Genomic DNA, 86,900 nt, shown 5'->3' with positions numbered 1-86,900 from the left:
TTCAAAATCGAACAAGAAATTGCCGTTTTTTTGTCTAGACCATGCTTACATTTCTAAAAACGTAAGTTTTTCAGTGCCCTCTTACATTACTGAGAGGAGTTTTCGATTTTCCTTTTTTCAGGTCGAATATGAGTTATGAGTCCATCTAATTCTGTAATATAAAACTCTGTTTCAGGAGCAGTTCTTAAATAATTGTCTTGAATTAATTGGTAATAGTTCACTCTCCGATTTGGATCGAATCGCAGCATCGGATATTCCTTTCGTTCCTTAACATATAAGTCGACTGCTTTTTGGACCATGTCCATTTCGCCTGGTATTTTCTTTTCGTTTTCCTCAAAAAGATCATAGGTTTCTTTAGACATATAAAACTGCTTAGATGGAATCCCACCTAAAATATTTGCGAGTTGTTTAAAATCGATGCTGTTATCGTTCTGGACAATAATTGTACGGTAGGCACCTTTAGGAAGATTATCTGAAAATTGCCTCACTGCTATCCGAACCTGGTCAATGGTGATATCAATTATTGGATAGTCTTGGGCTTCATTCTGATTACTTTGTAAATCATTTTTATTCTGAGAGGTCTTATTTACTGGTTTTTTTATATATTTTTGTACAATTACGTATCCTGTAAGTCCTCCAATCCCAGTCCCAAGAAAAGTAAAAATGATTGTATACAAATGCTCTATCATGCCAAACCCCTTTCTGCATAGATTAAAAAAGCGCTACTGCTCACAACATTTTACTAAGTAGGCGCTTTCATTATAAAGCTAACCATTTATTATTGCAACATAGTTCGCGTTTTATTCTGAATTTTCAGAATCATATTATTTGTATGGTAAGTAACAAAATTAATATAGGATTGGTTATGCTATGAATATTGTTCGGGATAGTATTAATATTGGAAATAGAGCAGCCATCTATGATGGCTGCCCTGGGATAATATTGGTGGAGAATTAGTTTATAGCCAATGTTTCCTTGAAGCTTATTTGAATTTCTTTTATTTCGTCATTATAGGATAAACAAGTTTCGGTATCCTCAAAAAACCATACATCATTTCCTTCTATATAGAAGTTAATACCATTTATTTCTTTAGTAAAGCCAATATTTGATGGTGACTCTGCTGAAAACGCCAGGCTAAAGCCCTTGTGTTTTTCACCAAAACCATCATATTGTGGAAACATTCTCACGGTATTGATCTGGAATTCATTTGTAAACCACTTTGCAGCTTTTTCATCAATAGAAATTATCATATAAGATGCACCAACCTTTTCCAAATGGTAATAGCCATAATAAGATTGAAAACATTTAATTTAGGAAGAAATGTTAACCATTTCTTATGTTATTAGATTAAGGCATTTTATTAGATTTGCATGTGACATTCTTCACAAGGATTTCTATCTTAGTGTTTATTTTAAAAAATGTTCAAAATTCCGTAATAAACAACATAAAGGGTGGATACTAAATATATACAAAATCGTTCAGAATTATTTTAGAATTTGTAACATATTTAGGGTGTTCAGGGTGATAAAATGGATTTAATACGAAATGGGGAGATACTAACTATGGAGCAAAAGCTTGATAAATTGACCGAAAACATTTCTGATATTAAAACGCTAATTAATTCTTTCAATAAAACCTTAGAAAACATCGAACATAGACTTTCTCGATTAGAGCAAATGGACAGTATTGAGCATCGAGTTGAGGTTAATCAAATTGACTTATCAGATATTAAAGAGTCATTACAGCGCATTGAAGACGTACAAGGCAATGTAGTAAAGCACTTAGAAAAAAACTTAGGAAATGGTGAGGAAATTAAACACATTAATCGCCGCCTGGATTCACACTTAATTAAATTAGCTAAAGCAGAAGAAGAAATTATTATCTTAAGAAACAAATAACTGCAAAAGAAAAAGATCAGATGCGATAATCTGATCTTCTTTCTTATTCAATAAAATGTAACCGTTCTCAAAACTACTTAAATAGTGATTTACCACCTTTGTATAGTAGTGCTAAAGAAAAAATCATGACTGCTAATGCGCCTACGATATCAAAAATTGGACCTAAGAAACTTAAAAATGATACCGGTTCAACGCTCATTAATGCAAATCCAGAAAGTATTGACGCTAAAAATAAGAAAATTAATTCCATCGTTATTTCTCCCCCCTTTAGTTTAGAATATGTTTTTAAAGGTGATGGTGATTGGATTATTGAGCAATTATTACAAATTTATTACAAAAAAACAGACCAATAATCACTTTGGTCTGTTGGAAAATTCAATTCATGAGAGTACTTCAGTATGAGGTAAAGCAATTTTATTTGTGTTTGCTTCTTCTTCACTTACAAGCTTTGTTACCTCGATATATTTTATATGGTGATCCTCCATATCGAGTATTTTAAATGCATAGGTTTCGTGATGAATGGAGTCTCCTTCTTTGGCTTCATAATTCTCGGTTAGTACCCAACCGCCTATAGTGTCAATATCTTCATCATCAATATCGACTCCCAACAAATCATTTACTTCTGTTACAAGAACCTTGGAGTCAATAATATAATGGTTTTCCTTAATTTTACGTATCATTGGAATCTCATCCGAATCAAACTCATCGCGGATTTCGCCAACAATCTCTTCGAGGATATCTTCAACTGTAACAAGACCTGAGGTACCGCCATATTCATCCATTAATATAGCCATATGCATTCGATCTTTTTGCATTTTCACAAGCAAATCATGAATGGGTATGGTTTCTATTACTCTAATAATTGGACGAGTATAGTGTTCAAGTGTTTTAGTTGAAAGGGTTTCTTTACTGATTAAATCCGTGACCATTTCCTTAATATTAACTAGACCAATAATATGGTCTTTATCGCCATCAATAATTGGATATCGCGTATATTTTTCCTCACGGATTACCTGGAGAAAAGTATCCAGCGTATCATCTTTAGATAATGAAACGATTTCAGTTCTTGGAACCATAATTTCTTTGGCAATACGGTTATCAAATTCAAAAATTTTATTTACATACTTAAACTCAGATTGGTTAATTTCGCCACTTTTATAGCTTTCAGAGAGGATAATTCGGAGCTCTTCCTCAGTATGTGCCATTTCGCTTTCAGAAACAGGCTTAAGACCAAAAATGCTCGTTACAATTCGCGCTGACCCATTTAATAACCAAATAAAGGGGTACATCACTTTATAAAAGAGAATTAGAGGTCGTGACATAACCAGAGTAATCAATTCAGCTTTCTGAATAGCCAGTGTTTTAGGTGCCAGTTCTCCTACGACAACATGTAAAAAAGTAATTGTCGCAAACGCAATCCCAATTGATAATATGTGGGAAACACCTTCAGGAATTTCTAGTCCATTAAAAAGGGGAACGAGCAATTGCTCAATAGTTGATTCCCCAATCCAACCTAAAGCAAGGGCAGTAATCGTAATTCCCAACTGACAGGCTGAAAGATATTCATCCAAGTTAGAAATTACTTTTTTTGCTGAAATAGCACTCGAATTACCTTCCTCAATCAACTGATCAATTCTTGAACTACGAATTTTTACAATAGCAAACTCTGAAGTTACAAAAAAAGCAGTTAACGCAATTAAAATGGCTATTATAACCAAGTTAAATATGTCCAAATAAGTTCCCTTAGCTCGTTAAATACGAGTTAAGGAGTCACCTCCTAGTAATTTAAAAAAATTAACTCGTTCCATTCAAAAGGGATTTCATCAAGACTGATTTTTGCATCATTAGATTTGTTGTGAATTTTTCTTTTTGCAGGTCATCCAATTTTTCAACAATTGGAATTAGGTCAAATAAATCATTCTGTAGCTGCTGCATTTGTTGTATAACAGCATTCACATGTTTTTCCACTTCTGAATCACGAATTGTTTTGTCTTTCTTCATATCTAGTTTTCTTTTAATCTCGTCAAGAGGATAGTGTAAATTCTTACAATCTTCAATAAACTTTAAATCCTTTAAGGATTCATCAGAATAAATTCGGTAATTAGATTTAGAACGTTCTGCGTTTAATAAACCAATTGATGTATAATAATCAATTGTCCGTTTAGAGACCATTGCGATTTCTGCTAATTCACCGATACGATAGACAGCCCCATCATATCACCTCGATTATCTAAATTTAAAAATAATTATAGTAAATTACAACTGTACAGTCAAACGTTCTAGTTGGAATATTAGTTGGTATCAACATTTTATGAAAAAAGACCTGTCTGTATGAATCGAAAAATTATAAATTTTTAGAAAATAAGGTAGAAAATAAACGTCTCCTACATTGGAGACGCAGCAATAGGTAATTTAATTGTAAATACTGTGATTTCTGGATTTGAGAGACAGGTTAATTCACCTTTGTGTTTTTCAATGATTTCATTACATACGAATAGTCCGAGACCTGTACCAAGTTTTTTTGTTGTGAAAAATGGCTCGAAAATTGTTTTTCTCCATTCTGCAGGAATCATTGGTCCATTATTGGAAATTGATAAAATTACATGAGTATTGTTCTCTATATAGCTTTTAATTTCAATGGTTGGGTTTGGGATTCTGTGATGGTTTAATACATCAATCGCATTAAAAATAATATTAATAAAGACTTGTCTCATTTCATCTGCATATCCAAAAAGGGTAATCTCATCGACTATATCTTTCTTTATTTTCACCTTACCGTCTAAAATACTTGGATATAAGAAATTTAACACTTCATCAATTAATTTATTTTGATTAAAATGCTCCTTTTCTTTTCCAATTAATTCCTTTTTGGACAAAAGTAGAAATTGTGAAATACGGAAATTAAGCTGATCTAACTCACTTGATATGATATCCAAATATTTCATATCAGGGTAGTCAGCCTTAAGAAGCTGAATAAAACCTTGAATAGAGGTAAGTGGGTTTCTAAATTCATGGATAAAGCTTGATGTCATTTGCCCTAAAAGGGTTAAACGGTCTTGGTGAGTTGAATCAATAAACATTGTTTTTTCTTCGATAATTTTGTTTTTAGATTCTGTGTAATGAGTAACTGCGAAATAAAGAAATTTATCAAAGCAGAAATTTATCTTATTAATTGATTCTTGAAGGTCATCCCATTCTAGACCTGCCTTACTAAAATAACTGTATAAAACAGTTCTTCCAAGATTAACATTATATACAAAGTCCCCAATATTAATATTAGCCAAAGCTCTTTCTTCAGAAATTTCTATCGCTTGCTTTTGGATAGACTCTAAGAGTTCCTTTTCACTCATCGTATGCATAGTTAACACTATATTAAAAATGGCTATTCCATTTTGACTTATTTTTTCTTTATAGGGATCTCCGTTAGATATAACAATTGAATTCTCCCACTCACGAATCAATTTCTCTTTATTCTTATCCAAAAAAGTTATTAAATCCATTTGTACCTCAGATAACATCACAGTTTCCTCCTAAGAAATTGCCGAACTGATTAAAGTTAATTCGTGATAATAGCTGAAAATCCCTTTAAATAAAGATAGGTAAATTTTATTAATTTAATATTTGTATAAGTATAGATAATTTAATTATACCATGAATGGAAGTTTATCCTTGTAAAAGTCCTATAAAAATAGTATATTCGTTTAGAAAATAATTAAATATTTCCACAGGGGGAGCTGCTTTTAGTGGCTGAGAGTGAACGTTCGAGTTCTGACCCTATGAACCTGTTAGTTAACACTAGCGTAGGGATGTGGTTTGCCGAATCTTAATGCAAGCAATGCAGACTATCCTTAAACGTCCTGCATTGTTTTTTTGTTTATACTGGCGCCATATTAGATTTTAGTAGTAAACCTATCGGACGTTCTCCAGAATACAAACAAATAAGGGGGAACATGTATGGAGAAAAAGCATAATAACACATTATTTTTAGTAGAAGTAGCAGTATTTTCAGCACTAGCTTATTTATTGGATTTGGTTTCAGGATTATTGTCATTAAAAATATGGCCTCAAGGAGGATCCATTTCTATCGCGATGATTCCCATTTTCCTAATGTCATTTCGTTGGGGAGTAAAAGGAGGAATCTTGTCTGGATTTTTACTTGGATTACTACAGTTCATCCTTGGTTTTTCACAAATATATACACTTCTACAAGGTATTATTGATTATGGTATTGCCTTTTCAGTGGTTGGTTTAGCAGGTATATTTGCTTCTCAGGTGAAAGATTCCCTTGTAAATAATAATAGAAGAAAATGGGTCACATTTGTTCTATTGGGTACATTTTTAGGTAGTGCATTAAGATATCTTTCTCATGTCCTATCAGGAATTGTGTTCTTTGGCGAATATGCGCCTGAAGGTCAGCCAGTAGCTGTTTATTCCCTTCTTTACAATGGAACATATATGCTCCCAAGCTTCATCGTGTGCGCGGTCATTGTGATCCTTGTCATTAGTGCAGCACCCAAAAAAATGATATAAGAAGAAAAGATAGAAAAGTCTATGACTTATCTATCTTTTTTTTTTCGAACTTTTGTCACAGAATAAGCCATCTTTTAATGATAAAATAACGATATAAATAAAGATAATCATTCTCAATTAACCTATGTAAGGGTGATAGCGATGTTCGGTTCGTTTAAAGTAGGAGAAAAAGGAAAAATCATTAATATATCGAAAGTTGGCCGAATGGTGCAAAGAAGGTTGTTGGACCTAGGAATAACGGAAGGTTCTGAGGTTTGTATCAAATGCGTAATGCCTTTTGGGGGGCCAGTCATGATTGAATCGTGTGGACAGTGTGTCGGTCTCCGTCTCAAAGAAGCGCGCTTAATAGAAGTGGAGAGAGTTTAATGGAAATCGCACTTATTGGAAACCCGAATACCGGAAAAACTTCATTGTTTAATAATCTTACAGGATCCTATGAATATGTTGGGAACTGGAGCGGTGTTACAGTTGAAAAGAAGGTCGGAGTTTTCAAGAATAATATAGGAAGATTAATTGATTTGCCAGGGGTTTATTCTCTCAATCCATTATCAAAGGATGAAGGGGTTGTTACTTCTTTTTTCTTAGAGGAACCAGTAGACAGGTTGTTAAATATTTTAGATGCTTCTCAATTAGAGCGTAATTTGCATTTAACAATACAATTGCTTGAATATGAAAAGCCGGCATTAATTGGTTTGAATATGGTTGATGTCGCTGCCAATCGAGGCATTCATATTGATACGGAAAAGCTATCACAGATTTTAGGAGTACCTGTCGTACCTGTTGTTGCAAGGAATGGTAAAGGTTGCGATCGATTAATAGAGGTCATTTCAACAAGTTCGAATCATTCAAAGGTAAAAAAACATGTTTTTTATGGAAAAGAGATAGAAGATGCTATCTCTGAATTAAGTATTGATCTAATAGGAAAAACAGACCATTCACCTAGATGGCTTGCCCTTCAACTTTTTGAGGGGAATGAATACGTAAAAAATTATCTTTCCAAACTAATAGAACCTACTAAACTAGAATTATTCATTTCTCATTTGGAGTCTGTATTAAACCAAGAAAATAAAAATAAAAAATCGCTGGCAAACTACATTTATTTGAAAAGAAAAGAAGTTATCGAAAAAATTCTAGTGGCTTCTGTTCGAAAAGTTCGTACTGTTGTACCTCTGACAGAAAAAATTGACTCCATTGTAACTAATCGCTATTTAGGAATGCCGATCTTCTTAATATGTATGTATTTGATGTTTATGTTGACCTTTGATTGGCTAGGGACTCCATTATCTGACGTTTTGGATGGAATATTAACAGGTCCAGTAACCACAGGATTTGAAAAATTCCTTGTTACTATTAACGCTTCAGACTTTATACATGCACTGATTATTGAAGGATTAATTGCCGGTGTTGGTGGAGTACTCGTGTTCGTTCCACAGATATTTATTCTTTTCTTTTTTATATCCTTATTAGAGGATTCAGGTTACATGGCTAGGGTAGCTCTTGTTATGGACAGGATTATGGAGTCTGTTGGGCTAAATGGTAAGGCGTTTATTCCGATGATGATTGGATTTGGCTGTAATGTACCCGGTATCATGGCTGCTAGAACGATTGAAACTCCTCGTGAAAGACTAATGACCATATTATTAACACCACTAATGTCATGCTCTGCACGCCTGCCTGTATACGCATTGTTTGTTGGCGCATTTTTTGTGGGTCATAAAGCACTAGTGGTATTAAGTCTTTATGTTCTTGGTATCGTTGTTGCTTTACTATTAGCTAAAATATTTACTAAAACCTTATTAAAATCAGAAACATCGTTATTCGTTATAGAATTGCCTCCATATCGTCTCCCACAGGTACAATCACTTTGGAGAAGTACTTGGGATAAGGGCAAGGGTTTTGTTAGAAAAGCAGGAACGTTTATCTTTGCAGGCTCTGTTTTCATTTGGCTGTTATCGTATGCTGGTCCGAATGGATTAAAAGTCGATATGGATGATAGCTTTTTAGCTGCTATAGGTAATTTGTTTGCACCGTTATTAGAGCCCATCGGATTTGGCACTTGGCAGGCGGCTGCATCCTTAATAACGGGTTTCCTAGCAAAAGAAGCCATTATCTCAACGATGAATATTATTTATTTTGTTCCAGAAAATGCGAGTTTGCAAGGTTTATTAAGTGATTTTTACACACCACTTGCTGCCTATAGCTTTATGGTTTTTATTCTATTATATATTCCATGTTTAGCAACTGCGGCAACCATTTACAAAGAGACAGGCTCAAAGAAATGGACTGCTTTTTCAATTCTTTATGCATTATTTATTGCCTATGTTTTATGTTTGGTTATTTATCAGGGCGGTAAACTGTTTGGACTAGTCTAAATTAGGGAAGGTGTACCATATGATAGCAAACATCATCATTGGCACTGCGATTTTTGGTTACGCTACTTGGGCATTAGTGAAATTTATCCGTAAATCAAAAAAAGGGAAATGTGCTGCTTGTGATCTTGAAAAATCCTGCTTAAGTCAAAGTCAATGTGGGATTCCGACGAAATAAAACCATAAAAACTGCTATCATTTAAACGATAGCAGTTTTTTCTTTTAAATATAAGGCAACTTGTGTAAAATTACACTAGATAGGAAGTGAAAGAAGGTCTATTTATGAATAGAGAAGAAATTATTAGGCTAGTTTCAAATAAATTACGATTAATCCGTACAGAAGCAGGCTATACCCAGGATAAAATGGCAGAAATCATTGGGGTATCAAAGAAAACCCTTGTACAGGTCGAAAAAGGAAGGGTTCTTGCTGGTTGGTCTACCGTTGTTTCGATCTGTGCTTTATTTAGAGAAACAGAAACGGTCCAATTTCTATTTGGAAATGAACCGCTGGAAGTCTTAGAGACCGTTGCACGCGAAGGAATTGACTATCGGAGAATGAAAACGTTCGGAGGACGAATTTGGTGGCGGGTAGTATCGAGAAAAAATGGTTTTGTTCTTCAACAAAATATTCTTAGTAAGCATTTTCGGATATTAGATGAAAAACATTATCGCATTTTTAGCAGTTTTGATGAGAAACATTCCAAAGTACGCTTTAAAGAATTAACTATGAATGACTAAGGAAAAGCAATCGATTCTAATATCGAATGCTTTTTCTTTTTTTATCCACTCATTGGAAGATGAGAGCCCGCGAATTTCAAAAAGAAGAAAGAGCGGTCACTCATAAGGTAGATGAGAGCCCGGGAATAGCAAAAAGAAGAAAGAGCGGTCACTCATAAGGCAGATGAGAGCCCGTGAACTGCAAAAAGTAGAAAGAGCGGTCACTCATAAAGTGGATGAGAGCCCGCGAATAGCAAAAAGAAGAAAGAGCGGTCACTCATTAAGTAGATGAGAGCCCGCGAACTGCAAAAAGAAGAAAGAGCGGTCACTCATAAGGTAGATGAGAGCCCGCGAATAGCAAAAAGAAGAAAGAGCGGTCACTCATTAAGTAGATGAGAGCCCGTGAATAGCAAAAAGAAGAAAGAGCGGTCACTTATAAAGTGGATGAGAGCCCGCGAATAGCAAAAAGAAGAAAGAGCGGTCACTCATAAAGTGGATGAGAGCCCGTGAATAGCAAAAAGAAGAAAGAGCGGTCACTCATTAAGTAGATGAGAGCCCGCGAATTTCAAAAAGAAGAAAGAGCGGTCACTCAAAAGGTAGATGAGAGCCCGCGAATAGCAAAAAGAAGAAAGAGCGGTCACTTATAAAGTGGATGAGAGCCCGCGAATAGCAAAAAGAAGAAAGAGCGGTCACTCATAAAGTGGAAGAGAGCCCGTGAACTGCAAAAAGAAGAAAGAGCGGTCACTCATAAAGTGGATGAGAGCCCGTGAATAGCAAAAAGAAGAAATAGTGGTCACTCATTAAGTAGATGAGAGCCCGTGAACTGCAAAAAGAAGAAAGAGCGGTCACTCATAAAGTGGATGAGAGCCCGAGAACTGCTAAAAGAAGAAAGAGCGGTCACTTATAATAAGTCCATTGCTTACATCCAATAACTTTATAATATTTCTGCAGGATTCTCCGAATCGTTTTTCTAGAACCTATCACCTTACACCAATCAAAAATAATATTAGTAGTAACTCTTAGAGTTGGAAAAAGCAGCTTTAACTCTTCTGCACTACGTATAACAGCTGATTCAACCTCCTCCTCAAAACCGCAATTTTTACACGTAAGTTTCCTTTCGTCACAAGTAATAAAAAATGAATCGCATATAGCACAAGTCATTCCTTTTTGCAGTGAATGATATTCGTAGGGAGGTAATTTAGGATAGGGAGATTCAATTTTGTGATCCGCTATTAATTTGTCAGCAAGTTTCTGCTGCATCCCATTTAGGTTAAATGGTTTTGAATTTAGTTTTTCCATAAAGCTGCTGAGCTGTGGGGGGAAAATAATCGAATCATTTTGGGGAGCTTGATATAAGAAGAATTTAGGATTGATAAAAACTAGATAGGGAAGAATTCGAAAAGGGAACCCATTTTTTTTGAGATATTGTTGGAGCAAAGTTTCGGTTCTCTTTAATTGGTGTAATGGATTCGTAATTGGCCTTTTGGCACTACATAATTGGAATTCACCATCTTTGTAAAAATAATTGCCCTCATAATTTTTTACTTCACAAGGAATAATCGTATCTTGAATGATCAGGGAGGAATCAATTTGAAATTTTGAATGATTTATTTCGAGCATTATATCGTTTAAAATAAACATTTCTCTATTGAGGTTTGCTGCCGTCAACAGGTCAAATGCGACTTCCCCTTCATATCCTTTCTTTAAGTATAAATACTGCTTCCTTTCATCTTCAGATAAAATCATTCTTGTGTTTAAGAATCCCAATAATTTTAATAAATCTGATTCATTTCTAGATTTTAAGAACATACTCCACTTCCTTTTCTCGAAACTATACCCTTATCATATAAAAAATTTCATAATGATGTTGTTACAAAATATCTACAAAAACAATTTAGAAGATTCTTGACACCTTTTATCCGCAAAACTTGGATAAATTTTCCCTATTTTGGGAAAAAGAAAATGATGTCATTCATTTTGGATTTTTTCATTTTTTAAGGAGGATTTATGAAAAAGGTAGTGAATAATTGGAAGCGATGGCATATGAACCAAGTGATGGTTCTTTCGTTTTCTCTTTTAGTTTTGGGCTTTCTAGGTATCATATATGCATATTCGATGGATGTGGATATTTCTTCGCTTAAGAATGAACTTCCCCAGGCAACCATATTTTATGATTTGAATGGTGAGGTTGCAAGTAAAGTTTCTGCTAATAAAAATGAAGGTATTTCAATTAATCAGGTATCTGACTCTATGAAAAATGCAGTCATTGCAATAGAGGACCGCCGATTCTATGAGCATCATGGTGTTGATTTTATAGGTATTACAAGAGCACTTATACGGGACATAAAAGCTCGTGGGATGGTTGAAGGCGGCAGTACGATTACCCAGCAGTTAACAAAAAACACACTACTCACCTCTCAGAAAACCCTAAAAAGAAAAGTTGATGAAGTGTTTTTAGCTATGAAAATAGAGAAACAATTTAGCAAATCAGAGATCCTTCAAATGTACTTAAATCAGATCTATTTTGGTGATGGTGCCTGGGGGATTAAGCATGCAGCACGGAATTATTTTGCCAAAGAGGTCAAGGATCTATCTATTAGCGAATCAGCCTTACTTGCAGGTTTAATAAAAGCACCTTCTGCTTTAAATCCATATCATCACTTGGATAAGGCAACACAAAGGAGAAATCTTGTACTTGGACAAATGAAGAAGCAGGGCTATATTACAACTCAGCAATATGAACAAGCACTAAATGAAAAAGTAATTTTAAATAATAAAGGCGGGGATCCGTTTCGTGGGAAGTATCCTCATTATGTTGATCAAGTTTTTGAAGAAGCAATTAATGTATACCATTTATCACAGGATGAATTATTAACCGGTGGGTATCAAATATATACAGAGCTTGATCCTACCATGCAGAATGCTATGGAGAAAACCTATCAAAAAGACGATTTATTTCCAAAGGGTACTGATCAAATGGTCCAAAGCGGCGGGATATTAGTTGATCCAAAAACGGGTGGAATCCGAGCAATTGTTGGTGGACGAGGAGAACATACCTTTAGAGGTTATAACCGTGCAACGCAATTAAAGGCACAGCCAGGTTCTTCGATTAAACCGCTTGCAGTCTTTACACCGGCACTCGAAGATGGCTGGAAAATAACAGATATGTTAAAGGATGAACCAATGAGCTTTGGTGAATATGAGCCAAGCAATTACAACCACGAATATGCCGGGGAAGTACCCATGTATGAAGCAGTAAAAGATTCAAAAAATGTTTCAGCTGTCTGGTTATTAAATGAAATAGGAATAGAAAAGGGATTAGATTCAACCAAGCGCTTTGGAATACCATTAAAAAAAGGTGATCGAAACCTAACACTTGCACTTGGTGGATTAGAAGAAGGTGTTTCTCCACTGATAATGGCTGAGGCGTATTCCGTCTTTCCTAATCATGGAGTTAGAACTAAAGCTCATGTAATCAAGAAGATAGTTGATACAGAAGGGAATATTGTTGCTGAGTGGAAGGAAAAAAAGGAAAGAGTCACTACTAAAGCTGTGACAGATCACATAAACACTTTGCTCCTTGGAGCTGTTGAACACGGATCAGGAAAAAGCGCTCAAATACTAGGAAGAGAAATAGCTGGGAAAACTGGTTCGACACAAGTACCAATTGAAGGAGTTACAGGGGTCAAGGACCAATGGTTTGTTGGCTATACACCACAATTAATTGGAGCCGTGTGGGTAGGCTACGATAAAACAGATGAAAAACACTTCTTGAAAACAACAAGCAGTGCAGGAGCAGCCATTGTGTTTCGTGAAGTCATGAAGGAAGCATTAAAAGGTACTCCATCAAATAGCTTTGATGTCCCCCGCATCGATACATTGATTCAAAAGAAGCAAGAGGAAGAAATGAAAATCAACCGAGAATCGATTGAAGAGCATTTTAATAAAGGTGCTAGAAAATGGGAAGAAAAGTGGAGAAAACAAAAAGAAAAATGGGAAAAGCGATGGAAAAGAATAGGTCCAAATAATAGTCATTAATGGAAAGGCACGAAGAAATTCGTGTCTTTTGTGATAGAATTTAAATTATTCACTAAATAAAATGAACGAAATTTTTACTTTGACGTCTTATACATATATAGAAGGCTGTGTTAAAGCTAAATGTTGAAATTGGCACTCTGTTGATTTGTGCGGAAAGCGAAGTGTCTGGAGCGGAAATCAGCAGATAGAGTCAAATAGAAAAAGAGGGATAGATGGGGGAAAGTGAGGACAAGCGGCGATGGATCCGTTAATAAAAAGTGCAAAAGAAGGGGATCATCTTGCATTTGCGATGTTGTTTAAAGAAAATTATCCGTTCCTTGTAAAGTATTTAATGAAAATTACAATGAACCCTGATATTGCTGAAGAACTGGCACAAGAAACAATGGCAAAATGTATTCAAAAAATGCATCTCTATAATGGTCAAAGTAAATTTTCAACTTGGCTGATTTCCATTGCCACCAATGCTTATATAGATCAATGTAGAAAGCAAAAGAGAGAAAACAAATGGAAAGGACAGGAAGAAGTTTATCGAAAACTGAAATGGCAATTTGAAAGCCGGAATGAGGAATGGAACGATGCGTTAGAGGCATTAGGTAAATTACCTGTAGACGTTCGGGTTCCCATTGTGCTGAAGCATTATTATGGATACTCATATGATGAGATTGGTACATGGATGAAAATATCCTCTGGAACGGTAAAATCAAGAGTTCATAATGGAATTTTGGCAGTAAGAAGGGAGCTGAAACTTGGTGAAGAAACAGAAGGTCGTCATACTCGGAAACGAAAAACAAAATAAACATGACTTGGATGCTATTCACAAACTGCAAGAAGGATTAGGCAAGGTCGATCAATTCCCAGTCTATACTCCAGATCTAGAATGGTTTGAAAAAATGGTTCTAACTGAGAAACAAAATAGCAGAAAGAAATTTGTGAAAGAACTATCATTGTTTCTTATGATTGCATTATTCATATTAAGTGGAATCATCGTATCTTTTTATCAAATGCCAGTGGTGTTTATCCTAATTCAACTAATTACTCCGATATTTATTGGATACTACACACTTACTAGGTTTAATAAGAAGGTGAAAATCAATGAGTAATGATTACTCACTAACTGTTATTATTCTCGTTGCTGCTATCCTGTTACTCCAAAGTATCTTTTTATTCTTAGACGCTAGGAAGCGCAATCACAACTATTGGTTATGGGGAATCGTCGGTCTCATTCAAGCTCCAATGCCAACGCTTTTTTACTTAATATTTGTTCGGAAAATTTTTCAGAAAAAGTCCGATTAGCATATTTTAGTACTGCCTAATGGGATGGGAAAATTCTGAAAAATAGGAATTGACATTTAAATAATCTGGTGATAATCTAACAAAGGATGTAAAAAAAGGAAATGGAGGGTTACAAAATGATTGTATTACACAGCACTTTAACAGCAACTGAATATTTGAATGTAACCTGTCCATGCATACCTTCTATTTAGGAAGCACATTACTATTGTTTTGTAATATTTAACACAGGTTGCGTTCTTTTTCTTACGTAACTTGTGTTTTTTTGTCTCTTTTTTAGTGTCGAGGCATACTGCACTCTATTGCGGTATGCCTTTTTGTTTTTATATAGGGGGGGAAAGGGATGTTTTCGGTATTAAAGAAATTAAGTTGGTTTTTTAAAGAATATTGGAAGCGTTATGTAATTGCGATAACGTTATTAATTCTAGTTGGGATTCTAGATGTTGTGCCGCCTAAATTAATAGGAATGGCAATTGATGATATTCAACTTGGCGAAATGAGTAATGGAAAAATCGTAAAATATGTGGGTTATCTTTTCTTAATCATGGTTTTCTCATATGGAATCACGTACGTTTGGATGTATAAATTATTCGGAGGTGCCTTTCTTGTAGAAAGAAAGTTAAGATCCCGATTCATGAAACATTTATTAAGTATGTCGCCTACTTTTTATGAGAAAAATCGAACTGGTGATTTAATGGCGAGAGCAACAAATGATTTAAAGGCAATATCCATCACCGCAGGGTTTGGGATATTGACACTAGTAGATTCAAGTGTCTGGATGCTTACGCTTATAATTACCATGGGGATATTAATTAGCTGGAAGCTAACCATTGCAGCAATCCTTCCCCTGCCGATTATGGCTTATATCATGCAAATTTACGGAAATAGAATTCATAAGCGCTTTATGGAAGCACAGGATGCATTTGGGGATTTAAATGATCGAGTTTTAGAATCTGTTGCAGGTGTAAGGGTTATTCGTGCTTATGTTCAGGAAGAGGCAGATGGCAGGAGGTTCCATCAATTAACAGAAGATGTCTTTCAAAAAAATATTAAAGTTGCGAGGATTGACTCGTTATTTGATCCAACAGTAAAAATACTGGTCGGAATAAGCTATATGATTGGCCTTGGCTATGGTGCCTATTTAGTCTTTAATCAGGCTATAACCTTAGGTGACCTTGTTGCCTTTAATGTTTATTTAGGGATGCTAATTTGGCCGATGTTTGCGATAGGTGAATTAATTAATATCATGCAAAGAGGAAATGCGTCCCTAGATAGGGTAAATGAAACATTGTCCTTTCAGGAGACAGTAGAGAATCCTTCACAGCCAATTATGGTCGAGGCTGCAGACAGAATTGATTATAAAGAGGTAACGTTTCGATATCCTTCTTCCAAAGAGGATAATTTAACCAATATTTCTATTCACTTGCTTCAAGGACAAACATTAGGGATTGTCGGAAAAACTGGGAGCGGTAAAACCACACTTATCAAACAGTTATTAAGACAATATCCTCTTGGAACGGGAGAACTGTCCATCTCTGGTGTTCCACTCAAGGAACAGTCACTGAATCAAGTCCGAAAATGGATTGGTTATGTCCCTCAAGATCATGTACTTTTTTCAAAAAGTGTAAAAGAAAATATCTTATTTGGGAACACAGAAGCAACAGAAGAAGAATTGGAGAAAGCCATCGACTTATCTGCATTAAGAAAGGATTTAGAACTGCTCCCAGATGGTTTAGAAACACTTGTTGGTGAAAAAGGAGTAGCACTTTCTGGCGGTCAAAAACAAAGAATATCAATTGCTCGTGCGTTAATAAAAAATCCTGATATTCTTATTCTTGACGATTCCTTGTCGGCTGTTGATGCAAAAACAGAAAAGAGAATTATTGACAATATTCGTGAGATAAGAAAAGACAAAACAACCATTATCACTACCCACCGAATGTCTGCTGTTCAACATGCAGACCAAATCCTTGTTCTTGATGATGGTCGAATCATCGAAGAAGGAGCTCATGAACAACTGCTTTCTACTGATGGCTGGTATAAAGAACAATATTTACGTCAGCAAGTGGAAAATAATCTAGAAGAGGAGGTGACAGCATGAGTACAGGCAGGCGATTAACCCAGTATGCATTAAACTATAAAAAAATCATTTTTGCTGCATTATTTATGCTGACCATTTCCGTCGTTACTGATTTGGCAGGTCCATTCATTGCAAAAAATATTATCGATCAGCACATTTTAGGCATTGAGTCCGTTTGGTATGAAACAACTAAAGGGAAAAACACAGCAGAATATAACGAGGTATTTTATAAAAAAGAAAAAAACTTTTCCAAGGTTGAAGAAAAGGGGAAAGAAATTAGAATTTTGCAGGTTGGAGCAAAGTTTGTCATTGTGGAAGAAAAGCTTGAATTCGATGGAAAAAGAACATTTGAAAAGGGGATTTTAACACTTCAAAAAGGAACAGCGAAGGTTGAATATGACGCAAAGGAACTTACCAATAGGGAGTTAATGGCGTTCTATCAACTGGAAATCCCAGGGATTATTAAACTGCTGATCATTTATTTCTTTCTTTTAGTGATTTCAGCTATTTTCCAATATGGACAGCGATTTTTGCTGCAGAAGTCAGCAAATCGAATCATTCAAAAAATGCGTGAAGATGTTTACGGACAAATTCAACGGCTTCCAATCCAATACTTTGATAACCTTCCAGCTGGAAAAGTGGTTGCTAGGATTACCAATGACACGGAAGCTATACGTGAACTATATGTGACTGTATTAGCACAATTTTTCACTAGTGCTATATATATCACAGGAATATATGCGGCCCTATTTATCTTAGATGTGAAGCTGGCAGCCATTTGTTTAATACTATTGCCGATCCTTTATGCATGGATGTTATTATATCGAAAGTTTGCTTCAAAATACAATCATGTTATTCGTTCTCGAATAAGTGATATCAATGCGACAATTAATGAATCCATCGGTGGTATGAGTATTATTCAAGCCTTTAGAAGGGAAAAAGAGACAGAAAAGGAATTCGAAAAGCTTAATACTGAGCATTTTACGTATCAAAATAAATTATTAAGCTTGAATGCTTTAACTTCTCATAATTTAGTGGGGATTCTTAGAAATCTTGTTTTTGTTGCATTCATTTGGTACTTTGGGGGTCAATCGTTAAATCCTGCTTCTGTCATTTCTCTTGGTGTGCTCTATGCTTTTGTTGATTACATTAATCGTCTATTTCAGCCTGTACAGGGAATTGTCAATCAATTAGCCAATTTGGAAACTGCCCTAGTTGCAGGTGAAAGAGTATTTAAGCTTATGGATGAACAAGGTGAGAATGTAAGTACTGAAAGAATAGAAAGATTTCATGGTAATGTACAATTTGATCATGTGTCTTTTGGTTATAAAGAAGGTGAGTATGTTCTAAACGATATTCACTTTGAAGCGATACAAGGGCAGACCGTTGCTCTTGTAGGTCACACTGGTTCTGGAAAAAGCTCGATTATGAATCTGCTTTTCCGTTTCTATGATTGTCAAAAGGGAAAAATTCTAATTGATGGTAAGGACATTGTCAGCATACCTCGTCAAACGATTCGAAATCATATGGGAATTGTGTTGCAGGATCCATATTTGTTTACTGGCACGATAGCCTCTAATGTAAGCTTGAGTGACCCATCGATAACAAGAGAAAGGGTGGAAAAGGCATTAAAGGATGTTGGGGCAGACAAAGTCTTTAAAAACTTGGAAAATGGATATGATGAACCGGTTATTGAAAAAGGGAGCACTTTATCTAGCGGACAGCGCCAGTTAATCTCCTTTGCAAGAGCCCTAGCTTTTAACCCAGCAATCCTAATCTTAGATGAAGCCACATCAAGTATAGATACTGAAACCGAAGCTGTTATCCAAGAAGCTATGGATGTCTTGAAAAAAGGAAGAACTACGTTTATTATTGCGCACAGGTTATCAACTATTCGCAATGCTGACCAAATTCTTGTGTTGGATCGTGGAAAGATTGTCGAACGTGGTTCACATGAAGAATTGATGATTCTTAAGGGCAAATATTATCAAATGTATGAACTCCAAAAAGGCAGTGCCGGACTTGCGGGATAATGTTCACAAAAAATTCACTTCCACATTGATAAACTGTTATTTTTATCACAGGTAAATACCCTTTATTATGATACTTTATAGATGTTTAAGCTCTTTCATAATAAAAGGGGTGGGATAAATGGCAGATTACTCAATCGTAAATGTAATTGGAAGTTTCTTAATTCTCTCGTATTATATTGGATATATGATCGTTAAACATTAAAGTGCAGACATAAAGTCTGCATTTTTTTTTATAAAAGATGAATAAGGATAAGAATATAGATACAAAAATGAAGTAGAGAGGTGTGAAGCTATGGAAAAGTTTAGATTGGAAAAAGATACTCTTGGTGAGGTTCAGGTCCCAGCTGATAAATATTGGGGTGCACAAACACAACGCAGCCGCGAAAACTTTCAAATTGGTACCGAAAAAATGCCACTAGAAGTGGTTTATGCTTTAACCTTAGTAAAAAAAGCGGCTGCAGAGGTTAATCATGATTTAGGTAAACTGGAGAAGAATAAAATGGGTGCTATTCTTACCGTATGTGATCAAACGCTTAAAGGAGAGTTTGATCAGCATTTTCCGCTTGCCGTCTGGCAAACTGGAAGTGGTACACAGACCAATATGAATGTGAATGAGGTTATAGCGAATCGAGCAAATGATTTATTAAGCAGTCAAGGAAGTAAAGAGAGGATTCATCCAAATGATGATGTAAATATGTCTCAGAGCTCTAACGATACCTTTCCAGCTGCTATGCATGTTGCTGCGTACATAAAAATTACTGAGAAATTAATTCCTGCTCTCAATGATTTGAAAAGCACTCTTATTACGAAGGAAAAGGACTTTATGAATCTTGTGAAGATTGGGAGAACCCATCTTCAGGATGCGACTCCAATAACACTTGGTCAAGAAATAAGTGGTTGGAGGGCTATGCTTGAAAAGAATGAAAGCATGATAAAAGAATCAAGTAAGTATGTACTTGATCTTGCAATTGGCGGTACGGCTGTAGGAACTGGTATAAATGCCCATCCACAATTTGGTGATAAGGTTGCAGAAAAGCTTACTGCCTATACAGGGTATCCATTTAGGGCTTCATCAAACAAATTTCATGCATTAACGAGTCATGATGAAATCGTCTTTTTACACGGGTCAATAAAAGCGTTGGCTGCAGATTTAATGAAAATAGCCAATGACATCAGATGGCTTGCCAGTGGACCAAGGAGTGGTATTGGGGAGTTGATTATTCCTGCCAATGAGCCAGGAAGTTCTATAATGCCGGGTAAAGTAAATCCAACGCAAAGTGAAGCGTTAACGATGGTGGCATGCCAAATTTTTGGGAATGATTCAACCATTGGGTTTGCGGCGAGCCAAGGAAACTTTGAATTAAACGTTTTTAAGCCAGTGATTATTTATAATTTAATTCAATCGATCACACTTTTAACAGATAGCATTCGTTCCTTTAATGAAAAATGTGCGATAGGAATTGAAGCCAACAAAGAAGTCATTAATAAGCATGTTGAACGTTCCTTAATGCTAGTAACTGCATTGAATCCCTATATTGGTTATGAAAAAGCAGCTGAAATAGCCAAATTAGCTTTTAAGGAAAATTGTACATTAAAAGAAGCAGCCGAAAAAACAGGCTATGTTACTCCAAATCAATTTGATGAATGGATTAAGCCTAATAACATGGTCTAGTATTAGGCAATGAAAGCCCCCTCCGATATTGGAGGGGGCTTAAGCCATATTATTTATTTTTTTAACTGTGTTTGCTTAAAGATTAGCGTTGGAATCCGCCAAGTTGTTGCTCTGCCATTGCTACAAGACGCTTAGTGATTTCTCCTCCGACAGAACCGTTGGCACGAGAAGTAGTATCTCCACCTAGATTAACACCAAATTCTGAAGCGATTTCATACTTCATTTGATCAAGTGCTTGTTGAACGCCTGGTACTACAAGTTGATTAGAGTTGTTGTTACTAGCCATAGTTGAATAACACTCCTCTTAATAAGTTTGGGGTCAGTATGGAATTGAACCATTCTGGTTATGATAACCATGCCGCCTTGGCCTAACCCATTTTAAAAATTATTAGATATTGGAGCATACTTTCTTTTGTTTGGCTGGGTTAGCCGAGAAAAAGCTGAACCCCGCTTTTTCCTAGGACTTGCACCGGCTTATGACCCTTTAGTTGGTAACCCTTCGATGTAAGGTTGTTGCTTGCTTTGTAATATTTATTATGATTAAAAACGGACTGCTTATTCGATTTATTATTTGGTAATTTATTCCTTTACATAGTGCCGTAATAGTAACACACACTAACCTCATACAATAAATTAAAGGGTGAATGGAAATGTCAATATGCCCAATATGCAACGGTTTACGAGACGTATATCTTCTATGCGCACATTGTGGGGAACAGATGTTGGATAGTGGACGGCTAATGGATTTCTATGATGATTATAGTCCGTACATGGAAATTGATTTAATGAAAATGGAAGATGGTTATCCTGACACGAATACAGACCAAAAATGCCCGCACCTCTACCAATGTCTATTCTGTCAGAAGGATGAGGTAATCTTTATTAAGGAATAGATGTATAAATGCAAAAAAGGTCCCGCGAATACGGGACCTTTTTTAGTAACTTTGAGAATTGTCTAGCTACAGCGCCTAGGGGTAATAAGCCCCCGGGCAAGGCGCTTCCGCTTTTCTACTCATTAGCCACGCGAATGCGGGACTCAGTTTCAGCGTCAAAGAAATGACCCTTGTTTAAATCAAATGCTAATTCAAGTGAATCCCCTGGGTGAATGTCAGCTCTTGAATCAAGGCGGGCAACGAATTCCTGTCCGTCAACACTAGAGTAAACCATTAATTCTGCACCAGTTAACTCAGCTACATCAACATTTGTGGTAATTTTTGTACCAACAGATGCTTCGATAAATACAGGCTCGTCATGGATATCCTCTGGACGGACACCAAGGATAATTGATTTTCCTACATATCCTTGCTCGCGAAGAACTTTCATCTTACCTTCAGGTACTGCGATAGCAGTTTTGCCTATTACAAATTTGCCATCTGCTAGTTTACCGTTAAAGAAGTTCATTGCAGGTGAACCGATAAAACCGCCAACAAATACGTTTTCAGGCTTTTCATATACTTCTTTTGGTGTTCCCACTTGTTGTATAAGACCATCCTTCATAACGACAAGTCTTGAAGCCATTGTCATTGCTTCTGTTTGGTCATGTGTTACATAAATAGTAGTTGTGTTTAAACGACGGTGAAGCTTAGCGATTTCAGCACGCATTGCAACACGAAGTTTTGCATCAAGGTTTGAAAGAGGCTCGTCCATTAAGAATACCTTTGCGTCACGGACAATCGCACGTCCTAATGCAACACGCTGACGTTGACCGCCGGATAATGCTTTTGGCTTTCTTTTTAAGTAAGCTTCTAATCCTAGAATTTTTGCAGCTTCATTTACACGACGATCAATTTCATCCTTCGGAAACTTACGAAGTTTTAAACCGAAAGCCATATTATCATAAACGGTCATATGCGGATATAGTGCATAGTTTTGGAAAACCATTGCGATATCACGATCTTTAGGAGCAACATCGTTAACTCTTTTTCCGTCAATATAAAAGTCACCTTTTGAAATTTCTTCAAGACCAGCAACCATACGTAAAGTTGTTGATTTACCGCAGCCAGAAGGACCAACAAATACGATAAACTCCTTATCTTGGATATGTAGATTAAAGTCTGTAACTGCTGTAACTTTATTATCATAAATTTTATAAATATGATCTAATTTTAATTCTGCCATTTTTGAAAACCTCCCTGATATGATTAGTTTTAGTTTATATGAAAAGGTTTACAAAAAATATGGACACAATGCACAAAGTTCCAAAGTTAATTTTTGTGCATGTTGTCCTCATATAGAAGGCACGCAAGAAAGACAGTGAAAGCCCCGTAAAAGTCTTTTAATTGTACTCCGGTTTTATCAATAAATTTATCAATCCGATATTGAAGTGTATTTCGGTGAATATACAGCTTTTTAGCAGTTAGACTTGCATTCAAATTATTCTCCAGAAAGACTTTTATGGTTGTATATAACTCTGGATCTTCTAAAAATACAGCTGAAAGCTCGTTGTTGACCTTATCTTTTATGTAATCAGGGAGATTTAATGCCACAAAAGCAGGGAAAACCTTTTCAAAGGTAATAATATTTGTGCTTGTTATATTTTTCTTAGCAAATTCAAAATACTCTTTTTCTTGTTGAAAATGGTTTCGCAATTGACTCGAGAAAGGGTTGATCTTGCCGATATAAAAAGAAACCTTTACATAAAAATCGCTTTCTAACGTATCAGCTATGGAAGTTAACTCACTTTCGGTAAGGGATAATTGTCTTCGTTCTTCAATAACAATTCCATTATGATCATCTTCCCATATGATTTGTACTTCGTCAGGAAAAAAGCCTTTTATGGCTGATTCGATTTCGGATTGGTCAACCCCATTACCTTTGATGTGGAACTGAATGAATCGAAAATTACTTTCGGAACTCAGTGAGGGCTTGGACCCATTTAATAGTAAAAACTCATGCCATTTTCGTGAAAGCGTGGTTGATGGCATAGAAGGAATTTTCACTTGTTTGTATAGAACTTGAAGAAGGTTTAACTCTTTTTCTGTTAGACTTGTTTTCGGAATTGTAAGCCAGTTCCGCTCAGATTCGTCATAAAATATGTAAAATTGATCAGATGTATGGTGTGGCTGTTCAGTATATAGTACTGAATTTGCGTATAAGGACATAATTTTTTTTAGCAAGGTCAACTTCTCCGTTTAGAAAATTTAAATAATAATGTACTAATTATATCATTATTTGCCGGTATTAATTAAAAAAGGCTAACTCGTGATCATTTCAACGTGTCAGCCTTTTCCTTATTTATTCATTTGATTGAGAAGGGGGATCCTCTTCAGTAAGATTACGTGCTTCTTCAATATTTGTTGAATCATGGCGAGAATGAACGGATCCTCCCGACATACCTTCGTTAATCATTCTGTCAATATCTAAGTAAACTTTGTCTTTTCCTTCATACTGCAAGTCTTTTTTTCCTTCTTCCACAGAGATCATTTCCTTTCCTAGTTTTTCTTTAGTTTGCGGAAAGGGTAGTATTTCATTCAGTCATTCATTATTCATAAACATGGAAGAGCATTAACTCGTGGATTTGGCTTGTAAGTGTATCAATGTTATCCTGTTCGGGAGTATTAGCTGTCCATTCAATTTTTCCAGTTTGGTGATAGATACCTGAATATCTTTGTTTTTTATAGTAAAAAGAAAAATTCCAACCTGGAATATTTTTATTTTCAAATAGAGGCTTAAACTGAAAGTGTGTCAGCAACGATAACATCTCCCTTATTTGCTAATGGTTACTATTAGCTTACGGGAAAAAATGAATACAATCCAGAATTAATTTCAGTTCGTTTTATTGCCAGTAAGCTGCAGAAACAATTGACATAGATGTTCAATTTTTCTTTCTTCAATGTCGGTCTCATCAAAGCTCATCGGTTTTGAGTTAACTTCGTATATATAGTACTGCCCTGATTGACTGAGCCCTATATCAATTGAAAATTCACCGAAAAAACCAAACTTTTCAGTTAGTGCTTTGCCAATGTGTTCGACAACGGCTTCAATAAAAATATCGTGTTCCTCGGTTTGTAGTTGCTTATATGGCAAGAGCCTTCCACCTGAAGGTATATGAGTGGTTATATCCTGTACTTGGGATTGTCTGATTCCGATTCCAGTAACCTGATAATGATCATTTTCGGAATGTGCAAGAATACGAAAATCAAACCTTTTTCCATCATATAGGCTGGACTTTATTTCCTCTTGAGCCAAATAGTTCTTCTCTCTAAGTTTGCTTTCCCACTCTTTCCAAAAATAATCAAATGTGACGAATTCGTCATTTTCTTGTAATCCTTTTATATAGACTTTTTTCTGTGTATCTAGTTCTAATTTAAAAATCCCATTCCCTCTTGCAGATTGAGAAGGTTTTAAGTAAATGGATTGGTATTGAGACAAAAATGCAGAAAGTTTATGTTTATGATTGGCTTGTATGGTTTCTGGCAGAAAGGTGTGAAGAAATGGGTGGTTTTTAAAGAGGTGATAAAGCTCAGATTTATCAATAAATCCTGGATTAAAAAAGGGAATATTTTTCTCTTTCAAGAAAGAAAAAAACGTACTGCTTTTTAATTCCTCTTCTGACCTTCGGAAGGGTATTCGGTTATAAACAAGATCTGGAAAAGGAGAGTTTATTCTTTCCCATCCATTCTTTTCTGGAATAAATATGAACCCATCAATTGAATCTTCATGAACTCCATCCGGTGTAAAGATAAAGCTTACTCCATTAAGTGAAATAAGCTTTTTTTGCAATTCAATAAAAAGTGTGCCATTCCCTGCAATCGAGCCATCCTTTTTCCGTGCAGTCAAAATTCCGATAACGGGAACCAGTCTTTTGCTCCATGGATTGATGATTACCATTTGATAACATCCTCAGGGTGAAGAATGGATTGTTCAGTCAAAAATACGGCAAAAGCCATTGATAGCTTACATGTGAGTTGATCGAAATCCTTTAGTGCTGGGTGACTGAAAATAGATCTCCCTGGTTTAGAATTTGCTTCAAATAACCAGACATCACCATGTTTATCAATTCCTAAATCAAAACCAATCTCTGCAATAATCCCTTCCATGTTATTAGCGATGCTGTTACTTAACAGAAGGGCGGCATTTACGAGCTTTTCTGTATGAAGGTTACACTCTTCCTGCTGAAAAATTTCTGCAAGTGTTTTAATTTCCCCGCCACTTCTAGCATGGGTAGTCACGCTGCCACGCCCTGCTATTTTTGCAGCCAATGCTGTGACATGCCATACACCCGCATCATCTTTATTGGTGTGAATACGAAAATCAATGGGTCTCTGTTCATGTCGCAATAAGTGAATTCCTTGTTGAACAATCATTTTGTCTAAATTACGATTAGCAAAAACGGTCTGAAACAATCCTTCTAAAGACGAAAATCTCCGTAGACGATTTACACCATCACGGTCTTGATAGCGGCAGTAATATTCGTCTTGAATTTTATCATATAAGATTTGATGAACACCTAACCCTAGGCTTCCATTTATTGGTTTTAGATAGATATGACCATATTTGGAAAGCATATTTTCAATCATTGAAAAGGATGTAAATGGATGTGTTTCTGGGAGATAAATAGTGACTGAATGGTCCTGTTGTAATCTTTCATAAATATCAAGCTTGCTGAAAAAGCCGGGATTATACCATGGAATAAGATATTCCTTTTGCAAAATTTCTTTCACTTTTACTAGTTTAGGGTTTCTTTCACTTTTTCGATTCGGCAGTCGATCATAAATAACATGTGGAAATGGCACCTCAATCGTCAGCCAATTGTGATCGTGATAAAAATACCCATTAATTGTCCCCTTATCCCAGTTAATATGCTGTTCTCCAAAAACAAATGGAATCGCACCAACTTTAGTTTTTACCGATAATAATTTAGAGAAAAAGTTAGTTCTGTCACCTAAAGGGCGGAGTGGGAATGGAGTGAAGCCAGCTGTAAATATTCCTACTAGAGGTCCAATATTAAGGACATGATGTTCTACAAATACATGCAATTTTATTGCAAAATCCGGAAAGTGTAGTTTTTTTTGAACTTCATTGCTTATCACAATAGAATTATTTTTATTAGGATGAGGTTTAAAGTCAGCTTCGATTGCCCTTGATCCAAATGCAATTTTTTTAATAACCTTATCCTTCAAGAGCTCATGAGGACAATATACAACTAATTGGCTGTTTTTAGCAATTTCAATGGTATAGCGTTTTCTCATAGTAGCTCTTCCTTTCTTTATAATCAGATTGAGTAAGGTATTTTCCATATAGAAGTGGGGCAAGGAATAAGGTTTCTTCTAAATCTGGCTCTGTTTGTAAAACTACTTTTCTTCCTGGCTTTGAGTTAACATCTAGGATCCAAAGGGCTCCATTCTTCGCCATTCCGATATCGATACCAATTTCAAATAACGGCAAAATTTCCCTTTCAAGGATTTTTGGGAGATTGGTTGTTATAAAATTTAACTCCGAACAAATGTATTCTTTGCTAGCTTGTGTGGAGGACCAGGAAGTAAAGTCAAGCACCGAGCCTCCGGCACTTAAGTTTGAAAGAATACCTCCAGTATTTCCAATGCGAATTCCCTTTCCACGCTCTACCCAGACACCTTTTTCGTCTTTCTGAAGTAGAATTCGAATATCAAATGGCTGTGAAGAAGGATTAGATAATTCAAGATAGGGCTGGAGTAGGTATGGCCGAAAGTTAATTAAGGGTTGCAGCCATTGAAATAACTTTGTCTCATTTGGAAAAATTCTTGAGATAATTTTCTTATTCTTTTCGGTTTTGACATGGATGGTTTTATTGTTTTTCTTTAAATAATAGATCCCGTAACCTTGAGAGCCATTTATTGGTTTAATAATGATTTTTTTCTGTTTGTATAAGGCATTTGCTACTTGTGCGCAATCTTTAATTGACTGTGAGTGGGGTAAATAGGGAGATAATCGAGAGTTGGATAATGTTTCATATAATTCTAGTTTATTAGGCAGCCCAAAGCCTAGAAAAGTAATATCATCTCTGCTTTTTAACCAAGAAACAATGGGGATACATTGCTTTGAATGTTCATCATCTCCGTAAAAACAGCGATCATAGATGAGGGAAGGGATTGGAAATTCACCGTCAACCCAACTCTGTTTTGTTGCACAAAAGCGTCTCCCTTGGACTTGTTTGGTAAGCGGATGAATAGAAGAAGGTAGAAAGTGGTAACACTCCATGCCGCAAGAATGACTGCGTGCAGCTATTTCGTGAATATACGATGCTTCACTTTCTATGTTTAAGGTTATTATTCCAAAGGTTTTCATCTATGAATCCTCCATTTCTGAGGTTGAATCTAATGCAAGCTTAGTACAAAACTGAATAATTGCTTTGGCAGATGGTCTTATTTTCATTTGACCATCTTCAAAGTTTTTCGATGGCTTTGAATTAACTTCAATAAGCCAAGGTTTACCATTTTGGTCGATTCCAATATCGATTCCGAGTTCTCCAGTGATTCCAGAAATCTTTCTTTCAATGATCATGGCTGTTTCGATGGCTAAATCTTTCATTTGAGTAATTACCAACTTAGCATCGCTAATACTCATGTTATCTATTAGCGCGTTTATTGGAGTCATTATTTCCCCGCCCCTAGCAATATTCGAAACAAACTCATTTTCTGCAGAAATCCGGGCAACCACAGAGGTGACAACCCAGTTGTTTTGTTGATTTTTGTGACATAGTACTCTATAGTCCATCCCTCTAAATTGATAGGTAAGGAGTGGGATTCCCTGTTGGATAATGTAGATTTTGTTTTTCAACAAGGGTTTTAGAAGCTGATATGTCTCCTCAAAGGTAAGGTTAACTTGCTTGTTTTCTAATTGTGTTGTAACGGAAGATTCTAATGAAAAATGGTTATTTTCTTTTTGTAGTTTGAATATGTTTCTCCCTTGACTTCCATGTACAGGTTTAATAAAAACAGTTTCATATTTTTTTGCAAAAGCTATTAGATTATCCTTTGTGAAAATATTTGTATCTGGTATATAAGAATGAAGATGATTTTCATTGATTAAGTGCTCATGAACCTCCCATTTTGAAAGAAAGCGATCATTAAAAATAGGGATACTTAACTCAGCAAGCGTGTTGCGAAATAAATGATATTCTTTACCAAATTCTAACCTGCGTGAATGGATCCGATTATAAATAACATCAGGAAGGGGTAGTTCTGCAGGCTTCCATTTTCCATCGTCAAAGTAATATCCTTGGAGAGAGAATTCTGGATAGGAAAAAACATAAAGGAAACCTGCCTTGTCTGTTACGCCATGATGAAGTTCTTCACAAAAACTGTGGATTGAACGAAAATAGGGTTCCTCATTTCCTTTGTTTTGTGTAAAATCTGTTACCAATCCAATGACTGGTCCTAAAAAAAGTGAATTAATTTCCTTTTTATATATGGCATGAAATTTATATCCTTGAATCGGTAAACAAAAATACCGAAATAGATTTTCAGGGAAATGAATCTCGTTAGGGTTCATTTCTACAGTACGTATTTCTACTTTCACCATTTTCTTTCCTACAGAAATCTTAATATCGTGTGTTTCAAGTTGTAGTTGTTTCAACAGTTGAGAGGACATCTGAGCAAAAATGTCTGTACTGTTAGCTGATTCCATAGGAACAATTGTGATAGGGGGCATAGTCACTCCTCATTTATTGGCGAATATGTGTTAAAAATAGGCATTAGTTGATATGGTATCGTATGTTATCGCCTAATGGATGGTGATTCATAATTGGAGCCTTATTGAACATTCTCGCATTTACCAACATAGTTTGTTATAGTTATTAAGATTATTTTCATAAGAGGAGTGGGAACAATGTCCGTTAATTTATACGATGCAGCTTATGCATTAGAAAAAGCTATTCGTCAAAGTGTTGAGTATAAACAATTACAGCAAATGTATAATGAAGTAAATGCAGACCCAGCAGCAAAAAATATGTTTGATAACTTCCGCAAAATTCAAATGAGTTTACAACAAAAACAAATGATGGGGCAAGAAATATCAGAGCAGGAAGTCCAGCAGGCGCAAGCAACGGTAGCACTTGTCCAACAAAATGAAAAAATCTCTCGACTCATGCAGGCAGAACAGCGGATGGGCATGATTATTGGGGAGCTAAATCAACTAATTATGAAGCCTTTAGAGGAACTATACGGAAATTTATAAGAACGTAACAAAAGCTTTCGGTTTTTCCGGAAGTTTTTTTCTTTTCTAATGCACTTGTTCTATCTTTGGGTGAAAAATCATAAAAGTGATATAAGGGTATCTTCACCAAGAACAGGGGGCAGCGTAATGATTTATCGTTTGCTTGCATTAAATATTGATGGAACTCTATTACAAAGTAACGGGAAAATTCATAAGTCAACTAAGGAAGCTATTGATTATGTTCAGCAAAAAGGAATTTATGTAACTCTTATGACATCACGAAGTTTTCCCTCAGCCAAGAAGGTTGCAAGGGCATTAAAAATAAAAAACCCGCTAATCACTCATCAAGGTGCCTTTATTGCAAATATCCAAGATAAACAAAATTATGTCCAAAGAATTAACGAGAATATTACTTATGATGCAGTTCGTTTTCTAGAAGGTATGCCCTGTCAAATTAGGCTGGTACATGAACAATTTTCTTTAGCAAATAGGCTGAAATTAAACAACAATTTGTTGGCAAAAACCGTTTTTACATCAGGTGATCCTGTTTTTTATTCTCAGCAATTTGTTTCGTCACTAAGTGAATACTTACATGATCAACCTGTTACTCCACCGAAAATTGAGGTTTATTTTGAAGAGGAAAGTGACCTTCAGGATGCGAAACAGGCTATTGAAAAGATGTTTACAGAAATTGAAACCATTCAATTAGACAGGTTGCGATTAGATATTGTCGCAGCAGGTGTTTCAAAGTTAAAGGCGTTAGCCTATCTTGGAAGCCACCTTGGTATCCAGCTAAAGGAAATGGTCGTAATCGGTGAAGGCTTAGATGATATTCCAGTGATTGAAGCAGCAGGGTTAGGCGTTGCAATGTGGAATGCCGAATTCGAGGTAAAAAGAGCCGCGGATTGGGTAACCAGATCAAGAAATGAGAATGGTGTAGCCTATATGGTTAAAGAACACTTCAGAAAACAACAGCCAATTGAGTTTTTAAGGAAAATGAATATCATTAAAAAGTGAGGAAGGAGACATCATCGTATTCATGCGGTGATGTCTCTTTACTTTGAGAGCCCGGAAACAGCAAAAAGAAGAAAGAGTGGTCACTCATAGGGGTTATGAGAGCCCGGAAACAGCAAAAAGGAGAAAGAGTGGTCACTCATAGCGGTTATGAGAGCCCGGAAACAGCAAAAAGAAAAAAGAGTGGTCACTCATAGCGGTTATGAGAGCCCGGAAACAGCAAAAAGGAGAAAGAGTGGTCACTCATAGCGGTTATGAGAGCCCGGAAACAGCAAAAAGGAGAAAGAGTGGTCACTCATGGGGGTTATGAGAGCCCGGAAACAGCAAAAAGGAGAAAGAGTGGTCACTCATAGCGGTTATGAGAGCCCGGAAACAGCAAAAAGAAGAAAGAGTGGTCACTCATAGCGGTTATGAGAGCCCGGAAACAGCAAAAAGAAGAAAGAGTGGTCACTCATAGCGGTTATGAAAACTTGAAAACAGCAGTCAATGATTTCCATTGTATTGACCTTATAATATTGATTCTGTAAACTTAAAGGAGTTTTAAATAGTGTCTAGCTCAGCGCCAAGGGGCTCGTCTTATGCTTATCGCTCCTGGTCAAGGCGCTTCCGCTTTTCATAGAAAAAGGTGATTTTTGTGCGAATTAGTGTTTTAGGTTTAGAAGATGAACGATTTGACAGGACATTGCAGCTCATCGGAAACTTATTTTTCGAAGAAACCGAGATTATAATAGTTAAAGATGAAGATGTAGATTTAATTATAAATTTTTCTTTAGTAAATAACCACTTTATTTATGTTACAGCTGTTCTCAAAGATAAAGAAGGAAATTCCGTTACGGAGAGCTATGAAAAGGAATTCAAGCCTGTGCATTCAGAGAAGGAAAAATTCAAGCAGATCAAAAATGCAGTTGCTCATGTTTATTTAGTCCTTTTACAGAATTGGACAGGTATCACCCAAAAGTGGGGAATCTTAACTGGGATTAGACCAACCAAGCTATTACATCGTAAAGTACAGGAAGGTATTCCTCAAGAAATAGCCCACCAGCAATTAAAAGATGATTACCTAATTACAGATGAAAAGATCAATATCATGCAGCAAATTGTTGACAGGCAGTTAGCCATTGTTCCAGATCTCTATTCACTTCAAAAAGAAGTTAGCATTTATATCGGTATTCCATTTTGTCCAACAAAATGTGCATACTGTACATTCCCGGCCTATGCAATAAACGGCAGACAAGGATCCGTTGATTCGTTTTTAGGTGGTCTTCATTATGAAATAAAAAAAATCGGTGAATGGTTAAAGACAAAGGGTATACAGATTACAACTGTTTACTATGGCGGCGGTACACCTACTAGTATTACGGCTGAAGAAATGGATATGCTTTACGAAGAAATGTATGCTTCATTCCCGGACGTTGAAAAGATACGTGAGATTACCGTTGAAGCGGGTCGTCCGGATACAATTACCCCTGAAAAATTAGAGGTATTAAAGAAATGGAAAATAGACAGGATTAGTATTAATCCACAATCCTATACCCAAGAAACATTAAAAGCTATCGGGAGACATCACACGGTAACGGAAACAATTGATAAATATCATTTAGCAAGAGAAATGGGCATGAACAATATTAATATGGATCTCATTATTGGTCTGCCAGGTGAAGGGATGGCTGAATTTACACATTCACTTGCTGAAACAGAAAAGCTAATGCCCGAATCCTTAACCGTTCATACCTTATCGTTCAAACGTGCATCAGAAATGACGAAAAACAAGGATAAATATAAAGTGGCAGGTCGTGATGAAGTAGAACAAATGATGAATCTTGCCCAAGAATGGACAGGTAATCACGGATATGTTCCCTATTATCTCTACCGACAAAAAAACATTCTTGGTAATCTTGAAAATGTTGGCTACGCATTTCCAAATCAAGAAAGCATATATAATATCATGATTATGGAAGAACAGCAGACGATTATTGGGCTTGGATGTGGAGCAGCAAGTAAATTTATCGACTCAAAAACAGGGAAAATTACCCATTTTGCTAATCCTAAAGATCCTAAAACATATAATGAAAGCTTTGAAGCTTACACGGAAGAAAAAATGAAAATATTAGATGAAATTTTCTCTGAAAGAGGATCTCTTGCTTAATAGGCAGGAGATTTTTTTATCCGAAATTGGGTCTTTAATAGAGGAAATGTCATAAACTTGACGAATATTTTATAGGATAACAGTCATAGGATACTATGATTTGAAAACGCTTTCAGTTAGGGAGGGGATTTTAGCAATGATGCAAACACCTTTAACAATGCCACAGATGATTGAAAGAGCAGAAAAGTATTTTCCAAAGAAGCAAGTAGTTTCTAGAACAGCAAGCGGCATTCACCGTTTTACGTATAAACAAATCGGTGAAAGAACGAGAAGGTTAGCAGATGGTCTAAAAAAACTAGGTGTAGAAAAAGGTGATAGGGTAGGAACACTTGCATGGAACCATCATCGCCATCTAGAAGCATATTTTGCGATTCCGTGTATCGGTTCTGTCCTTCATACGATTAACATCCGTCTTTCTCCACAGCATATTTCTTATATTATCAACCATGCAGAAGATAGTGTCCTCTTAGTAGACCCTGACTTAATTCCATTACTTGAAAAATGTGCATCTGAGCTAAAAAGCGTTAAGGCTTATGTAATCATGACAGACGACAAGGTACTTCCTGAAACCACACTTTCACCAATCTATCATTACGAAGATCTATTAGCTGAAGCAAATCCAAATTTCAAATATCCTGAAGATATAGAAGAAAATGATCCTGCTGGAATGTGCTATACATCTGCGACTACAGGACATCCAAAAGGAGTCGTATACTCCCATAGAGGGATTTTTCTTCATAGTATGGCTTTAGGGCTTGCAGATAGTGCGGCAATGAGTGAAAAAGATATTGCCTTACCAGTGGTGCCTATGTTCCATGCCAATGCATGGGGAATGCCATTTGCAGCTGTATGGTTTGGGACATCCTTAGTGTTGCCGGGACCATATTTTACACCAAAACTACTTGCAGAACTTATTGAAAGTGAAAAAGTTACCATAACTGCGGGTGTCCCAACGATTTGGCTTGGTTTGTTAAAAGAACTTGATGAGGGCTCTTACGACCTTAGTAGTTTAAGAGGAGTACTTTGTGGCGGTTCAGCAGCTCCTAAAGGGATGATTAAGGCATTTGAACAACGTCATAACATCCCATTCTTACATGCATATGGTATGACTGAAACAAGCCCGCTAGTGGTTATTTCAACATTAAAAAGCTATCAGGAAAATTTAGATTATGAGGAAAGACTAGAAATAAGAGCAAAGCAAGGTGTCTTAGTTCCTGGATTAAGCATTAAAATTGTCGGCAAGGATGGAGAAGTGGCTTGGGATGGCAAAGAAATGGGAGAATTATGCATCAAGGGTCCGTGGATTGCCTCCGAGTATTATAAGGATGAGAGAACAGAAGATGCATTTCATGACGGCTGGCTTCACACAGGTGATGTAGTAACGATTGACGAGGAAGGGTTTGTAAAAATAGTCGATCGAACAAAAGATTTAATTAAGAGCGGTGGCGAATGGATCTCTTCCGTGGATATAGAAAATGCCTTAATGGCCCATGAATCGGTGTTTGAAGCGGCAGTAGTTGCTGTCCCGCATGAACAATGGCAGGAAAGGCCGTTTGCTTGTATTGTGTTAAAAGACGGATATAAAGATATGGTGACAAAGGAAGAGTTAATTGAATTTTTAACGCCCCAGTTTGCTAAATGGTGGCTTCCTGATGAAATCTTGTTCTTAGAGGAAATTCCGAAGACTTCTGTTGGGAAGTTTTTAAAGATGACATTAAGAGAGCAGGTACAAAAGGAAGTACTAAGGAAGTAAGTTTTTAAAAGGACAAAGAGGCTGCTCTTTGTCCTTTTAGTCGTAAAAATAGTTATAGTAAGTAGCGATAGTGAAAATTCCCTATATTATGAAAATTTATTTTTTATCACTGCAATTCAAGCTATAATGGAAATGAATATAAGTTTATGGGAGGCGTTTGGGGTGACGATTAATTTTGTAACGGATAAGGTAAAGGTGAGGGTGAACGGACGGGTTGCAACAGTTGAAATGAATAGACCGGACGCGTTAAATGCACTCGATGTGGAGATGATAAGGGGACTTGTCAGCAAACTAAAGGAAATATCTGAATCGGATGATGTTGATGTTGTCGTTTTAACAGGGAATGGCAGAGCTTTCTCAGCAGGAGGAGATATTAAAACGATGCTTTCTGACTTGGATGAAAGCGGATTCTACCCTGTGATGGATTGTATTAGTGAATTAATCATGACTCTTTATAGTATTCCCAAATTGACAATTAGTGCTGTAAATGGTGCAGCTGCAGGACTTGGATTCAGTCTAGCATTGGCCACTGACCACATCATAGCTGACAATACGAGCAAACTAGCAATGAATTTTATCGGGATTGGTTTAATACCAGATGGTGGTTCCCACTTCTTTTTAGAAAAAAGATTAGGAGAAATTAAGGCAAAGCAGGTCATTTGGGATGGTAAAATGATGAATGCAAAGGAAGCTTTTGAACTAGGGTTGATTCAGGAAGTTGCCGAAGGAAACCTAGAAGAAACTTTAGACGCTAGAATATCGGATTGGCTGCAACGTCCTGTTCAGGCTATGATAAAAACGAAAAAGATACTAGCAGATATGAACCGCCCACAATTACTTAAGATATTAGAATTAGAAAAACAAGGACAATTAAATATGCGTCGAACTTTTGATCACCAAGAAGGAATTCGAGCATTTATTGAAAAGAGACCAGCAAAGTTTATCGGAAAATAAATAAAAGAAAAAAGAAGCATTTGTTGCTTCTTTTTTCTTTTAAAAATTAAGAATGGAACAGCAAAAGCTTTCCACTTGGTGATGTACAGCGATGTGTTTTCTCAAGTAAATTCTTTTCTGATAACAGCTTTTCTGCTAATTTTTTTGCTGCCGCGTCATCATCAGCTTGAAACGCTTCATCTGCTATTTTTTCCCCATTTGCTTCAAAGGCAGTTAATTTGTAAGTTTTCATCCTTTATCCTCCTAAGTGTTAATTGATATTATAATATTTGCATAATTCTTGATATTTTGCAAAAGTGAAACTTTTCCAGAGGAATTTCGTAGTAATTTTGAGAGGGGGAATTCGTATGGTTTTAAAACTTGAACATGTAACAAAGCGATTTGGCAGTTTTACGGCTGTTAAGGATTTATCCATCGTTATACCTGAAAAAGAAATGTTTGGCTTTTTGGGAGCAAACGGTGCAGGGAAAACGACAACGTTTCGGATGATTTTAGGGCTGCTGGATTCTAGTGATGGAAGAATTACCTGGGATGATCAGCCAATCAATTATTCCACAAGCCATTTAGTTGGCTATCTTCCTGAAGAAAGAGGTTTATACCCAAAATTAAAGGTCAGCGATCAAATTGTCTACCTTGCGAGATTAAGAGGTATGCTGAAAAGTGAAGCAGTTTCTGAATTGAAATATTGGCTGGAGAGATTTAAAGTTCCAGAATATGAAAATAAAAAAGTAGAAGAGCTCTCAAAAGGAAACCAACAGAAAATTCAATTCATTGCGGCGGTAATACATAAACCCAAATTATTGATTCTCGATGAGCCATTCAGCGGTTTGGATCCTGTTAACGTTGAAATGCTTAAAGAGGCAGTTCTTTTATTAAAGGAAAATGGAACGACCATTGTTTTTTCAAGCCATCAAATGCATCATGTAGAAGAGATGTGTGAGCATCTTTGTATTATGCATAAAGGAACCCCAGTAGTACACGGTTCTTTAAAAGAAATAAAACGTGCCTTTGGTAAAAAGAACCTTGTTATTCATGCTGATTTTCCATTGGATTCTCTGAAAGATTATCCAGGGGTGGTTAAGACTAAAACCACAGCAGAGGGAATTCATCTCCAAATCGATGGAGAATACGTTGCTGAAAAAATTCTTAAAGATATAGTAAACAAAGGATTCATCAGAAAATTTGACCTTGAAGAGCCTTCTTTAAATGATATTTTTATCGAGAAAGTAGGTGATTCCTATGAATAAGTTTTGGATTATTTTATTCCATACGTATTTAAATAAATTAAAAACAAAGTCATTTTTGATCACAACATTGTTGACGGTAGTCATCACTTTAGCGTTGACCAATATGAGTAATATTATTGAAGTTTTCGATAAAGGAGGCGGTAAAGAAAAGGTTGCGGTTTTAGATGAAACAGGTCAGCTATATGTACCGCTTAAAGAACAAATGAGTGCATTAAATAAAGACCTTCAACTGACAGAGTTTGACGGCTCTGAAAAAGAGGCTGAAAAGGCAGTAGAAGAGGGAGAATATGCAGGAATTGTCCAGCTTCGTTATGATGCAGAACAATTGCCTGAAGCTACATACAAAGCAATGAGTGTAGCGGATTCATCAATATTTTCCGATCTTCAGACAGGGCTTCAGCAAATGAAAACAATGCTTGCAGCTTCAAAAATTAACCTAACACCAGAGCAGCTCCAACAACTATATGAACCAGTTTCTTTCGAGAAAATTGCTCTTGAAGAAAACGCAAAAACGGAAGAAGAATTGAATCAGGCTCGGGGACTGGTTTATGTCCTGCTGTTTATCATCTATTTTGCAGTAATCATGTATGCTAATATGATTGCAATGGAAGTGGCGACAGAAAAGTCATCGAGAGTGATGGAAATCTTGATATCTAGCGTATCACCGATCAAGCAGATGTTTGCAAAAATACTGGGTATTGGTCTGTTAAGCTTAACTCAGCTTGCAGTACTACTATCAGTAGGTTATTTCTCCATAAAACGGAATTTGTCTTCTCTAGAAGGTGGTTTTTTTGATGCATTTGGATTTGGTAATATTTCGTTATCAACCATTGCGTATGCTGTTGTTTTCTTTATCTTAGGGTATTTCCTCTATGCTACCCTAGCTGCCTTTTTAGGTTCGCTCGTCAGTAGGATTGAGGATGTTCAACAAATGATTACACCAATGACCTTACTTGTTGTGGCAGGATTTATGATTGCGATGTTTGGTCTTGGAAAGCCAGATTCTCCATTTATAGTCATAACATCGTATATACCATTTTTCACACCCATGATTATGTTTTTACGTGTAGGAATGCTGAATATTCCTGTTTGGGAAGCTGCATTAGGGATTTCAATCCTATTGGGGACAATAATTTTCTTAGCAGTATTTGGTGCCCGTGTTTACCGTGGCGGTGTACTAATGTACGGAAAATCAAATTCCTTCAAGGATATAAAAAAGGCTCTGCAATTAACCAAAAACGAATAAATTTTAAAAGCTTTGCCTAAAATGGCAAAGCTTTTTTAAAATTTCTATTCAGAACGTGCATTCGGTTTTTGTGGGTGTTACAATAAAGAAAAACTCACTGAAAGGAGCATTCTATGAAACAGATATCATTTTTACACGCTGCAGATCTGCATTTGGACAGTCCTATGGTTGGCTTAAAGCATTTGCCTGCTAACATCCTTTCAAGAGTGAGAGGGAGTACGTTCGCAGCATTAGAAAGACTTACAGCAGCAGCTATTGATCATAACGTAGATTTTGTTATTTTAGCCGGGGATTTATATGATGGTGAAGATAGAAGCTTACGTGCACAATCACGCTTCCGGAATGAAATGCAAAAGCTTTCACAAAAGGAAATTCCCGTTTATGTTATTCATGGAAACCATGATCATTTAAATGGCTCATGGGTACATCTTGATATGCCCTCGAACGTTCATTTCTTTGGCAGTGAAGTGGAAATGAAGGTATTCCATACAAAACGTGGCGAGACAGTCCATCTATATGGATTTAGTTATCTTCAGCGACATATTCTTGATAAAAGAATCGATGACTATCAAAAACATGATCCTGCCGATTTTCATATTGGAATCCTTCATGGGAATGAAGGTGGAGGAACGGACCACGATAATTACGCCCCATTTTCTATCAAGGATCTCCTTGAGAAACAATTCGATTATTGGGCTTTAGGACATATCCATAAACGGACAATATTATCTGAAACGCCGCCAATCATTTATCCTGGTAACCTCCAAGGACGTAATAAAAAGGAATTAGGGGTAAAGGGATGTTATCATGTTACGTTAAATGAATTCGAAACCAAAAAGGTATTTGTAGAAACTTCTGACGTGGTATGGGAGGAAGTTTCGGTCGATACCGCTTCCGCACAAAATTTTCAAGAAATCTTTCAATTGTGTCAACTTACAATCGAACGGCTGCGTAAAGCCGGTATTGGTACTCTACTAACCTTGAACCTAAAAAATGTTCAATTGGATGATTTCCAAGAGCAAAAAATCCTGGATATAGAACTTCTTGAGTTATTGTTAGACTATGAAAATGATGAAGAATCATTTGTTTGGATCGTTAATTTGAACCTAGAGGATAACCAGCAGATTGATAGAAAAAATTTAATGAATGAAGCTGATTTTTATTCGGAGCTTTTTGCAACAATCGATGACTATCAGAATCCCGAAAATGCAATAGCACCATTATATGAACATCAACTGGGCAGAAAATATTTAAAAAGTTTAACGGAAAGCGAACAGAGAGAATTAATGGAAAAAGCTGAGAAACTTTTAATTGGATTATTGTATCAATAGAGAAGGGAGATGATTGGTTGAAAATCCAAGAGATACATATATACGGCTATGGTCAAATAAATAATGTAGTCATAAAGGACTTTTCTGACTTTCAAGTGTTTTATGGTGAAAATGAAGCAGGAAAATCCACGATCATGGCATTTATTCATGGAATTCTATTTGGGTTCCCAACGAAGCAATCTTCGGAGCTGCGCTATGTGCCGAAAAACGGATCAAATTATGGCGGTAAGCTAAGAATTTTCTTTGATGAGTTTGGACTTGCCACTATAGAGAGGGTTAGAGGAAAGGCTTCTGGGGACGTTATGGTAACGCTAGAGGACGGGATGACAGGAGATGAGACCCTTCTTAAGCAATTACTAGGAAATATGGATAAAGGGTTATTTCAAGCGATTTTTTCATTTAATTTACATGGCCTGCAAAATATCCACCAAATGAAAGGGGAGGAATTGGGCAAGTTTTTATTTTCAACTGGTACACTCGGAACAGAACGACTAGCGAAGACTGAGGCAGAACTCCAGAAAGAATTAGAAGCCCGTTTTAAACCGAGTGGGAAGAAGCCGGTGGTAAATGAAAAACTAAAAGCCCTTCACGAACTTAGTGGTGAACTAAAAAAAGCAGCCGGCAAAAATCAAGAATACGAAGGATTGATCTCAGATAAAGAAAAGATACAAAAAGAAGTAGAGAGAATAAGTAATTCTCTGCAGGAATTAAAGGGCGAGGTTGAAAAATTAAATGAGTGGCAGAGGATCCATTCACTCGTCAAAGAGGAGAGATGGATCAATACTGAAATCAAGTTATTAGGGGAATATTCATTCCCTGCTAGAGGTGTTGAACGACTAGAAAAAATAAATCAGCTAATTTACCCCTATAATGCTCAGATTTCAAGTTTAATGGAAAGAATCACTCAATTAAAAAATGAAGTTGCCTCTATACAGCCAGAAAAGCAATTGCTTGCTAATGAGTCCCAGATTCTTGCTGTATTAGAGAAGGTGCCCATTTATGAACAGCTGACTTTAGAAAAACAACAATGTGAATTGAAATTGGTTGATTTGGAAGAAAAAATCTCCATCATAAACGAAAGACTACACTTACCTTTAAAAGAAGAAGAAGTCCAGACGATAAACACGAATATATATATAAAAAATCAAGTAGAGCAGGCAGCACGAAAAAAGCAAAAGCTTTTAGATGTAAAACAGGATCTTGAGGAGAAATTTCGAGAAGAAAAAAACTCTCTTGAGGAGCTAGAAGGAAAAGTTCGCTTTACAGAAAGCCAAATGATCCCACTTCATGAAAGAGCAAGGCTTGAAAAGTTAGTAAGTGAGGAAAGTGAAAAAAGAAAAGTCGAATACGATTTAAAGGCAGTCCAAGACAAAATAGAGTATTATCAACATACTCATGAACAAGATAAAAAAACATTGGCTAAGATCAATAAGCAAAAACAAATTCAATTCTTAACCATTGGAGCGATATTGCTGGTTCTATCACTGTATGGCTTGTATACAAAGCAATGGATACTGTTAGTTTTTTGTGTATTAGGAAGCTTTCTAATTGGAGTTTTCCTTAGTAAAAACCTTACTCGTAAAAATGAATCAAAGAGCAATCAGGAACTAAGTCGGTTGTTAGAAAATGAAAAAAAGTTAATGCAAAAACTAGAGGAATATATAAATAGTAACATCCCAGCCATTCTAGAAAAATTAAATCAAGATAATCACAGGAAAGAGCAGCAACAGCTATTAAAGATAAAGCTCGAACAGCAGCAAACTCAATATGAAAAAGTAATCAGGAAATTTGAGGAGTGGGAAATCGAAGCAGCAGAAAATAAGGAAATGATAGTAAAACTGAGCAGTGAACTTCATATACCGGAATATATTGCCCATTCTTTTTTCCTTGAAGCATTTCAGCTAATTGAACAATATAAACTAGTAGGAAGAGAAAAAAAGAATTTGTTAGCAAGGTTGGAAAAAATTAGCCTTGAACAGGAAAACATTACGAAAAGACTCACTTCTTACTCAAACCAATATTTAGTAGACCAAGCTAGTGATTTTTCAAAAATTGGGTATTTATTACGGAACAAACTAAAGGAAGAACATGGAAAGTTAATAAAAATTCAAGAAAAGCAAGGAAAGCTTGATGACCTTGAGGCAGATCTTAATCAAATGAAACTGGAGCAAGCACATCTAATCGCAGAAAAGAAAAAACTCCTTGAAGAAGCCAATGTAGAGGAAGAAGAGGCATACTATAAGCTTGGTAAAAAAGTCGAAAAAAAGATAAAGCTCATCGAAAGGCTTGCAGACATAAGTAAGCAGGTACAATCCTCTTTCCTAAAGCAAGTCGAGATAGAAAGATTGTTTCAAATTCATAATGTAGAAGGACTATTAATCGATTATCATGAAGAGAAAGAAACGTTATCATCTAGATTAATTGAACTGCAGGAAAAACAAGCCGCTGCTAACTATCAGATTCAAATTCTTGAAGAGGGAGGATCCTACTCTGAGTTACTTCACCACTATAAACAGCAAAAGTTTGAGATAGTGGAAGCTGCAAAAGAATGGTCAGTATTTTGTTTAGCACAAAACATACTATCAAAAACGGTTGAAAAGTATAAAAACGTCCATTTGCCTAGAATGCTTGCTAAAGCAGAGGAATACCTTTACTTTCTTACCGAGGAACAATATGAGCGTATACACCTTCAACAGTCCGGAACTGGTTTTCTGATTGAAAGAAGTGATCACACTCTATTTGAGGCAAATGAGTTAAGTCAAGCTACTACGGAGCAAGTATACGTTTCTATTAGATTGGCGCTGGTGGTCACACTTTACGAAAAGTATCGTTTTCCCATTATCATCGATGATAGCTTTGTGAATTTTGATGCTAACCGAACCAAAAAGGTGATGGAGCTTTTAACAACGCTTAAAGATAATCAAATATTATTTTTTACCTGTCATACACATTTACTTCAGTATTTTCAACCAGAAAAGGTTCAGTATCTTCATAAAGGGAATGTCGAAGTAATTTCATAGAGAATGTTATACTTGTATTATTGGGAAGGAGCGAGAGAGATGAATAAAGGAATTCTACAATATGATTTTGGAGTACAGGTGGATCTGTATTTACTTATAAAAAGCGCTACAAAAGGGATTGCAAGTAATGGAAAGCCATTCTTAACACTTATCCTTCAAGATCAAAGTGGTGAGATCGAAGCAAAACTCTGGGACGCCAACGAAGAGGATGAAAAGAATTACACTGGACAAAAAATTGTTAAAATTATCGGGGATATTCATAATTATCGTGGTAAAAGCCAGCTGAAGATCCGGCAGATTCGAAGAACAGGACCAAGTGACTCCGTTAAATTGGAAGATTTTTTAGAGACGGCTCCATTAAGCCAAGAGGACATGACCAGCACACTGACACAATATATTTTTGATATGAAAAATCCAAATATCCAAAGAATTACCCGCCATTTATTAAAAAAACATCAGCAAGCGTTTTTAGAGTATCCAGCTGCAACAAAGAATCATCATGAGTTTGTGTCAGGACTTGTCTATCACGTTGTTAGTATGCTTGATCTAGCCAAATCCATTGCAACACTTTATCCTAGTCTTGATAAGGACTTACTCTACGCAGGAGTGATCTTACATGATATGGGGAAGGTGGTAGAATTATCGGGACCAGTTTCTACTGTTTATACAGTAGAAGGAAATTTACTTGGTCATATTACAATTATGGTAAATGAAATAGGCAAAGCTGCTGAGGAGCTCGGGATATCTGGTGAGGAAGTGTTAATACTCCAACACCTTGTATTAAGTCATCACGGAAAGGCGGAGTGGGGCAGTCCAAAGCCGCCATTAATTAAAGAAGCAGAAATTCTCCACTATATCGATAATCTTGACGCAAAAATGAACATGCTCGATCGTGCCTTAGAGAGAGTTAAGCCTGGAGAATTTACTGAACGGGTATTTGCTTTAGAAAACCGCTCGTTCTATAAACCACTATTTCATAAATAAAATAACCCGACTGGGTTATTTTTTTTTGCACATAAGAATATTTATCTATAACTCGAATATGTTGTATAAAAAAGTGGACAACCACTAGCGAAAGGAGTAAAAATTAATGACTATTCCAATTTGGGTATATGCAGTCGTGGCTGGTATTGTAATAAGTGCATTGATGGCCATCAAAACAGGCAGAGAAGAACGTATGTTAGAAATGGAGAATATTGAAAAAGAGGGAGAAATTTATTTAACCCGGCTTGAACAAGAAAAGGAACGGCGTGACGGAGAAAGAGCGGCTGCGGAATAAAAAAACAGAAGGGAGCTCCCTTCTGTTTTTTTTTTCTTATTGTGCTGCAGTTGCTGGCTCTAGTGCGTTCTTCAAGTCTTTGTCACTTATTTTTACTTTTGCTTCTTTAATTTCTTTTTGCATGATTTCATTAATCTTTTCATTCGTTAATTTTGAAGATTTTAATTCTTTTTCCATTTGATCTTTCATTTCTTCAAAGGACTTCTTTTCTTTTTTGTCTGTTAGTTGAATGATATGATATCCAAATGATGTCTTAACTGGTGCACTGATTTCATCTTTTTTAAGTGCATATGCTGCAGCTTCAAAATCAGGATCCATTGCTCCTGGACCAAACCAGCCTAAGTCACCGCCAGCTGCTTTAGCCGCTTCGTCGGTAGAGTAAGTATTGCTGACGTCCTCGAATTTTTCTCCTGCATCAAGCTTTTGCTTCACTTCTAATGCAGTCTTTTCATCAGCAACAAGAATATGACGAGCCTTAATTTCAGGCTTATAGTTATCGTAGTATTCCTTTACTTCTTTATCTGTTACTTTGATTGATTTCATGGCAGCTTTTTCCTGCATCATGCCGAGTTTCATCGTCTCTTTAAAGGCTTCTTCATCTGCGTAACCGTATTGTGCTAGTGCAGCTTCAAAGTTGTCTCCAAGCTGCTTTTTTAATTCGGCAACTTTGGCATCCAATTCTTTGTCGGTTACTTCGTATTTCTCAGCTAGGACTTTTTCATAGACAAGCTGTTGTAATGCTTGTGCCCCTACCTTTTCCTTCATTGCTTCATAAAGTTCATCCTGTGTAATATCTCCAGCACTGCTTTCTGCTACAGTAGAACCGCCGCTTTGATTACATGCGCTTAAGGCAATAACCCCGCCAGCAAATGTAAGGGCTAACATCCATTTTTTCATGAGGAACCTCTCCTAAACAGTAAATTCTTGTGGGTTTTTGTCCACAAACTATACTATACCATAAATGGTAACCACTGCAAAAAATTTCTGTGTATTTGTTTCTCGAATTCTGGGCATTTACCTATTGCGAATTCAGAATTCGTACATACGATAACATGTAATAAAAAAAAAGAACTATTCAACTGCCCATCGGCTAAACGTATTGTTTTCTATGGATGATTACCCATTAAGAAAAAGGTGGACTTTTTCTAAAGAAAATAAGGTAAGCGCCTAGTCGAAATGTTTAAAGCTTGAATAGTATAACGTAGTAAATAATAAAGGAGGTATTACGATGAGTGGTGGACACGGAGCAGGATTTGCATTGATTGTAGTCCTATTCATTCTATTGATTATTGTTGGAGCATCTTGGATTTGCTGTTAATGGAATATATATAATGATGCAGACAACAGCTTACCATTTATGAAAGGGGAGAAATGTGTGTCTGGTACATTTGGTTTCCACGGTGGAGGATTTGCTTTAATAGTAGTCCTTTTCATCCTATTAATAATTATTGGGGCTTCTTGGCTATAACCTGAAAACAAATTAAAAGCGATGAGAAATTTCTCATCGCTTCTATTTTTGTGTAACCATGCAAAATTACATAAAGTAGGCCTATGTATACAAAATTTCCACATAGGAAGAAATCAATAATATCGTGACAAGTACATTAATTGTACGAAATACTTTATGCTGGCGTTCTTCTGGAATATCCTTTTGAATACAAAGGGAATTGGTCATCTTGTTAACATAAAACAAAATAAAAATGGCCAAGACAATAAAAATGGAGATCATCAACGATTCCCTCCCTGATGTTCATTTATGTTAATACATTATCAAAAATTCACAAAAAAAGATAGTTAAAAGGAATGGTAGAAAAGTAGGAAATAACTTTTTAAAAAGTATATCTCTGCCTGAAAAGGGTAAATAATGAACATAGGAATGTAAAGCAGTGACCGGAGGTCGAAGTCAATGGATTATTATATTGAATTACAAGCCCGAGTGAATCTTCTCGAATACCATCAAAGGTTGCTTTTAAAGATGCTAGCTGCCCCAAATCTTGAATTCTATAGATTGGTAATAGAGAATGGAATTTCAGAACAGGAAGTAGAGGCATTCGACCAACTATGTGAGAATTTGAACAAAAAAATGGAAGAACAAAAAGCGGAAGGGTTTATAAATTTTCATCCGCTTTTTAATGAGTTTCTATATTTATTACCGGAAAAACTTGACGCAAAGGAAGTAGTTCAAGCTTGTATAGAGCAACACCTATACGAAGCCCTTTTTAGAGAGTTTATTAAATGTCTTTAAACATCAAGAGAGTTCTTGTTCTGTTTTCTCCATCTTCTTAAGTTTTCCATCATCTTCTTTAAATTCTGTTTCAATATTTTGAAAAGAACGTTCAAAGATCTCCATAAAGTCCTCGCCATAAATATTGCGAACAATGGCCATCATTTCAATAATATCGGGAAACTTCCCATATAATTCTCTTAATGGCAGGGCGCCAGAAAATGCGGCATTGCCTGTAGGCTGATAGGATTCCATAATTTTTAGAAAGATATCTTCACCTTCAGGGGTGAGCTGAATATACGTATTCCGTTTATCGTTTTCTTTCTTTGAAAATTGAAGCAATCCTCTTTCTTCTAACTTTTTTGAAAAATTAAATGCTGTTGAGACATGCATGACACCAAACTTTGCCACATCTGAAATGGAAGCCCCATTTAAATGATATGCAATCCAAAGAATATGATGTTCATTAATATTTAAATCAAAAGGCTTTATCCATTGCTGCCAATCCTTCTCAATCGATTTCCACAAGGCTTTACTTAATTGTCCAATCCTTTGGGTAAATAGCATCGCTTCTTTCAATGAATACTGTTTCTCCGACATCCCCATTTTCACCTACTTTTTTATTTCTCTATTAACATTATGCCAATAAAATAAAAATTAATAAAGATGTAAATTCACAAAATTTTTAGAAATTACGTTTTTTTCTACTTGATATTTATATTTTTTTATTTTTAGTACTAATCTGAAAAGATATTTCTTCTTTATTTTACGTTTTTTCTCCTAATAATTCCAACCTTTTGAATATTCAACATAGGGAAGGACAGAAAAACATATTAATGATAGTATCAACTCTTGGGTCTTCAATAGGGGGTAGTATATGAAAAGCGTAATTTCGGTTCTTTTTTTACTAAGTATATTGCTTTTTGCCGGTGCTATTTGGAATACGTTAGCTTTAAAAAGACCAGGGTTTTATCCACCTAAACAAGTTTTAAAAAAACGTGCATCAGCTTTAGCTGGCGGTGGAGGTATAATTTTGGTTGTGACCATTATTTTATCAAGGTTTTGATCATTCATATTAGATGCTTATAGAAAGAAAAGAACCTTTCTGAGGTTCTTTTCTTTTGTGTTATTTTGAAATGGCAATAGATGATGATTTAGTTCTTTTTACAACTGAAAGAGCAACTGGATACAAAATAACCATAATTATTGTGTTCAGTGCAATTGCAGGTAAAACACCAGCAGCAAAAAGTGCTGTGAAAGAACTTGGTAATCCTACAATGAAATATGCTGCTCCCAAAAAGACAGAGCCTGAAACTAATGTCCCAACTGCAGTTAAGATAGCAACACTAATAATTGAGCTTCGGTATTGCCTTAATGCCAAAAATAAACCAAAAAAGATCAAGGCTGTTATCGGCTTATCAATGATGTTCGGAAGCTGACCACCTGGAAAACCGGTTGTGAGCGCTGATAATCCTCCGGTTACAATAGACAATAGCATAACACTTTTAATATCTGGAATAAGAATAATTCCCAAAAACATCATTGCCAGCATCATATCTGGTTTAATTGTAAGAAAGGCCGGCATTACCGTGTGCAACACTACCCCAATTCCCGCCAAAAGCGATAGGACTACTAGATTCTTTGTATTCATTTCTCATCTCTCCTCTGCTGAACTCAGCTATTTGTTCCTCCTGTAGTGCGCTAAATGCCTACAGCGAAAAACTTGTTATCATTATAGCACAGGAATAATAGAATAATAAAGAAATAATTTTCAGATAATTTAATCCTTCTTTATAAGTGCTTACTGATATTTTCTGCCATCTCTCTTAGTGTTTGTTGAGAATAATCGCTCGTATTTGTTTTCCATACGGCGCCAAATCCATCCCCTTGACCATAGCGTGGAATTAAATGCATATGGAAGTGATAGACCGTTTGTCCCGCATGTTCACCGTTATTATTAACTAAATTTAAACCAAGGGGCTTATATTCCTTTTTTAAGGCATTTGCAATTGCCGGTACAGATTCAAAAAGGTTTTTAGCGATCTCAGGAGTCAGTTCAAACAAATTCTCTTTATGGACTTTAGGAATAACTAGTGTATGTCCTTTTGTTACCTGACTAATATCTAGAAAGGCTAATACATGTTCATTTTCAAATACTTTTGCTGCTGGGATATCACCATTAACAATTTTACAAAAGATGCAATCACTCATTTAATAAACAACCCCTTTACTAACTTTTATCCGTATTTTACCATATATAGCCGCAATAAAAAAGAAAGAGACAGGATCCGCATGGAATCCTGCCCTCTCGAAGGGGAATTGCTTCATATTATACGTTCATTCAGGAATTACGTTTGATAAACACCTCATTTGATAATTTAGTGTTTTTTTATAAACAGTAATCTTTGTTCAAGCTGACCATCCCCTATGTTGTTTTTATATGTTTTACCAACTTATAAAAACGGATGATAATCTGCCGTAAACACCTCATTTATTTTTTTGATAAATAGCTGGTGTTAGTTGAACTCTAAATGGTTACCAGGCAACTTGTGCAAAACAACCATCCCCTTATTTGAAACGTTTTAGAAGCTACTTGTTTGAAAAGTTAAATGTCTTTGACAGACACCTCATTTCAAATTGTTGATGAATCACTTCATCGAGTAGGTGTTTCCCCTTCAAATATTATGATGTCCCGTTTGAAATGAAATATACAAAAAAAAACGTAAAGAATTTGAAATCCTATTTTTATCAATTTTGATTTGGTAAAATGAAAGGTAATTATGTTATGGAAGGACGGAATACATGTCTTTATTATCGATTGAAAGCCTAACCGGAGGGTATACAAGGAATCCAGTTCTAAAAGATGTAACTTTTGAAGTAAATGAAAAAGAATTGGTTGGATTAATCGGTCTAAATGGTGCCGGAAAAAGTACAACCATTAAACATATTATTGGTTTAATGGAGCCGCATAGTGGTGCAGTGAAAATAAATGGACATTCAATTAATGAAGATAAGGAAGTTTATCGGAAAATGTTTACCTTTGTTCCGGAAACACCAGTTTTATACGAAGAGCTCACCCTTGAAGAGCATTTAAGATTAACTGCTATGGCGTACGGATTAGATGAGTCTACATATAAGACAAGGGTTGAGAAATTACTTGCTGAATTTCGAATGGAAAAAAGACTGAAATGGTTTCCAGCTCATTTTTCTAAAGGAATGAAACAAAAGGTAATGATCATGTGCGCTTTTTTAGTTCAGCCTTCTCTTTACATCGTTGATGAACCATTCGTTGGTCTAGACCCACTTGGAATTCAATCTTTGCTGGACTTAATGAAAAAAATGAAAGAAAACGGTGCGGGTATATTAATGTCAACCCATATTCTAGCCACTGCCGAAAAATACTGTGACAGATTTGTCATTCTTCATGAAGGAAAAGTTCGTGCAAAAGGTACTCTTGATGAACTGAGAGAGCAGTTCTCAATGCCTGCAGCTTCTTTAGATGATCTATATATCCAATTAACGAAGGAAGAAAAATATGTTTGATGAGAAAAAGCTATGGAAAGACAGATCTGTCCATCGTTTAAAAGAATTTGGGGTTTATCTTCGTTATATATTAAATGGTCACCTAGTCGTCGTCTTGCTATTTTTAATAGGTACGGCTGCCTTTTATTATCAAAATTGGATAAGTTCATTGTCACCGGATTTTCCTGCAGAGATTATTATTGCTGTCATATTAGGTGTGTTTTTAACCCACAGTCCTGTTTATACTTTTTTACTTGAAGCTGACCAGGTATTTTTGATTCCGCTTGAAACGAGATTAAAGCCTTATTTTTTCCGTTCTGGATTGATTAGTCTCATCTTTCAAGGATATATTTTATTGATGGTTTTAGCGGTATTGATGCCAATGTATGCGCATGTCAGTGCAAACGGCTTTCAATCATTTTTTATTTTCCTAATCATCCTGTTGGCTATTAAAGCATGGAATATTGCGGTAAACTGGAAGATTCATTATTTTGTGCAGCCATCTGTTTATACTTGGGACATGTTCGTCCGGTATTTCATTAATGTGTTATTTACCTTCTTGCTTTTTAACAATGCAAATATCCTTTTTTTACTGATATTTGCTTTAATTATGGCGTCTTATTATCGCTCCTTTTATATCAGGACAAGAAAAATGGGGTTGAAATGGGATCTGCTTATTGCTCAAGAAGAGAAGCGGATGTCGTCTTTTTATCGACTAGCCAATTTATTCACAGATGTACCGAAAGTAAAAGATACTGTGAAAAGAAGAAAATGGCTGGACTTGTTTATTAATCGAATTTCCTTTTCACAAGATAATACTTATCATTATTTATTCGCAAGGACATTCCTTAGGGCATCAGATTATTTAGGTCTTTTTATTCGATTAACGGTAATTGGTGCATTTGCCGTGTATTTTATCTCCTTTGGGGTGGGGCAAATCGTTCTTTCTCTCTTATTTATTTATTTAACTGGGTTCCAACTGCTGCCATTATGGAATCATCACCAAAACAAGCTTTGGGTTGACTTATATCCAGTGTCTCAAAACCATAAAACAGCTGCTTTTCATTCCCTTCTAATGAGGATTCTTATCATTCAATCCTCGATATTTTCCGTAATTATTTTGATTAAAGGGGAATGGTTGTATGCGTTATTAGTCCTTCTCTCTGGACTACTATTTAGTTTTTTATTTGTAAATGTTTATAGTAAGAATAGACTAAAAGCATGAATGGATTCGGAGAAAAACTAATATCCTTTTGCTAAAGGGGGTGGGAGCATGAATGAATATGAGTTAAAGGTATATGGTGAAGTGGTCGAATGGAAAAGAAAACTAACAAGACGTTCAGGGATGATGAATCGAATTTCAAAAAAAGCTCAAGGCAGATTAAATGAAATGATTCCTGAAAAGGTTCACGAAGTGATGACAGAAAGCATAAAGGGAATGGTCAAAACCACGTTATTTGGATCACAACTCACCACCAACAAAGATCAAGCTGCAGGACTAACACTAGAAGAACGTGATGAATTAATGAGAAAAAAGACAGCTGTCTTTCAGAAAACTGCACTGGTTGAAGGTGCGGGTACAGGGGCTGGGGGAATCCTGCTTGGGCTGGCTGATTTTCCTTTACTACTTTCCATTAAAATGAAATTTCTTTTTGAAGCTGCAGCTATTTATGGATTTAACACGAAAGAATTTGAAGAGCGGCTATTTATTCTTCATATCTTTCAGCTTGCATTTTCAAGTGATGATATCCGTCGAGAAACATTATCTGAAATTGAAAACTGGGATGAGAGAAATCAAGAACTTGTTGAAATGGATTGGCGTAAATTTCAACAGGAATATAGAGATTATATAGATCTTGTTAAAATGTTCCAGTTAGTGCCAGGAATCGGTGCATTCGTAGGTGCATATGCCAATAACAATCTTCTTAAGCATTTAGGAGAAACTGCGATGAACGTATATAGGTTAAGAATCCTAAAAAAAGCCCCTGAACTTTAATTGAGTTCAGGGGTTTTGCTTATTTAGATCCGTGTATTTTTATTGCTGCAGTCCCAAGCGTTTTTGCTGCTATTAACATGGCATTCTCATCAATATCAAACTTTGGATGGTGGTGTGGATAGCCTGGATTGGCACCAGGGGGTTTTGCGCCTGTGAAAAAGAAGGTTCCTGGTATTTCCTTTAAGTAATAGGAAAAATCTTCTCCCCCCATTTGCGGCTCAGATTCCTCAATCGTAATTACCTCAGGAACTTCCTTCGCCGAAGCAATAAGAAATTCTGTTTCTTTTCCATGGTTGACTACTGCTGGATAACCTCTCTCATACACAAAGTTATATGTGCTGTCAGACAAGTAACATGTTCCTTTAATAATTCTATCCATTTCCTCTTCAATGTATTGACGAACATTATCATTAAAGGTTCGGACGGTCCCAATAAGCTTTGCTTTATCCGCTATTACGTTAAATGCATTTTCAGACATAAACGTGCCTACTGTAACCACCGCTGATTCAACTGGATTTACCTTCCGACTGACAATTTGTTGTAAATTTAAAACTAGCTGTGAAGCTGTGACAATGGCATCCTTTGTCTTATGAGGCTGTGCACCATGTCCGCCTTTGCCCTGGATATCAATTTCAAAACGATCAGCTGCGGCCATAATCGGGCCGGTTCGATATTGGATGGTTCCGGTTGGTTCACTTGCCCATAAATGAGTTCCAAATATGACATCAACACCTTCTAAACAACCATCCTCAATCATTGTGATTGCTCCGCCTGGTGCAAATTCCTCAGCATGCTGATGAATAAAGACATAGTTTCCTTCAAGGTCATCCTTCAATTCATCCAGTACCTTTGCGAGTACAAGAAGAGTTGCTGTATGTCCATCATGGCCACAGGCATGCATGACCCCCGGAACTAATGATTTATAAGGTACATCCTTTTCATCATGAATAGGTAAAGCATCAAAATCTGCTCTTAATGCCACAGTTTTTCCGGGTCTTTTACCATAAACTTTTGCTACAATACCATTTCCTCCAATATTTCCTTTTACTTCAATTCCAAGTTTTTCATAAAATTCCTGTATATACTGTGCGGTGTTATATTCTTGAAAGGACAATTCCGGGTGCTGGTGCATATACCGACGAATGGATACCATTTCTTCATAGTAATCTTCTAATTTTAAAAACATTTGCTTCAACATATGAATCCTCCAAACACCTAAATTTTTATCTTGTTTTCAAACTATTTTAACACTATTACACTATTATGTAGATTTAAAAGTTAATTTTCTTTATAATTTTATAGAGTTTGTTAAGAGAAAGGATTATAAAAAATGGTAAATAAAAGAAATAGTTATACATACTTATATTTAGGTTTTGGTGTTGTAATAGCACTCTATACTTCTATCAAAGTAGCTGCTAAACAAACTTTTTGGATAGATGATAAGCTTGCTGATTTATTTGCTTATGTACCAGATGCATTCAACCCATTTTTTCTTCTATTAACGGAACTAGGAGATAAAAAAGGAATCGGTATAGTCGCATTGCTTGTGTTGGGCTGGTTATTGCTGATAAAAAGAAATTTCTTAGGGGCTGCCGCTATTACTTTATCTGTCGCTCTAGGAAATGAAGTTAATAAACTTCTAAAGGACCTTATTGCACGCCAAAGACCTGAACTTGAACATCTGGCACATGTCGATAGCTTAAGTTTTCCAAGTGGACATGCCATGGTAGGATTAACTTGCTATTTTTTTATTGCCTATCTTGTAATTGAAGAAATGAAGTCAGATACAGCAAGAAAAATGGTTATCCTATTAACAGCACTGTTATTACTATTAATTGGTGCAAGTCGAATCATTCTCCAAGTCCATTACCCTACAGATGTTATTGGCGGTTATGTATTTGGTTATATTTGGGTGATGGTATCGATATTTATTTACAATTTCTTTAAAAAGAAATTGAAAAAATAACCATAAAAAAGAGGCCGCAGCCTCTTATTTATATTAAGAACATAGCTACGATAGTAGTAACTGCAAGACCGATTACGACTGGAAGTAGATTCCGCCTTGCTAACTCAAATGGGTCAACATTACAAATAGCTGCTGCAGGGATTAATGCCCAAGGTACGAGTGTTCCGCCTCCAACCCAAATGGCAGCTATTTGACCAAGAGCAGTTAGAGTGGCAACCCCTTTACCTATAGCGACCGCAAATAAACCTGCGACTGACCCTGCTAGTGATATTCCCGAAAATCCTGAGCCATCTAAACCTGTAATAGCTCCTACCGTGGTTAGTGTCACGGCTCCGACCACTTTACTCAACGGAACAACATTTGCTAACGCAATACCAAGGTCATTTACAATTCCATGAGACCCATTTGGTAAAAAGTCACCAATGATTTTTCCAAAACCAGCGTCACCTAAATAGAAGAATGCTGCAATTGGAATGACGGGGCCAAAAACCTTAAATCCGAATGTGAATCCTTCGATTAAATAGCCTGTAGATTTTTCAAGACCCTTGGTTTTATGGCTGACCATGGTAATTAGGAGAAGGATAAAGATTGAAGTGCCGCCAATTAAAGCAGTTGCGTCACCGCCAGTCAGGTCGAGGATAAGCATTCCAGCAACGTCGATGGCAAATAAAATAGGAACAAGAATGGCAAAGAATCGTTTCTGCCCAATAGTAAGGAGATTTTTCTCAGAGGTTGTTTCTAATTCTGAATCCATAGGCACATAAGGAGTTGGCTGCAGTACACCGTTTTTCATATCTCTCTTTAGGAAATAGAAGGCTGCAATAGTGGTGACAATCCCCATTGTAAATACTAACGGAATACTAGCGCTGATGACATCACTGATTGGAATTCCAGCAGCATCTGATGTTAATTTCGGTGCTGCCTGAATGACAAAGTCACCTGATAAGGCTATACCATGCCCAAACAAGTTCATTGCCATTGCAACACCTAAAGCTGGAAGTCCCGCTCGTAAGGCAACAGGAAGCAGTACCGCACCAAGGAGGGCAACAGCCGGAGACGGCCAGAAGAACCAGGAAATGACCATCATTAATATACCAATGGTCCAATAAGCGAGTGCAGGGTTACGGATTAATTTTGTAAAAGGTGAAATCATCACATCGTTTATCCCGGTAGAAGTTAAGGTTTTGCTCATTGCCACAATAATCGAAATGACTAAAATGGTGGATAACAACTCCGTAATCGCATAAATAAAACTGTTGAAAATACTGCTAACTGAATTGCTTAATGATCCCGTTGCAGTTATGGCAATCAGGAATATCCCGACAATACAAATAAGTGTCGTATCTCTCCGTTTGACCATAAATCCAATAATAAGAGCAATAAAGACAACAAATATCCAATGGAGAGCTGAAAGCTCAATAAGCATATAATGACCTCCTTTCATCTTCATCTAAGGACGAAAAATAGGCATTCGCCCTTAGGTTGTAATACAGAATATGAATCTGTATTAAAGTGGTGAAAGGAATTTAAAAATTTTAATAATGAAAAAACGACTTTTTTTTGACACTTATCATCGTAACCTATACACAAATAGGAATAATCGATATAGTGAGAACTGTGCTATGTAATCTATGAAGTTTTTAATTTTTTGCTACATATATTAAAATATAACCAGACATGTCTTTTTGAAAGGTGGATTTATTTACATGACGAAGCAAATCAACGAAACATTTTTAAAAGCAGCAAGAGGAGAAAAGACAGACCACGTACCAGTTTGGTACATGCGTCAAGCAGGGCGTTCACAACCAGAGTATAGAGAGATTAAAGAAAAGTACTCTTTGTTTGAAATTACGCACCAGCCTGAGCTATGCGCTTATGTAACCCGCCTTCCTGTAGAACAGTACAATGTTGACGCGGCTATTCTCTATAAAGATATCATGACACCGCTTCCGGCAATTGGAATGCAGGTTGAGATAAAATCTGGTATTGGTCCTGTAATTGACAATCCAATCACTTCATTAGCAGATGTTGAAAAACTTGGTGAAATTCATCCTGAAGAGGACGTACCATACGTTTTAGACACGATTAAATTGTTAACTCAAGAACAATTGTCAGTACCTTTAATTGGATTTTCTGGTGCTCCTTTTACGCTCGCCAGTTACATGATTGAAGGAGGACCTTCGAAAAACTATAATAAGACAAAGGCATTCATGTACTCTGAACCGAAAGCATGGTTTGCTTTAATGGAAAAACTCGCTGATATGATTATCACTTATGTGAAATCGCAAATTAAGGCCGGAGCTAAAGCAATTCAAATCTTTGATTCTTGGGTTGGGGCTTTGAATGTTGAGGACTACCGCTACTTTATTAAGCCAGTCATGATTAGAATTTTTACCGAACTCAAAGAAGAGAATGTACCACTGATTATGTTTGGTGTAGGAGCTAGTCATCTCGCGATGGAGTGGAATGACCTTCCGCTTGATGTAGTTGGATTGGACTGGCGTCTGCCGATTCAACAAGCAAGAGAAATGGGAATTCAAAAAACGGTTCAAGGTAATCTTGACCCAGCAATCCTGTTGTCACCTTGGGAAGTAATTGAAGAAAGAGCGAAAGCCATCTTAGATCAAGGTATGGCTCAGGGAGGCTATATCTTTAATCTTGGCCACGGTGTATTCCCAGCTGTAAACCCAGCGACGTTGAAAAAATTAACCTCATTTGTCCACGAGTATTCTGCATCTAAACTAAGCAGATAAATACTATCCTCGAGTGTTAATATTGGTAAGATAGCAGTTTTTTTGGCACAATAAAATATGCATAAAAAAGAGGGCCCTAATATTTAGAGGCCCTCTAAATCCTGATATGAGGTCAATATTATAGGACAAGTTCTTATTATTTTGGAAGCAACAAGACTTAAAGATGAGGTGCGGATGATGACTAGAAAGAAAATGGGATTACTAGTAATGGCATACGGAACCCCATATCATTTAGATGACTTGGAACGTTACTATACACATATTCGGCATGGCAGGAAACCTACTCCAGAAATGATTGAAGAGTTAAGGAATCGCTATGAAGCAATTGGCGGTATTTCACCTTTAGCTAAAATTACAATTGAGCAGGCAAAAAAACTGGAAGAACATATTAACCAGGTTCAAGAAGAAATACAGTTTAAAATGTATCTTGGCTTAAAGCATATAGAACCGTTTATCGAGGACGCCGTTAAGGAAATGCGTTCAGATGGAATTAATGAGGCTGTTAGTATAGTCTTGGCGCCTCATTTTTCAACTTTCTCGATTAAGTCCTATAATAATAGGGCAAAGGAAGAAGCAGAAAAACTCGGTGGCATGACGATCACTTCAATTGATAGCTGGTATGATGAACCAAAATTTATTAACTACTGGGCAGATAAAATTAAGGAAATATATGATCAAATGCCCCAAGAAGAAAAAAATGACGCTATGATGATCGTTTCAGCCCATAGTCTTCCAGAGAAAATCTTACAGTTTGGTGATCCTTATCCAAGTCAGCTTCAGGAAACAGCTGATCTAATTGCAAAACAGGCAGGAATTAGCAACTATGCGATTGGCTGGCAAAGCGCGGGGAATACACCTGATCCATGGTTAGGTCCAGATGTCCAGGATTTAACTCGGGACTTAGCGAAAGAACATCCATATAAGGCATTTGTTTATGCACCAGTTGGCTTTGTGTGTGATCACTTAGAAGTACTCTATGATAACGATTACGAATGTAGAATAGCAGCGGAGGAAGTTGGAGCAAGCTATTATCGTCCTGAGATGCCGAACGCACATGAAGATTTAATTGATGCAATGACCACCGTTATATTAAAAAAATTAACCAACTGATCGAAATTAGTAAAAGAAAGAAGGGTGACATCCGTGGCGGAAGAAAAACAGAAGGTAGCAATCATTGGGGGAGGAATTGCTGGGCTTACTGCCGCATTTTACCTTCAAAAAATCATTAACGATAAAAAGCTGCCTCTTGAAATCAAACTTATCGAAGCGTCACAACGTCTCGGAGGTAAAATGCAAACAGTTATAAGAGACGGTTTCACCATTGAAAGAGGTCCTGATTCCTTCTTAGCAAGGAAAACCAGCATGATTAGACTTGCTAAGGAAGTAGGGATGGAGGATCAATTAGTATCTAATTCGACAGGGAAATCCTATGTTCTTGTGAATGACAAGCTCTATTCGATGCCCGGGGGTTCAATAATGGGAATCCCAACTGAAATAGGACCATTTATTACTACTGGGTTGTTTTCAGTCCCAGGAAAACTAAGAGCAGCTGCGGATTTTATCTTACCAAGATCTGCTGGTAATACAGACCAGTCTTTAGGTGAGTTTTTCCGAAGAAGGTTAGGCGATGAGGTGGTTGAAAATTTAATTGAACCGTTATTATCGGGAATTTATGCCGGTGATATTGATCAAATGAGCTTAATGTCGACCTTCCCACAATTCTATGAGGTTGAACAAAAATATCGCAGCCTGATCTTGGGGATGAAAAAAACAACACCTTCAAAACCGAAAACACAAGAATCATCTGAGAAGAAAAAAGGTGCATTTTTAACCTTTAAATCTGGTCTTCAGTCCTTTGCGGAAGGTATTGAAGCGAAAATTGACCCTAATTCGATATTAAAAGGGCACCGGGTTGATAAAATTACAAAGATAAATAAACAGTATGAGCTTTATTTAAATAACGGTGAAACATTGTTTGCTGATTGTGTTGTTGCAGCCACTCCGCATAAAATAACACAATCCATGTTCTCAGACTATCGTTTTTTTGATCCATTTAAGTCCGTTCCTTCAACATCTGTTGCCACGGTTGCACTTGCATTTCCCGAAGAAGCCATAAAAAACGATATTGATGGAACGGGCTTTGTTGTTTCTAGAAATGGTGATTATTCTATAACAGCTTGTACATGGACACATAAAAAATGGGTTCATTCTACTCCAAAAGGCAAGGTACTGCTTCGCTGTTATGTTGGAAGAGCCGGAGAAGAAACGATCGTTGATCTTTCTGATGATAGAATCATTAAGATTGTTCTTGATGATTTAAGCAGGACAATGGATATTGGTATGCAGCCTGAGTTTGCTGTTGTTTCGCGCTGGAAAGATTCCATGCCACAATACACAGTGGGACATAAACAGCGACTAGATACTATTAGCGAACTAATTAAATCAGAGCTGCCAGGGGTCTTTTTAGCCAGTGCCTCCTTCGGCGGTGTAGGGCTTCCCGATTGTATTGACCAAGGTGAAGAAGCGGTAAAAGGAGTATTAGAGTATTTAAATGTAAAAGAATAAACCAGAAGCTGTTTTTAATAGCTTCTTTTTTTATTAGCTAGCGTTTTTGAGTAAAGTAAAGGTATGGTAGAACTAGAAGGGGTTGTTAAAATGAAATTAACCATAATAGGTTATTGGGGTGGATACCCGAAAAAAAATGAAGCAAGTTCAGGATATTTACTTCAGCATGAAGGATTTAATCTATTGATTGATTGTGGCAGTGGTGTTCTTGCGAAGATGCAAAATAGTATAGAACCTGAAGAGCTTGATGCTGTGATGATTTCCCACTATCATCCAGACCATATTGCAGATATTGGGGTACTGCAGCATGCTCGGTTGATTCAAGGCTTTTTAGGGAAGAGTTTTCCGACTTTACCTATCTATGGACATTCTTTTGACAAAGCAGAATTCACCAAATTAACCTATAAAGAAATCACGAAGGGAATTGCCTATTCACCTAATGATGTTCTGACTGTCGGACCATTCCAGGTTTCCTTTTTAAAAACAGACCATCCAGTCCCATGCTATGCAATGAGAGTAGAGGCAAATGGAAAATCCATTGTTTACACGGCGGATAGTTCCTTTAAAGAAGAGTTTATTGAGTTTAGTAAAGACGCAGACCTGTTATTATGTGAATGTAATTTTTATCAGCAGCAAAATGGGAAGTCTGCAGGACATATGAATAGCATAGATGCAGGGGGATTTGCAGCAAGAGCAGGTATTAAACAATTAATCTTAACCCATCTTCCGCATTACGGAGATTTATCTAAGCTTATCAGTGAGGCAAGTACTGAATATACGGGTATAATAAAACTAGCAGACGAATTTCAAACCATTTCACTATAAGAAGGGGAAAGTTAGTATGTTATTTATTGATAATAAAGGCATTACCGATCCACGAATAAATCTTGCAATTGAAGAATATGCCTTAAAAAATCTCGATATCAATGAAACGTATTTGTTATTTTACATAAATGAGCCATCGATTATCATTGGAAAAAACCAAAATTCAGTAGAAGAAATTAATACGGAGTATGTTGAGAGCAATGGAATCCATGTGGTACGCAGATTGTCTGGCGGGGGAGCGGTTTATCATGACCTTGGCAATCTTAATTATAGTTTTATAACAAAAGATGACGGCGATAGCTTTCATAATTTCCGCAAATTTACGGAGCCGGTGATTGCAGCCCTTAAACAAATGGGGGTAAATGCTGAATTAAGCGGTAGAAATGATATTTTAGCTGAAGGCAGGAAAATTTCCGGGAATGCCCAATTCTCAACAAAGGGGAGAATGTTCACCCATGGAACGCTTCTTTTCAATTCTGAAATGGACCATATTGTTTCAGCTTTAAGGGTGAAAAAAGATAAAATTGAATCCAAGGGAATCAAGTCAGTCCGGAGCAGAGTGGCGAATATTTCAGAGTTTTTGACAGAGAAATTGAATATTGAAGAGTTTCGTTCCTCTTTGCTGAAATTTATTTTTCAAGGGAAAGAAGTAACGGAATACGTGCTTTCCGAAGAGGATTGGGAGAAAATTCACCAACTATCAAAGGAACGCTATCAAAATTGGGATTGGAACTACGGGAAATCTCCAAAATTTAATCTCCAGCATTCCCATCGTTTCCCAGTGGGGCAAATTGATGTCCGCTTAGATGTTGATAAAGGAGTCATTGAGAACTGTAAAATATACGGTGACTTTTTTGGTGTTGGGGATGTAAGTGAAATTGAGAATAAACTAAAGCATGTTCGCTACGAAAAGAGCAAGTTAGAAGCAGCACTTAAAGATGTTGATACAACCTACTATTTTGGAAATGTTTCAAAAGAAGAATTTATCAACTTAATTTATTAGGAGTTTAACACGGTGAGATATATTCATCGTGTTTTTTTAGGTAGATGACACGAAATTTCGTTAATTGTTGAAAAAAAGTCCATACAAAACTCCATTTCCCTCATAACATATAGGGCGTTCATCTTTATCAGGGAAACATAGGAGTGAGGAGAATGAGAACAATTGTTTTTATTGGATTAAATAAATCCGGGTCGAGCAGAGAAGCTGTAAAAGCAGCAAATGAATTAGGATATGTTACGGTTGTTTTTACTGATCAAGAAAAACAAATCGAGCAAAGAAGTGAATATATGGATGTTCATCAACTCACTTTAGTGGATACAAGCAACCTGGAAGAATTAAAAAACCAAATATATTTATTGCAACAACGGGGAAATGAAGTGGTCATCATTACCAGTTTTGTAGCAAAATATGTTCATATAGCCTCCACATTAGCCGATGAATTTTGTGATAACTATGTATCAACGAAAGCCATTTCGATTATGGAAGATAAAGAAAAAACTAGAACTTTTTTTGCTAGACAATCATTCACGCCCAGGTTTAAGTTAGTAACGAAAGATGTTCAATTGCCTTTTGCTCTCACTTACAAGAAATTAAAGTTCCCAGTGGTAGTGAAGTGTCCTTCTTCAACTGGCTCAAAGGATGTTTTATTTGCTGCAACCATGAGAGAATTAGAAAGAAAAGTAGGTAAACTAAGAACTAAATATCCAGATGAAACGATTATCATTGAAGAATATGTGGACGGCGAACAATATTTAGTGGAGGTTCTTGTCACCAACTGGAAGATTCTCATTGGTGTTATCATCAAGCAGGAAATTACAAAGGGGAAACGGTTTATTGTTACAGGGTATGGGGTGTTAGCCGAAGTACCGTCATATCTAGAAGAGAGTTTACGGGATGTGATTGAAACAATCGTTTCCTCGTTAGATATTAAAAATGGTGCTTTCCATTTAGAATTAAGATTGACAGAGAACGGCTGGAAATTGATTGAAAGTAACCCAAGGATATCGGGTGGTGCGATGAACAAGATGATCCAAGCTGCATTTGGTTATAGCTTAGTAGAAGAAACACTAATGATGTTAGCTGGAGGGGTACCATCACTAGAAAAACGCACTAATAACTATGTATTTACACAGTATGTCATCCTTGAAAACAAAGGTATATTAGAAAAGGTTACAGGTAAGGAAAGGGCTATGGCAACTCCTGGAGTAGTTGAAGTGTACGTTAAGCCAAAGAGCGGGACGTATGTAACACCTCCGTTGTCTATGGGGCACCGGTATGCATATGTTATTGCTCGAGGAAATACGCTGGAAGAAGCACAAAGCATAGCGAAGCATGCAGCTAATGAGCTTACTTTTCATTTGAGAATTGAGTAAGAAAGATCCCCATAACATTAATTTGGGGGTCTTTTTAGTCTCTCATAGAACATTTTGCTTGAATACTTAAATTTCTTTAAATATAATATATTTAGAAAATTTTTACGATTTAGTGAATGAATATTCATTCACAAAAGGGAGGGAAATTATGAATTTATCATCTAGACTTCAGGAAACTGCAAAAAACTCAGCAAGCAAAACCGCCTATTATTTTATGGGACAAGGTACTACATATGCTGAATTGGATGGGGCGATTACAAAATTCGCATCTGGGCTAGAAAAATTAGGGATTAAACAAGGGGATCATGTTGCTTTGTTACTCGGTAACTCACCACATTTTGTCATAGGTTTATACGGGGCATTAAGGTTAGGAGCAACCGTCATTCCTGTTAACCCCATTTATACAGCAGATGAAATTGGTTACATACTAAATAACGGTGATGTAAAACTTGTAGTCGCGTTAGATCTGGCTATTCCATTAGCTGAAAAGGTCCATGCTTTCTTGCCAAAAGTAGAGAATTTTATATTCTGTGAAACAAGTGAAAATGGTATTTCTCAGCATAATATTGAAGCACTGACACTTTACTCTAAAATGAAATCGTTTACAGAAATAGTTGCCTCTGGAGACCTTTCATTTCAAGGACCAGAGCTGCAGGATGATGACACAGCGATTATTCTTTATACTTCTGGGACCACAGGGAAACCAAAAGGTGCCATGTTAACCCACAATAATTTATATAGCAATGCTAGTGATGTGGGCGACTATTTAAAGATGACTGAACAAGACCGCGTCATCACGACCCTCCCAATGTTCCATGTATTTTGCTTAACGGTAGCACTAAATGCACCATTATTGAGTGGAGCTACCATGTTGATTACACCAAGGTTTAGTCCAAAGGAAATTTTTGATTTGGCAAGAGAGTATGAAGCAACTGTTTTTGCCGGAGTTCCAACGATGTATAATTTCTTATTCCAATACCCTGAAGGTAATCCTGAAGATTTTAAATCTCTAAGATTATGTATTTCTGGCGGTGCTTCTTTACCTGTTGCCCTGCTTAACAATTTTGAAAAGAAATTTAATGTTCGAGTTTCTGAAGGTTATGGTTTATCAGAAGCTTCTCCAGTGACCTGCTTCAATCCATTGGACCGTCCACGTAAGGCTGGTTCTATCGGAACCTCCATCCTTCATGTTGAAAACAAAATAGTCAATGAACTTGGAGAGGAACTTCCTGTTGGAGAAGTGGGAGAATTAATTGTTGCTGGTCCGAATGTCATGAAAGGCTATTACAAAATGCCTGAAGAAACAGCTGCAGCCATACGTGATGGCTGGCTATTTACTGGGGACCTAGCTAGAATGGATGAAGATGGATACTTCTATATAGTTGATAGAAAGAAAGATTTAATTTTAGTTGGCGGGTATAATGTCTACCCTCGCGAGGTTGAAGAAGTGCTATATAACCATCCCGATGTAGTAGAGGTGGCTGTACTCGGTGTACCGGATTCAGACCTAGGCGAAGCAGTAAAATGCTATGTTGTGAGTAAAAATCCGAGTACGACTGAAGAGCAATTACTAGAGTATTGTAGAGAACATTTAGCCAAATATAAAGTTCCTTCTTCGATTGAATTCTTGGAAGAACTCCCAAAGAATACAACAGGAAAAATTTTGCGACGAGCATTAAAAACTCAAATCACCCAAACAGTCTAAAAGCAGAGTGGAATCTCATATAGTTAAAAAGGGCAGGCCTGTCAGCCTGCCTTGTTTTGAAAAGAGAGGGGAGAAAACCTGCCCAAATACTTGCAAATGGTCCAATCGCGTTGCAACAGGCAAAATTCGCTATAAAAAACGGCATGTATGTGGACTTGAACACGGGGCTTCAGATAGAAAGGAAGGCATATGAAGTAACTCTGCCAACTCAAGATAGAATAGAAGCGCTTCAAGCATTCGCAGAAAAAAGGAAACCAATTTTTAAAGGAAAATAACATGGCTGGTGCGCCATGTTTTTTTATTTCCTTTTTTCCGAAAATTTGTTAAAATTTATTTTTAATTGTAGAGAGAAATATGTCTAGCTTCAGGCGCTATCGGCTCGAGGTCGTAAGACAATCCGTCAAGAAGGTTAAAGAACAACCTTCTTGCCGGCTCGTCTTACGCTTGTCGCCGATAGGTAGGCGCCTTACGCTTTTCAATGAGGGGGATAATGTTGGCAGATTTTGCAATAGGAAGAGAAAGTTCTGAGTTTAAAAAGGGCTTACAGGCAGGGATAACCATTGGTATTGGATATTTTCCGATTGCACTGACTTTTGGGCTTCTCGCAAAAACATCAGGACTGTCAATTTATGAATCAGTGCTTATGAGTATGATTGTCTTTGCAGGGGCGTCCCAATATATTTCTTTAAGCTTAATTGCCTATGGAACAGGGATATTTGAAATTGTTTTAACGACCTTCATTGTAAATATTCGTCATTTTCTAATGTCGACGGCCTTGAATGAAAAGTGCGAAGATGACCATCTTGGGAATAAAATGCTATATTCTTTTGGAATTACCGATGAGACATTTTCTGTCGTGGCGACCAAAGAAGGGACAGCGACGACTGGTTTTATGTTTGGAGTAAATTTATTGGCCTATTCCAGTTGGGTTATTTTTACTGGGATTGGTCATTTGATAGGGGCAAGTCTGCCACAAACATTACAAGAAAGTATGGGTGTTGCCCTTTATGCAATGTTTATTGGTCTCTTAGTTCCATCTTTGAAAAAAAGTGTTAAAGTATTATTTCTAGCTGCCCTTGCTGCGATATTTAATTCGATTTTTACACTTGGCGGCATTATGGCACAAGGATGGGCTATTGTGACCTCAACCATTTTGTCAGCGGTTGTGATTGAGTTGATTGAAGTGATAAAAGCAAAGCATTGGGGTGTAAAGCATGAAAAGTGAAATTTTATGGATGATTATTGGAATGGGTTTAGTTACCTATATACCAAGGATGCTGCCGTTTGTTTTGTTTAAAGGTATGGAGCTTCCCCCATTTATCCAGGGGGTACTTAAAAACGTTCCATACGCAACACTTGGCGCATTAATATTCCCAGCTATCATTTTCATTCAAAAAGATGATATTTGGTATGGAATAGCAGGTGCTGTAGCGGCATTTGCTGCTGCTTTCTTAGGGGCAAACGTAATCGTTGTTGTTCTAGGGTCAATCACTGTCCTAGCTGTATATTCATTTTTTCTATAAGTCGGTGTAATCCGGCTTTTTTTAGTTCTAAATATTATCTTTTTAATTAAACTATGTATAGAGAGGTTGTACAAAAAGGGGGACAACATTACATGGTTAGAAAAATGGGAGTCTATGCAGTTTTGGCCTATGTGATATATGGATTGTTTTTTTATTGGTATTTATTTTACTTTGCAGATCCAAGTCTGCCCTTTGAATATCAAGGAACGAAAGCGGATCCTGCAACTTTTTTAAATGGCAGGGAATTAATGCTAAGTGAAGAGTATTCAAAAATAAGAAATTTGTTATTTTTCCTATCTACACCGTTTGAATGGCTTTTCTATTTTCTGATTTTATTATTTGGATTTTCTAAGGCATTCAAAACATGGGCAGAGAGTTCATCTAAGTATAAATTGCTTCAAACGGCTATTTACCTTATATGGCTTTCATTATTTGCTTTTCTGGCTACATTGCCTCTAAGCTATATCAGTTACACCTTGTCTAAAACCTATAACATTTCAACACAAACCTTCGCCTCTTGGATGAAGGAGGAGTTAATAGATTTTTGGATTAATTATGGGACTTTACTGATTATTGTTCCGGTCCTTTATTGGCTTATGAAAAAAAGTGTTAAACGCTGGTGGCTCTATGCTTGGTTATTGTCTATACCTTTTACTCTGTTTATGATGTTTTTACAGCCAGTTATCATCGACCCGTTATATAATGATTTTTATCCTTTGAAAAATAAAGAATTGGAAACAAAGATATTAGCATTAGCGGATAAGGCACAAATTCCCGCCGAACATGTTTTTGAAGTGAATATGTCCAACGAGACAAATTCCTTAAATGCTTATGTTTCAGGGATTGGCTCGAATGCCCGAATCGTTCTCTGGGATACAACTTTAAATAAATTATCAGACGATCAAATATTAGTCATCATGGCGCATGAAATTTGTCATTATGTTGAAAATCATATTTATATTGGAATTGCGGTCTACTTACTGATATCACTATTTGGTTTGTATTTTGTGTATCGAATTATGAATTGGGCTATTAAACGCTATGGGAAAGAACTAAAGATTCCGGAAGTAAAGGACATACGATCCCTGCCTTTATTTTTTATGATTATTTCAATGCTCATGTTTGCAGCCAGCCCTTTCACCAATCTCATCTCCCGTTATGAGGAAACAAGGGCCGATAGATATGCAATTAATATGACTCAGAATACAGAGGCAGCCATTACAGCTTTTCAAGAATTAACCCGCTCAGGATTAAGTCAGGTTAATCCGCCGCTATTAGTGAAAATATTCCGATACACACATCCGACGATGTTAGAACGTATTTCCATGCTGGAAGAATATGAAGTGAAACAAAGAAAATAATAAAAATGGGAAAGGAGAATTTATTCTCCTTTCCCATTTTTATCTTAAATACTGTCCCTACGATCCGAATCGTTTGTTAATTTCAACTAATTGTTTCGATAAGAGGTAAAAGTTGTTTTTATCTCGATGGTCAATTGCAAAGTCAATTTTTTTCAGCAGTTTTTCTCTTTCAACATTTAATTGAATCTCAAATAAAAGCATATCAATGTATAAATCCTGGACAAAATTCTCTTTCCGTTGACGTTTCATGGCACCAATTTTCATCAATTCCGTGTATGATTTCTCATTCATCAAAATCACCTCTGATGCTTTTTAATATTATATGGATTTTTTTTGATAATATCAATAAATATTTATAATTTTCAGATTTATTTTCCTGTAATAACTTTGTGACTAAATTCGCAACAATTCAGAAAAATAAATCAACCATAAAGTAATCATGATATGATGGATAAAATTGCTAATGGAGTTGAAAATATTGAAGCTAAAGCAAATTGAAGAATATGAGGTAAATCCATTTACGATGTTCGTTAAACCCATCGTGTATGGCAGTAAAATTTATTCGGAGATTTTTGAAGTAGAAGATGAATTTTTATCCCCCTTTAAACCACTCGATATAATAAGAAGTAGTTGTGAATATTATGGAAGTGATTATGAAGGTCGTAGGAATGGTACAAAACTGCTTGTTGGTTATGCACATAAGATTCCTATTGCAATTGATCCCACAAACCGCATTTTTTTCTTCCCTACCACATCACCAAACCGTCAAGAGTGTATTTGGATTTCCCATGAACATGTAAAAAAGCCGGTCCGAATTAATCCTCAAGAAACGTTAATCCTTTTTAATAATAATCAGTCTTTTAGTTTCCCTGTTTCATGCAGCTCGATTATTTCTCAACTGGAGAGAACAGCTTATTTAAGGACGAAGTTAATGCAAAGAATTGAACACAATGAAAGAAAATCATTTTATTTATTACAACGACCAAAGACCTTGGAGGCATCAGAGGATTCTTATGAATATGGCAAACAGAAGATTAAGGATAAACATTAACATCTTAACGGGACAGGTGCTGTTTTAGAAAATAAAACTCCATTAATTCTTGAACTTTATTGCGTATTCTTGGATTAAAGTAATTATGAGCTTCTTCATACCCTTTATATAAGAACATATACATGGTAAAGGCATCGTCCCGTTTTGTTTCGATTACTTGGAGATTATTCTTCTTCATATATTGTTTAACTTCTGTTAATTCCTTTTGGATGCTCTTCATCGTTTCTTCAATTAGTTCTAAATAGGGTTTTTTTAATTTAAAAGGACTTTTTTCCACAACTGTTAAATCACGATTTAAGACAATTAATACCATTGGCAAGTAGATGGCTTTTTCCATTATATTACGATCCTCCTCTGGAATCCTAGTCATCCCATCATCGGCTCCTTTCTTAATTTCGTTTACAGAACACCTGTTCTTATTTTATCATACAAAAGTCTGATGGAAAACGCAATGCTTAAAAGCTTGCGGTTTTTTTATTTGCAAAATTTGGTGCTTGTGTGAGAAAGTTTTTGATAGAAGGATATTATCTCGGGGAAAATGAATTATATATAGACACAATAAATTGGTCGTTAAAAATATGACAAAGATGGGTGAGTCAGTATGAGATATGAAAAGCATAAAAGAAGGAAGAAAAGAACATCGACAACGATATTATTAGCCGTGTTGCTGCTAGTTGGAGCAACAGCCGGTTATTCGTATTATCAGTATAAACAAGGAGTAAATCAATCCTTAGAGAAAATTAATAATGAAAATGAGGAAAATAATGTTAACGAAGAAGTTTACACTTTTGATGGTAAAAAGGATCAATATGGTGCAACCAATATACTTTTATTAGGGAGTGACGCCAGAGAGGGTGAGGAAAAATCTCGGGCCGATACAATAATGATTGCGCATTATAATGAAGACAAAGGGACTTATAAGCTGACTTCTATCATGAGAGATATTTATGTAAATATCCCTGGACATGGTAAGCATAAAATCAATTCTGCCTTTATGCGTGGCGGTCCTGAACTTATGAGGAAAACAATCAAAGAAAATTTTGACATTGATTTACAGTATTATGCGATTGTTGACTTTGAGGGATTTGTGCAATTAATTGATGAAGCCTTTCCAAATGGCGTAGAAATCAATGTCGAGAAGAGAATGGAAGATTATATTGACATTCCACTTGAACCAGGACTGCAACGATTAGATGGGGAGCATATGCTTAGCTTTGTACGATTTCGACATGATGCTATAGGTGATTTTGGTCGGGTTCAACGTCAGCAGCAGGCAATTCAGGCGATAAGTGATCAGCTTTCAGGCATTCAAACCATCCCAAAACTCCCTAAATTAATGGGTGTGGTCACACCATATATCAACACAAACATGGATACCGGAGATATATTATTTATGGCGAAAGATTTCTTTGCAAAAGATAGAGGAAATATTGAGACCTTTAGAATTCCGATAGAGAATGGATATAAAGACGCAAGCATAAAAGGGGAAGGTGACGTTTTAGATTTAGATCTAAAGATGAATAGAGAGGCCTTTCACCAATTTATCACTCAATAAGCTAAGGAAACAGCAAAATTTTAAGGAGCAATATTATGGACTTTGAAGCATTAAAGGCATGGTTCACAATTGAAAATATTATGGACTTAATTCAAGAATACCGATCCTTTGGACCGTTACCTGGTATCGTGCTGCCCTTGATTGAAGCATTTTTGCCGTTTCTGCCATTGTTTTTATTTGTAATGGCTAATGCGAGCGCTTTTGGGCTATGGTTAGGGTTTTTATATTCTTGGTTGGGGTCATGCTTAGGAGCCTTACTACTTTTTTTTCTGATTAGGAGGTATGGACAAAAAAAGGTATTTTCTTTTCTCTCAAAACACCCAAAGGTCCGAAAGTTAATGGATTGGGTAGATCGTCATGGTTTTGGACCGCTCTTTTTACTTCTTTGTTTCCCGTTTACACCATCTGTTGTTGTAAATGTTGTAGCGGCTCTTTCGAAAATCAGTATTTATCAATACATGCTTGCTGTAGCAATTGGCAAAATGGTGATGATTTTTACCATTAGTTTTGTTGGTTATGATCTTCAATCATTGATTACTCGGCCATACCGTACTGGCATTGTTTTTCTAGTTATTTTTATTCTTTGGTATGTTGGAAAAAGAATTGAAGTAAGATTGAATAAGAGCATGGAAAATGACCATAATGAGGAGATATATAGAGGTAAAGAGTTGAAGAAAAGGAGGAGTTAAAAGTGAATATTGAATGGAAAAAAGAGGGGATTGAATGGATTAAAGCTTTTGCAATTGGAATCATCATTTTTGCTTTTATACGAACATTTTTCTTTTCTAATTATGTTGTTGAGGGAGAATCAATGATGCCTACTCTCCAGGATGGAAACAAATTAGTAGTCAATAAGCTAGGCTACCAAATTAGTGACCTGAGTCGTTTTGATGTCATTGTTTTCCATGCAAATGAGAAAGAGGATTTCGTCAAACGTGTGATCGGACTTCCAGGAGATAAAATTGAATTTAAAGACGATCAATTATATATTAACGAACAAAAGTACAAGGAACCTTTTTTAACTGTTTATAAGCAAGAGATACCTGGAATGAAACTTACAGGTGATTTTAGTTTGAAAGAGATCACAGGTGAAAGTACTGTCCCAGAAGGAAAGTTATTTGTTCTAGGGGATAATCGCTTAGGCAGTTGGGATAGCAGGCATTTTGGATTCATCTCTGTCAGCCAGGTTGTTGGAAAAGTCGACCTTCGATACTGGCCGCTAAACGAAATGGATGTTCAATTTTAATTAGATAGGATTTAAAACCTGAGAGTACGATGATGATATCGTCTCTTTTTTTGTTTAAAAATTACCATTAATGGTTTTAATCTGTATGAAGTGTTCCAAACGTTTGTGCTCTTTTTGTGATAAAATGAGTGTATTAAGTTTGTAGAAGGGTAATCGGAAAGCGAGGAAGAAACATGTCTTTAAGAATGGTATCCGGAAGGTCGGGAAGCGGTAAAACTCAAATGTGTATGAACGAAATACAAGACCGACTGCTGGAAAATCCAGAGGGATCCCCGATTATTTATATAGTTCCAGAGCAGATGACGTTTTCAACAGAATATCGTTTGGCGACCAATCCAAAACTTGGTGGTATGATTCGTGCACAAGTGTACAGTTTTTCACGATTAGCTTGGAGAATTTTGCAGGAGACTGGCGGCATAAGCCGGTATCATCTAAGCAGTGTTGGAATAAGTATGCTCATTCGAAAAATTATTGAAGATAAAAAAGACCAATTAAAATTGTTTCAACGTGCTGCTGATAAAAATGGCTTTGTTCAGCAAGTAGAACAGATGATTACTGAATTCAAGCGCTATTGCATTACACCTGAAGAGCTATCTCAAGAGGCTGAAAAGGCCAATGAATATGGTGAAACAGCTTCTAGAGCCTTGAAGGATAAACTGAATGATTTAGAGATTATCTATAGACAATTTGAAGATGAAGTCTTTGGAAAATATATCGATTCCGAGGACTATTTTCGTTTGCTTTCAGAAAAGGTTTCTGAATCAACCTACTTAAAAGATGCCGAGATCTATATAGATGGTTTTTATAGCTTTACACCACAGGAATACTTAGTCATGAAAGAAATAATGAAGCATTGTCAGAGAGTAACCGTTACAATGACGACTGATCAAACATCCTTTGATACGCCGCCAGATGAATTGGATTTATTTAGATTATCTAGTGAGGCTTGCTGCTCTATTTACGATTTGGCAAAAGTTGAAGGCATCGAAATGGAGCCTCCGATCTTTCTTTCTCAACAGCAGAAATGGAATGATTTATCGTTACGTCATTTAGAGGGTAATTTTGATACAAGACCAGCAGACCCTTATTATGGACAAACAGACATTCATATTGGTCAAGCTGTTAATCGTAGAGCTGAGATAGAGGGGATAGCGCGCGAAATTCTTCAGTTGGTTCGGACAAAGAATTACCGTTATAAAGATCTAGCCTTATTGATAAGAAACGGCAGTGACTATCATGAAATTGTAGAGCCGGTTTTCTCTGATTATCAAATTCCCTATTTTATCGACCAAAAGAGAACGATGCTGAATCACCCATTGATTGAATTAATCCGGTCAACCATGGAAGTGATTCATTCATTTTGGCGATATGAGCCTGTTTTTAGGGTAATTAAAACAGAATTGATATACCCACTTCAGGAAAATCCAGATAGAATGCGGGAAAACATGGATAGGCTAGAAAACTATGTCCTTGCATATGGAATTAAAGGGAGTAAATGGACAAGAAAAGATCGATGGACTTACCGTCGCTTTAAGGGTCTAGAAATGGAAGCAAATGTTCAAACAGATGCTGAAAAAGAAATAGAACAGCAATTGAATGAATTAAAGCTTATGGTAACAGCCCCGATACTCCGCTTGTCAAGAAGGCTTAAAAAGGCAGATACAGGTCGGAAGTTTTGTGAAGCAATCTATTTATATTTAGAAGAATTAGATATTCCTTCAAAACTAGAAAATTGGAAAATGGAAGCTGAACAAAAAGGCAATCTTGTAAAAATGCGTGAGCATGATCAGGTGTGGAATGCCTGTATAGATCTGTTAGATCAATATGTGGAACTATTAGGGGATGAATCTATTTCCTTAAAGTCTTTCTCCGCTATTTTAGAAGCAGGATTTGAATCACTCTATTTTTCACTCATTCCCCCAGCACTAGATCAAGTAATAATCGGAGATTTAGAAAAGTCTAGATTAACAGACATAAAAGCGGCCTTTGTTGTTGGTGTTAATGAGGGAATACTACCAGCTAAAATTGCCGATGAAGGGATATTATCTGGTGAAGAACGTGAAATGCTGATAGCTAAAAATTTGACTGTGGCACCCAGTAGCAGAACACGTCTATTGGACGAGAATTTTATTGCCTATAAAGCACTAACCACACCTTCAGAGGCTCTCTATGTCAGCTACCCGCTTGCAAATGATGAAGGAAAGGCATTAATTCCTTCCTCGTATATTAAGAGATTGAAAGATATGTATCCAAAATTAGAAGAGCATTTTTATGGTACAGATCCTGCTGAGTTAACAGAAGAGGAGCAGTTGAATTTTGTTACCAATCATAAAACAACTCTGTCTTATTTAACCTCTCAGCTTCAGTTGAAAAAACGGAATTATCCTATATCCGAATTGTGGTGGGATGTATATAACTTTTATATAAAAGGGGAGTGGAAGGGGCGTGCAGAGAAAGTATTCTCCAGTCTCTTTTACACCAACCAAACGGTACAGCTTTCAAAGGGAACAGCGGATGAATTGTATGGTGATACGATACAGGCTAGCGTTTCACGAATGGAGTTATATAATGGCTGTGCCTTTTCTCATTTTGCACAGCATGGGCTAAAGCTTCGTGAACGGCAAGTTTTTCGTTTGGAAGCTCCTGACATAGGAGAACTATTTCATGCAGCTTTAAAGCATATCTCTGATTTTGTAAATGAGCAAAACCTTAGCTGGGCATCTCTTACAAAGAAGCAATGTGAAGAACTGGCTAGGGAGGCAGTGAATGCTTTAGCTCCTAAGCTCCAAAATGAAATTCTCTTAAGCTCAGAACGCCATCATTATATCAAACGAAAATTAGAACAAATTATTACCAGGGCCTCTCAAGTGTTAAGTGAACATGCAAAAGTAAGTGGCTTCTCACCAATTGGATTAGAATTGAGCTTTGGACGTAATGGCAAGCTCCCGCCATTAACGTTTTCACTAAAAAATGGAAAACGAATGGAATTAGCTGGCCGCATCGATAGGGTCGATCAAGCAAAGGGTGAAAATGATCATACTTACTTGCGTGTCATTGATTATAAATCGAGTGAAAAGGATGTAAATCTTAACGAGGTATACTATGGACTTGCCCTGCAAATGTTAACATACTTAGATATCGTCATTACACATTCAGACGAACTGGTAGAAATGAAAGCAAGCCCTGCAGGAGTCCTGTATTTTCATGTCCATAACCCGTTAATAAGCTCTGCCAAATTGCTGACGGTTGATGAAATAGAAAAGGAAATCATGAAAAAATTCAAGATGAACGGTTTAATGGTGGGTGACCAAGAGGTCCTCAAGCTGATGGACCAAACGCTTGAATCAGGTGATTCACAAATTATTTCGGCGGGTATTAAAAAAGATGGCAATCTTACGAAGAAATCAAAAGTAGCGAGCCTAAATGAATTTGACGAGCTAAGGAATTATGTTCGAAAGCTCTATCAGACTACAGGAGAGGCTATAGTCGATGGTCAAGTTGCTATTGCCCCTTTTAAACTGAAAGATAAAACGCCTTGTACATTTTGTTCCTACAAATCCGTTTGTCAATTTGATGAGTCAATTGAAAATCATTACCGAATTCTAACACCGCAGTCCAAGGAAACAATCTTTGGGTTAATTAGAAAGGAGGGTGGCGTAAATGAGTAGTTTTGTAATTCCACCTAAACCTGTCGGGGCAAGTTGGACTGAAGATCAATGGAAAGCCATTATGGAAAAAAATAAAGATATCCTTGTTGCAGCAGCAGCGGGCTCTGGTAAAACGGCTGTCTTGGTAGAACGAATAATCCAAAAGATACTTTCGGAAGAAGACCCTATTGATGTCGATGAGTTATTAGTCGTAACATTTACCAACGCATCTGCCGCCGAAATGCGTCATCGAATCGGTGAGGCATTGGAAAAAGCGATAAATAAGGACCCAGGATCCAGACATTTACGCAAACAACTAAGCTTACTAAATAAAGCATCGATTTCAACCCTGCACTCCTTTTGTATGGAGGTTATCCGTAAATACTATTACCTCATTGATGTCGATCCTGGTTTTAGAATCGCTGATGAAACAGAGGCACAATTAATTAGAGATGAAGTAATGGACGAGTTGTTTGAAGAGGAGTATGGGAAAAAGGATAATGAGCGATTTTTTCGGTTAGTAGATTCCTTTACCAGCGACCGGAGTGATAGTGCCTTAATGGATATCATCAGGGATATTTATGATTTTGCACGGTCGAATCCTTTGCCAAGTCATTATTTACAGTCAATGATTGATATGTATGATGTTTCGGCTATAACAAATCTAGAAGAACTGTCTTTCATTCAAGCATTGCTATTTGATATTGAACTTCAATTAGAAGGTGCTAAGGAAATGATACAGCATGGATTAGAAGTGACAAAGCTTCCAGCTGGTCCGGGACCAAGGGCAGAAAATTTTCTAGATGATTTAAATGTGATTGATACTCTTATACAGGCAAATCGTGACTCGTGGTCAGCTCTTTATAATGCAATGCAGACCTGGTCTTTTACAAGAGCAAAACAGGTAAAAGGGGACCATTTCGATAAAGAGTTGACTGAAAAAGCTCAAAAGCTTCGTGATAAGGCTAAAAAGAAAATTCAAGATATCAAAGAAGAGCTTTTTCTAAGAAAGCCTGAAGGTTTCTTACATGATATGGAAGAAATGCGCCCACTTATTGAAACTCTTGTCCATTTAGTCACTGTTTTTTCTGAGCGGTTTGAGAAAGCAAAAAGAGAAAAAGGGCTGGTTGATTATGCAGATTTGGAGCATTATTGTTTAGAAATATTAACAGGGGAAATTAATTCTGACGGAGAATTTCTTCCATCGGAAGCTGCATTAGCCTACCGCTACCATTTTAATGAGGTATTTGTTGATGAGTATCAGGATGTAAATATGGTTCAGGAAACCATTTTAAAGCTAGTTGCAAAAGAAGATGAGATAAATGGTAATCTGTTCATGGTAGGTGACGTGAAGCAATCAATTTATCGTTTTCGATTAGCAGAGCCAAATCTATTTTTAGGGAAATATAACCGTTTTAGGCAGGATGGTAAAGGTACAGGATTACGAATTGATCTTGCACGTAATTTTAGAAGCCGGAAAGAGGTGCTTGAAGGGACAAACTATTTATTTAAACAGATCATGGGTGTCAGGGTTGGAGAAATTGAGTATGATGAAGCTGCTGAACTAAGGCCGGGTGCACCATATCCTGAAGATGAACCATTTCCAATAGAGCTATTGCTGATAAATCAAAAAAATGATGGTAAAGAATTGCCATCAGAGGCTGCTGAATCAGAAGCTGAGACCGTAACTTCCGAATTTGATGAGGTGGATTTAGAAAAATCGCAGCTTGAAGCTAGAGTTATGGCAACAAAGATTAAACAATTAATTGCGAAGGAAACCAAAGTTTATAATCCGAAAACAGGAACTTACCGTCCGATTATGTATCGAGATACGGTTATCCTGCTTCGTTCCATGACCTGGGCACCACAAATAATGGAGGAATTTAAACAACAAGGAATTCCAATTTATGCGAACCTTTCCTCTGGATATTTTGAAGCAACTGAAGTAGCGATTATGATGTCGTTGTTAAGGGTGATTGACAACCCATTCCAAGATATCCCATTGGCCTCTGTCTTACGATCGCCCATCGTGGGGCTAAACGAAGAGGAGTTGGCACAAATACGTCTGCACAATAAGGGGACTTTTTGGGAATCTTTTAAGAGATTCTGCCGCAGCAGCCCGACAGAAAAAACAGAACTTTTATATGAAAAGGTCCGCCGTTTTTATGACTATTTGGAACAATGGCGGTCCATGGCGCGCCAGGGGTCACTTTCGGAATTAATCTGGCAGCTTTATCGGGATACACAGCTTTATGACTTTGTAGGTGGTTTGCCAGGTGGCAAGCAGCGCCAAGCAAACTTACGCGCTTTGTATGATCGTGCTAGGCAATATGAGCAAACCTCGTTTCGAGGGTTATTCCGCTTTCTACGTTTTGTTGAGAGAATGATTGAAAGAGGAGACGACTTAGGAGCAGCTAGAGCGCTTGGCGAGCAGGAAGATGTTGTTCGAATTATGACCATTCATAGCAGTAAAGGACTTGAGTTTCCAGTCGTTTTTATTGCGGGATTGTCGCGCAACTTTAATATGTCTGATATCCGGAAGCCCTATATGCTCGATAAAGAGTACGGCTTTGCAGCAAAATATGTAAATGTGGAAAAACGTATTTCCTATCCCTCTTTACCGCAAATTGCTTTTAAGCGTAGAAAGAAAATGGAAATGCTTGCAGAAGAAATGCGGGTTCTTTATGTGGCGTTGACACGGGCGAAGGAAAAGCTTTATTTGATAGGAACTTTGAAGGATGCAGATAAAAAAATAGAACAGTGGAGTGATGTATCTACTAATACAAACTGGCTGCTCAAGGATTATGAAAGAGCAGCGGCAGGCTGTTATATGGATTGGGTTGGACCAGCGCTGATTCGGCACCAGGACAGTACAGGTTTAAGAGAAATGGAGATTCATAATCCTCTTGTTCCAGACGAGATTACCTATCACTCTTCTGCATGGAAAATTATCCGAATGAGTGCTGATGAAATTAAAAATCAGGAATTAATGAATAGCATGGAAGAGGACTCCTTTTTAGAAAAGGTAGAGAAAAAGGAAATTATCCCCGCAGCCTCACCTTTTAAAGAGGAAATACACTCTCGCTTAACATGGGAGTATTCCTTTGCCAATGCCTCGACCCATCGCTCAAAGCAATCTGTATCAGAAATGAAGCGGCAGCGGGAAATCTCCGATGAACATAGTGGCACTGAATTGTTAAGTAGATTTAAAAAAGCCATTACGAAGCGCCCTAAGTTTATGCAGGAAAAGTCGTTAAGCCCTGCTGAAAGAGGGACTGCTCTGCATATGGTCATGCAGCATGTTGATATGACAAGACCTGTTACTCATGAGTCTGTTGAGACACAAGTAGAGTGGATGGTTAACAATGAACTGTTAACTGTCGAGCAGGCGGAAGTCATTGATACACAACTAATTGGGAAATTTTTCGAATCAGATTTAGGTAAGAGGATAATAAATGCAAAGGTAGTACATCGTGAAATTCCCTTCACCCTGTCATTGCCTTCGTCAGAAGTTTACCCGACATGGAAGGATGAAGATGAATCTGTTTTTGTCCAGGGGATTATCGACTGTGTTTTTGAAGATGAAAATGGACTCGTCCTTATTGACTTTAAATCGGATGGGATAACGGATCGTTACAAAGGCGGTTTTGTTCAAGCAAGACCTATTCTTGAAGAGCGATACCGACTACAAATCAATTTATATACAAAGGCATTGGAGCAAATTTGGAAGAGAAAAATTAATGAAAGATATTTATTCTTCTTTGATGGAGCTCATATTTTAAAGCTTGAAAAAGAAAATGAATCATAAAAAAATAAGCGACATAAACCTATTTTGGTTTATGTCGTTTATTAATTATTCCCGGCTATAGGCTGGTCAATCAAATTAGCATCAAGTACATTTGTGCCGCTTAAACCGTTAGCAGTAAATATGATTCCCCCTGTATTAAAGCCTCCAGAACCTGCATTGACCTTTGAAGCACTTTTTGGAGAAATAAATACAGTATCCCCGAATTGAACAATTCCACCACTTACATTCACGATCTGAACTGGACCAATTATCGCTGGCATTTACTAACATCCTTTTATTTACTTGCCCTTAGTAATCTTGTGATATCGTATTCAAACGTCCTTGTCATTGTTCATCCTTTTTATGATGCAGATGTCTGATATGTTTTACCCGTGCTTCCATTGAGACGTTTTCACTGTTTCCAACGTGCAGTATGGCATCCGAAGACATTGCAAGGATTGATATAGTATTGACCTTAATAATAGGAAAGCTATTATGAGTAGATATCGTCATGCGCTCATTGATTGGTGAAAAATGGATTGGTTCTGAAAACACAGAATAGTTTGAAAAATTACCTTCTTTTGAATTAAAAACTTCAGCTTCCCTTTGAACAGCCAAGGCGCGTGAAAATCCATTAATAATACGGGAATCTCCAAGCTGGATGATAGAGGCAAAGGAAGCAGAGGTCACATTAATGGAGTTTACGACGGAAGATCTCTGGAGCATATTCTTAAGCCCGCCTAAAAAAGTGGCACAAACGGCCCGATGATGAGTGATTCAGCGGGAGTGTCGAAAGTTGCTCCCAATTGAATTGTTTGTGTGTCGCCAACCATTACGAGTGAAGCGCTTGCTACGCCTAGAATTCTAATGGTATCTACACAGATGTCCCGATTATATACTTCAAAGTTCATTTTGTGTATTCATTCCTTTCACGTTATCTGGCAAATGATTAATAAAAATTAGAATACCTTTTCTGATTTCCTGCTTGAGTAATTCAATAATGCTCTCCTCTGTACTATGTTCGCCTTCACGTTCTCTGGCTGCAGTATTTTGTATATGGTAATCAATCCTAGCTGGAAGCTGTTTCATGATATCTTGTTTGATAAAAGCTAAATAGGAATCATCTAACTTTACATTTAATTGATTTTGGGTTTCTTTAAATAGTGCTGGAAGTTCGGTTTCTAAATATTTATAAATAGATTCCTCTACTTTCATGGACCGCTGCATTTGTGCTTTAGGATGGATGGGTGTTTTTAAGGATTGATTTTCTACAGCAAAATCTTCAATATTAGCCAAATCGGATGGATTTAGTCCAATGTTTAATGTTCCTTCAAGAGTTTCAACCTTCAATTGATCGAATTTGTATTCAATCTTATCAACCCGAACACTAGGCTTTTCCTTTAATTGTTTCATTTCTTCCTGAAGTTTCTGGATGGTGTGTTCCAGATTAGCAATTCTATTTTCGTGTGCATGCAAAGTCATTTGGACCCATTGAAGAAGTTGTGAATAATCCTGATACATACCATCACCTCACAGTGTATCTTCTTCTCTAGCGATACTTGACAAAGGCACTGCAAAACTAGATTGCCCGCTTGTTGTTTGAGTGACTCCTGTCGTTGGCGCGGGCTGGGTAAAACCTCCTGTATTATACAAATGGGAGGCAGGTTTAATAATACCGGCACTGCCAATTTGCAGGACAGAAGAATTTATAATACTGCTAATTTTTATAAAGTTTATTTGAATAGACTGCTGGATATAAAAATTCATCTAAAACCAACCTTTCCTTAAGCATTAAGGAAGATTCCTTGATCAATACCATCTGCATCGTATGTGTTCGTATTACTTAAATTATTATTATGAACATTTAAACTTTCACCCGTATTAAAGGAACCAGCACCGGAGAAAGTTCTTGCAGATGAAAATGGCATGATTTTGTAGACATCTCCAATATGAAAAACGGAACTGCTGCCAAGTGATATGACTTGTGCAACTCCTACAATAGCTGGCATAAACAACACCCTTTACCTTTTTTCTCCTAATATCGTATGTATGGGTTGGTGTAATGTGATTCATTCGCCTAATAAAAGTAAAAAGTGATATTTTTAAAAATCTTATAGTAGTATGTTGGGAAAATAATAAAAATAAGTGAAATTACCTATAGTTTTATCAAAAATGATATATTAGTAGGATATGAGATAAAGGTAAAAGGACTTATTATGGGTATAAGAGGTCAGTCGGAAAATAAAAACACTGATTCTCGATAAAGGCAAAACTGATGAAAATCAGTGACGCAAAACTAAAGGGGCTAAGGTGCGTTTGCACTACGCCAGCCAGTTACCGAAAGAACAGGGTGTTTTTCGTAGGCTATAGCATTGTTTACATAGTTTTTTCTATGTACATTGTTGTACTTCATTTGTTAACCCCCCTTTCGGTAAAGGTGGGGTTATTTTTATTTGAATCAACAACCCTGCCAAACCGTTCATATCTTCTATATGTTTTGTGAGAAAAGTAGGTTTTCAAAAAACAAGAAAAAGGTAGGTGGAAAGTATGGGGCTATTAAAACAAATCCAACAAAATAATCAGGGAAAAGGTGTAGATAACAAATTGTCGAAGTCAGCAAGGCTGGCCATTAGTAGGAATTCATGGAAACCTCTAGAGCTACAGGATCTAATTCGTAACGGGACCATGTCAAAAGAAATGGCCCTCTTCCTCTGTACATGTGTTAAAGCCAGATTAAATATTCTAGTATGCGGAGGAACAGGGGCAGGTAAAACAACCCTTGTCAATGCTCTTTCCACTTTCATTCCAAAAGAGGAAAGGAATATTATAGGAGATGTTCGTGGTAAAGATGTACGTGAAATACTCCGAAAAGAAAATAAAGGACTTGATGGTTTTCTTGCAACAGGACACTCCAGCAATCCAAGTAATATGATTGACCGCTTGGAAATCATTGCCTATCTTGAAGGGATGAATTTGCCTATTAAAGCAATTAGGGAAAAAATCGCTGGTACTATTGACATCATTATCCACCTTTCACGTTTAAATGATGGAATAAGAAAAATTACGAAGATAACAGAGGTTCAGGGAATCGAAGGGGAAAATATTGTGCTTAGAGATATTTTTACTGTTAATCCTCTTGAAGGTTCATATTATTAGATCCAGCTTTTTTTTAGGATTTTTGGGATGCCTATGGTATGATAGTGTTGCTATAAGCTATGATACATAGGAGGAAGATTAAATGATTCACGGTCATGTTACTGCTTGGGTTTTAGCTCTAATTTTATTTATTGTCGCCATATTTTTACTAAAAGGCGGGAAAGAAAAGGGCGCTAAAATTGTCCGAATGATCCTGCGTGTTCTTTATCTGCTGATTATTGCAACAGGTGTTGGACTTCTATTCATGCTGTCTAATATTGATTTGTTGTATATATTAAAAGCAGTAGTTGGGATATGGATAATTGGTTTATTTGAAATGATTCTAAGCAAGGTTGCACAAAATAGAAAAACATCTATTTTATGGATACAGTTTGCCATCGCCTTCTTGCTTGTATTGTATTTAGGCTTCGATAAATTGCCAATGTCTATTTTTTATGTATAAAACGGTTTATTAGAAAGAGCTGTCGGGTTTCCCGGCAGCTCTCTTTTAATTCAAAAAAAGATGACAAGTATTGCAAATAGTTTTACTATTTAAGTAAGGGGAGAGGAGTGTTATATATGCTAGTAAGAGTGTTTGCTAATCTCCGGCAAATTTGTGGCGGAGTTGGGGTTGAGGTTAAACCTGAAGGTCAACGGGTGATCGATGTACTTGATAAAATGGTTGAAATGTTTCCTGACCTAAAGGATGAAATATTCACGGCTGAAAAAGAGTTACTTCCATTTGTGCATGTATTTATTAATGGAAGAAATATCATTCATTTGAATGGACTTGAGACTATTGTAAATGAGAATGATCAATTTGCACTATTTCCTCCAGTTGCAGGTGGTTAAAATGCCAGAGCAGGAATTGGAGTTTCGAGGAATAAATCGAAAACATCTTGGCATGTATTTTGAAGAGTTAGGCGGTAAACAAATGACAGATGAATTTCCTTACGTCTATAAATCTAACGATTGGGTTGGAGAAATAGTAAGGGAAGAGGAGCTTTTGATTACATCAACATTTAAAGTGAATTGCGTCCATATTCGATTTCAAACATTAGAGGACAAAACGCTTAAAGAACTTATCAAAAACTATCGTGTTAAAACCACGAGAATAGGAGGTTAGTTGTTTTCCTCCAAAAAGGCTTCTGCAAGCAATGCAGAAGCCAAATTTTGTAATTATACTAACTGATTTTCAGGGTCGATAATCTCTAGCTCACGGAGTTTTTCTTCGGTAACCTTTCCATTTTTCCAGCCGCGAACTTGGTAATACTCGTCAAGCATGATATCCATACGGCTTACTTCTCCAGCACTATTACCAGATGCAGGCTCCTCAGTGAAGCGTTTTGGAAGATAGTCATCTTCTTCTTTGTCGAATCCAGCTAGGTTATTATAATAACGCTCAAGATTGTAGATTCTTTCTCCAGCCTTCATCACATCATCTGCTGTCAGTAAAACGCCAGTCATTGCGCTATATTGCTCAGCATAATGCTCAGCGTTTTCAGAGAAGGACGAAAACTTACAAATGTTCATAGAGTCAGAGAAAGCAAGCATATCTTGGAATATTTTTAATAACTCACCTTTTCCTTCTGGTTTCAGGCGATCCGTTGGTTCAGGAATACCAGCAATTTCACTCGCTACAGTATAGCCGCGTAAATGGCAGGCTCCGCGGTTACTAGTTGCATAACCGAGACCGATACCTTGAATTCCACGTGGATCATATGCAGGAATCGACTGACCCTTTACAGACATAGAAAGTTCTGGTGCACCCCAAGAAGCTGTTGCTTTTGCCGGACCTTCAGCAAGAATACCTCCGAATCCTTCACGGTACGCAATTTTCTTTGTTAAGTCAATCATTGAATCAGCATCGCCCCAGATAAGCTCTTCGGTAATTAGGCCCTTTTCATACGCTTCCATTGTAACAGAGAAGCAATGACCTAGCTCAATGGTATCAAGCCCATACTCATTACAGCGGTCAATCAGATAGGAAATTGCCTCTGCATCGCTTAATAAGCAGTTAGATCCTAATGACCAAGCAGATTCAAACTCAATACTTTCGACTCTAGTTTTATACTTTCCATCCTTAACTTCAACTTCAATTTTGCAGCCCACAGGACAAGCATGGCAAGTATTATTTTTAACAAGTAAATGCTGGTTGACATATTCACCACTATGCTTTTCAGCCTGATCCCAATGGGTGAACTGAGAGTTCTTAGTTGGAAGGGCACCAACTTCATTGATGATGTTAGTTAAAACGTTCGTTCCATATACGGAAAGACCGCCTTTATTTGGGGCTGTTAAGCCGCCGTCAAGAATAGCTTTAACTGCCTTTTTGTTAGCCTCTTTATACTCTGTTTCTAACTTAGGCTGTGGCATATTTCCTTTTTGAGGGGCTTTAATTACAATCGCTTTCAATTTTTTATAGCCTGCAACAGCGGCTGTTCCTCCTCGTCCTGCTGCTCGGTCATGCTCATTAATAAAGGATGCGAACTTAACTGTGTTTTCGCCTGCTTGACCAATTGTCATTACACTAAGGTCTTGTTCACCATATCTTGCTTGCATCGTTTTAACCGTTTCTCTTGTTCCTTTTCCCCAAAGTTCTGAAGCATCACGCAGGTCAGCCTTACCATCTTCAATAAAAAGATAAACAGGCTTGTCGCTTTTTCCGGCAAGGATGATATTATCGATGCCTGCCCATTTTAAGCGCGCTGCAGTCCATCCACCCATATGAGAATCAGTAACCGTTCCTGTTAACGGAGACTTTGTAACAACACAAAGACGTCCACTCATGGAAGAACGTGAGCCCGTTACAGGGCCTGTCATGATGCAAAGAATGTTTTCAGGAGATAATGGCTTTACTTCAGGGCCGTTATCAAGAACATACTTAACCCCAAGCCCACGACCGCCAATGTACTTTTTTGCATCCTCTTCGTTGATAGGTCTGTAATTAATAGTGCCTGCTGTTAAATCAACTACCACTTCTTTGTTTTTAAAACCACCTAGATTCAAAGCTTTTCCCTCTCTTTCATTTATATTAAAATACATAAATAGGATATTCCTTTACAAAATATCTAAATAAACCCAATTTATATTATACAATTATTTTTGACTATTTAATATTTAAATTTTCTTAAAATTCGATTAAAATTAACAAGTACTTTTAATCTAGAAAAGAGGATTAGACATGGAAGATTTAGGGCGATACTCAAGACAAATTCTTTTTTCAGGAATAGGGAAAGAGGGACAGTTGAAATTGCTGAAAAGCAAGGTGGCTATTGTTGGTGTTGGCGCACTCGGAACGGTATGTGCCAATCACCTGGTCCGATCTGGTGTAGGATACATAAGATTAATTGATAGGGATGTAGTTGACCTTTCAAATCTTCAGCGTCAATCCCTTTTTAATGAAGAAGATGTACATCTAAATCTTCCCAAGGCAGTGGCTGCTCAAAAGAGACTGAAAACTATTAACTCCACTGTTACAGTTGACGCAGTGATCGCAGATTTAAATCTTGATAATGCTGAAGAATTATTAATAGAGTTTGATGTCATTGTTGATGGTACAGATAATTTTATGACCCGCTACTTGATCAATGATGTTGCGGTTAAGTACGGGATACCTTGGGTCCATGGTGCAGCAGTTAGTTCAAGAGGAATGTTTGCCGTGATTAAACCTGGAATAACACCGTGTTATCGTTGTCTATTTCCGCAGGTGCCAGCTGGAAGGGGAGAAACATGTGATACGATTGGTGTTCTGTCACCAATTACAGATATTATTGGTTCCTTTCAAGCAATAGAAGCAATAAAATTACTATTAGGGGCCACGACGAGTTCTAGCCTTGAGCAAATAGATATTTGGGACACTTCCTTATTCTCAATGAATATTAGTGAAGGGAAAAATCCACAATGTCCGTCATGTGTAAACCATCAATTTGACTTTCTTGATCGTTCATCAACCCTGCAAGAAGCTTATAGTTCTCTTTGCGGTCGCGATACCGTGCAAATATATTTTAGGGAAAAGCGTGAACGAGACTTAAGTAAACTAAGTGAACACCTAAAAAAGAATGGAAAAGTTTCCGGAAACCAATTTTTACTTCGCTTTTCTCCTGATCAAGAAACTAGTATCGTCGTTTTCAAGGATGGACGTGTATTGGTACATGGTACAAATGATGTCGTAAAAGCAAAATCACTTTATTCAAAATACATTGGGAACTAAATAACAGAAAAAAGGTGTGTTTTTCTTCAATATGAAAAACGCACCTTTTTATTAGGCTCTGTTACTGCTCAAAAATGAATTTGACACTCTGTTGATTGGAGTGGAAGGCACGAAGACTCCTGCGGGATGGAAAGGTCTTCGGGAGACCCCACAGGCGCATAGCGCCGAGGAGGCTCCCGGACCGCCCGCGGAAAGCGAAGTGCCTGGAGCGGAAATCAACTGACAAGTTTAACAGAGCCATTAATTATGAAATCATCTTTTCAATAACCAATCGTTTTCCAGTATTTAAGGTAAATTCAAAGCGGTCATTTACCTTTTCAAAATAACAAAAATGGTGCTGAACATTACAAATCTGTTCCTGGTTATCGAAAACAATAAAGTTTACGCCATCTTTTCGATTCTCATCGGATAAAAATGATAAGTGATTATAACAATAGATACAATCATAAATAGAAAAGTCTAAAGAATTTAATGTCGTGACAAATTGAAAAAAAGCGTCATCATTCATTCCCTCTAAAAGTCTTTCTAATGAGTAAATTAAATGCTTTCTAATTCTAACTTTATCATGGTCACGAAGCATAATAATCTCATTTCCACTTCGAACCTTTCCTGATTCTATTAAGATTCCTTTCCTCCAACGATTTACGCGAAATATTTCAATCTCTTGCTGAAGGAAGTCATCTAGCATCGCAGCTTCTTCTGTTTCTTCATCAAAAAAGATCCATTGATCACTTATTTGTTCAACTGCTCCTTCGTTATAGGCCCTCAGTTGAAAATCCATTAGTTTAATTCTTTGTTGTCGGTTCATGTTTAACCTCCGTGCCTAATACTTCATTTTCTTTGTAGACATCTTTGTGAGATTTTATAACTTGTTTATCTTTAATTTGGACAATTTACCAAATAAATTGGGCTGAATAGAATAAAAGCATGTAATGATATCCAGTGTCAGTTACTGGAGAGAGGAGCTTTAATTATGTGCGGAGTATCAGGGTGGGTTGATTTTACAATTGATATTAAGAATGAAAAAGATACATTGGAAAAAATGGCAAATACCCTTGCGAAAAGGGGTCCAGATGAGACAAACCTTTGGATGAAAACTCATGTTGGATTTGGTCACAAGCGGCTGATTGTTGTTGACCCTGAAGGGGGAAGACAGCCAATGACTAAACAAAAAGATGGTATACAATATACAATTTGTTACAATGGGGAGTTGTACAATACTGAAGATATCCGCAAAATTCTCCTTACTAAAGGATATTCTTTCAAGGGTCATTCTGATACAGAAGTTCTGTTAACTGCCTATATAGAATGGGCGGAAGAGTGCGTAAATCATTTAAACGGTATCTATGCCTTTGCCGTTTGGGATCAAAAGAGAGAGCAGCTTTTTATTGGACGGGATCGATTAGGAGTTAAACCGTTGTTTTTTACAGAATTAAATAAAGGGATTGTATTTGCTTCGGAAATAAAGTCAATTCTGGCGAACCCTGGAATGAAAACAGAGCTGGAATATGAGGGGCTTGCTGAAATTTTCGGTTTAGGACCTTCGAGAACGCCAGGTTCTGGTATTTTTAAAGGAATTAAGGAGCTAAGACCCGCCCATGCGATGACTTTTTCAAAAAACGGCTTGAAGATCTGGCGCTATTGGAATGTAAAAAGCGATGTCCATAAGGATGATGTAGAAGAAACGGCTGAAAAGGT

Annotated in this window: 89 protein-coding genes, 1 pseudogene and 2 riboswitches (1 of these 92 cut by a window edge); of the genes and pseudogenes, 57 read left to right on the top strand and 33 right to left on the bottom strand. The window is 36.7% G+C overall.

Features of this window, described 5'->3' with window-relative positions:
• Window positions 1-86: 86 nt before the first annotated feature.
• Together TR08_RS16480 and TR08_RS16475 are read right to left on the bottom strand one after the other, a co-directional pair.
• Entirely contained in the window at window positions 87-689 is a 603-nt protein-coding gene (locus TR08_RS16480; protein WP_052427489.1) for a DUF3939 domain-containing protein, read from the bottom strand.
• Between the two features lie 264 nt (window positions 690-953).
• Window positions 954-1,250 carry a HesB/YadR/YfhF family protein gene (locus TR08_RS16475; protein WP_045519945.1) on the bottom strand — a complete coding sequence of 99 codons (297 nt, stop codon included), beginning with the start codon at window positions 1,248-1,250 and terminating at the stop codon, window positions 954-956.
• A 312-nt stretch (window positions 1,251-1,562) separates the two neighbouring features.
• Here TR08_RS16475 and TR08_RS16470 point away from each other — a divergent pair, with 312 nt between their 5' ends.
• Both TR08_RS16470 and TR08_RS32605 read left to right on the top strand, forming a co-directional pair.
• Window positions 1,563-1,898 carry a hypothetical protein gene (locus TR08_RS16470; RefSeq protein WP_045519944.1) on the top strand — a complete coding sequence of 112 codons (336 nt, stop codon included), beginning with the start codon at window positions 1,563-1,565 and terminating at the stop codon, window positions 1,896-1,898.
• A gap of 125 nt (window positions 1,899-2,023) precedes the next feature.
• Window positions 2,024-2,251 carry a hypothetical protein gene (locus tag TR08_RS32605; protein ID WP_193747762.1) on the top strand — a complete coding sequence of 76 codons (228 nt, stop codon included), beginning with the start codon at window positions 2,024-2,026 and terminating at the stop codon, window positions 2,249-2,251.
• 27 nt (window positions 2,252-2,278) lie between these two features.
• Here TR08_RS32605 and TR08_RS16460 read toward each other — a convergent pair whose 3' ends face one another.
• From TR08_RS16460 to TR08_RS16450, 3 genes are all read right to left on the bottom strand, one after another.
• A complete protein-coding gene (locus tag TR08_RS16460) occupies window positions 2,279-3,631 on the bottom strand; it encodes a hemolysin family protein (RefSeq protein ID WP_045519940.1) in 1,353 nt (450 codons plus the stop codon).
• Window positions 3,632-3,692: 61 nt separating this feature from the next.
• Window positions 3,693-4,070 (bottom strand): MerR family transcriptional regulator, encoded by a 378-nt coding sequence (locus tag TR08_RS16455; RefSeq protein ID WP_238579156.1) that lies wholly within the window; start codon window positions 4,068-4,070, stop codon window positions 3,693-3,695.
• 212 nt (window positions 4,071-4,282) lie between these two features.
• A complete protein-coding gene (locus tag TR08_RS16450) occupies window positions 4,283-5,398 on the bottom strand; it encodes a histidine kinase N-terminal domain-containing protein (RefSeq protein ID WP_238579155.1) in 1,116 nt (371 codons plus the stop codon).
• Window positions 5,399-5,615: 217 nt separating this feature from the next.
• Window positions 5,616-5,722: riboswitch (TPP riboswitch) on the top strand.
• A gap of 130 nt (window positions 5,723-5,852) precedes the next feature.
• On the opposite strand from TR08_RS16450, the gene thiT reads away from it, so the two are divergent.
• The 5 genes from thiT to TR08_RS16425 all read left to right on the top strand — a co-directional run bounded on the left by thiT (window position 5,853) and on the right by TR08_RS16425 (window position 9,535).
• A complete protein-coding gene (gene thiT, locus TR08_RS16445; RefSeq protein ID WP_045519935.1) occupies window positions 5,853-6,428 on the top strand; it encodes an energy-coupled thiamine transporter ThiT in 576 nt (191 codons plus the stop codon).
• Between the two features lie 141 nt (window positions 6,429-6,569).
• Window positions 6,570-6,794 (top strand): FeoA family protein, encoded by a 225-nt coding sequence (locus tag TR08_RS16440; RefSeq protein WP_193747761.1) that lies wholly within the window; start codon window positions 6,570-6,572, stop codon window positions 6,792-6,794.
• Window positions 6,794-8,800, top strand: coding sequence for a ferrous iron transport protein B (gene feoB, locus TR08_RS16435; protein ID WP_045519931.1), 2,007 nt, complete (start codon window positions 6,794-6,796; stop codon window positions 8,798-8,800). The genes TR08_RS16440 and feoB overlap by 1 nt, the downstream gene beginning before the upstream one ends.
• A gap of 19 nt (window positions 8,801-8,819) precedes the next feature.
• Window positions 8,820-8,975: a FeoB-associated Cys-rich membrane protein gene (locus tag TR08_RS16430; RefSeq protein WP_045519929.1), complete on the top strand. Its 156-nt coding sequence runs from the start codon at window positions 8,820-8,822 to the stop codon at window positions 8,973-8,975.
• Window positions 8,976-9,079: 104 nt separating this feature from the next.
• Window positions 9,080-9,535, top strand: coding sequence for a helix-turn-helix transcriptional regulator (locus tag TR08_RS16425; protein WP_045519927.1), 456 nt, complete (start codon window positions 9,080-9,082; stop codon window positions 9,533-9,535).
• Window positions 9,536-10,411: 876 nt separating this feature from the next.
• On the opposite strand, the gene TR08_RS16420 is transcribed toward TR08_RS16425, so the two are convergent.
• Entirely contained in the window at window positions 10,412-11,323 is a 912-nt protein-coding gene (locus tag TR08_RS16420) for a nuclease-related domain-containing protein (protein ID WP_045519925.1), read from the bottom strand.
• Between the two features lie 198 nt (window positions 11,324-11,521).
• Here TR08_RS16420 and TR08_RS16415 point away from each other — a divergent pair, with 198 nt between their 5' ends.
• From TR08_RS16415 to fumC, 7 genes are all read left to right on the top strand, one after another.
• Window positions 11,522-13,552, top strand: a complete 2,031-nt coding sequence (locus TR08_RS16415; protein ID WP_045519923.1) for a transglycosylase domain-containing protein — start codon at window positions 11,522-11,524, stop codon at window positions 13,550-13,552.
• A 238-nt stretch (window positions 13,553-13,790) separates the two neighbouring features.
• Window positions 13,791-14,348: an RNA polymerase sigma factor SigY gene (gene sigY / locus TR08_RS16410; RefSeq protein WP_045519922.1), complete on the top strand. Its 558-nt coding sequence runs from the start codon at window positions 13,791-13,793 to the stop codon at window positions 14,346-14,348.
• Window positions 14,302-14,652, top strand: a complete 351-nt coding sequence (locus TR08_RS16405) for a YxlC family protein (protein ID WP_152597438.1) — start codon at window positions 14,302-14,304, stop codon at window positions 14,650-14,652. Before sigY ends, TR08_RS16405 begins: the two co-directional genes overlap by 47 nt.
• Window positions 14,645-14,845 (top strand): hypothetical protein, encoded by a 201-nt coding sequence (locus tag TR08_RS16400; protein WP_045519919.1) that lies wholly within the window; start codon window positions 14,645-14,647, stop codon window positions 14,843-14,845. Before TR08_RS16405 ends, TR08_RS16400 begins: the two co-directional genes overlap by 8 nt.
• Before the next feature lie 340 nt (window positions 14,846-15,185).
• Window positions 15,186-16,943 (top strand): ABC transporter ATP-binding protein, encoded by a 1,758-nt coding sequence (locus tag TR08_RS16395; RefSeq protein WP_045519918.1) that lies wholly within the window; start codon window positions 15,186-15,188, stop codon window positions 16,941-16,943.
• Complete coding sequence (locus tag TR08_RS16390; RefSeq protein WP_045519916.1) at window positions 16,940-18,955, top strand: ABC transporter ATP-binding protein; 2,016 nt, start codon at window positions 16,940-16,942, stop codon at window positions 18,953-18,955. Before TR08_RS16395 ends, TR08_RS16390 begins: the two co-directional genes overlap by 4 nt.
• 292 nt (window positions 18,956-19,247) lie before the next feature.
• Window positions 19,248-20,627, top strand: coding sequence for a class II fumarate hydratase (fumC, locus tag TR08_RS16385; RefSeq protein ID WP_045519915.1), 1,380 nt, complete (start codon window positions 19,248-19,250; stop codon window positions 20,625-20,627).
• A gap of 82 nt (window positions 20,628-20,709) precedes the next feature.
• On the opposite strand, the gene TR08_RS16380 is transcribed toward fumC, so the two are convergent.
• Window positions 20,710-20,913, bottom strand: a complete 204-nt coding sequence (locus TR08_RS16380) for an alpha/beta-type small acid-soluble spore protein (protein WP_045519914.1) — start codon at window positions 20,911-20,913, stop codon at window positions 20,710-20,712.
• A gap of 364 nt (window positions 20,914-21,277) precedes the next feature.
• On the opposite strand from TR08_RS16380, the gene TR08_RS16375 reads away from it, so the two are divergent.
• The gene (locus TR08_RS16375) at window positions 21,278-21,520 is read left to right on the top strand and encodes a hypothetical protein (protein ID WP_045519913.1); all 243 of its coding nucleotides are present in this window, start codon (window positions 21,278-21,280) and stop codon (window positions 21,518-21,520) included.
• A 115-nt stretch (window positions 21,521-21,635) separates the two neighbouring features.
• Here the strand turns inward: TR08_RS16375 and TR08_RS16370 are convergent, their stop codons facing one another.
• The 8 genes from TR08_RS16370 to TR08_RS16335 form a co-directional block, all read right to left on the bottom strand.
• On the bottom strand, window positions 21,636-22,745 hold the full coding sequence (locus TR08_RS16370) for an ABC transporter ATP-binding protein (protein WP_045519912.1): 1,110 nt from the start codon (window positions 22,743-22,745) through the stop codon (window positions 21,636-21,638).
• A gap of 86 nt (window positions 22,746-22,831) precedes the next feature.
• A complete protein-coding gene (locus TR08_RS16365) occupies window positions 22,832-23,743 on the bottom strand; it encodes a PucR family transcriptional regulator (RefSeq protein WP_045519911.1) in 912 nt (303 codons plus the stop codon).
• A gap of 118 nt (window positions 23,744-23,861) precedes the next feature.
• Window positions 23,862-24,041 carry a hypothetical protein gene (locus tag TR08_RS16360; protein ID WP_370576327.1) on the bottom strand — a complete coding sequence of 60 codons (180 nt, stop codon included), beginning with the start codon at window positions 24,039-24,041 and terminating at the stop codon, window positions 23,862-23,864.
• 67 nt (window positions 24,042-24,108) lie between these two features.
• Window positions 24,109-24,318 carry a YheE family protein gene (locus TR08_RS16355; protein ID WP_045519908.1) on the bottom strand — a complete coding sequence of 70 codons (210 nt, stop codon included), beginning with the start codon at window positions 24,316-24,318 and terminating at the stop codon, window positions 24,109-24,111.
• Window positions 24,319-24,392: 74 nt separating this feature from the next.
• A complete protein-coding gene (locus TR08_RS16350; protein WP_045519906.1) occupies window positions 24,393-25,457 on the bottom strand; it encodes a YheC/YheD family endospore coat-associated protein in 1,065 nt (354 codons plus the stop codon).
• The gene (locus tag TR08_RS16345; RefSeq protein ID WP_045519903.1) at window positions 25,451-26,818 is read right to left on the bottom strand and encodes a YheC/YheD family endospore coat-associated protein; all 1,368 of its coding nucleotides are present in this window, start codon (window positions 26,816-26,818) and stop codon (window positions 25,451-25,453) included. Before TR08_RS16345 ends, TR08_RS16350 begins: the two co-directional genes overlap by 7 nt.
• A complete protein-coding gene (locus tag TR08_RS16340; protein WP_045519901.1) occupies window positions 26,796-27,893 on the bottom strand; it encodes a YheC/YheD family endospore coat-associated protein in 1,098 nt (365 codons plus the stop codon). The genes TR08_RS16345 and TR08_RS16340 overlap by 23 nt, the downstream gene beginning before the upstream one ends.
• Window positions 27,894-29,258, bottom strand: a complete 1,365-nt coding sequence (locus TR08_RS16335; RefSeq protein WP_045519896.1) for a YheC/YheD family endospore coat-associated protein — start codon at window positions 29,256-29,258, stop codon at window positions 27,894-27,896.
• 177 nt (window positions 29,259-29,435) lie between these two features.
• Between TR08_RS16335 and TR08_RS16330 the strand changes: the two genes are divergently transcribed.
• The 5 genes from TR08_RS16330 to TR08_RS16310 all read left to right on the top strand — a co-directional run bounded on the left by TR08_RS16330 (window position 29,436) and on the right by TR08_RS16310 (window position 35,629).
• On the top strand, window positions 29,436-29,783 hold the full coding sequence (locus TR08_RS16330; RefSeq protein WP_045519893.1) for a YlbF family regulator: 348 nt from the start codon (window positions 29,436-29,438) through the stop codon (window positions 29,781-29,783).
• 126 nt (window positions 29,784-29,909) lie between these two features.
• The gene (locus tag TR08_RS16325) at window positions 29,910-30,779 is read left to right on the top strand and encodes a Cof-type HAD-IIB family hydrolase (RefSeq protein ID WP_045519891.1); all 870 of its coding nucleotides are present in this window, start codon (window positions 29,910-29,912) and stop codon (window positions 30,777-30,779) included.
• Window positions 30,780-31,410: 631 nt separating this feature from the next.
• Window positions 31,411-32,922: a coproporphyrinogen III oxidase gene (locus TR08_RS16320; protein WP_045519888.1), complete on the top strand. Its 1,512-nt coding sequence runs from the start codon at window positions 31,411-31,413 to the stop codon at window positions 32,920-32,922.
• Between the two features lie 136 nt (window positions 32,923-33,058).
• Window positions 33,059-34,675, top strand: coding sequence for a long-chain fatty acid--CoA ligase (locus tag TR08_RS16315; RefSeq protein ID WP_045519887.1), 1,617 nt, complete (start codon window positions 33,059-33,061; stop codon window positions 34,673-34,675).
• A gap of 162 nt (window positions 34,676-34,837) precedes the next feature.
• Window positions 34,838-35,629, top strand: coding sequence for an enoyl-CoA hydratase (locus tag TR08_RS16310; protein ID WP_045519885.1), 792 nt, complete (start codon window positions 34,838-34,840; stop codon window positions 35,627-35,629).
• 46 nt (window positions 35,630-35,675) lie between these two features.
• On the opposite strand, the gene TR08_RS16305 is transcribed toward TR08_RS16310, so the two are convergent.
• Window positions 35,676-35,861: a YhzD family protein gene (locus tag TR08_RS16305; RefSeq protein ID WP_045519883.1), complete on the bottom strand. Its 186-nt coding sequence runs from the start codon at window positions 35,859-35,861 to the stop codon at window positions 35,676-35,678.
• 115 nt (window positions 35,862-35,976) lie between these two features.
• On the opposite strand from TR08_RS16305, the gene TR08_RS16300 reads away from it, so the two are divergent.
• The 6 genes from TR08_RS16300 to TR08_RS16275 all read left to right on the top strand — a co-directional run bounded on the left by TR08_RS16300 (window position 35,977) and on the right by TR08_RS16275 (window position 43,752).
• Entirely contained in the window at window positions 35,977-36,876 is a 900-nt protein-coding gene (locus TR08_RS16300; protein WP_045519882.1) for an ABC transporter ATP-binding protein, read from the top strand.
• Entirely contained in the window at window positions 36,869-38,122 is a 1,254-nt protein-coding gene (locus TR08_RS16295) for an ABC transporter permease (protein WP_045519881.1), read from the top strand. Before TR08_RS16300 ends, TR08_RS16295 begins: the two co-directional genes overlap by 8 nt.
• Window positions 38,123-38,235: 113 nt before the next feature.
• Window positions 38,236-39,453 carry a metallophosphoesterase family protein gene (locus TR08_RS16290; RefSeq protein ID WP_045519880.1) on the top strand — a complete coding sequence of 406 codons (1,218 nt, stop codon included), beginning with the start codon at window positions 38,236-38,238 and terminating at the stop codon, window positions 39,451-39,453.
• Between the two features lie 17 nt (window positions 39,454-39,470).
• Window positions 39,471-42,473: an ATP-binding protein gene (locus TR08_RS16285; protein ID WP_045519879.1), complete on the top strand. Its 3,003-nt coding sequence runs from the start codon at window positions 39,471-39,473 to the stop codon at window positions 42,471-42,473.
• Between the two features lie 39 nt (window positions 42,474-42,512).
• Window positions 42,513-43,457, top strand: coding sequence for a 3'-5' exoribonuclease YhaM (yhaM, locus tag TR08_RS16280; protein ID WP_045519877.1), 945 nt, complete (start codon window positions 42,513-42,515; stop codon window positions 43,455-43,457).
• A gap of 106 nt (window positions 43,458-43,563) precedes the next feature.
• Window positions 43,564-43,752, top strand: a complete 189-nt coding sequence (locus TR08_RS16275) for a sporulation YhaL family protein (RefSeq protein WP_045519876.1) — start codon at window positions 43,564-43,566, stop codon at window positions 43,750-43,752.
• Window positions 43,753-43,788: 36 nt separating this feature from the next.
• On the opposite strand, the gene TR08_RS16270 is transcribed toward TR08_RS16275, so the two are convergent.
• A complete protein-coding gene (locus TR08_RS16270) occupies window positions 43,789-44,649 on the bottom strand; it encodes a peptidylprolyl isomerase (protein ID WP_045519874.1) in 861 nt (286 codons plus the stop codon).
• Window positions 44,650-44,980: 331 nt separating this feature from the next.
• On the opposite strand from TR08_RS16270, the gene TR08_RS30360 reads away from it, so the two are divergent.
• Window positions 44,981-45,070 carry a YjcZ family sporulation protein gene (locus TR08_RS30360; RefSeq protein ID WP_052427488.1) on the top strand — a complete coding sequence of 30 codons (90 nt, stop codon included), beginning with the start codon at window positions 44,981-44,983 and terminating at the stop codon, window positions 45,068-45,070.
• Window positions 45,071-45,109: 39 nt separating this feature from the next.
• Window positions 45,110-45,220 (top strand): YjcZ family sporulation protein, encoded by a 111-nt coding sequence (locus TR08_RS16265; RefSeq protein ID WP_152597437.1) that lies wholly within the window; start codon window positions 45,110-45,112, stop codon window positions 45,218-45,220.
• 81 nt (window positions 45,221-45,301) lie between these two features.
• Here the strand turns inward: TR08_RS16265 and TR08_RS16260 are convergent, their stop codons facing one another.
• Window positions 45,302-45,481: a hypothetical protein gene (locus TR08_RS16260; RefSeq protein ID WP_045519871.1), complete on the bottom strand. Its 180-nt coding sequence runs from the start codon at window positions 45,479-45,481 to the stop codon at window positions 45,302-45,304.
• A 177-nt stretch (window positions 45,482-45,658) separates the two neighbouring features.
• Here TR08_RS16260 and TR08_RS16255 point away from each other — a divergent pair, with 177 nt between their 5' ends.
• Entirely contained in the window at window positions 45,659-45,997 is a 339-nt protein-coding gene (locus TR08_RS16255; protein WP_045519870.1) for a DUF1878 family protein, read from the top strand.
• 3 nt (window positions 45,998-46,000) lie between these two features.
• Here the strand turns inward: TR08_RS16255 and TR08_RS16250 are convergent, their stop codons facing one another.
• A complete protein-coding gene (locus tag TR08_RS16250) occupies window positions 46,001-46,576 on the bottom strand; it encodes an HTH-type transcriptional regulator Hpr (protein ID WP_045519869.1) in 576 nt (191 codons plus the stop codon).
• Window positions 46,577-46,853: 277 nt separating this feature from the next.
• Here TR08_RS16250 and TR08_RS16245 point away from each other — a divergent pair, with 277 nt between their 5' ends.
• Window positions 46,854-47,042, top strand: a complete 189-nt coding sequence (locus TR08_RS16245) for a hypothetical protein (protein WP_045519867.1) — start codon at window positions 46,854-46,856, stop codon at window positions 47,040-47,042.
• 60 nt (window positions 47,043-47,102) lie between these two features.
• Here TR08_RS16245 and TR08_RS16240 read toward each other — a convergent pair whose 3' ends face one another.
• Window positions 47,103-47,627 carry a tryptophan transporter gene (locus TR08_RS16240; protein ID WP_045519865.1) on the bottom strand — a complete coding sequence of 175 codons (525 nt, stop codon included), beginning with the start codon at window positions 47,625-47,627 and terminating at the stop codon, window positions 47,103-47,105.
• Between the two features lie 140 nt (window positions 47,628-47,767).
• On the bottom strand, window positions 47,768-48,187 hold the full coding sequence (locus tag TR08_RS16235; RefSeq protein WP_045519863.1) for an HIT family protein: 420 nt from the start codon (window positions 48,185-48,187) through the stop codon (window positions 47,768-47,770).
• 591 nt (window positions 48,188-48,778) lie between these two features.
• Between TR08_RS16235 and TR08_RS16230 the strand changes: the two genes are divergently transcribed.
• Genes TR08_RS16230 through TR08_RS16220 form a run of 3 tightly spaced genes read left to right on the top strand, consistent with a single transcriptional unit; the run spans window position 48,779 to window position 51,494 of the window.
• Entirely contained in the window at window positions 48,779-49,519 is a 741-nt protein-coding gene (locus TR08_RS16230; RefSeq protein WP_045519862.1) for an ABC transporter ATP-binding protein, read from the top strand.
• Complete coding sequence (locus tag TR08_RS16225; protein WP_045519860.1) at window positions 49,512-50,723, top strand: ABC transporter permease; 1,212 nt, start codon at window positions 49,512-49,514, stop codon at window positions 50,721-50,723. The genes TR08_RS16230 and TR08_RS16225 overlap by 8 nt, the downstream gene beginning before the upstream one ends.
• Window positions 50,724-50,771: 48 nt before the next feature.
• The gene (locus tag TR08_RS16220) at window positions 50,772-51,494 is read left to right on the top strand and encodes an EcsC family protein (RefSeq protein ID WP_045519858.1); all 723 of its coding nucleotides are present in this window, start codon (window positions 50,772-50,774) and stop codon (window positions 51,492-51,494) included.
• Window positions 51,495-51,513: 19 nt separating this feature from the next.
• Here the strand turns inward: TR08_RS16220 and TR08_RS16215 are convergent, their stop codons facing one another.
• Window positions 51,514-52,692: a M20 family metallopeptidase gene (locus tag TR08_RS16215; RefSeq protein WP_045519856.1), complete on the bottom strand. Its 1,179-nt coding sequence runs from the start codon at window positions 52,690-52,692 to the stop codon at window positions 51,514-51,516.
• Window positions 52,693-52,824: 132 nt separating this feature from the next.
• On the opposite strand from TR08_RS16215, the gene TR08_RS16210 reads away from it, so the two are divergent.
• The gene (locus tag TR08_RS16210; protein WP_052427487.1) at window positions 52,825-53,460 is read left to right on the top strand and encodes a phosphatase PAP2 family protein; all 636 of its coding nucleotides are present in this window, start codon (window positions 52,825-52,827) and stop codon (window positions 53,458-53,460) included.
• A gap of 28 nt (window positions 53,461-53,488) precedes the next feature.
• Here TR08_RS16210 and TR08_RS16205 read toward each other — a convergent pair whose 3' ends face one another.
• Entirely contained in the window at window positions 53,489-54,886 is a 1,398-nt protein-coding gene (locus TR08_RS16205; RefSeq protein ID WP_045519854.1) for a hypothetical protein, read from the bottom strand.
• Between the two features lie 280 nt (window positions 54,887-55,166).
• Between TR08_RS16205 and hemE the strand changes: the two genes are divergently transcribed.
• The 11 genes and pseudogenes from hemE to TR08_RS16150 all read left to right on the top strand — a co-directional run bounded on the left by hemE (window position 55,167) and on the right by TR08_RS16150 (window position 66,568).
• Entirely contained in the window at window positions 55,167-56,213 is a 1,047-nt protein-coding gene (hemE, locus tag TR08_RS16200) for a uroporphyrinogen decarboxylase (RefSeq protein WP_045519852.1), read from the top strand.
• A 177-nt stretch (window positions 56,214-56,390) separates the two neighbouring features.
• Window positions 56,391-57,323, top strand: a complete 933-nt coding sequence (gene hemH, locus TR08_RS16195; RefSeq protein ID WP_045519850.1) for a ferrochelatase — start codon at window positions 56,391-56,393, stop codon at window positions 57,321-57,323.
• Between the two features lie 33 nt (window positions 57,324-57,356).
• A complete protein-coding gene (hemY, locus tag TR08_RS16190) occupies window positions 57,357-58,778 on the top strand; it encodes a protoporphyrinogen oxidase (protein WP_045519848.1) in 1,422 nt (473 codons plus the stop codon).
• Between the two features lie 90 nt (window positions 58,779-58,868).
• Window positions 58,869-59,603 (top strand): MBL fold metallo-hydrolase, encoded by a 735-nt coding sequence (locus TR08_RS16185; protein ID WP_045519846.1) that lies wholly within the window; start codon window positions 58,869-58,871, stop codon window positions 59,601-59,603.
• Window positions 59,604-59,619: 16 nt separating this feature from the next.
• The gene (locus TR08_RS16180; protein ID WP_045519844.1) at window positions 59,620-60,606 is read left to right on the top strand and encodes a lipoate--protein ligase; all 987 of its coding nucleotides are present in this window, start codon (window positions 59,620-59,622) and stop codon (window positions 60,604-60,606) included.
• A 152-nt stretch (window positions 60,607-60,758) separates the two neighbouring features.
• Window positions 60,759-61,979, top strand: a complete 1,221-nt coding sequence (locus TR08_RS16175; protein WP_045519842.1) for an ATP-grasp domain-containing protein — start codon at window positions 60,759-60,761, stop codon at window positions 61,977-61,979.
• Window positions 61,980-62,127: 148 nt separating this feature from the next.
• Complete coding sequence (locus tag TR08_RS16170) at window positions 62,128-63,684, top strand: fatty acid--CoA ligase family protein (protein WP_045519841.1); 1,557 nt, start codon at window positions 62,128-62,130, stop codon at window positions 63,682-63,684.
• A 56-nt stretch (window positions 63,685-63,740) separates the two neighbouring features.
• Window positions 63,741-63,959 (top strand): annotated as a pseudogene (locus TR08_RS16165) (enoyl-CoA hydratase-related protein); the annotation flags it as partial.
• 218 nt (window positions 63,960-64,177) lie between these two features.
• On the top strand, window positions 64,178-64,909 hold the full coding sequence (locus TR08_RS16160; protein ID WP_045519839.1) for an AzlC family ABC transporter permease: 732 nt from the start codon (window positions 64,178-64,180) through the stop codon (window positions 64,907-64,909).
• On the top strand, window positions 64,899-65,207 hold the full coding sequence (locus TR08_RS16155) for an AzlD domain-containing protein (protein ID WP_045519836.1): 309 nt from the start codon (window positions 64,899-64,901) through the stop codon (window positions 65,205-65,207). The genes TR08_RS16160 and TR08_RS16155 overlap by 11 nt, the downstream gene beginning before the upstream one ends.
• Window positions 65,208-65,299: 92 nt before the next feature.
• Complete coding sequence (locus TR08_RS16150; RefSeq protein WP_045519835.1) at window positions 65,300-66,568, top strand: M48 family metallopeptidase; 1,269 nt, start codon at window positions 65,300-65,302, stop codon at window positions 66,566-66,568.
• Between the two features lie 57 nt (window positions 66,569-66,625).
• Here the strand turns inward: TR08_RS16150 and TR08_RS16145 are convergent, their stop codons facing one another.
• On the bottom strand, window positions 66,626-66,859 hold the full coding sequence (locus TR08_RS16145; RefSeq protein WP_045519833.1) for an IDEAL domain-containing protein: 234 nt from the start codon (window positions 66,857-66,859) through the stop codon (window positions 66,626-66,628).
• 187 nt (window positions 66,860-67,046) lie between these two features.
• On the opposite strand from TR08_RS16145, the gene TR08_RS16140 reads away from it, so the two are divergent.
• Window positions 67,047-67,619: a competence protein ComK gene (locus TR08_RS16140; protein WP_238579154.1), complete on the top strand. Its 573-nt coding sequence runs from the start codon at window positions 67,047-67,049 to the stop codon at window positions 67,617-67,619.
• A gap of 4 nt (window positions 67,620-67,623) precedes the next feature.
• On the opposite strand, the gene TR08_RS16135 is transcribed toward TR08_RS16140, so the two are convergent.
• A complete protein-coding gene (locus tag TR08_RS16135) occupies window positions 67,624-67,989 on the bottom strand; it encodes a hypothetical protein (RefSeq protein ID WP_045519831.1) in 366 nt (121 codons plus the stop codon).
• Between the two features lie 231 nt (window positions 67,990-68,220).
• Between TR08_RS16135 and TR08_RS16130 the strand changes: the two genes are divergently transcribed.
• From TR08_RS16130 to addA, 5 genes are all read left to right on the top strand, one after another.
• Window positions 68,221-69,174, top strand: a complete 954-nt coding sequence (locus TR08_RS16130) for an LCP family protein (RefSeq protein WP_045519827.1) — start codon at window positions 68,221-68,223, stop codon at window positions 69,172-69,174.
• A gap of 35 nt (window positions 69,175-69,209) precedes the next feature.
• Window positions 69,210-69,863 (top strand): TVP38/TMEM64 family protein, encoded by a 654-nt coding sequence (locus TR08_RS16125; RefSeq protein ID WP_045519824.1) that lies wholly within the window; start codon window positions 69,210-69,212, stop codon window positions 69,861-69,863.
• A gap of 2 nt (window positions 69,864-69,865) precedes the next feature.
• Window positions 69,866-70,420: a signal peptidase I gene (gene lepB, locus TR08_RS16120; protein WP_045519822.1), complete on the top strand. Its 555-nt coding sequence runs from the start codon at window positions 69,866-69,868 to the stop codon at window positions 70,418-70,420.
• A gap of 173 nt (window positions 70,421-70,593) precedes the next feature.
• The gene (gene addB / locus TR08_RS16115) at window positions 70,594-74,088 is read left to right on the top strand and encodes a helicase-exonuclease AddAB subunit AddB (protein ID WP_045519819.1); all 3,495 of its coding nucleotides are present in this window, start codon (window positions 70,594-70,596) and stop codon (window positions 74,086-74,088) included.
• Window positions 74,081-77,875: a helicase-exonuclease AddAB subunit AddA gene (addA, locus tag TR08_RS16110; protein WP_045519817.1), complete on the top strand. Its 3,795-nt coding sequence runs from the start codon at window positions 74,081-74,083 to the stop codon at window positions 77,873-77,875. Before addB ends, addA begins: the two co-directional genes overlap by 8 nt.
• A gap of 41 nt (window positions 77,876-77,916) precedes the next feature.
• Here the strand turns inward: addA and TR08_RS16105 are convergent, their stop codons facing one another.
• The 6 genes from TR08_RS16105 to TR08_RS16080 form a co-directional block, all read right to left on the bottom strand.
• The gene (locus tag TR08_RS16105) at window positions 77,917-78,135 is read right to left on the bottom strand and encodes a spore germination protein (protein ID WP_045519815.1); all 219 of its coding nucleotides are present in this window, start codon (window positions 78,133-78,135) and stop codon (window positions 77,917-77,919) included.
• A gap of 64 nt (window positions 78,136-78,199) precedes the next feature.
• A complete protein-coding gene (locus TR08_RS16100; protein ID WP_045519813.1) occupies window positions 78,200-78,580 on the bottom strand; it encodes a spore germination protein GerPE in 381 nt (126 codons plus the stop codon).
• A 14-nt stretch (window positions 78,581-78,594) separates the two neighbouring features.
• Window positions 78,595-78,765, bottom strand: coding sequence for a hypothetical protein (locus TR08_RS33230; protein WP_045519811.1), 171 nt, complete (start codon window positions 78,763-78,765; stop codon window positions 78,595-78,597).
• A complete protein-coding gene (gerPC, locus tag TR08_RS16090; RefSeq protein ID WP_045519809.1) occupies window positions 78,755-79,375 on the bottom strand; it encodes a spore germination protein GerPC in 621 nt (206 codons plus the stop codon). Before gerPC ends, TR08_RS33230 begins: the two co-directional genes overlap by 11 nt.
• Before the next feature lie 9 nt (window positions 79,376-79,384).
• Window positions 79,385-79,621, bottom strand: a complete 237-nt coding sequence (locus tag TR08_RS16085) for a spore germination protein GerPB (protein WP_045519807.1) — start codon at window positions 79,619-79,621, stop codon at window positions 79,385-79,387.
• A gap of 17 nt (window positions 79,622-79,638) precedes the next feature.
• A complete protein-coding gene (locus TR08_RS16080) occupies window positions 79,639-79,863 on the bottom strand; it encodes a spore germination protein (RefSeq protein WP_045519804.1) in 225 nt (74 codons plus the stop codon).
• Between the two features lie 246 nt (window positions 79,864-80,109).
• Window positions 80,110-80,196: riboswitch (cyclic di-GMP riboswitch) on the top strand.
• Between the two features lie 205 nt (window positions 80,197-80,401).
• On the opposite strand from TR08_RS16080, the gene TR08_RS33625 reads away from it, so the two are divergent.
• The 4 genes from TR08_RS33625 to TR08_RS16060 all read left to right on the top strand — a co-directional run bounded on the left by TR08_RS33625 (window position 80,402) and on the right by TR08_RS16060 (window position 82,115).
• Window positions 80,402-81,010 (top strand): ATPase, T2SS/T4P/T4SS family, encoded by a 609-nt coding sequence (locus tag TR08_RS33625; RefSeq protein ID WP_052427485.1) that lies wholly within the window; start codon window positions 80,402-80,404, stop codon window positions 81,008-81,010.
• An 82-nt stretch (window positions 81,011-81,092) separates the two neighbouring features.
• Window positions 81,093-81,452, top strand: a complete 360-nt coding sequence (locus TR08_RS16070; protein ID WP_045519802.1) for a YisL family protein — start codon at window positions 81,093-81,095, stop codon at window positions 81,450-81,452.
• A 116-nt stretch (window positions 81,453-81,568) separates the two neighbouring features.
• Window positions 81,569-81,841, top strand: a complete 273-nt coding sequence (locus TR08_RS16065; RefSeq protein WP_045519800.1) for a ubiquitin-like small modifier protein 1 — start codon at window positions 81,569-81,571, stop codon at window positions 81,839-81,841.
• Window position 81,842: 1 nt separating this feature from the next.
• On the top strand, window positions 81,843-82,115 hold the full coding sequence (locus TR08_RS16060) for a hypothetical protein (protein ID WP_045519799.1): 273 nt from the start codon (window positions 81,843-81,845) through the stop codon (window positions 82,113-82,115).
• Between the two features lie 53 nt (window positions 82,116-82,168).
• On the opposite strand, the gene TR08_RS16055 is transcribed toward TR08_RS16060, so the two are convergent.
• The gene (locus TR08_RS16055) at window positions 82,169-83,998 is read right to left on the bottom strand and encodes an aldehyde ferredoxin oxidoreductase family protein (RefSeq protein ID WP_045519956.1); all 1,830 of its coding nucleotides are present in this window, start codon (window positions 83,996-83,998) and stop codon (window positions 82,169-82,171) included.
• A 175-nt stretch (window positions 83,999-84,173) separates the two neighbouring features.
• Between TR08_RS16055 and TR08_RS16050 the strand changes: the two genes are divergently transcribed.
• A complete protein-coding gene (locus tag TR08_RS16050) occupies window positions 84,174-85,202 on the top strand; it encodes a ThiF family adenylyltransferase (RefSeq protein WP_045519798.1) in 1,029 nt (342 codons plus the stop codon).
• A gap of 244 nt (window positions 85,203-85,446) precedes the next feature.
• Here the strand turns inward: TR08_RS16050 and TR08_RS16045 are convergent, their stop codons facing one another.
• Complete coding sequence (locus tag TR08_RS16045) at window positions 85,447-86,010, bottom strand: DUF2777 domain-containing protein (protein WP_045519796.1); 564 nt, start codon at window positions 86,008-86,010, stop codon at window positions 85,447-85,449.
• Between the two features lie 165 nt (window positions 86,011-86,175).
• Here TR08_RS16045 and asnB point away from each other — a divergent pair, with 165 nt between their 5' ends.
• Window positions 86,176-86,900, top strand: partial view of an asparagine synthase (glutamine-hydrolyzing) gene (gene asnB, locus TR08_RS16040; RefSeq protein WP_045519794.1) — the 5' end (the start) only. The gene runs 1,126 nt beyond the window's last position; only the first 725 of its 1,851 coding nucleotides appear in the window; the start codon lies at window positions 86,176-86,178; its stop codon lies off the right edge, out of view.

The sequence above is a fragment of the Neobacillus niacini genome (genome assembly GCF_000759675.1).
GTDB classification, from domain to species: Bacteria; Bacillota; Bacilli; order Bacillales; family Cytobacillaceae; genus Neobacillus; species Neobacillus niacini_A.
The sequence above is the reverse complement of the archived record's forward strand: the minus strand, read 5'-3'. Positions and strand labels throughout refer to the sequence as shown.

Coding starts and splice junctions, on each gene's coding strand:
- TR08_RS16480 (WP_052427489.1), bottom strand. CDS start 689: ATGATAGAGCATTTGTATACAATCATTTTTACTTTTCTTGGGACTGGG.
- TR08_RS16475 (WP_045519945.1), bottom strand. CDS start 1,250: ATGATAATTTCTATTGATGAAAAAGCTGCAAAGTGGTTTACAAATGAA.
- TR08_RS16470 (WP_045519944.1), top strand. CDS start 1,563: ATGGAGCAAAAGCTTGATAAATTGACCGAAAACATTTCTGATATTAAA.
- TR08_RS32605 (WP_193747762.1), top strand. CDS start 2,024: ATGACTGCTAATGCGCCTACGATATCAAAAATTGGACCTAAGAAACTT.
- TR08_RS16455 (WP_238579156.1), bottom strand. CDS start 4,070: ATGGTCTCTAAACGGACAATTGATTATTATACATCAATTGGTTTATTA.
- TR08_RS16450 (WP_238579155.1), bottom strand. CDS start 5,398: ATGGATTTAATAACTTTTTTGGATAAGAATAAAGAGAAATTGATTCGT.
- thiT (WP_045519935.1), top strand. CDS start 5,853: ATGGAGAAAAAGCATAATAACACATTATTTTTAGTAGAAGTAGCAGTA.
- TR08_RS16440 (WP_193747761.1), top strand. CDS start 6,570: ATGTTCGGTTCGTTTAAAGTAGGAGAAAAAGGAAAAATCATTAATATA.
- feoB (WP_045519931.1), top strand. CDS start 6,794: ATGGAAATCGCACTTATTGGAAACCCGAATACCGGAAAAACTTCATTG.
- TR08_RS16430 (WP_045519929.1), top strand. CDS start 8,820: ATGATAGCAAACATCATCATTGGCACTGCGATTTTTGGTTACGCTACT.
- TR08_RS16425 (WP_045519927.1), top strand. CDS start 9,080: ATGAATAGAGAAGAAATTATTAGGCTAGTTTCAAATAAATTACGATTA.
- TR08_RS16420 (WP_045519925.1), bottom strand. CDS start 11,323: ATGTTCTTAAAATCTAGAAATGAATCAGATTTATTAAAATTATTGGGA.
- TR08_RS16415 (WP_045519923.1), top strand. CDS start 11,522: ATGAAAAAGGTAGTGAATAATTGGAAGCGATGGCATATGAACCAAGTG.
- sigY (WP_045519922.1), top strand. CDS start 13,791: ATGGATCCGTTAATAAAAAGTGCAAAAGAAGGGGATCATCTTGCATTT.
- TR08_RS16400 (WP_045519919.1), top strand. CDS start 14,645: ATGAGTAATGATTACTCACTAACTGTTATTATTCTCGTTGCTGCTATC.
- TR08_RS16395 (WP_045519918.1), top strand. CDS start 15,186: ATGTTTTCGGTATTAAAGAAATTAAGTTGGTTTTTTAAAGAATATTGG.
- TR08_RS16390 (WP_045519916.1), top strand. CDS start 16,940: ATGAGTACAGGCAGGCGATTAACCCAGTATGCATTAAACTATAAAAAA.
- fumC (WP_045519915.1), top strand. CDS start 19,248: ATGGAAAAGTTTAGATTGGAAAAAGATACTCTTGGTGAGGTTCAGGTC.
- TR08_RS16380 (WP_045519914.1), bottom strand. CDS start 20,913: ATGGCTAGTAACAACAACTCTAATCAACTTGTAGTACCAGGCGTTCAA.
- TR08_RS16375 (WP_045519913.1), top strand. CDS start 21,278: ATGTCAATATGCCCAATATGCAACGGTTTACGAGACGTATATCTTCTA.
- TR08_RS16370 (WP_045519912.1), bottom strand. CDS start 22,745: ATGGCAGAATTAAAATTAGATCATATTTATAAAATTTATGATAATAAA.
- TR08_RS16350 (WP_045519906.1), bottom strand. CDS start 25,457: ATGGTAATCATCAATCCATGGAGCAAAAGACTGGTTCCCGTTATCGGA.
- TR08_RS16345 (WP_045519903.1), bottom strand. CDS start 26,818: ATGAGAAAACGCTATACCATTGAAATTGCTAAAAACAGCCAATTAGTT.
- TR08_RS16340 (WP_045519901.1), bottom strand. CDS start 27,893: ATGAAAACCTTTGGAATAATAACCTTAAACATAGAAAGTGAAGCATCG.
- TR08_RS16335 (WP_045519896.1), bottom strand. CDS start 29,258: ATGCCCCCTATCACAATTGTTCCTATGGAATCAGCTAACAGTACAGAC.
- TR08_RS16330 (WP_045519893.1), top strand. CDS start 29,436: ATGTCCGTTAATTTATACGATGCAGCTTATGCATTAGAAAAAGCTATT.
- TR08_RS16325 (WP_045519891.1), top strand. CDS start 29,910: ATGATTTATCGTTTGCTTGCATTAAATATTGATGGAACTCTATTACAA.
- TR08_RS16315 (WP_045519887.1), top strand. CDS start 33,059: ATGATGCAAACACCTTTAACAATGCCACAGATGATTGAAAGAGCAGAA.
- TR08_RS16305 (WP_045519883.1), bottom strand. CDS start 35,861: ATGAAAACTTACAAATTAACTGCCTTTGAAGCAAATGGGGAAAAAATA.
- TR08_RS16300 (WP_045519882.1), top strand. CDS start 35,977: ATGGTTTTAAAACTTGAACATGTAACAAAGCGATTTGGCAGTTTTACG.
- TR08_RS16295 (WP_045519881.1), top strand. CDS start 36,869: ATGAATAAGTTTTGGATTATTTTATTCCATACGTATTTAAATAAATTA.
- TR08_RS16290 (WP_045519880.1), top strand. CDS start 38,236: ATGAAACAGATATCATTTTTACACGCTGCAGATCTGCATTTGGACAGT.
- yhaM (WP_045519877.1), top strand. CDS start 42,513: ATGAATAAAGGAATTCTACAATATGATTTTGGAGTACAGGTGGATCTG.
- TR08_RS16275 (WP_045519876.1), top strand. CDS start 43,564: ATGACTATTCCAATTTGGGTATATGCAGTCGTGGCTGGTATTGTAATA.
- TR08_RS16270 (WP_045519874.1), bottom strand. CDS start 44,649: ATGAAAAAATGGATGTTAGCCCTTACATTTGCTGGCGGGGTTATTGCC.
- TR08_RS30360 (WP_052427488.1), top strand. CDS start 44,981: ATGAGTGGTGGACACGGAGCAGGATTTGCATTGATTGTAGTCCTATTC.
- TR08_RS16265 (WP_152597437.1), top strand. CDS start 45,110: ATGAAAGGGGAGAAATGTGTGTCTGGTACATTTGGTTTCCACGGTGGA.
- TR08_RS16260 (WP_045519871.1), bottom strand. CDS start 45,481: ATGATCTCCATTTTTATTGTCTTGGCCATTTTTATTTTGTTTTATGTT.
- TR08_RS16255 (WP_045519870.1), top strand. CDS start 45,659: ATGGATTATTATATTGAATTACAAGCCCGAGTGAATCTTCTCGAATAC.
- TR08_RS16250 (WP_045519869.1), bottom strand. CDS start 46,576: ATGTCGGAGAAACAGTATTCATTGAAAGAAGCGATGCTATTTACCCAA.
- TR08_RS16245 (WP_045519867.1), top strand. CDS start 46,854: ATGAAAAGCGTAATTTCGGTTCTTTTTTTACTAAGTATATTGCTTTTT.
- TR08_RS16240 (WP_045519865.1), bottom strand. CDS start 47,627: ATGAATACAAAGAATCTAGTAGTCCTATCGCTTTTGGCGGGAATTGGG.
- TR08_RS16235 (WP_045519863.1), bottom strand. CDS start 48,187: ATGAGTGATTGCATCTTTTGTAAAATTGTTAATGGTGATATCCCAGCA.
- TR08_RS16230 (WP_045519862.1), top strand. CDS start 48,779: ATGTCTTTATTATCGATTGAAAGCCTAACCGGAGGGTATACAAGGAAT.
- TR08_RS16225 (WP_045519860.1), top strand. CDS start 49,512: ATGTTTGATGAGAAAAAGCTATGGAAAGACAGATCTGTCCATCGTTTA.
- TR08_RS16220 (WP_045519858.1), top strand. CDS start 50,772: ATGAATGAATATGAGTTAAAGGTATATGGTGAAGTGGTCGAATGGAAA.
- TR08_RS16215 (WP_045519856.1), bottom strand. CDS start 52,692: ATGTTGAAGCAAATGTTTTTAAAATTAGAAGATTACTATGAAGAAATG.
- TR08_RS16210 (WP_052427487.1), top strand. CDS start 52,825: ATGGTAAATAAAAGAAATAGTTATACATACTTATATTTAGGTTTTGGT.
- TR08_RS16205 (WP_045519854.1), bottom strand. CDS start 54,886: ATGCTTATTGAGCTTTCAGCTCTCCATTGGATATTTGTTGTCTTTATT.
- hemE (WP_045519852.1), top strand. CDS start 55,167: ATGACGAAGCAAATCAACGAAACATTTTTAAAAGCAGCAAGAGGAGAA.
- hemH (WP_045519850.1), top strand. CDS start 56,391: ATGACTAGAAAGAAAATGGGATTACTAGTAATGGCATACGGAACCCCA.
- TR08_RS16185 (WP_045519846.1), top strand. CDS start 58,869: ATGAAATTAACCATAATAGGTTATTGGGGTGGATACCCGAAAAAAAAT.
- TR08_RS16180 (WP_045519844.1), top strand. CDS start 59,620: ATGTTATTTATTGATAATAAAGGCATTACCGATCCACGAATAAATCTT.
- TR08_RS16175 (WP_045519842.1), top strand. CDS start 60,759: ATGAGAACAATTGTTTTTATTGGATTAAATAAATCCGGGTCGAGCAGA.
- TR08_RS16170 (WP_045519841.1), top strand. CDS start 62,128: ATGAATTTATCATCTAGACTTCAGGAAACTGCAAAAAACTCAGCAAGC.
- TR08_RS16155 (WP_045519836.1), top strand. CDS start 64,899: ATGAAAAGTGAAATTTTATGGATGATTATTGGAATGGGTTTAGTTACC.
- TR08_RS16150 (WP_045519835.1), top strand. CDS start 65,300: ATGGTTAGAAAAATGGGAGTCTATGCAGTTTTGGCCTATGTGATATAT.
- TR08_RS16145 (WP_045519833.1), bottom strand. CDS start 66,859: ATGAATGAGAAATCATACACGGAATTGATGAAAATTGGTGCCATGAAA.
- TR08_RS16135 (WP_045519831.1), bottom strand. CDS start 67,989: ATGACTAGGATTCCAGAGGAGGATCGTAATATAATGGAAAAAGCCATC.
- TR08_RS16130 (WP_045519827.1), top strand. CDS start 68,221: ATGAGATATGAAAAGCATAAAAGAAGGAAGAAAAGAACATCGACAACG.
- TR08_RS16125 (WP_045519824.1), top strand. CDS start 69,210: ATGGACTTTGAAGCATTAAAGGCATGGTTCACAATTGAAAATATTATG.
- addB (WP_045519819.1), top strand. CDS start 70,594: ATGTCTTTAAGAATGGTATCCGGAAGGTCGGGAAGCGGTAAAACTCAA.
- addA (WP_045519817.1), top strand. CDS start 74,081: ATGAGTAGTTTTGTAATTCCACCTAAACCTGTCGGGGCAAGTTGGACT.
- TR08_RS16105 (WP_045519815.1), bottom strand. CDS start 78,135: ATGCCAGCGATAATTGGTCCAGTTCAGATCGTGAATGTAAGTGGTGGA.
- TR08_RS16100 (WP_045519813.1), bottom strand. CDS start 78,580: ATGCTCCAGAGATCTTCCGTCGTAAACTCCATTAATGTGACCTCTGCT.
- TR08_RS33230 (WP_045519811.1), bottom strand. CDS start 78,765: ATGAACTTTGAAGTATATAATCGGGACATCTGTGTAGATACCATTAGA.
- gerPC (WP_045519809.1), bottom strand. CDS start 79,375: ATGTATCAGGATTATTCACAACTTCTTCAATGGGTCCAAATGACTTTG.
- TR08_RS16085 (WP_045519807.1), bottom strand. CDS start 79,621: ATGAATTTTTATATCCAGCAGTCTATTCAAATAAACTTTATAAAAATT.
- TR08_RS16080 (WP_045519804.1), bottom strand. CDS start 79,863: ATGCCAGCTATTGTAGGAGTTGCACAAGTCATATCACTTGGCAGCAGT.
- TR08_RS33625 (WP_052427485.1), top strand. CDS start 80,402: ATGGGGCTATTAAAACAAATCCAACAAAATAATCAGGGAAAAGGTGTA.
- TR08_RS16070 (WP_045519802.1), top strand. CDS start 81,093: ATGATTCACGGTCATGTTACTGCTTGGGTTTTAGCTCTAATTTTATTT.
- TR08_RS16065 (WP_045519800.1), top strand. CDS start 81,569: ATGCTAGTAAGAGTGTTTGCTAATCTCCGGCAAATTTGTGGCGGAGTT.
- TR08_RS16060 (WP_045519799.1), top strand. CDS start 81,843: ATGCCAGAGCAGGAATTGGAGTTTCGAGGAATAAATCGAAAACATCTT.
- TR08_RS16050 (WP_045519798.1), top strand. CDS start 84,174: ATGGAAGATTTAGGGCGATACTCAAGACAAATTCTTTTTTCAGGAATA.
- TR08_RS16045 (WP_045519796.1), bottom strand. CDS start 86,010: ATGAACCGACAACAAAGAATTAAACTAATGGATTTTCAACTGAGGGCC.